This is a genomic window from Pseudomonas sp. YNh, from assembly GCF_037993085.1.
In the GTDB taxonomy this organism is placed as follows: domain Bacteria; phylum Pseudomonadota; class Gammaproteobacteria; order Pseudomonadales; family Pseudomonadaceae; genus Aquipseudomonas; species Aquipseudomonas putida.
In genome coordinates this window covers 57,672-170,741 of sequence record NZ_JBBMRJ010000001.1, presented here as the reverse complement: position 1 = coordinate 170,741, position 113,070 = coordinate 57,672, and the positions used below count along the sequence as shown (strand labels likewise).

The following is a 113,070-nucleotide window of genomic DNA, read 5'->3' as shown; positions in this document are numbered from 1 at the left end:
CAGGCCCGGGCCTGCCTGCAGGCCTATGCCTGGCCGGGCAACGTGCGTGAACTGGACAACGCGCTTCAGCGGGCGCTGATCCTGCAGCAGGGTGGGGTGATCGAGGCGGCGGATTTTTGTCTGGCAGGCGCCATTCCCTTGTCGGCTGGCACGGGGCCATCAGTCGAAGCCACTGCCGAGGCCAGCGGGCTGGGCGATGACATGCGCCGCCATGAGTACCAGATGATCATCGATACCCTGCGCGCCGAGCGCGGTCGGCGCAAAGAGGCGGCCGAGCGCCTGGGCATCAGCCCGCGGACCCTGCGCTATAAGCTGGCGCAGATGCGCGATGCCGGGTTCGACGTCGAGGCCAGCCTGTTCGGCTGACACTCCGCCCGCAGAGGGCGCGATACCTGTGGGAGCGGGTTCACCCGCGAACACCGGCGAAGCCGGTGCCATATACCGAGTCGGATTCTTCGCGGGTGAACCCGCTCCCACAGGGGTTGTGTTGCCTGAACTATATAGGCTGGCACCTTTGTTGCTTTACGTAGGCTATTCGCCGCATGAGTGTCAAAAAAATGCGGCCGCAGGAGAGAGAAGGGTCATGAGCCAAGGTGTTGAATTCAATCGTCTGATGCTGGACATGCGGGCCATGCAGGCCGATGCAATGTCGCTGCCCAAGGTCACCGCCGCCCCCGAGCTGGCGCCGGGGCAGAGTACCTTTGCCGACATGCTTGGCCAGGCAATCGGCAAGGTGCATGAGACCCAGCAGGCCTCGACCCAGCTGGCCAATGCCTTCGAGATCGGCAAGAGCGGCGTCGACCTGACCGACGTGATGATCGCTTCGCAAAAGGCCAGTGTGTCGATGCAGGCCATGACCCAGGTACGCAACAAGCTGGTCCAGGCGTACCAGGACATCATGCAGATGCCGGTTTGAGGACGGACGTAGACCATGGCTGAAGCAGTCGTCGACAACCCCCCCGCCAAGACGGGCCCGGCAGCGGCCAAGCGCCCGCTGCCAGGTATGTCGTTCCTGGAAAACATCGCGCAGATGCCCATGCTGCGCCAAGTCGGCCTCATGGTCGGCCTGGCGGCCAGCGTGGCAATCGGCTTTGCCGTGGTGCTGTGGTCGCAACAACCCGATTACCGTCCGCTGTACGGCAGCCTGTCGGGCATGGACACCAAGCAGGTCATGGACACCCTGGGTGCTGCTGACATCCCCTATAACGTCGAGCCCAACTCCGGTGCTCTGCTGGTCAAGGCCGACGACCTCTCCCGTGCGCGCCTGAAACTGGCGGCCGCCGGCGTGGCGCCCAGCGATGGCAATGTCGGTTTCGAACTGCTCGACAAGGAGCAGGGGCTGGGCACCAGCCAGTTCATGGAAGCCACTCGCTACCGCCGCAGCCTGGAAGGCGAGCTGGCGCGTACCGTTTCCAGCCTGAACAACGTCAAGGCCGCACGCGTGCACCTGGCCATCCCGAAAAGCTCGGTGTTCGTGCGCGACGACCGCAAGCCTAGCGCCTCGGTACTGGTCGAGCTGTACCCGGGCCGTGCCCTGGAAGCCGGTCAGGTGTCGGCCATCGTCAACCTGGTGGCGACCAGTGTGCCGGAGCTGGACAAATCCCAGGTCACCGTGGTCGACCAGAAAGGTAACTTGCTGTCCGAGCAGCTGCAGGACTCCGCCCTGACCGAGGCCGGCAAGCAGTACGACTACAGCCGCCGTATGGAAAGCATGCTTACCCAGCGCGTGCGCAACATCTTGCAGCCTGTGCTGGGCAATGACCGATACAAGGCCGAAGTGTCTGCCGACCTGGACTTCAGTGCCGTCGAGTCGACTGCCGAGCAATTCAACCCCGACCAGCCGGCGTTGCGCAGCGAACAGTCGGTTGACGAGCAACGCGCCAGCAGCCAGGGCCCGCAAGGTGTGCCTGGTGCGCTGAGCAACCAGCCGCCAGGCGCCGCTTCGGCGCCGCAAACCACCGGTGGCGCCGCTACCCCGGCCGCAGCCATTCAGCCTGGCCAGCCGCTGGTGGATGCCAACGGCCAGCAGATCATGGACCCGGCCACCGGCCAGCCGATGCTCGCACCGTACCCGTCGGACAAACGCCAGCAAAGCACCAAGAACTTCGAGCTGGACCGCTCCATCAGCCACACCCGCCAGCAGCAGGGGCGCATGACCCGCCTGTCGGTGGCAGTGGTGGTAGACGACCAGGTCAAGATCGACCCGGCCACCGGCAACACCAGCCGTGCACCGTGGGCCGCCGAAGACCTGGCGCGCTTCACCCGCCTGGTGCAAGACGCGGTCGGCTTCGACGCCAGCCGTGGTGACAGCGTGACGGTGATCAACGTGCCATTTGCCGCCGACCGTAACGAAGAAATTGCCGATATCGCCTTCTACCAGCAGCCGTGGTTCTGGGACATCGTCAAGCAAGTGCTGGGCGTGGTGTTCATTCTGGTGCTGGTGTTCGGCGTGCTGCGGCCGGTGCTCAACAACATCACAGGGGGCGGCAAGCAGGCCGCTTCGGATAGCGACATGGAGCTGGGCGGCATGGTGGGGTTGGATGGCGAACTGGCCAACGACCGCGTCAGTCTGGGTGGCCCGACAAGCATTCTGCTGCCTAGCCCGAGCGAGGGTTACGAGGCACAGCTCAACGCAATCAAAGGCCTGGTGGCCGAAGACCCGGGCCGTGTAGCCCAGGTCGTCAAAGACTGGATCAACGCCGATGAGTGATAACCGAGCCGTTACCGCCAAGCTGAGCCGTGTCGACAAGGCGGCAATCCTGCTGCTTTCGTTGGGCGAGACCGATGCGGCCCAGGTGCTGCGCCACATGGGCCCCAAGGAAGTGCAGCGGGTGGGTGTGGCCATGGCGCAGATGGGTAATGTGCACCGTGACCAGGTCGAGCAGGTAATGAGCGAGTTCGTCGACATTGTCGGCGACCAGACCAGCCTGGGCGTGGGGTCCGATGCCTACATCCGCAAGATGCTCAACCAGGCCTTGGGCGAGGACAAGGCCAATGGCCTGGTCGACCGCATCCTGCTGGGTGGCAACACCAGTGGCCTGGACAGCCTGAAATGGATGGAACCGCGCGCGGTAGCCGACGTGATCCGCTACGAGCACCCGCAGATCCAGGCAATCGTGGTCGCTTACCTCGACCCTGACCAGGCCGGCGAAGTGCTGAGCAACTTCGACCACAAGGTGCGCCTGGACATCGTCTTGCGCGTGTCGTCGCTGAACACCGTGCAGCCGGCGGCGCTGAAAGAGTTGAACCAGATCCTCGAGAAGCAGTTCTCGGGCAACTCCAACGCCGCGCGCACCACCTTGGGCGGCATCAAGCGCGCTGCCGACATCATGAACTTCCTCGACAGCTCCGTGGAAGGTGCACTGATGGATGCGATCCGCGAAGTCGACAGCGACCTGTCGGAGCAGATCGAAGACCTGATGTTCGTCTTCAACAACCTGGCCGACGTCGACGACCGGGGTATTCAGGCGCTGCTGCGCGAAGTGTCGTCCGATGTGCTGGTGGTGTCGCTCAAGGGCGCCGACGAGCGGGTCAAGGACAAGATTTTCAAGAACATGTCCAAGCGTGCCTCCGAACTGCTGCGCGACGACCTGGAGGCCAAGGGGCCGGTCCGGGTCAGCGACGTGGAAACGGCGCAGAAGGAAATCCTCACCATCGCCCGCCGCATGGCCGAGGCCGGCGAGATCGTGCTCGGCGGCAAGGGTGCCGAGGAAATGATCTGATCCATCAGGCCAGGAAAAACTGGTGGGGCTGGTGCGGTAATTGTGGGAGCTGGCTTGCCGGCGATGAGGCCAGCCCAGGCAGAGTCGTTGCATGGCAAGGGCTGCGCCCTTGATCGCCGGCAAGCCAGCTCCCACAAGGCCCTTATGGGTCGAACATGCTTGTTGAGTACTTTAAAACATGTCCAGCAAAGAACATCACCCCAGCGACCTGATCCGCGCCCGCGACCTTGAGGGCGTGGACGTGTGGACGCTGCCCAGCTTCGACCCGGAGCCAGAGCCCGTACCCGAGCCTGAGCCGGAACCCGAGCCGGTCGAGGAAGAAATCGAGGAAGTGCCGCTGGAAGAAGTCCAGCCGCTCACCCTGGAAGAGCTCGAGGCCATCCGCCAGGAAGCCTACAACGAAGGTTTCGCCACCGGCGAGCGAGAGGGCTTTCACAGCACCCAGCTCAAGGTGCGCCAAGAGGCCGAAGCGGCCCTGAAGGCCAAGCTCGACAGCCTTGAGCAACTGATGGCCAACCTGATGGAGCCGATCGCCGAGCAAGACACGCAGATCGAGAAAACCCTTGTGCACCTGGTGGCGCACATGACTCGCCAGGTGATCGGCCGCGAATTGCACAACGACTCCAGCCAGATCACCCAGGTGCTGCGCGAAGCATTGAAGCTGCTGCCCATGGGCGCGGACAATATCCGCATCCACCTCAACCCGCAGGACTTCGAGCTGGCCAAGGCCCTGCGCGAACGCCATGAGGAAAACTGGCGGTTGCTGGAAGACAGCGCACTTCTGCCGGGGGGCTGCCGTATTGAAACTGCCCATAGCCGCATCGATGCGACCATGGAAACGCGCATCGAGAAAGCCGTGGCGCAGCTGTTCGACCAGTTGCATGACCATTCCCTGCACCCGGCGGCGCCAGACATGTCGGTAGACCTGGACGCCCCGGTCGAGCGTTCGGTGGAAAGCCCTGATGCGCCTTGACCGCACCAGCTTCGGCAAACGCCTGGGCAGTTATGCCGAGGCCATCGAGCTGCCGGCCCAGCCCATCGTCGAAGGCCGCCTGCTGCGCATGGTCGGGCTCACCCTGGAGGCCGAAGGCCTGCGTGCCGCGGTGGGAAGCCGCTGCCTGGTGATCAACGACGACAGCTACCACCCGGTCCAGGTAGAAGCCGAAGTCATGGGTTTTGCCGGGCCCAAGGTGTTCCTCATGCCCGTCGGCAGCATTGTCGGTATCGCCCCCGGCGCCCGGGTGGTGCCGCTGGATGACGGCGGCCGGCTGCCCATGGGCATGAGCATGCTCGGCCGTGTGCTGGACGGCGCGGGGCGTGCGCTGGATGGCAAGGGCGGGATGAAGGCCGAGGACTGGGTGCCGATGGACGGCCCGGTGATCAACCCGCTCAACCGTGATCCCATCAGCAAGCCGCTGGACGTGGGCATCCGCAGTATCAATGGCCTGCTGACCGTCGGTCGCGGCCAGCGCCTTGGCCTGTTTGCCGGTACTGGCGTAGGTAAGTCGGTGTTGCTGGGCATGATGACCCGCTTCACCGAAGCCGAAATCATCGTGGTTGGCCTGATCGGTGAGCGGGGCCGTGAGGTGAAGGAGTTCATCGAGCACATCCTGGGTGAAGAGGGCCTCAAGCGTTCGGTAGTGGTGGCTTCGCCTGCCGACGATGCGCCGCTGATGCGCCTGCGCGCTGCCATGTATTGCACGCGCATCGCCGAGTACTTCCGCGACAAGGGCAAGAACGTGCTGTTGCTGATGGACTCGCTCACCCGTTTCGCCCAGGCCCAGCGTGAAATTGCCCTGGCCATCGGCGAGCCGCCGGCCACCCGGGGTTACCCGCCGTCTGTATTCGCCAAGCTTCCCAAGCTGGTGGAGCGAGCGGGCAATGGCGAGGCGGGTGGTGGTTCGATTACCGCGTTCTACACCGTGTTGTCCGAAGGTGATGACCAGCAGGACCCGATCGCCGACTCGGCGCGCGGTGTGCTCGACGGCCACTTCGTGCTGTCGCGCCGGCTGGCCGAAGAGGGGCATTATCCGGCCATCGACATCGAAGCCTCGATCAGCCGGGTGATGCCCCAGGTGGTCGATGCCGACCACTTGCGCCAGGCGCAGAAGTTCAAGCAATTGTGGTCGCGCCTGTCGCAAAGCCGCGACCTGATCAGCGTGGGCGCCTATGTGGCCGGCGGCGACCCGGAAACCGACCTGGCCATTGCCTTGCAATCGAAGCTGGTGGAGTTTCTGCGCCAAGGCCTGCAGGAGAATGTGGGCATGGCGCAGAGCCGCGAACAGCTGGGGGCGATCTTCACGCCCCCGGCGGGCTGATAGGCCATGGCGCTGCCCGGACGCGCTGCGCGCCTGGCGCCGGTGGTGGACATGGCCGAGGAAGCCGAGCGCAAGGCAGCCCAGCGCCTGGGGCATTTCCAGCAGCAGGTGGCCACCTCCCAGGCCAAGCTGGCCGAACTCGAACGGTTTCGTGAGGATTACCAGCTGCAGTGGATCAACCGCGGCGGGCAGGGGGTCAATGGCAGCTGGCTGGTCAACTACCAGCGTTTTCTGGGGCAGCTGGAAACGGCCATGACCCAGCAGCGCCAGAGCCTGGTGTGGCACCAGAACAACCTCAACAACGCCCGTGGCACCTGGCAGCAGGCCTATGCCCGGGTAGAGGGTTTGCGCAAGCTGGTGCAGCGCTACATGGACGAAGCCCGGCGCGCCGAGGACAAGCGTGAGCAGCGGTTGCTGGACGAGCTGTCGCAGCGCTTGCCCCGGCAAAACCATTTCTGATCCTGTCTTGCACCATCAATCAGGGGGCCGCATCGCCTGCTGGAACCATGTGCTTGCCACCCATGCCATCGCCTGCTAAACCTTAATGGAGTTGCATCCGCCATCATCGAAGGAATCGCTAGCATGGCAGTCGAGACTGATTTTTCGCGGGAAGGGAATAAGCTGACGATCAAGATCAAGGGGCGCTTCGATTTCGGCAAACATCAGGAGTTTCGTGACGCCTACGAACGCCAGCCCTATCGGCCCGATTCGGTAATCGTCGACCTGAAGGACACCACCTACCTCGACAGTTCTGCGCTCGGCATGTTGCTGTTGCTGAGGGACCATGCGGGCGGCGATGAGTCGGATGTGCGCGTGGTGCACGCCAGCTCCGATGTACGCAAGATCCTCGCCATCTCCAATTTCGAAAAACTGTTCGACATCAGTTGAGCGCCGACATGCCGCCCCAACAGGCGTTGACCGTGCTGGTCGCCGAAGACGGGGCCGCCGACAGAATGCTGCTGGCGCAGATCGTGCGCCGCCAGGGCCATCAGGTATTCACCGCAGAAAACGGCGAGCAGGCGGTGGCGCTGTTCGTCGAGCGGCGCCCGCAGCTGGTGCTGCTGGATGCACTGATGCCGGTGATGGATGGCTTCGAGGCGGCGCGGCAGATCAAGGCCCTGGCCGGCGAGGCGCTGGTGCCGATCATTTTCCTGACGTCGCTGAATGAGGAGGAGGGCCTGGTGCGCTGCCTGGAGGCCGGGGGCGATGACTTCATGGCCAAGCCCTACAGTGCGGTGATCCTCGGCGCCAAGATCCGCGCCATGGACCGCCTGCGCCGGTTGCAGGCTACCGTGCTGGAGCAGCGTGACCAGATTACCCGGCACCACCACCACCTGCTCAACGAGCAGCGGGTTGCCAAGGCGGTGTTCGACAAGGTGGCCCACTCCGGCTGCCTTTCTGCCCCCAACATCCGCTACCTGCAATCGCCCTATGCGCTGTTCAACGGCGACCTGATGCTGGCCGCGTTCACCCCGGCCGGTGACATGCGTGTGCTGCTTGGCGATTTCACCGGCCATGGTCTGCCAGCGGCGGTAGGGGCGATGCCGCTGGCTGAAGTGTTCTACGGCATGACCGCCAAGGGCTACGGCATGGCGCAGATCCTGCGCGAGATGAACGCCAAGCTCAAACGTATCCTGCCGGTGGACATGTTCTGCTGTGCACTGCTGCTCGACCTCAGCTTGCAGCGCGGTTCGGTCGAGGTGTGGAACGGGGGCATGCCCGATGGCTATCGCCTGTCGGTAAGTGGCCATGTGCTATCATCACTGAGCTCTCGGCACCTGCCGCTGGGTATCCTGGCTGCAGAGCGTTTCGATGACAGCACTGAAGTGCTGCCGTTGGCACCGGGCGAGCGCTTGTTGCTGTTGTCGGACGGCGTGCTGGACACCGCCGATGACCAGGAACGGTTATTCGGCGTGGAGCGTTTGCGTGCGGTGCTGGCCGCCAATCGCGACCCTGCGCAGCTGTTCGATGAAGTCATGCAGGCGCTGGAGCAATTTGGCGGGCACCCGCGTGATGACATCAGCCTGTGCGACATCCGCATGTTCAGCGCGGAGGAGCGGGTGCCGGCGCCGATGATCTACTCTGATAGCGGCCGTTCCAGCCCGCTGGACTGGTCGCTGGGGTTCGAGGTGCGTGGCGAGAGCCTCAAACGCTTCAACCCGGTGCCGTATCTGGTGCAGTTGTTGCAAGAAATCCACGGCCTGCGGGCGCGGACCGGTAGCCTGCACGCGGTGCTCAGCGAGCTGTATTCCAATGCGCTGGAGCATGGGGTGCTGGGCCTGGACTCGCAGCTCAAGCGCGATGTGCAGGGGTTCGCCGACTATTATCAGGAGCGCGCCCGGCGGCTGGGTGCGTTGAGCGACGGTTCCGTGCGCATCGACTTGAGGGTTGAACCGCACGCCGAGGGTGGGCGTCTGATGATCGAGGTGCTCGACAGTGGCGCCGGGTTCGATGTGCAGCGTGTGCTGTCGCGGCCGTCGCTGGCGCAGGGCCTGAGCGGGCGTGGCCTGAACCTGATTCAGCGGCTGGCCAGCAATGCCCGCTGGAGCGAAGGCGGGCGTTGCGCACATGTGGAGTTCGTATGGTGAGCCACAGGTTGGCTCGGGCATAATCTGGCTTGATCAAGGAGTGAACAAGTGACTGACATGCATATTGACCACAAGGTCCTCAGTGACCTGCGTGAAGTCATGGAGGATGGCTACCTGCAGTTGGTGCAAACCTTTCTCGACGACTCTGAACGGCGCCTGAGCCAGCTGCACGCGGCCAAAAGCGCCGAAGAGCTTGGTGCGGCCGCCCACAGCTTCAAGGGCAGCAGCAGCAACATGGGCGCCGTGGCCTTGGCTTGCCTGTGCCAGCAACTGGAAGACCGCGCGCGGCAGCGCCCGCTCTATGGGATCGAAGACTTGATCAACCGCATCGATCTGGAATACGTCGAGGTGCAGCACTTCTACCGCGATGAGCAGCAGCGTATTTCTGCAGGCTGATGTGTGAGTTGGCGCGAGTCTTGCTTTTCTCCGGCTGGATGATCTTTCTGTTCCTGGCGCGGAGACCGCTCGATGCCTGTCGCACCCAACCCTTTGTTGCAAGCCAACGCCATTAAAAGCACCTCGCGTTCGGCCAGCGCGCAGGCGGATAAACCGCTGCAGGCGCTGGGTGACAAGGGCGACGGCTTTGGCCAGGTGATGGCCAGGCAGGGGCGTGATAAGGCCGTCGGGCAGGATGACAAGGCTGCCCCGGCCAAGCTCAAGGACAAACCTGAGGCGGCAGCGGGTGGCAAGAAAGACCCCGCCGACAGAACTGCGGTTGCCGATGACGGCAACAAATTGCCAGCTGACGACGCGGCCCAGGCCGATACCGGGCTGCGTGATGCCAGCCTGGTGGCCGGCCAGGTCACCGACGCCCAGCCTGGTGCGCAACTGATCCAGGCCCAGGCCGAGGCCGTTGCGCCGGTACTGCAGGCCGCCACGGCGCAGGTTGCTGCGCTGCCCGAAGAACCCGCTGCCGAAGAAGCCTTCGACCCCGATGCCGACCCGTTGGCTAACCTGCCAACCCTGCGGCTGGCCTTGGAGCACAGCGCCCAGGCCAAGGGTGGCACCTCGGCACATGCGCTGGATCCGTCCCAGGCCGAGGGTGAAGATGGGCAGGCAGCCGTCAATACCTTGGCGAATCTGGTGGAAAATGCCGAGGGTGAAGCAGGTGAGCCGGGCGACAAAGCCTTTGGTGCCTTGCTTGAAGATGGCCTGAAAGACAGCAAGAGTGCCAGCAGCGACACCCGTATCGATGATTTCGCCAATCGCCTCGCCAGCCTGACCCAGGCTGCCACGGCCAAGACCGCCAACGCCGTGCCGGCCAATGCCAGCCCGTTGCACCAGCCATTGCCGATGAACCAGGGTGCCTGGGCCGAGGGCCTGGTCAACCGGGTCATGTACCTGTCCAGCCAGAACCTCAAGTCGGCGGATATCCAGTTGGAGCCGGCGGAGCTGGGCCGCCTGGACATTCGCGTCAATGTTGCGACGGACCAGTCGACCCAGGTCACCTTCATCAGCGGTCACGCCGGTGTGCGTGATGCCCTCGACAGCCAGGTGCACCGCCTGCGCGAACTGTTCGCCCAGCAGGGGTTGGCCCAGCCGGATGTCAACGTGGCCGACCAGTCGCGCGGGCAGCAACAGCAGCAGGGGCAGGCGCAGGGCAGCAACCTGTCGGGGGTGGCGGCGCGCCAGGCGGAGCAGGGCGGGGGCGAGCCCGTCGAAGGCACCCGGCCTGTGGAGCAGCAGGTGGTTGTTGGCGACAGTGCGGTTGATTACTACGCCTGACCTTCATTTGCAGTGTCGGCCTCTTCGCGGGCGTGCCCGCGAAGAAGGCAGCACCGCAAAACCTGCTGGAACCCATCGTCTGCAAAATCTGGCATAACACTTGCTCAAGCCAAGCCATCCACCTTTGAACCCCCGATGGACGACGGATTATTGGCATGGCGAAGAGCGAAGCAGTCAAAGACCCCGCCACTAAAGGCAAACTCAAACTGATCCTGCTGGCCGTCGTAGGCCTGTTGCTGGCGATCGGCCTTTCGGTGGGCGCTACCTGGTTCATCATGCACAAGAGCGATTCGGCCCCGGCCGCCGAGCCTGTGGCCGGCAACGTCAAGCCAGCAGCGATCTACGAGGCGCTGACCCCGGCATTTGTGGTGAATTTCAACCAGAACGGCCGCCAGCGCTACATGCAGCTGAGCATCACCATGCAGGCGCGCAACCAGGCCGACCTGGATGCCCTGAAGGTGCACATGCCGGTGATCCGCAACAACCTGGTGATGATGTTCTCCGGGCAGGGTTTCGACACCCTGGCCAGCAGTCCGGTCGGGCAGGAGATGTTGCGCCAGAAGGCGACCGCAGTGGTTCAGGAAGTGGCGCAGAAGGAAGTCGGCAAGCCGGTCATCGACCAGTTGCTGTTCACCAATTTCGTATTGCAGTAGGAGTCCGCAATGGCCGTACAGGACCTGCTGTCCCAGGATGAAATCGATGCCCTGTTGCACGGCGTCGACGACGGGCTGGTGCAGACCGAAAGTGCATCCGAGCCTGGCAGTATCAAAAGCTACGACCTGACCAGTCAGGACCGTATCGTACGGGGTCGCATGCCGACCCTGGAAATGATCAACGAGCGCTTCGCCCGTTACACCCGCATCAGCATGTTCAACCTGCTGCGCCGTTCCGCCGACGTGGCCGTGGGTGGCGTACAGGTGATGAAGTTCGGCGAATACGTGCACTCGCTGTACGTGCCGACCAGCCTCAACCTGGTCAAGATCAAGCCGCTGCGCGGCACCTCGCTGTTCATCCTCGATGCCAAGCTGGTGTTCAAGCTGGTGGACAACTTCTTCGGTGGCGATGGCCGCCACGCCAAGATCGAAGGCCGCGAGTTCACCCCTACCGAGCTGCGCGTGGTGCGCATGGTGCTGGACCAGTGTTTCGTCGACCTCAAGGAAGCCTGGCAGGCAATCATGCCGGTCACCTTCGAGTACATGAACTCCGAGGTCAACCCGGCCATGGCCAACATCGTCGGCCCCAGCGAAGCAGTGGTGGTGTCCACCTTCCACATCGAACTGGACGGTGGCGGCGGCGACCTGCACGTGACCATGCCGTACTCGATGATCGAGCCGGTGCGGGAAATGCTCGATGCCGGGTTCCAGTCCGACCTGGACGACCAGGATGAGCGCTGGGTCAAGGCCCTGCGCGAGGACGTGCTGGATGTGGCCGTGCCGCTGACCGCCACGGTCGCCCGCCGCCAGCTGAAGCTGCGCGACATCCTGCACATGCAGCCCGGTGACGTGATCCCGGTGGAGCTGCCCGAGCACCTGGTGCTGCGCGCCAACGGTGTGCCGTCGTTCAAGGCGCGGCTGGGTTCGCACAAGGGCAACCTGGCCCTGCAGATCATCGACCCGATCGAACGCCGCTGACGGCGTGCCGGTCGCTCATAACGAATTGAATGCCTGTCGAGGAAACCATGGCTAACGAAAACGAGATCACCTCCGCAGAGGACCAGGCGCTGGCCGATGAGTGGGCTGCAGCCCTTGAGGAAACCGGCTCGGCCGGGCAGGCCGACATCGATGCGCTGCTGGGCGGTGACACCGGCAACGGCGGCGCTGGCCGCATGCCGATGGAAGAATTCGCCAGCTCGCCGAAGCCGAACGAAAACGTCAGCCTCGAAGGCCCGAACCTGGACGTGATCCTGGACATCCCGGTGAACATCTCCATGGAAGTGGGCAGCACCGAGATCAACATTCGCAACCTGCTGCAACTCAACCAGGGCTCGGTGATCGAGCTGGACCGCCTGGCTGGCGAGCCGCTCGATGTGCTGGTCAATGGCACGCTGATCGCCCATGGCGAAGTGGTAGTGGTCAACGAGAAGTTCGGCATTCGCCTGACCGACGTGATCAGCCCCAGCGAACGTATCAAGAAGCTGCGCTGAGTGAAGGGCCCGATGCGCGCCATTGCGGCGTTCGCTGCACTGCTGGCCAGCCAGGTGTGCCTGGCCGCGGCCACGCCAACGGCGACCCCGGCGACGGCGCCTGGCAGCCTTGGCGGCCAGTTGGCGCAGATGGTCTTCGGCCTGCTGCTGGTGGTGGGCCTGATTTTCTTCCTGGCGTGGGTGCTGCGGCGTATGCAAAGCACGGCGGTGAAGGGCGGGCAGGTGATCGAGATCGTCGGCAGCCGGGCCATCGGCCCGCGTGACCGCCTGCTGCTGGTGCAGGTGGGCAAGGAGCAGATCCTGATTGGCCACACTCCCGGTAGCATCGAGGCCTTGCATGTGCTGGCCGAACCTGTGGAAGTGCCGGCTGGCGCACGTCAGGCAACGCCGGAATTTGCCCAGCGGCTGATGGAGCTGATGGGCAAGGACCCTAAGGACAAGTTGTGATGAGCGGCCCGCTGCGTACGTTGTTGAACTCTTTATTGGGTGTGGCGCTGCTGCTGGCTGCGCCGCTCGCCCTGGCCGCCGACCCGTTGTCGATCCCGGCCATTACCCTGTCCAACGGGGCGGACGGGCAGCAGGAGTATTCGGTCAGCCTGCAGATTCTGCTGATCATGACGGCGCTCAGCTTCATCCCGGCGTTCGTCATCCTGATGACCAGCTTTACCCGCATCATCATCGTGTTCTCGATCCTGCGCCAGGCCCTGGGCCTGCAGCAGACGCCGTCGAACCAGATTCTGACCGGCATGGCGCTGTTCCTGACCATGTTCATCATGGCACCGGTGTTCGACCGGGTGAACTCGGACGCCCTGCAGCCGTACCTCAAGGAGCAGATGACCGCCCAGCAGGCCATCGACAAGGCCCAGGTGCCGCTAAAGGACTTCATGCTGGCGCAAACCCGGCAAAGCGACCTCGACCTGTTCATGCGCCTGTCCAAGCGCACCGACATTGCCGGCCCCGACCAGGTGCCGCTGACGATCCTGGTGCCGGCATTCGTCACCTCCGAGCTGAAAACCGCGTTCCAGATCGGTTTCATGATCTTCATCCCGTTCCTGATCATCGACATGGTGGTGGCGAGTGTGCTGATGGCCATGGGTATGATGATGCTGTCGCCGCTGATCATCTCACTGCCTTTCAAGATCATGCTGTTCGTGCTGGTGGATGGCTGGGCGCTGATCATGGGTACCTTGGCCAGCAGTTTCGGCGGCGTCTGACGCCGTCAAGGAGAGCCGCCGATGACACCTGAAGTAGCTGTCGACCTGTTCCGTGATGCCCTGTGGCTGACCACTCTGATGGTCGCTGTGCTGGTGGTGCCGAGCCTGTTGGTGGGGCTGGTGGTTGCGATGTTCCAGGCTGCCACCCAGATCAACGAACAGACCCTGAGCTTTCTGCCGCGTCTGCTGGTGATGCTGATCACGCTGATCGTCGCCGGGCCATGGCTGGTGCAGAAGTTCATGGAGTACATCACCACCCTCTACACCAACATCCCGCAGCTGATCGGTTGACGCGGATATGCTGGAGCTGACCGACGCGCAGATCGGCACTTGGGTTGCCACCTTCATCCTGCCGTTGTTCAGGGTGACTGCGGTGCTGATGACCATGCCGATCCTTGGCACACGCATGCTGCCGGCGCGGGTGCGCCTGTACGTGGCGGTGGCCATTACCGTGGTGATCGTGCCGGCGCTGCCGCCGTTGCCTGAATTCGACCCGTTGAGCCTGCGCGGCCTGCTGCTGTGCGCCGAACAGATCATCGTTGGTGCGCTGTTCGGCCTGGCCTTGCAGTTGTTGTTCCAGGCTTTCGTGATCGCCGGGCAGGTCGTCGCGGTGCAGATGGGCATGGCCTTCGCCTCGATGGTCGATCCCGCCAACGGCGTTAACGTCACGGTCATCAGCCAGTTCATGACCATGCTGGTGAGCGTGCTGTTCCTGTTGATGAACGGCCACCTGGTGGTGTTCGAGGTGCTGACCGAAAGTTTTACCACCTTGCCGGTGGGCAATGCGCTGGTGGTCAACCAGTTCTGGGAGCTGGCCGGGCGGCTGGGTTGGGTATTTTCTGCCGGCCTGTTGCTGATCCTGCCGGTGATCGCTGCGTTGCTGGTGGTGAACATTGCCTTCGGCGTGATGACCCGCGCCGCGCCGCAGTTGAACATCTTCTCCATTGGCTTTCCGCTGACCCTGGTCATGGGCATGTTCATTTTCTGGGTCGGCCTGGCCGATGTGCTGTCCCACTACCAGGCATTGGCCAGCGAAGCGCTGCAATGGCTGCGTGAACTGGCGAGGGCGCGCTGAGCATGGCAGAAAGCGAGAGCGGTCAGGACAAGACAGAAGACCCCACCGACAAGCGCAAGCGCGATGCCCGCGAGAAAGGCGAGATCGCCCGCTCCAAGGAGCTGAACACGGTGGCGGTGACCCTGGCTGGCGCGGGTGGCCTGCTGGCATTCGGCGGTCATATGGCTGAGACGTTGCTGAGCATCATGCGCATCAACTTCAGCCTGACCCGCGACATCATTGTCGACGAGCGAGCCATGGGCGCCTTCCTGCTGGCCTCGGGCAAGATGGCAATATGGGCGGTGCAGCCGGTGCTGATCCTGCTGTTCGTGATTTCCTTCGTGGCACCAATTGCCCTCAGTGGTTTCCTGTTCTCTGGCAGCCTGCTGCAGCCAAAATTCAGCCGCATGAACCCACTGGCAGGGCTCAAGCGCATGTTCTCCATGCATGGCCTGACCGAGCTGCTCAAGGCGCTGGCCAAGTTTTTCGTGATCCTGGCGGTGGCGGTGGTGGTGCTGATCAACGACCGCCAGGCATTGCTGTCGATTGCCAACGAACCGCTGGAGCAGGCGATCATTCACAGCCTGCAGGTGGTGGGCTGGAGTGCGCTGTGGATGTCGGCCGGGTTGCTGCTGATCGCGGCGGCGGATGTGCCCATCCAGCTGTACCAGACGCACAAGAAAATGAAGATGACCAAGCAGGAAGTGCGCGACGAGTACAAGGACAGCGAGGGCAAGCCCGAGGTCAAACAGCGCATTCGCCAGCTGCAGCGCGAGATGTCGCAGCGGCGCATGATGGCAGCGGTGCCGCAGGCCGATGTGATCATCACCAACCCGACGCACTATGCGGTGGCCCTGCAGTACGACCCGGAGAAGGGCGGGGCGGCGCCGTTGCTGCTGGCCAAGGGTACCGACTTCATGGCCTTGAAGATTCGGGAGATTGGCGTTGAGCACAAGATCCAGATCCTCGAATCGCCGGCGCTGGCGCGGGCGATCTACTACTCCACCGAGCCAGAGCAGGAGATCCCCGCCGGCTTGTACCTGGCCGTGGCGCAGGTGCTGGCCTATGTGTTCCAGATCCGTCAGTACCGCGCTGGCAGGGGCAAGCGGCCAGAGCCGTTGAAAGAAGACCTGCCGATCCCACCGGACCTGCGTCGCGACAGTTGACCTCTTGTTATCCTTAAAGGCGGCGCGGTGCCTGTAGGAGCAGCCTTGCGCTGCGAAGAGGCCGGTAAGGCTGAAGTTGATCTTCGCTTGCAATGGCCTCTTCGCAGCACAAGGCTGCTCCTGCAAAAACAGCATCCTCTCCCGAGCAAAGTTGGAAGGCTTCTTGCAAAGCCACGCCCAGGCGCCCCCTGGGCGTCAAAGTTTTGCATCAAGAGGACTCGCGGTGGATCGCACTCAGTTAATCAGCAACGCCCGCAACAACCTGGCCGGTCTCGGCCGGGGCAACCTGGGCGTGCCGCTGCTGCTGCTGGTGATGTTGGCAATGATGATGTTGCCGATACCACCGTTCCTGCTCGACGTGTTCTTCACCTTCAACATCGCCCTGTCGATCGTGGTGCTGCTGGTGTGCGTGTACGCCTTGCGCCCGCTGGACTTCGCCGCATTTCCCACCATCCTGCTGGTGGCCACGCTGCTGCGCCTGGCCCTGAACGTGGCGTCCACCCGCGTGGTCATGCTGCATGGCCAGGAGGGCCACGGCGCTGCCGGTAAGGTGATCCAGGCCTTCGGCGAGGTGGTGATCGGCGGCAACTACGTGGTCGGTGCGGTGGTGTTCGCCATCCTCATGATCATCAACTTCGTGGTAGTGACCAAGGGCGCCGGGCGTATCTCCGAAGTGAGCGCGCGCTTCACCCTCGATGCCATGCCCGGCAAGCAGATGGCCATCGATGCCGACCTCAACGCCGGCTTGATCGACCAGGCCCAGGCCAAGCACCGCCGTACCGAAGTGGCGCAAGAGGCGGAGTTCTACGGCTCGATGGACGGTGCCAGCAAGTTTGTCCGCGGTGATGCCATCGCCGGCCTGCTGATCCTGTTCATCAACCTGATCGGCGGCATGCTGATCGGCATGTTGCAGCACGGCATGAGCTTTGGCGATGCCGGCAAGGTATACGCCCTGCTGACCATCGGTGACGGTTTGGTGGCGCAATTGCCATCACTGCTGCTGTCCACCGCCGCCGCGATCATGGTCACCCGCGCCTCGGGCTCCGAGGACATGGGCAAGCTGATCAACCGGCAGATGTTCGATTCGCCCAAGGCCCTGGCGGTGTCCGGCGGGCTGATGATCGTCATGGGGCTGGTGCCGGGCATGCCGCATGTGGCCTTCCTCAGCCTTGGCCTGCTGGCCTGCGGCGGCGCCTACCTGGTGTGGAAGAAGCAGAACAAGGTGAAGCTGGAGGCGCTACAAGAGGCGCAGCGCCAGCAAGACCTGTTGCCCTCGCCGCAGCGCGCGCTTGATACCAAGGAGCTGGGCTGGGACGACGTGACGCCCATCGACATGATCGGCCTGGAAGTCGGTTACCGGCTGATCCCGCTGGTCGACCGCAACCAGGGCGGCCAGTTGCTGGCGCGGATCAAGGGTGTGCGCAAGAAGCTGTCCCAGGACCTGGGTTTCCTCATGCCCACCGTGCACATTCGTGACAACCTCGACCTGCAGCCCAGCGCCTATCGCCTGACACTGATGGGGGTGATCCTGGCCGAAGCGGAGATTTACCCGGACCGGGAGCTGGCGATCAACCCCGGGCAAGTGTTCGGCACCCTGAACGGCATTGCCGCGCGTGACCCGGCGTTTGGCCTGGAGGCGGTGTGGATCGACGTCGGCCAGCGTTCCCAGGCGCAGTCGCTGGGCTACACCGTGGTCGACGCAAGCACCGTGGTGGCCACCCACCTCAACCAGATCCTGCAGAAGCACTGCCATGAGCTGATTGGCCACGAAGAGGTTCAGCAACTGCTGCAGGTGCTGTCCAAGGCATCGCCTAAACTTGCAGAAGAGCTGGTGCCGGGTGTCATTTCCTTGTCGGGCCTGCTCAAGGTGCTGCAAGCGCTGTTGTCGGAACAGGTGCCGGTGCGCGATATTCGCAGTATTGCCGAAGCCATCGCCAACAACGCTGGCAAGAGTCAAGATACCGCCGCGCTGGTGGCGGTAGTACGCGTCGGATTGTGTCGCGCCATCGTGCAAAGCATTGTCGGCGTTGAGTCGGAGCTGCCAGTGATTACCCTGGAGCCAAGGTTGGAACAGATTTTGCTCAATAGTCTGCAAAGGGCCGGGCAGGGTCAGGAAGATGGTGTTCTTCTGGAGCCGAGCATGGCCGAGAAGCTGCAACGTTCGCTGATCGAAGCGGCCCAGCGCCAGGAAATGCAGGGCCAGCCGGCCATCCTGCTGGTCGCCGGCCCGATCCGCGCCATGCTGTCGCGTTTCGGTCGCCTGGCTGTACCGAATTTGCATGTTCTGGCGTATCAGGAAATACCGGACAACAAGCAAGTCACCATCGTTGCCACCGTGGGCCCTAACGGCTGAGGTAGTGGATAATGCAAGTTAAGCGATTTTTCGCCGCCGATATGCGTCAGGCCATGAAACTGGTCCGTGACGAGCTGGGCGCCGATGCCGCGATCATTGGCAACCGCCGCATTGCCGGTGGTGTCGAACTGACGGCCGCGCTGGACTACAAGCTGTCCGCCCTGGCTCCGCGCGTGCCCAACGCCGAGCTGGAAGAAGAGCTGCGCAAGACCCATACGCGCATCGCCACTGCCCAGGCCGAGCTGGACCACCGCCAGGACAGCAGCGACAACAACCGCCAATTGTTTGCCGGGCAGTCGCTGACGGCCGCCGAGCCGTTGATCGAGCCGCATGTCGATGCCCCTGAGGCTGCCGCTGCCCCTGCTGCGGCGCCGGTCGACCCGCGCCTGTTCGATGCCATGCGCTCCGAGCTGTCGGGCCTGCGCGAGCTGCTGGAAGTGCAACTCGGTTCGCTGGCCTGGAGCCAGCTGCAGGGCAGCAAGCCACAGCAGGCCAACCTCTGGCGCCGGCTGCAGCGCATCGGGCTGTCCGGGCCTATCGCCCGTGAGTTGCTCGACCTTACCGCCGAGATCGAAGAGCCACGCCAGGCCTGGCGCATGCTGTTGGCGCACCTGGCGCGGATGATCGACATTCCTGAAATCGAACCGATCGAAGAGGGTGGGGTGATTGCCATGGTCGGCCCGGCCGGCATGGGCAAGACCACCACCCTGGCCAAGCTGGCTGCCCGCTACGTGCTCAAGTACGGCGCGCAGAACCTGGCGCTGGTGAGCATGGACAGTTTTCGTATCGGCGCCCAGGAGCAGCTCAAGACCCTGGGCCGCATCCTCAACGTGCCAGTGACCTACGTCGACCCGGGCCAGTCGCTGGCTGCGGCACTGGAGCCACTGCTGCGCAAACGCGTCGTTCTGATCGATACCGCCGGCCTGCAGGCCAGCGACCCGGCACTGCGCATGCAGCTGGAAACCCTGGCCGGGCGTGGCATTGCCGCGAAGAATTACCTGGTGCTGGCTACCACCAGCCAGAAGCAAGTGCTGACCGCCGCCTACCACAGCTACAAGCGCTGTGGCCTGGCCGGTTGCATCCTGACCAAACTGGATGAAACGGCAAGCCTTGGCGATGTGCTGAGCCTTGCCATCAGTCATGAACTGCCCGTGGCCTACCTCACCGATGGCCCCCGCATTCCTGACGACCTGCATCTGCCGCGTGGCCACCAATTGGTGTCCCGTGCGGTCAATGTGCAGCAGCAGGACGAGCCCAGCGAGGAGGCCATGGCCGACATGTTCGCTGATCTCTATCACAACCCCCGGCGAGCGGGTTGACCATGAAGCGTGTGCAAAGTAGCTATGCCAAGGGGTACGCAGAATTGCCCCACGTGTGGCCTGAGTCCCAGCGAGACAAGGTAAAGAACAGACATGGGTAGCATGCATCCCGTACAGGTGATCGCCGTGACCGGTGGCAAAGGTGGCGTCGGCAAGACTAACGTTTCAGTGAACTTGTCCCTGGCGCTGGCCGAGCTTGGCCGCAGGGTCATGCTGCTGGACGCCGACCTGGGCCTGGCCAACGTCGACGTGTTGCTGGGCCTTACCCCCAAACGTACCCTGGCCGATGTCATCGAGGGGCGCTGCGAGCTGCGTGACGTGATGCTGCAGGGCCCTGGCGGTGTGCGCATCGTACCGGCGGCCTCGGGCACCCAGAGCATGGTGCACCTGGCCCCGGCCCAGCATGCCGGGCTGATCCAGGCGTTCAGCGAAATCGGCGACAACCTCGACGTGCTGGTGATCGACACTGCGGCGGGGATTGGCGAGTCGGTGGTCAGCTTCGTTCGCGCCGCCCAGGAAGTGCTGCTGGTGGTCTGTGACGAGCCCACCTCGATCACCGATGCCTACGCCCTGATCAAACTGCTCAACCGCGACTACGGGATGAATCGTTTCCGTGTGCTGGCCAACATGGCGCAGAGCCCGCAGGAAGGGCGCAACCTGTTCGCCAAGCTGACCAAGGTCACCGACCGCTTCCTCGACGTTGCCCTGCAGTACGTGGGCGCCGTGCCGTACGACGAGTGTGTGCGCAAGGCAGTGCAGAAGCAGCGCGCCGTCTACGAAGCCTTCCCACGCTCCAAGTGCGCGCTGGCTTTCAAGGCGATCGCCCAGAAGGTCGACAGCTGGCCGCTGCCGGCCAATCCGCGCGGTCACCTGGAGTTCTTTGTCGAGCGTCTGGTGCAACCCACCAGCGCGGGACCCGTGCTATGAACGCCAGCGGCTTCAAGATGTACAGCCGGGCGGCGAAAGACGCCCAGTACGAGCTGATCGAACGCTACGCCCCGCTGGTGAAGCGCATTGCCTACCACCTGTTGGCGCGGTTACCGGCCAACGTGCAGGTCGAGGACCTGATCCAGGCCGGCATGATCGGCCTGCTTGAAGTGTCCAACAAATATGACGCCAGCAAAGGCGCCAGCTTTGAAACCTATGCCGGCATCCGCATCCGCGGGGCCATGCTGGACGAGGTGCGCAAGGGCGACTGGGCACCGCGTTCGGTGCACCGCAACACCCGCATGGTCAGTGACGCGATGCGTGCCGTTGAAGCCAGAACAGGCCGGGACGCTAAAGATCATGAAGTTGCTGCCGAACTCCAATTGAGTCTCGATGATTACTACGGGATCTTGAACGATACCTTGGGCAGCCGCCTGTTCAGCTTTGACGACCTGTTGCAGGACGGCGAGCACGAAGGGCTGCATGAGGATGGCGCCAGTGGCCATGTCGAACCTGCGCGTGGCCTGGAGGACGAACGCTTCCAGGCTGCCCTGACCGAGGCCATTGCCAACCTGCCGGAGCGTGAGCGCCTGGTGCTGGCGCTGTACTACGACGAAGAGCTGAACCTCAAGGAAATCGGCGAGGTGCTTGGGGTCAGCGAGTCGCGGGTCAGCCAGTTGCACAGCCAGTGCGCCGCGCGCCTGCGTAGCCGCCTGGGGGAATGGCGGGCACGTTGAGCCCGGTGTCGTTGCAGTCGTTTTCCACGTGCGTTATCCACGTTGTACCGAATTGAATGAGTGCGTGCCCGGTAGACCGGGCGCGTTTGAGACTGCTTGGAGGTCTAATTGGACAAGAACATGAAAATCCTCATCGTTGACGACTTTTCGACGATGCGGCGGATCATCAAGAACCTGTTGCGTGACCTGGGCTTCACCAACACCGAAGAAGCCGACGATGGCACCACGGCGCTGCCGATGCTGGAAAACGGCCACTACGACTTCCTGGTGACCGACTGGAACATGCCCGGCATGTCCGGCATCGACCTGCTGCGTAAAGTGCGTGCCAGTGAAAAGCTGAAAACCATGCCGGTACTGATGGTGACTGCCGAGGCCAAGCGCGACCAGATCATCGAAGCGGCCCAGGCCGGCGTCAATGGCTATGTGGTCAAGCCGTTCACCGCTCAGGTGCTCAAAGAAAAGATCGAGAAGATCTTCGAACGCGTCAACGGCTGAGTCACGTCAGGGGGCGCGCCATGGATTCATCACAAACGTCTTTGGGGGAGTTCGAATCGACCCTGAAGAAACATGCCCAAGAGTTGGTCGAAAGCCTGGAACGGGGCCGTTTTGGCGAGGCGGTACAGCTGATTCACGAGCTGAACCAGACCCGCGATCGCGGCCTGTACCAGGAAGTCGGCAAGCTGACCCGCGAGTTGCACAGCGCTATCGTCAGCTTCCAGATCGACCCGACCATCCCGCAGGCCGAGGAGGTGTCGCAGATTACCGACGCTACCGAGCGCCTGTCGTACGTGGTCAAGCTGACCGAGGGCGCGGCCAACCGCACCATGGACCTGGTCGAGGCAAGCACCCCGGTGCTCAACGACCTGGCCAGCGAAGCCAAGGCGCTGAGCACCGACTGGCAGCGCTTCATGCGCCGCGAAGTGGCTGCGCCGGAGTTCCGTGACCTGGTCAAGCGCGTCGACAGTTTCCTGACGCACAGCGCTGAAGGTAACCGCAAGGTTGCCGGGCATCTCAATGACATTCTGCTGGCTCAGGACTATCAGGACCTGACCGGCCAGGTGATCAAGCGCGTCACCAGCCTGGTGACCGAGGTGGAAAGCAACCTGCTCAAACTGGTGCTGATGGCCAGCCAGGTCGACCGTTTTGCCGGTATCCAGCATGACCACGATCAACTGCGCGCAGAAAAAGATGCAGAAAAACATCCGACTCGGGGTGAAGGTCCGCAGATTCATGCCGATAAGCGTGAAGACGTTGTGTCCGGTCAGGACGATGTCGACGATTTGCTGTCCAGCCTGGGTTTTTAAGGAGCACGTTTGATGAGCTTCGGCGCCGATGAAGAAATCCTCCAGGATTTCCTGGTAGAAGCCGGCGAAATTCTTGAGCAACTGTCCGAGCAACTGGTCGAGCTGGAAAGCCGACCTGACGATGCCGACCTGCTCAATGCGATCTTTCGCGGTTTCCACACTGTAAAAGGGGGCGCCGGCTTCCTCCAGCTGAACGAGCTGGTGGAGTGCTGCCATATCGCCGAGAACGTGTTCGACATCCTGCGCAAAGGTGAGCGCCGGGTCGATGCGGAACTGATGGACGTGGTGCTTGAAGCACTGGATACGGTCAACAGCATGTTTGGCCAGGTGCGCGAGCGCGCCGACGTAACCCCGGCCACCCCCGAGTTGCTGGCGGCCTTGTCGCGCCTGGCCGAACCCGGTGGTGCCGAGGCCGCTGAAGTGCCTGCGCCAGCGGCACCGGTAGCCGAGGCACCGGTTGCGGCCATGGGCCCTGCCGATGACCAGGACATCACCGACAGCGAGTTTGAACAGCTGCTCGATTCGCTCGATGCGGTCAAGGCGCAAGCCGCGGTCGATGAGCAGATGCAGGGCGAGGCTGTCAGTGGTTCAGGTGACGAAATCACCGACGCCGAGTTCGAGTCGCTGCTCGACCAGTTGCACGGCAAAGGCCAGTTCAGTGTCGAAGCTGCGGTACAGCCGGTTGCCGCGCCCGCAGAAGCGGTAAGCGACGAAATTACCGACGAAGAATTCGAATCGCTGCTCGACCAGTTGCATGGCAAGGGCACGTTCCAGGCTGATGCGTTGCCTGCCGTCAAAGCACCGGCGCCGGTCGCGGTCGACAACAGCGCCGCTGGCGATGAAATCAGCGAGCACGAGTTCGAGGCCCTGCTGGACCAGTTGCACGGCAAGGGCAAGTTTGGTGGTGACGTTGCTGCGGTCGAGGCCCCGGTTGTGGCCAAGGCGCAAGCGCCTGCCCAGGCCTTGGCCGACAGCCAGCCGGCGGCCAAGCCAGCCGCTGCTGCGCCGGCGCCTGCGGCCGCCAGCAAGCCTGCGCCGGCCCCCCGTGCGCCGGCGCCGGCTGCCGAGAAGCATGCCGTTAGCGAAGCGGAAACCACTGTTCGCGTCGACACCGCGCGCCTGGACGAGATCATGAACATGGTCGGCGAACTGGTGCTGGTGCGTAACCGCCTGGTGCGCCTGGGCCTGAACAGCGGCGACGAGGCCATGTCCAAGGCCGTGTCCAACCTCGACGTGGTCACTGCCGACCTGCAGACGGCGGTGATGAAAACCCGCATGCAGCCGATCAAGAAAGTGTTCGGCCGCTTCCCGCGGCTGGTACGCGACCTTGCCCGTCAGCTGAAAAAAGAGATCAACCTGGAGCTGGTCGGCGAAGAAACCGACCTGGACAAGAACCTGGTCGAGGCCCTGGCCGACCCGTTGGTGCACCTGGTGCGCAACGCCGTCGACCATGGTGTCGAGATGCCCGACGAGCGTGAAGCTTCGGGCAAGGCCCGCACCGGACGCGTGGTGCTGTCGGCCGAACAGGAAGGTGACCACATCCTGTTGTCGATCTCTGACGACGGCAAGGGCATGGACCCGAACATCCTGCGCGCCAAGGCCGTGGAAAAAGGCCTGATGGACAAGGATGCCGCTGATCGCCTGAGCGAATCTGACTGCTACAACCTGATCTTCGCCCCGGGCTTCTCGACCAAGACCGAAATTTCCGATGTGTCTGGCCGTGGCGTGGGCATGGACGTGGTGAAAACCAAGATTTCCCAGCTCAACGGCTCGATCAACATCTACTCGGCCAAAGGCCAGGGCTCGAAGATCGTCATCAAGGTGCCGCTGACCCTGGCGATCATGCCCACCCTGATGGTGATGCTGGGCAACCAGGCATTCGCCTTCCCGCTGGTCAACGTCAACGAGATCTTCCACCTCGACCTGTCGCGCACGAACGTGGTCGACGGCCAGGAAGTGGTGATCGTGCGCGACAAGGCGCTGCCGCTGTTCTACCTCAAGCGCTGGCTGGTACAGGGCCAGGTGCACGAAGAGCAGCACGAGGGTCATGTAGTGATCCTGTCGGTCGGCACGCAACGCATCGGCTTTGTCGTCGATCAACTGGTTGGCCAGGAAGAAGTGGTAATCAAGCCGCTGGGCAAGATGCTGCAGGGCACCCCGGGCATGTCCGGGGCCACCATCACCGGTGACGGTCGCATTGCGTTGATTCTCGACGTCCCGAGCATGCTCAAGCGTTACGCCGCGCGGCGTATTTGATTTCGGTGGCGCACCCTGGCGGGTTGCGCCGCCTAATGGAGTGTTTATGGCAGTCAAGGTCCTGGTGGTGGATGATTCCGGTTTCTTCCGCCGCCGTGTCTCGGAAATCCTCTCCGCGGATCCGACGATCCAGGTAGTAGGTACCGCGACCAATGGCAAGGAAGCAATCGACCAGGCGCTGGCGCTCAAGCCCGATGTCATCACCATGGACTACGAAATGCCCATGATGGACGGCATCACCGCTGTGCGGCACATCATGCAGCGCTGCCCGACGCCGGTTTTGATGTTCTCCTCACTGACCCACGAAGGCGCTCGCGTCACCCTCGACGCGCTGGATGCTGGCGCGGTGGATTACCTGCCGAAAAACTTTGAGGACATTTCGCGCAACCCCGACAAGGTCAAGCAGATGCTGTGCGAGAAGGTGCATACCATTTCGCGCAGCAACCGCCGCCTCGGCAGCTATGCCAGGCCGGCGCCGGTCGCCGCCCCTGTGCCCGCCAGCAGCCCTGCGCCGGCCAGCAGCTTCGCCAGCCCGGCGCCGGCCCGCCCTGCGGCGACTGCCCGTGCAGCGGCCCCGGCGGCGTCGCACTCGCCAGCCCCCAAGCGCAAGCCTTACAAGCTGGTGGCCATCGGCACCTCCACGGGCGGCCCGGTGGCCCTGCAGCGGGTATTGACCCAGCTGCCGGCCAACTTCCCGGCGCCGATCGTGCTGATCCAGCACATGCCGGCAGCGTTCACCAAGGCCTTTGCCGAACGCCTGGACAAGCTGTGCCGCATCAACGTGAAGGAAGCCGAGGACGGTGACATTCTGCGCCCAGGCCTGGCACTGTTGGCCCCCGGCGGCAAGCAGATGATGATCGACGGCCGTGGCACGGTGAAGATCCTGCCCGGTGACGAGCGCCTGAACTACAAGCCGTGCGTGGACATCACCTTCGGCTCGGCAGCCAAGTCGTACGGTGACAAGGTGCTGTCGGTGGTGCTCACCGGCATGGGCGCCGATGGCCGCGAAGGTGCGCGCCTGCTCAAGCAGGGCGGCAGCACCGTGTGGGCCCAGGATGAAGCCAGCTGCGTGATCTATGGCATGCCCATGGCCATCGTCAAAGCCAACCTGGCGGACGCGGTGTACAGCCTGGACGACATCGGCAAGCACCTGGTGGAGGCCTGCGTCTGATGGACGTCCTCAGCCTGATCGGCCTGATTCTCGCATTTGTCGCCATCGTCGGTGGCAACTTCCTTGAAGGCGGCCATGCCGGCGCTCTGGTCAACGGCCCGGCGGCGCTGATCGTGCTGGGTGGCACCCTGGCGGCTGCCTTGTTGCAGTCGCCGCTGTCCTCCTTCAAGCGCGCCTTGCAGATTCTGCGCTGGATCCTGTTCCCGCCGCGGGTCGACCTGGCGGGTGGCATCGACCGCGTGGTGAACTGGAGCCTGACCGCGCGCAAGGAGGGCCTGCTGGGCCTGGAAGGGGTGGCCGACGCCGAGCCCGACCCGTATGCGCGCAAGGGCCTGCAGTTGCTGGTGGACGGTGCCGAACCAGAAGCCATCCGCAGCATCCTTGAAGTCGACTTCCTGACCCAGGAAAGCCGTGACATCCAGGCGGCCAAGGTGTTCGAGAGCATGGGCGGCTATGCGCCGACCATCGGCATCATTGGTGCGGTGATGGGCCTGATCCACGTGATGGGCAACCTGGCCGACCCCTCGCAGCTGGGCAACGGCATTGCCGTGGCCTTCGTCGCCACCATCTACGGCGTGGCCAGCGCCAACCTGATCCTGCTGCCGGTCGCCAACAAGCTCAAGGCCAATGTCATGCGCCAGTCGCGCTACCGCGAGATGCTGCTTGAAGGCTTGTTGTCGATTGCCGAGGGTGAAAACCCGCGCTCGATCGAGTTGAAGCTGCAAGGCTTCATGGAGTAACCCATGCGTCGCCGTCGTCATACCGAGGAACACGAAAACCACGAACGCTGGCTGGTGTCGTACGCCGACTTCATCACCTTGCTGTTCGCCTTTTTCGTGGTGATGTACTCGATTTCCTCGATCAACGAGGGCAAGTACAAGGTTATTTCCCAGGCGTTGCTCGGGGTGTTCAACGACCCTGAGCGCAGCATGAAACCGATCCCCATCGGCGATGAGCAGCCGTTGAGCGTGCGTCCGGCAGAGCCGCTGGTCAAAGACAGCGAGCAGACCGAAGCGGGCTTGGCAGCGACCAATGTCGACCCGCTGAAAACCATCAGCGATGACGTGCGTGATGCCTTTGGCGACCTGATCAACAGCAACCAGATGACCGTGCGCGGCAACGAGTTGTGGATCGAGATCGAGCTGAGTTCGTCGTTGCTGTTCGGTAGTGGCGATGCCATGCCCAGCGACAAGGCATTTGCCATCATCGACAAGGTGGCCAGCATCCTCAAACCGTTCGCCAACCCGGTGCATGTCGAAGGCTTTACCGACAACCTGCCGATCCGCACGGCGCAGTACCCGACCAACTGGGAGCTGTCTTCGGCGCGGGCGGCGAGTATCGTACGCCTGCTGGCCATGGAAGGGGTCAACCCGGCGCGCATGGCCTCGGTGGGTTATGGCGAGTACCAGCCGGTGGCCGGCAATGACACCGCCGAAGGCCGCGCGCGTAACCGCCGGGTGGTGTTGGTGATTTCGCGCAACCTCGAAGTGCGCCGCAGCCTGACCGGCTCGGGCAGTGCTCATGCCACGCCGGATGCCGCGTTGCGCCGGGCTGGCACACAAAGTGCACCTGCAACGCCAGCAACGGTGGCGGGGCAGTAACTCGTCAATTCTCTGTCACCGTTACCCAGTTGATGAGATTGCCAAATCCCTGTGGGAGCGGGTTCACCCGCGAAGAAGGCGACACGGTGTATGGCACCGGCTACGCCGGTGTTCGCGGGTAAACCCGCTCCCACACTGATTGCACACGCTTCCAAGTGTTGAGCAAGGCAGTAGTTTCTACAGTGTCCCTGCCAAATCAATAGATAGAGTTTGCTTGATGAGAGTCTGGGCAGTAGCTAATCAAAAAGGTGGCGTCGGCAAGACCACCACAACCATCGCCCTGGCTGGCCTGCTGGCTGAGGCAGGCAAGCGCGTGGTCGTTGTCGACCTCGATCCGCACGGTTCGATGACCAGCTATTTCGGGCACAACCCCGATGCGCTGGAGCACAGCTGCTACGACCTGTTCCTGCACAAGGGCGCAGTGCCAGACGGCCTGCCCGGGCAGTTGCTGCTGCCCACCAGCGATGAGCGCATTTCGCTGTTGCCGTCGAGCACCGCACTGGCCGTGCTGGAGCGTCAGTCGCCGGGGCAGAATGGCCTGGGCCTGGTGATCGCCAAGAGTCTGGCGCAGTTGTGGCAGGATTTCGACTATGCCGTGATTGACAGCCCACCCTTGCTGGGCGTGCTGATGGTCAATGCCTTGGCCGCCAGCCAGCAATTGGTGATTCCGGTGCAGACCGAGTTTTTGGCGGTGAAGGGCCTGGAACGCATGGTCGGCACCCTGGCCATGATCAACCGCTCGCGCAAGCAGGCGCTGCCGTACCAGATCGTGCCAACACTGTTCGACCGCCGCACCCAGGCCTCCCTGGGCACACTCAAACTACTGCGTGACACCTACGGCCAACAGGTGTGGCAGGGCTATATTCCGGTGGATACGCGCCTGCGCGATGCCAGCCGCAAGGGCGTCACGCCCTCCCAGTTCGACAGCAAGAGCCGCGGGTTGATTGCTTACCGGGCGCTGCTGAAGCACCTGCTGACCTACAAGACTGCAGTGCAGGTGGCCTGATGACCCAGACCCGACACACCAGCACCCGGCCGCAGATGGCCTTGCAGTCGTACCTCGATGGCCTGCTGCAGGAAGCCACCGAGGCCGAAGACCTGTTTGAGCCGCCAGCCTCGGCGGACGCGTTCGCCGAGGCGGTGCGTGAGGAGCAGGCACGTGATGCCCGTCAGCTGGCGCGACCGGTACCCGCCGAAGCCCCTGCCAGCCTTGCCCCACGGCCGTTTGCCGAACCCAGGCTGGCGGTGCTGCCCAGCGTCGTGCCAGTAGAGGCGCCGGTGGTGACGGTGGTCGAGCAGGAGGTGCTTGCCGAGGCCGCCATTCCGGTGCTGGTCGAAGAACAAACCGTGGAACCCGCAGTGCCTCTGGTCGATGTGCACCTGCCAGCGCCCAATCTACCGGTGCCCCCGGCGACCGTCGACGGCCGCCCGGTTTGGGCGGCGGAGCCGTTCGAGTGCCTGCTGTTCGACGTCGCCGGCCTGACCCTGGCGGTGCCGTTGGTGTGCCTGGGCTCGATCTACAACCTGGCCGGCCAGGAGCTGACGCCGCTGTTCGGCCAGCCTGACTGGTTCCTGGGTATTTTGACCTGCCAGGCCGGCAACCTGAAGGTGCTGGACACTGCGCGTTGGGTAATGCCCGACCGCTACCGCGACGATTTCCGTCAAGGCCTGAATTACGTGATTTCGGTGCAAGGCTACGAATGGGGACTGGCCGTGCATCAGGTCAGCCGCTCGTTGCGCCTGGACCCGTCCGAGATCAAGTGGCGTAGCCAGCGCGGCCAGCGGCCGTGGCTTGCCGGCACGGTGATTGAACACATGTGTGCACTGCTCGACGTCGCCGCACTGGCCGAGCTGATCGCCAGCGGCGCGGTCAAGCAGATGCACGCCAAACAGAAATGACACAGAACACAACCGCCAAACAGCGGATTTTGAGGGTAGGGGAATGAAAAAGTCGTCTGCACAAGGTTCCGAAGATCCGATCCTGCAGTGGGTTACCTTCCGTCTGGACAACGAGTCCTACGGCATCAACGTGATGCAGGTACAGGAAGTGCTGCGCTACACCGAGATCGCCCCGGTACCGGGCGCTCCAAGCTACGTGCTGGGCATCATCAACCTGCGCGGCAATGTGGTGACCGTGATCGACACCCGTCAGCGTTTTGGCCTGATGCCGACCGAAGTTACCGACAACACCCGTATCGTCATCATCGAAGCCGACAAGCAAGTGGTCGGTATTCTGGTCGACAGCGTGGCCGAAGTGGTTTACCTGCGCCAGTCCGAAATCGAAACCGCACCGAACGTGGGTAACGAAGAGTCGGCCAAGTTCATCCAGGGCGTGTGCAACAAGAATGGTGAACTGCTGATCCTGGTCGAGCTGGACAAGATGATGACCGAGGAAGAGTGGTCCGAGCTGGAGAATATCTGAGTTGATCCTACAGGTTGCTGTCATCTTCCTGGCGCTGGTCTGGGCGCTGAGCTTGTGGTTCTTCCTCAACTACAGCAAGCGCCAGCGCGAGCTGGCTGCGCAGCAAGCCGAGGGTGATGCGCTGCGTGACCAGCGCATCAAGGACCTGGCCAAGCGCCTGGACGACTACCAGAACGGTACCGTGCGCATGGGAGAGGCGCTGCACGAACTGAGCGTGACGATGGCCCCGCTGCCTGACAGGCTCCAGCAGTTGGAGCAGCGCGACCCCAACAACGTCACCTTCTCCCAGGCGGCCAAGCTGGTCGGCATGGGCGCCAGCGTGGCCGAGCTGACCGAAAGCTGTGGCCTGACCCAAGCCGAGGCGGAGCTGATGAGCAAGCTGCACCGCAGCGGCTGACCTGGGTTACAGGCCTGCCTGGGCCCACCGGAGCAGGGGCTGATCCTGTATCGCGCTGCGGGTCAGGTAACTCAGGACGCCGACCTCAGGGTTTGCCCCAGGAATGGTAGTTGCCGATGGTTGCCACACTACCCAGTGCCTGGTCGTTGTTGCGCGCCTGGGCAATGGGGATGGCCAGGTTTTCCGTGAGGGCGCGATAAGTGGTCTGCGGAATCGACTCCAGCTTGCTTAGTTGCCGCAGGAACTGCAGCCTGGGTAGATGCCGAGCAACTACATCGTTGAGCAAGCCAGGCCCGGTCATCCTGCTCAATTCCCTGGCGTAGGCTGCGTAACCGTGGGTGCCTGCCAGCGGCCTGATGTCGTAGAACGATAGATTGCTGCGGTAGCGTGCGTCCATCTCTGCAGAAATTGCGCGCAGGGTCGGGTTGTTGGCATGGCTGCCGATCATGTTGCTGTTGTAGTCACAATGCATGCCCAGCAGCTCGTTGTTCACCGGGCTGCCGAGGACCAGGCCATCAGGCGTGGTTTTCAAGGCTACCGAGCTGATCATGGCGAAGCTGTCGGGATTGTCTTCGAAGCTGCGCAGCGTGTCGTCGACGTCCATGTAGATTCCGCCCTCCGAATGGAGTAACGGGTAGCGCAGTACGTCGGAGGCAGACGAGAAGTTTGCCCCGTTACTGTCCAGTGCCTGGCGGTACTGATGGTAGAAGTCGGTTTGCTCGAAGGCCGTGTAGAAGGGCTGCTCTTCCAGGGTTTTGATCTGAACGTTCGAAGCAGCGGTCAGCTTGGCGCGGTTTTTCATGAAAGCTTTAGGGTTGGACTTCGACAGGTAGAACTCATAGGTAAAGCCCGTACCCTCAAGGCGTTTTGCATTGCTCGTGATGTTCTCCACCAGCTCATCCGGGATGCTCTTGCCGCCGACCCAGATGCTGAGGATTTTCTTGGGCAGTGGGGTTACTTCCGAGCTGTTGACCACAGGCACGCTGAGCGGCAGTTGCAGGTCGACGTCCAGGTTACGTAGCGTGTACATGCGCATTGCATCGCTGGCGCCACGCGTGGCCGGGTTGACCTGGTACAGGTCGCGCGTGCCCGCGTTTACCTGGTAGTAATTCGGCAGGACTTCGTTGGCATCCTCCTGGAGGATGAAGGCATCGTTTTCAGTGTCATACAGTACCTGGACTTCGTTGCCGTCCTTGAGCGCCAGCAGCGGGTTGGTACCCGTTGCCTGATTCAAGGGTCCCCTGGCAATCCGCGTGGTTTCCACAGGTGGCTCGGCTGGCACGAAAAAGTCTGCCAGTATTTCTTCAGGTAGCCGGGGAGGGCTGTCGGGCCCCAGCGGGTAGCCCCATTGATCGTTAAGACGCGTGGGCAGGACGAAGCGCGAGCTTTTGCCTGGGAACAGCATTCGCAGGCCGTCTGCAGGGAGCAAGGCCAGTGGGGCAGCATTAAGCAGGCCGAAGGCGATGTTGCTCACACCAGCGTCCTTGTCTGCAAGGGTCTTGCCGTTGATCGCCTGATCGAGCCCCAGGCCAAATTGCGCGACACCGCCGGCTGCCAGCAGCGGGATCAGCTCGGGAACCACCAGCGCCAGTGGTGCCAGCAGGTTGATCGACGCCACCAGGTAGCCGCGCCAGCGAGCCTTGGTCACCTGCGCATCGCTGGTGATGATGAAATCGGCATCGGCATAGCTGCGCTCGCGCTGGCGTTGGGTGAGGGCTGTGAACAGATCACCTGCGAGCAACGGGCTGTAGTGGCCGGCCTTGTAGTTGATGTACTCGCGGGGGGGCCAGGGGCCGTCGACGGTGAAGCCTGCGCGGTTGGGCGATCGGTGGTGAAAACCGGGGTAGGCGCCAAGGCCGGCCAGCGCGGTATCCAGCCCACTGAAGTCCAGGCCATCGGGGGTGTCGGCCAGTTTGAAGTACTGGCGCAGGCGCAGGCGTTTTTCGTCGTCGCGGCACTGTTCGGCGAACCAGTCTTGCATGGCAGCCATACCGTCGAACTCATGCAAGGGCGATGCATTGCCTGGCAGGTACAGCAGTACTTTTGGCTGTGCCTCGTCTGTGATGCAGATCAGGTCGGTGGCTGCGTAGCCGTATACGTTCAAAGGCCTTGCCTGCAAACCGGGTGCTTTTGCCATCAGCCCCGCCACTTGCCACGCCATCTGGCGACCTGCATCGCTCAACGAGCCTTCCTGGACCTGCTTGTTGCAGGCGGCCATGAAGCTGATCTGCATTGACTGCCGGTGGGTTTGTTCAGCCTGTTGCCAGTAATTGTCGAGCATGCCCACGAAGCGGGTGTGAAAGTCCAGGTCCCAGATGAACTGCTGCATGGCCTCGACGTCGACCGGCAGGTGTGTGCTGCTGTCGTAGCGGGCCGGGGTCGTGCGCCGGAACAGGCCGTTGAACACCGAGAAGCGGGCGCTGTTGTCAAACACCCCAGGTTCGGGCAGGCGCTCGACGATGGTCAGCGGGCCATCTGGCAACGTGCCTGCCCAGTGGCCAGGGAGCAACTGGCCGATCAGGTTCTTGGCTGTTTCACCCTGCCAGTCTGAAAGCGTCGCTTGGGTAAGTGAAAGGCGTTGGACGATGACTGTCTGATTGCCACGGTAGTGCAGGGTGACTACGTCGGTCTGGTCGGGGTCAAGGTCATGGCCCTGCTGCGTCAGCCATTGATGGATCGCACGGCTGGCTTCGCGGTCAGGGCGGGGGATATGGCTCAGGTGGTCGCGAACGTACTGCACGGCGGCGGTGTTGATGCGGCTTGTGGACATGGTGTTCACCTTGCTCATTGACAGGAATGGCAAGGCTGAACGGCTGACGCCGACGGCGGTGGTAGATAACTACCGGTGGTTTGCCGGCGGCAGCAGTGCGGTGACCGGAGTGATGTCGCGCGGCGCCTCGGCGTCGTCGCTGAAACCGGTGGGCACCTTGCCCCGCAGTTGCCAGGCGAAGGCAATGATCTCGGCAATGGTCAGGTACAGTGCCTCCGGGATCTGCTCGCCCAGTTCAAGGCGTGCCAGCAGGCGCACCAGTTCGGCGTTTTCGTAGATCGGCACCTCATGCTCGCGGGCCAGGGCCAGGATGGCCTCGGCCAGCGCATCGTCACCTTTGGCGCTGAGGGTTGGGGCCTGCTGGCCGTCGTAGGTCAGGGCAATGGCCTGGCGGGGTGGTTTCTGTGTCATGCGTTTTCGTCTACCCAGCGTTGCTCAACCCGTGTGCGCGGGCCTTGAGGGGGGATGCCCGGGTGGCATTCCAGGTCGCCAACCTCCAGGCCGCGCTCCAGCAGGCGCTGGCGCAAGGCACCGAGCTGGCTGTCGATCAGCTTTGCGGTTTGTTCGCGCTCTGCCCACAGGTGCCCGCTCAGGCGGCCTTGGCTGAACTGCGCCTGTACTTGCAGTGGGCCGAGAGGTGAAAGGTCGAAGGCCAGTTCGATGCGCCACAGGGCTTGCAGAGGGTCCTGTGCTTCGTGTTGGCGGTCTGCCTGCTGTTGCGGGGTTTCTTCACGCTGCAGTTTGACCTGCAATGGGATGAACTCCTGGCCGTGGCGGATCGGCACTTCGGTTTGCCAGGTGGTCTGCAGATTGCCGTTTTCCAGGGTGCCGGTTTGTTGCAGGCTGCTCATGGCATGGCTTTGCAGGCGCGAGATGGCCGCAGCGGCCAGGCGCAGCAGTTGTTGCAGGTCGCCTTCGTCTTCCATGGCCTTGAGCAGGCGCGAGGGCAGGGGGAATGCCCCTGGCTGCGGCTTGGGGCTGACCCGTTCGAGCATGCCCAGCGCGCTGCGGGCGAGCGCCGGCATGGTCACGGCCAGGCTGGCGGGCGCGAGGTCGGGCGTGCCGGGTGTGCTGGCCGGGGCCTGAGTGATCAGGCGCAGCAGGTGGGCCTTCAGGTCTGTGGCCACGCTGGCAGGAAAGCCGCCCAGCAGTTTCGCTTCAAGGAAAGTGCCACTGTTGTTCAGAGCCTGGGCCACGGCCTTGGCGTCGCCCAGCTGGCGGGCGTCTGGCAGGCCGGCCAGCAGGCGCTCGGCGCTGGCACGCAGGTCGCCATCGACGCCCGGGTCGCGGGTGAGCTGTTGCAGGGCGTTGAGCAGGCCGGGCAGCGAGGCCTGGCGGTTTTGCTGGGTCAGCAGTTGCTGGGCAATGCTGAGCTGGTCCTGCCTGCCGCTAAGCGGGACAAAGCGCAGCGACTGGTCGCCCTGCACCAGTGCGCTGAGCAGGCTGCCAATGGCCAGCGGGCGCGGGCTGTCGATGCTGAGCGTGGAGCCGGCCTGGGCAGTGTTGAGCAGGCTGACCAGCGCCCGGTAGCTCGCCGGTTGCCCAGGCGCCTGGGCCAATGCCTGGTTGGTCAGGACCTTGCCTTGCAGCAGCGTGCCGACGGGCACTTTGCTGGCATCCAGGCGAGTGAGAGTGGTGATCTGGCTGGCGTTGGCCTGCTGCAGCATGATTGCCAGGCGGTTGCTTTCGGTCTGGCTGACTGTGACCTGGCTGCCTTGGGGCAAGGGCTGGCTGGCGCTGGCTTGCAGTTGGGTCTGTACGCCGTTGGCCTGTATCAACCGCAGCACCAGCTGGAAGTCCTGGCCCGTCTGGCGCAACGACACGACCTCGGCCTGCGCGGTCTCGCCGGGTGCCAGCAGGCCGGGCTGCGCCTGGATCAGGCGCAGCAGTTCGCCGGTCATGCCCGCCTTCATGGCTTGGCTGTTGATCGCGGTTTGTGCGCCGAGACTATTGATTTCAGTCATGATTGTATACAACCTGTGGGACCCGGCCTCTTGGCAGCGCGGTGGCGCGTGTAATAATGCCGACCGCCCGTGGTTGCCAGTATAACGGCAGCGCGCGGGGCGACTTGAGACACAAGGGTTCTGGAGCGGCGTCGCCTGCTTCGCGGGCTTGCCCGCTCCCACAGGTTCAGCGCAGCTTTCAAACTGCACGAGACCTTGTGGGCGCGGGCAAGCCCGCGAAACAGGCGACGCCGGCCCGAAGCCCTACAAAGATAAGGCGAAACCGTGACCCTTCACCTCCAAGCTGCGGGCCTGGCCTGCGAGCGCGACTGGCGCCTGCTGTTCGAGCAGCTCGATTTCGAGCTGGGCGCCGGCGACATGCTGCAGATCAGCGGCCCCAACGGCAGCGGCAAGACCAGCTTGCTGCGGCTGTTGGCCGGGTTGATGCAACCCACCGCCGGGCAGATATTGCTGGGCGGCAAGCCCCTGGCCGAGCAGCGCCATGCCCTGGCCAGCATTCTGCTGTGGATCGGTCACGCCGCGGGCATCAAGGACCTGCTCACCGCCGAGGAAAACCTCACCTGGCTGTGCGCCCTGCACCAGCCGGCCAGCCGCGAGGCGATCTGGGCGGCACTGGCGGCGGTCGGTTTGCGCGGTTTCGAAGACGTACCCTGCCATACCCTGTCGGCCGGCCAGCAGCGCCGCGTGGCCCTGGCCCGGCTGCACCTGGCCAGCCCGCCGCTGTGGATTCTCGACGAGCCGTTCACTGCCCTGGACAAGCAAGGCGTAGCGCAGCTCGAAGCGCACCTGGCGGCCCACTGCGAGCAGGGCGGCACGGTGGTGCTGACCACCCACCATACGCTGGAACGCAAGCCCTCCGGTTACCGTGAACTGAACCTGGGGCAATGGGCGGCATGAGCGTATTCATCCTGTTGTTGCGTCGCGAAGCGCGCCTGCTGTTCCGTCGCCCTGCCGAGCTGGCCAACCCGCTGGTGTTCTTCGCCATCGTCGTGGCCATGTTCCCGCTGGCAGTCGGCCCGGAAAGCCAATTGTTGCAAACCTTGTCGCCAGGCCTGGTCTGGGTAGCGGCGCTGCTGGCAGTGCTGCTGTCGCTGGACGGCTTGTTCCGCAGCGATTTCGAGGATGGCTCGCTGGAACAGTGGGTCCTGTCGCCGCACCCGCTGGCGCTGCTGGTGCTGGCCAAGGTGCTGGCGCACTGGATCTTTTCCGGGCTGGCGCTGGTATTGTTGGCGCCGCTACTGGCGCTGATGCTGGGGCTGCCGAGCCATTGCCTGCCGGTGCTGCTCGGCTCCCTGCTGCTGGGCACACCGGTCCTGAGCCTGCTGGGTGCGGTAGGTGCGGCGCTGACAGTCGGTCTGAAGCGCGGTGGTTTGTTACTGGCGTTGCTGATTCTGCCGTTGTATATCCCTGTATTGATCCTGGGCAGTGGTGCGTTGCAAGCGGCGTTGCAAAATATGCCCGCAACCGGCCACCTGCTCTGGCTCGCCAGCCTGACGGCCCTGGCCGTTACCCTGGCACCCTTTGCGATAGCGGCCGGCCTGAAGATCAGCGTCGGCGAATAACGAGTCCCGGGCTTTCAAGCCCGGCAAATACCCTGGATGTACCCTGATGAAAATAAGCTGGACGTGGTTCCACAAGCTGGGCTCCCCGAAATGGTTCTATGCCATCAGCGGCCGTATGCTGCCATGGCTGGCCGGCGCTGCCGTGCTCCTGTTGCTGGTCGGTATCACCTGGGGCCTGGCGTTCGCCCCCCAGGACTACCAGCAAGGCAACAGCTTCCGCATCATCTACATTCATGTGCCGGCGGCGATGCTGGCGCAGTCCTGCTACGTGCTGCTGGCGGTCGCCGGGGTGGTGGGGCTGGTGTGGAAGATGAAACTGGCCGACGTCGCCCTGCAATGTGCTGCGCCCATCGGTGCCTGGATGACCGCCGTGGCGCTGGTTACCGGCGCCATCTGGGGCAAGCCGACCTGGGGCAGTTGGTGGGTGTGGGACGCCCGCCTTACGTCCATGCTCATCCTGCTGTTCCTGTACTTCGGCATTATTGCGCTGGGCCAGGCAATCAGTAATCGTGACAGTGCGTCCAAGGCCTGTGCGGTGCTGGCGATTGTCGGCGTGGTCAACATCCCGATCATCAAGTACTCGGTGGAGTGGTGGAACACCCTGCATCAGGGCGCGACCTTCACCCTGACCGAAAAACCGGCGATGCCCGCAGAAATGTGGTTGCCGCTGCTGTGCACGGCGTTGGGTTTCTACTGTTTCTTCGGCGCTGTGCTGTTGCTTCGCATGCGGCTTGAAGTGCTCAAGCGCGAGGCGCGCGCCAGTTGGGTCAGGGACGAAGTGTTGAACAGCCTGGGGCGGAGGAGCGCACAATGAGCTTTGCCACCTTCGGTGATTTTCTCGCCATGGGCCACCATGGCCTGTACGTGTGGTCGGCCTATGGCATCTGCCTGGCGGTGCTGGCGCTCAATGTCGCTGCGCCGCTGTTGGCCCGCCGTCGCTACCTGCAAGAAGAGGCGCGCCGTTTGCGCCGGGAGAACAACCAGTGAATCCGCAGCGCAAGAAACGCCTGTTGCTCATCGTCGGCCTGCTGGCCGGCGTCGGGGTTGCCGTCGGCTTTGCCTTGAGCGCATTGCAGCAGAACATCAACCTGTTTTACACACCGACCCAGATCGCCAACGGCGAAGCGCCGCTGGACACCCGCATCCGTGCTGGCGGCATGGTCGAGAAGGGCTCGGTGCAGCGCTCGTCCGACTCGCTGGACGTGCGCTTTGTGGTCACCGACTTCAACAAGTCGGTGCCAATCAGCTACCGCGGCATCCTGCCCGACCTGTTCCGCGAAGGGCAGGGCATCGTCGCCTTGGGCAAGGTCAACGCCGACGGCGTAGTCGTGGCCGATGAAGTACTGGCCAAGCACGATGAGAAGTACATGCCGCCCGAGGTCACCAAGGCCCTGAAGGAAAGCGGCCAGGCTGCCACCGGTACGGAGGCCAAGCCATGAATGCGGCACTGGTAATCCCTGAGCTCGGCCAGTTGGCGATGATTCTGGCCATCTGCTTTGCCGCCGTGCAGGCCAGTGTGCCGCTGCTCGGCGCCTGGCGTGGCGACAGCCTGTGGATGAGCCTGGCGCGCCCGGCGGCGTGGGGGCAATTCGCCTTCCTGGCTTTTGCCTTCGCCTGTTTGACCCATGCCTTCATGACCGACAACTTCTCCGTCGCCTATGTGGCCAGCAACTCCAACAGCGCCTTGCCGTGGTACTACAAGTTCAGCGCCGTATGGGGCGCCCACGAAGGTTCGTTGCTGCTGTGGGCGTTTATCCTGGGCGGCTGGACCTTTGCCGTGTCGGTGTTCTCGCGTCAGTTGCCGCAGGTGATGCTGGCCCGCGTGCTGGCGGTGATGGGCATGATCAGCGTCGGCTTCCTGAGCTTCCTGATCATCACCTCCAACCCGTTCCAGCGCCTGCTGCCGCAAGTGCCCACCGACGGCCGCGACCTCAACCCGCTGCTGCAGGACTTCGGCCTGATCGTTCACCCGCCGATGCTGTACATGGGCTACGTGGGCTTTTCGGTGGCCTTTGCCTTCGCCATTGCCGCCTTGCTCGGCGGCCGCCTGGACGCTGCCTGGGCGCGCTGGTCGCGGCCGTGGACCATCGTCGCCTGGGCCTTCCTGGGGGTTGGCATCACCCTGGGCTCGTGGTGGGCCTATTATGAGCTGGGCTGGGGTGGCTGGTGGTTCTGGGACCCGGTGGAAAACGCCTCGTTCATGCCCTGGCTGGTGGGCACGGCGCTGATCCACTCGCTGGCGGTGACCGAAAAGCGTGGGGTGTTCAAGAGCTGGACCGTGTTGTTGGCAATTGCCGCATTCTCGCTGAGCCTGCTGGGTACCTTCCTGGTGCGTTCCGGCGTGCTGACCTCGGTGCACGCGTTTGCCGCAGACCCGTCGCGGGGCATTTTCATCCTGTTCTTCCTGTTGTTCGTGGTCGGTGGTTCGCTCACCCTGTTCGCCCTGCGCGCACCGGTGGTCAAGAGCCAGGTCGGCTTCGCCCTGTGGTCCCGCGAGACGCTGCTGCTGGCCAACAACCTGGTGCTGGTGGTGGCCGCGTCGATGATTCTGCTCGGCACGCTGTACCCGCTGGTGCTTGATGCCCTGACCGGGGCCAAGCTGTCGGTGGGACCGCCGTATTTCGATGCCTTGTTCCTGCCGCTGATGGCACTGCTGATGGTGGTAATGAGCGTGGGCGTGCTGGTGCGCTGGAAGGACACCCCGGGCAAATGGCTGGTCAGCATGATCACCCCGGTGCTGATCGGCAGTGCCATCCTTGCCCCGGTTGCCGGTTTTATCGTTGACGACTTCGACTGGCCGACGCTGACCGCCTTCGCCCTGGCGGCCTGGGTGGTACTCGGCGGGCTGCGCGACATCCTCGACAAGACCCGTCACAAAGGCCTGCTCAAGGGCCTGCCTGGCTTGGGGCGCAGCTACTGGGGCATGCAGCTGGCACACCTTGGCCTGGCGGTGTGTGCGTTGGGCGTGGTGCTGTCGAGCAACAACAGCGCCGAACGCGACCTGCGCATGGCCCCGGGCGAAAGCGTGGAGCTGGGTGGGTATCACTTCCTGTTCCAGGGCGCCAAGCACTTCGAGGGGCCGAACTTCATTTCCGACAAAGGTACCGTCGTGGTCAGCCGTGATGGCCGTGAAGTGACTACCCTGCACCCGGAAAAGCGCCTGTACACCGTGCAGCAGTCGATGATGACCGAAGCTGGCATCGATGCCGGCTTTACCCGCGACCTGTACGTTGCCCTGGGCGAGCCGCTGGAAAACGGCGCCTGGGCGGTGCGTGTGCACATCAAGCCTTATGTCCGCTGGATCTGGCTGGGCGGTCTGCTGACCGGCCTGGGCGGGTTGCTGGCGGCACTCGACCGGCGCTACCGCGTCAAGGTCAAGACCCGGGTGCGTGATGCCCTGGGCGTGTCTGGAGCAGCTGCATGAAGCGTTGGATCATGGTAGTCCCCCTGGCAGTGTTCCTGCTGGTGGCGGTGTTCCTCTACAAGGGGCTGTTTCTCAAGCCCGACGAGCTGCCGTCGGCAATGATCGGCAAACCGTTCCCGGTGTTTTCCCTGGCTTCGACCCAGGGCGACCGCACCCTGACCCAGGCCGACTTGCAGGGCCGCCCGGCACTGGTCAATGTGTGGGCCACCTGGTGCCCGTCGTGCAAGGTCGAGCACCCGTACCTGAACCAGCTGGCGCAGCAGGGCGTGGTGATCCACGGGGTCAACTACAAGGACGACAACGCCGCCGCGCAGAAATGGCTGGCCGAGTTCCACAACCCCTACCAGCTGGACATCCGTGACGAGCAGGGCAGCCTGGGCCTGGACCTTGGGGTGTACGGCGCGCCGGAAACCTTCCTGATCGACGCCAAGGGCATCATCCGCTACAAGCACGTGGGCATTGTCGATGCAACTGTCTGGCGTGAGCAGCTGGCGCCGCTGTACCAGGGCCTGGTCGACGAGGCCAGGCCATGAGGCGCTGGCTGGCAGCTGCCGTGCTGGGCATGAGCCTGGCCGGTGTGGCCAAGGCGGCCATCGACACGTACCAGTTCCGCGACGACGCCGAGCGCGAACGCTACCAGCAGTTGACCAAGGAACTGCGTTGCCCCAAGTGCCAGAACCAGGACATTGCCGACTCCAACGCGCCGATCGCTGCCGACCTGCGCCGCGAGATCTTCCGCATGCTTGGCGAAGGCAAGAGCAACCAGCAGATCGTCGACTTCATGGTCGACCGCTATGGTGACTTTGTGCGCTACAAACCGGCACTCAGCGGGCGTACCTGGCTGTTGTGGTTCGGGCCCGGCATCCTGTTGGTCGGTGGTTTTGCGGTGCTGGCGGTGATCGTGCGCCGACGCCGTGGTACGGCTTTGCCGGGCAATAATGAGCTTTCCGTCGAAGAACGGGAGCGACTCGCCAAACTGCTGGAAAAAGAACAGACCCATGACTGAATTCTGGCTTAGCGCGGGCCTGCTGCTGCTCGCCGCCCTCAGCTTTTTGCTGATCCCGATCCTGCGTGGCCGTGGCCGCCAGCAGGAAGAAGACCGTACCGCCCTGAACGTGGCCCTGTACCAGGAACGCGTTGCCGAACTGGCTGCCCAGCAGGCTGCCGGTGTGCTCGATGCGGCGCAGTTGACCAAGGGCCGTGACGAGGCTGCCCGTGAGCTGCTGGCCGATACCGAAGGCGCCGAAGCCCCGCGCCAGGGCCATCTGGGCAAAGCCCTGCCGCTGCTGGCTGCAGTGCTGGTACCGCTGATGGCGTTGGGGCTTTACCTGCATTTTGGTGCTGCCGACAAGGTGGCGCTGACCCAGGAATTCGCCGAGGCGCCCAAGTCGATGGAAGAAATGACCACGCGCCTGGAGCGTGTGGTCCAGGCCCAGCCGGAGTCGGCAGAGGCTCTGTACTTCCTGGGCCGTGCCTACATGGCCGAGCAGCGCCCGGCCGATGCTGCGCGTACCTTCGAGCGCTCGGTCGCTTTGGCTGGCCGCCAGCCCGAGCTGCTGGGCCAGTGGGCCCAGGCCCTGTACTTTGCCGCCGACAAGCAGTGGAACCCGCAGTTGCAGGCACTGACGGATGAAGCGCTGAAGGCCGACCCCAACGAAGTGACCAGCCTGGGCCTGCGCGGTATTGCCGCCTTTGAAGGTGAGCGTTACCAGGAAGCCATCGACTACTGGAAGCGCCTGTTGGCGCAGCTGCCGGAAGGCGATGCCTCGCGTGCGGCCCTGCAAGGTGGCATCGACCGCGCTGCCGAACGCCTGGGTGACCCGGCAGTGCAGGGTGCAGCGCCCGCACCAGTGGCTGCGCGGCTGAAAGTACGGGTGGAACTGGCGGCGGCACTGAAGGACAAGGTAAAACCGGACGATACGGTGTTCATCTTCGCTCGCGCCAGCAATGGCCCGCCGATGCCCCTGGCAGCCAAGCGGGTGACGGTGGCGCAGTTGCCGATCGAAGTGGAGTTGTCCGATGCTGACGCGATGATGCCGCAGATGAAACTGTCGCAATTTGCCGAAGTCCAACTGGTTGCACGTGTTTCCCGCGCTGGCCAGCCTACCCGCGGCGAGTGGATTGGCCAGGGCACGCCGTTGCCCAGTGCCACCCAGGCTACCCAGCACCTGACCATCGACAGCCCAGACCCGTAAGAGAGCAAAGCCATGCACAGCACCGTCCGCCTGACCCTGATTACCCTGGCCCTGGGTTTGTCTGCGTGTACGGTGCACCAGCCGTATGAACAGCCGGCACCCCCGATCGAGCGCGTGCCGCCGCAAGGACCGGTGGTCAAGCCGTTGCCGGGTGGGCAGCCGTCCACCCAGCCGAGCAAACCGGCGGCGATACCCAAGCCGATGCCGCGCACCTCGGCCAGCTTTGCGCCACCACCTGGCGGGGCGAGCCACTGGGACCCCAAGCTGGGTGTGTATGTATTGGAGAAACAGCCCAATACCTTCTACCGGCAGCGTACCTATTATCGGTTTGATAATGGCTGGAGCTGGTCGCTGAGCCCGAATGGGCCTTGGCAGGATACTGACAGCAGTGGTGTGCCGGGTGGGTTAGGGCGAGCGTTCGCCCAGTAGGGGGCTTTCGGGTCCGCCTTGAGTTATCTGGGTGTTCGAGATCGAGCGCCGCGCGGGCGGTGCTCGATCTCCCATGCGCCGCATCCCTGACGCCGGACTTCCCGGCAGTTATGCAATCTCGTTTCCCACTCCACCTATACAGTACAATTTTCCGCGCAATTACCGATTGACTGTACTGCACGGTAATTCCGCATAATGCCCCTTCAACATTGGGAGGTGGCATGCGCAAGACAGTCCTGGTACTGGTAGAAACCGTCGACGATTACCTGCCCATGCTGGAGCAGGCCGGTTACCGCCTGATCCGCGCCCCCTCGCCGCAACTGCGCGCCGACGCCATCCAGCGCCACGCCAGTGAAATCGATGCCGTGCTCACTCGCGGCCCGCTGGGGCTGACTGCCGCAGAAATCGACGCATTGCCCAAGTTGCAGATCATCTGCGTGATCGGTGCCGGTTACGAGCAAGTCGACCTGGCTGCCGCCGCCGCCCGCGGCATCACCGTTACCAACGGCGCGGGTGCCAATGCCAGTGCAGTCGCCGACCACACCCTGGCGCTGTTACTGGCGCTGCTGCGCGACATTCCCCGTGCTGATGCCAGCACCCGGCGCGGTGAATGGAACCGGGTGATCAGCCCCTCGGTGAGCGGCAAGCGCCTGGGCATTCTTGGCCTGGGGGCGATGGGGCAAGCCATTGCCAAGCGCGCCAGCCTGGGCTTCGACATGCCCGTCAGCTATCACAGCCGCACGCCACGCGAAGATGTGCCTTACACCTGGTACGACAGCCCGCTTCACCTGGCCGAAGCTGTCGAGATCATGGTCGTGGCCACTCCCGGTGGCGCCAGTACGCAGCATCTGGTCGATGCCCAGGTACTAGAGGCGCTGGGCGGCAAGGGCTATCTGGTGAATATCGCCCGGGCCAGCGTGGTCGACACCGACGCCCTGATGGCCGCCCTGGAGCAAGGCAAGCTGGCCGGCGCCGCCCTGGACGTATTCGATGACGAACCGGCGGTGCCGGATGCTCTCAAGGCTATGGCCAACACGGTGCTCACACCCCACGTGGCCGGCCAGTCGCCTGAGGCCGCGCGCGATACCGTGACCCTGGTGCTGCACAACCTGCAGGCATTCTTTGCCGGTGAACCAGTACTGACCCCGGTGAGCCAGTAACCCTTTCAGACATCTGCCTGGCAAATCCCGGGCAACAAGGAGTGTGTGCATGCAACTCGAAATCTTCCAGGTCGATGCCTTTTCCGCTGAACCGTTCGGTGGCAACCCGGCGGCGGTGATCCCGCTACAAGCCTGGCTGCCGGACGATGTGCTGCAGCGCATTGCCGAAGAAAACAACCTGTCGGAAACCGCCTATTTCGTGCGCAACGGCGAAACCTTTGACCTGCGCTGGTTCACCCCGACCGTAGAAGTCGACCTGTGCGGCCACGCCACCCTGGCCTCGGCTTATGTGCTGTTCGAGCAGCTGGGTGAGCAGGCGCAGGTACTGCGCTTCAACACCCGCAGTGGCGAGTTGCGTGTCAGCCGTGGCACTGACGGGCTGCTGGCCATGGATTTCCCGGCCAGGCAACCGGCCGTCGTGGAAACCCCGGTGGGCCTGCTGCAAGCGCTGGGCCTGACCCAGGCACAGGCGGTGTACCGCAGCGATGACTATGTAGTAGTAATTGATGACGCCCTGTTGCTCGACACGCTGAAGCCGGACTTTGCGGCGCTGTCGGCCTTCGACGTGCGTGGTATTGCCGTGACGGCGGCAGGGCGTGGCTTTGATTTCGTCACCCGCTGGTTCGGCCCACGGGTTGGCGTGAATGAAGACCCGGTCACCGGCTCGGCACACACCTCGCTGGCGCCAGTGTGGGCTGACCGCCTGGGCAAGCAGTTGCTGAGCTGCGAGCAGGGCGGGGCGCGCAAAGGCCAGCTGCTGTGTGAAGTACCGGGCAATGGCCGGGTGATCATCAGCGGGCGAGCGGCGTTGTACCTGCGCGGCACTGTGTACATCTGAAGCTTCACGCGATCCTTTGTAGGCGCGTTGCAGCTGGCATCTATAATTGCTGGCCCAACCCTCGCTAAAGGAACCAGCCATGGCCATGGAAAAACAAGGTACCTGCCTGTGCGGCGCCACCACGCTCAAGGTCATCGTCGACAACACTCATATCAGCGCATGCCATTGCAGCATGTGCCGCAAGTGGACCGGCGGGCCGTTGCTGGTGGTGCATTGCAGCCAGCCACCGGTGATCGAAGGGCGTGCCCCCAGTGTCTATGACTCGTCCGACTGGGCCCAGCGAGGGTTTTGCGGCCAATGCGGCACGCACCTGTATTACCGGCTGAAGGCCAACGACTTCCATGCAGTGCCGGTCGGCCTGCTGGATGGGGATCAGGAATGGGATTTCGATCTGCAGATTTTTGTCGAGCAGAAGCCCGCCTGGTACTGTTTTGCCAACCACACCAAAGAGCTGACCGGCCAAGAGGTGTTTGAGCAGAACAGCTAATCGTGTGCCGTCGATCCTGCTTGCCAAACCGGTGCATTCCTGAGAAAAGGGCGGCTTTGTTTTCCAGCGTTGGAGTGTGCCCGTGAGCCAAGAACTGCAGATCATCGACCTGGCCGAGGGTGAAGGCAAAGCCGCCGTCAAAGGCGCCCTGATCACCACCCAGTACACCGGCTGGCTGGCTGACGGCAGCGAGTTCGATTCATCCTGGTCACGCGGCAAGCCGTTCCAGTGCGTGATTGGTACCGGTCGAGTGATCAAGGGGTGGGACCAGGGCCTGATGGGCATGCGCGTTGGCGGCAAGCGCAAACTGCTGGTTCCAGCGCATCTGGGCTATGGCGAGCGCAGTGTGGGGGCCATACCGCCGGGCTCGGACCTGACCTTTGAGATCGAATTGCTGGAAGTGCTGACGCGGGATGATTGAGGAAAAGGACTACACGCGCTGTCGGCGCGTGTCTGATTGAGGGGCGATTCACAGCCAGTTAAGCTCGCCGACTCAACAAGCGAGAGGGGAGCAATTCCATGAAGTCGCATTTTTCCTCGAGGGTGGTACGCGAAGCTAACGCTTTGCTAGTTGCATCAGGTGCACGTATGGAAATTTCGCTACCGCGTGAACTGGCCAGCGTGATCACTAACCCGCGAAAGACCCGTTCGGAACTGAAGGCAGCCTTTACAGCCGCTTACTTCCGCCTGCGCAAGGGGTGAAAGCCTTACGGCGGACTGCTGTTACAACCACATCTACTCTGCGCTTGTAGAAAATGAGCAAGATACGCTCGGTATCATTGCCTATTCGTTATACAAGCGGCAGAAAATCGAATTCATCCAGGCTTTCAAAACAAAGCATGATCGGGAGCCCAAAGATGAAGACTTGGCTCCTTTCCACGACGTCAGCAACAGCGCCACGCAGATCGAGAGTTATCGAAACCAGGCCAGCCAGCTTGCTCAGGGCTTTCTTGACGCCTCGATCGCAGCGCAGGCTGTGGAGCTTGAACAGTACTACTCAGATAAGGCGAGCAGTGAAATCAGGCAAACCAAACCTGGGTTCTGGTTGGGCGTGGCACAAAGTCTTGTAGGTTCAGTTCTATTTGTATTCTTGCTAGGTTTTCTGGTGTTTTTCGCCTGGAGTTTGAATCAAGGTCCGAAACAGGTCATCGAACAGGTGTTTGATGTCACCATCATCAACTCTGTCCCTGCGAGCGAAGCTGCAGGAGCACTGTGACGGCTACTCCCCAGAGTGATTAGTTGAGACTGGACATAATTCAGCAACACCCATCCTCTAATCTAGGCCTTGCCTAGGGAACGGCATTCACCTCCAGGGAGGAACCAAACGGGTTCAGGGCACTCTGACCCTCACTCGTTGCCAAGGATGGCATTCACTACAAGGCCGCCCTGCAGCTGACAGGGCGATGTGGCGGGTCAACCCGATTTTCTCTGCCACACGAGCCTGCCTTGATGAAGTTGCCAACATTCTTCCGCCGTCGTCGCCATTTGCTGCTGAGCCTGGTACTCACGGCCGTCGCCGTGCCGCTGGCGCTGGAGGCTGTCGAAAGCCGGGCTGAACCGGTGGATGGCACCCAGACCCTGGTGTTCTTGCGCCATGCCGAGAAACCGGGTGAGGGGCTTGGGCAATTGAACTGCCAGGGCCTCAACCGCGCACTGGACCTGGCAACCTTGCTGCCGGAGCGCTTCGGCAATGCCGACTACGTGTTTGCCGCCAACCCTTCGCGGCAAGTCGAAGAAGGCAGCAAGGACGAAAGCTACAGCTACATCCGCCCGCTGATGACCATCACCCCCAGCGCCATCCGCCTCGGCTTGCCGGTGAATATCGACTACGGCGTCAACGACACCGACGAACTGGCCGATGAGTTGCTGAGCGACAAATACCGCAATGCGACCGTCTATACTGCCTGGTCCCACGGCTACCTGCCTGAACTGATCAACACGGTGGCCGGCAAGGCCTTGGGTGAAGAGCGGGTAATCACCCAGGACTGGAGCGGCGATGACTTTGACACCCTCTATGTACTGACCCTGACCTGGCACGACGGCAAGGCCAGCCTGCTCAGCCGCAACGTGCGCCAGGGCCTGAATGACGGTGCGCATAGCTGCCCGACCTGATCCGCTGGTACTGTTTGGCCAGGAAGCCGGAACAGGGAAGGGTGATGAAGCAGCGGGTAACGGTAATCGGTGGCGGGGTGGTTGGCCTGGCAACGGCCTACGCGCTTGTTCGTGAGGGGTGGTCGGTTGATTTGATCGAGGCCCGTGACAGCCTGGCGTCGGCCACCAGCTTCGCCAATGGCGGGCAATTGTCCTATCGCTATGTGGCACCGCTGGCTGATGCCGGGGTGCCCTGGCAGGCACTGGGTTGGCTATTGCAGGGCGAGTCGCCGCTGCGCCTGCGCTTGCGTCTGGACCCGGCGCAGTGGCGCTGGCTGCTGGCATTCACCTTGGCATGCCGGCGCAGCGTCAATCGCCGAAATGCCGGGCAACTGCTGGAGCTGGCGCTGCGCAGCCAAGCCGTTCTGGCGCAGTGGCGCGACAGCCAGGACTTTGGTGATTTTGCCTGGCGGCGCAATGGCAAGCTGGTGGCCTTTCGCAGCGAACGGGCCTTTGCCCATGGCCGGGCGCAATTGACCGACCCGGCCAGCCAGCGGGTGCTGGCGGCCGCCGAGTTGCGCGCGCTGGACCCTGCCCTGGAGGGCGCACCGTTTGTGGGTGGCGTGTTCACAGCGGATGAAGAGGTTGGCGATTGTCACTTGTTCTGCCAGCGCCTGGAGGCCTTGTTGCGCGCTTCGGGGCAATGCCGTTTCCTGCTTGGCCGGCCAGTGACGCAGCTGGTACGGCGCCAGGACCAGGTCGTAGCGCTGCAACTGGGCAACGAACAACTGGAGGTGGAACAGTTGGTGCTGTGTGCCGGGCATCGTGGCCCAGGCTTGGCATTGCCGGGGGTGCAGATACCGGTGTATCCGCTTAAGGGCTACAGCCTGACGGCACCCATCAGCGCCGGGCATCGGCCTCCGGAGGTGAGTCTTACCGACTATGAACGCAAGATCGTCTATGCCCGCCTGGGGCAGCAGCTGCGGGTAGCGGCGATGGTGGACATTGTCGGCTTCGACGAGTCGGTGGAAAAACGCAGGTTGCAGAGCATGAGGCGGCTGGCGCTGGAGACGTTACCGATGGCAGCGGATTATGCCCAGGCGGTGGAGTGGGCGGGGATGCGACCGGCGACACCGACCGGGGTGCCGATCATTGGCGGGACGGTGTATCGCAACCTGTGGCTGAACCTGGGACATGGGGCGTTGGGGTTTACCCTGGCCTGTGGCAGTGCGCAGCGCCTGGTCGAGATGATGGGTTGAAAGCACTGGCCTCTTCGCGGGCTTGCCCGCGAAGAGGCCAGTACAGGCAAATGAAGGCTCAGCGGCCCAAGCGCATCGGCCAACCCACCACTTTCTTCACCCGCGGCGTGGCATAGGTGCGCACTTTGGAGGTGCTCAAGCCCATGCGCACCAGCGATTCGGCGATGGTCACCGCCGCGCTCACGCCATCCACCACCGGCACGCCGGTGCGCTGGCGGATCTGCTCGTCCAGCCCGACCATCCCACCGCAACCCAGGCAGATCACCTCTGCCTTGTCGTCACGCACGGCGCGTTCGGCCTGCTCGACAATCGCCTCCACAGCCCGTTGTGGGTCAGCTTCCAGCTCCAGCACCGCCAGCTCGCTGGCCCGCACCGACGCACAGCGGTCATAAAGGCCAGACAGCTTCAGACGGTCTTCGATCAGTGGCACGGTGCGGTCCAGCGTGGTCACCACGGAATAGGCATGGCCCAGGTACATCGCGGTGCTGGCGGCTGCATCGGTAATGTCCACCACTGGCACGTTCAGCAATTCCTGCAGGCCCTCGCGGCCGTGTTCGCCATAACCGGCCTGGATCACGGCGTCGTAGGGGCCCTCGTAGGCCAGCACCCGGTCCATCACGGCGATGGCGGCCAGGTAGCTTTCGAAGTTGCCTTCCACCGACTCGGCACCGAACCAAGGGGTAAGTCCGACAATTTCGGTACCGGGCGCTGCTACCGCTCGGGCTTGCTGGGCAATGGCTTCGGTGATGGCTTCGGTGGTGTTGACGTTGGCGATCAGAATACGCATGGGCAGTCCTCCCTGATTAATGGCTGCTGTGGTCGACGGCGATGCATTCGCCGCTGACGTCGTGGTAGTGGCGGTTGCGTGGTGCGATCAGCAGGTACAGGACGGCGGCGATGCCGGCACCGATCAGCCAGCAGAACGGGGCCACACTGTGGAAATTGGGTACCAGGGCCAGCACGATGGCCAGCAACGCAGCAGGCACGAAGGCGGCCACGGCGCGCAGGTTGATACCCTTGCTGTAGTGGTAGGCGCCTGTCGGGTGCTCGGTGTACAGCTCTGGCACGTTGATGCAGCCTTTGCGCAGCAACCAGTAGTCGGACATGATCACCCCGTACAGCGGGCCGAGGAGGGCGCCCAGGCCGGACAGGAAGTACACGATCACCAGCGGACTGTTGTACAGGTTCCACGGCAGGATCAGCACCGCCAGGGTGGCGCTGATCAGCCCCGCGCGGCGGAAGTTCAGGTGGCGTGGCGCCAGGTTGCTGAGCACGAAGGCCGGGGCGACGAAGTTGGCCATGATGTTCACCGCCACGGTGACAATCAGGAAGGCTACGCAGCCCAGTACCAGGAACAACGTGCTGGGGATGGCGGCGACGATCTGGGTCGGGCTGTCGATGATCTGGCCGTTGATCTGGAACTGCGCGCCGCACAGCACCACGGTGATCACGGCAAACACCAGGATGTTCACCGGCAGGCCCCAGAAGTTGCCGACGCGGATGGTCTTGCGGCACGGCGAGGAGCGGGCGAAGTCACAGAAGTTCAGCACCAGGGTGCCGTAGATGGCCAGCCACAGTGCGCCGCCGGCGAAGATGTTGCGCCACATCTCGTAGCCGGTCAGCGGGGTAGCCACCGACCAGGCAATGCGCGCGTCGGCCTTGAAGTACATGAACACCGCCAGGGCGGCCACGGTCAGCAGGATTACCGGGCCGGCAAAGGCCTCGTAGCGGCGCACCATCTCCATGCCGTAGGCCAGGATCACCAGCTGTACCAGCCAGATCGACACGAAGCACACCCAGCCCAGGCTCGACAGGCCGAGGATGCTGTCGTGGTCGTAGGCCGCCATTTGCGGCCACACGGCGGTAAGCAGCACGCGCAGCACCACTGAGGCCAGGTAGGTCTGGATGCCGAACCAGGCAATGGCAATGACTGCGCGGATCAGCGCCGGTATCTGTGCGCCATGGATGCCGAAGGCAATGCGGCTGATGACCGGGAACGGTACCCCGGTTTTCTGCCCCATGTAGCCGGACAGGTTCATGAAGAAGTACACCAGCGCCGCGCCAATTGCCAGCGACAGCAAAATCTGCCAGCCACCCAGGCCAAGGGCGAACAAGCCCATGGCGAACGAGTAGTTGGCAATATTGTGCACATCGTTTGTCCACAACGCGAAGATACTATAGCCACCCCAGCGCCGCCCTTCGGTGCGTGTCGGGGCAAGGTCGCGGTTGTGCAGGCGCGGGCTCAGGGCCAGTTCCGGCGCATTGCCGACCAGGCTGGAAGCGGGGTGGGTGCTGGCGACGGATAGTTCAGGGGCAAGGTCGAGGCTGCTACTCATTCCGGCGGGCTCCTGATGCACTTTGACTGCGATGAGCGGGCATGCGCACGGGCTCGCCATCTCGTCGGTGCAGCTTGGCATCACAGGGTTCTGGGCGCGGCGGCCGGCTTTGGACCGGCGTGGCGGGTTCTTGTGTATTTATGTTTTGTTCAAGTTGTATACAAAACACGAACACACCAAAGCGAGTTCCATGCCAAGGGAATGCAAGTTTCAACAGATGGAGATTTCGAACTTATCTTGTTGAAAGATAAGTTAATGAAATAAAGAAAGTATAAGTTGACCAATTGAGCAGGTTTAATTTTTTATAAAGTGCAATAGTTGATCAATTGGTCAAAATAAGTGGCGATGAGTGTGTAACGGATTGGGGCGCTATTGGAGAAAGTGCACACAAAAATGGCACTTATGGTGACATTCTTGTGTACAAAAAATAGTCAGCTTTTCTTGCTCGGTCCTCTTCGCGGGCGCGCCCGCGAAGAGGCCGGAACAGGCGAATTCATTCCATCGGCGGCAATCGCCGCTTCACCGGGCTTTTCTTGATGATGGCGGTGTTGGTCTCGGCCAGCACATTGATGCGGTCGAGCAGGGTGTCCAGTTGCTCCATCGAGCGCACATGCAACCGGGCAATGAAACAGTCCTCCCCGGTGACCTTGTCGCACTCGGTGAACTCGGGGATGGCAATGATCTGCCGTTCTACCTCCTGCAGCTGGCCCGGCAGTGGGCGGATGCGCACGATGGCCTGTAACTGGTAACCAAAGGCGCGCGGGTCGACCTCCACGGTGTAACCGCGCAGCACCCCACGCTCTTCCAGCCGGCGCAGGCGCTCGCTGACGCTGGGCGCGGACAGCCCGCTGACTTGCGCCAAGGCTTTGAGCGAGCGGCGCGAGTCTTCCATCAGTGCGTTGATCAGCAGTTGGTCGATGGCATCGGTCATGGTCACCTCGTCAGGTAATTCGCGTTATTTGCCTTGATAGTAAAGGCAAGGCTGCAAATTTGCCTTGGTAAACCGCTGGAAGGCAAAGCTGCAGCCTTTGCATACTGTTGTCATCGTTAATGGGAGGTGTGAGATGGACAGTTCATTGCGCCGTGGCTCGCTGGAAATGGTCGCCGCCATGCTGATTTCCGGGACCATCGGCTGGTTTGTGCTGGTGTCGGGGCAGCCGGTGCTCGAGGTGGTGTTCTGGCGCTGCGTTTTCGGCGCCGTGACCCTGCTGGTGATTTGCGCCGCTTTCGGCTTTTTGCGGGCCGGAGTCATCAGCCGTACGGCGTTCCTGTTGGCGATCGCCAGCGGCGTGGCCATTGTCGGCAACTGGCTGCTGCTGTTTGCCTCGTATTCCCGTGCGTCGATCGCCATCGGGACAGCGGTGTACAACGTGCAGCCGTTCATGCTGGTGGGGCTGGCAGCGCTGTTTCTGGGCGAAAAGATCACACTGGCCAAGCTTACATGGCTTAGCGTGGCGTTCCTTGGCATGTTGGCCATCGTCAGCGCCCATGGTGCGGGGCAGGGCGGTGGTGAGGAATACTTGCTGGGCATTGGCCTGGCACTAGGTGCGGCGTTTTTGTATGCCATTGCGGCGTTGATCATCAAGCGGCTGAAAGGCACCCCGCCTCACCTGATCGCGTTGATCCAGGTAACGACGGGTGTGCTGTTGCTGGCGCCGTGGGTCAAGCTCGGCGGATTGCCGGGTGAAGTGTCAGCGCTGGCCAGCCTGTTGACGCTAGGCATGGTCCACACCGGCCTCATGTATGTGCTGCTGTACAGTGCCATCCAGCGTTTGCCCACGGCGTTGACTGGGGCGCTGTCGTTCATTTACCCGATTGCGGCGATTCTGGTGGACTGGGTGGCGTTCGGGCACCGCTTGGCGCCGCTGCAATGGCTGGGGGTAGGGCTGATTCTGCTGGCAGCGGCGGGGATGCAGCAGGGATGGTGGTTCCGGCCGGCGCGGCTTGCAGTCAAGAACTGAAGTGACCTTGCGGGCCTCTTCGCGGGTAAACCCGCTGCCACAGGATCACCGTGGCTCTGAATACTGTGGGGTCCCTGTGGGAGCGGGTTTACCCGCGAAGAGGCCGGCAAGGTAGAATGCCGCTTTTGCCAGCCTGCGACCCACCATGACTTCCCCGATTCACACCTTGGAGCAGCACCTGCTCGCCGCCCTCGACCCTGCCCCGCAGGAAACCCGCCGCCTGTTCCATGGCCGTGGCCGCTGCTGGGCAGGCCTGGAGCAGGTCACTGTCGACTGGTTGCAAGGCGTGCTCTCGGTAGCCCTGTTCCGTGAGCTGCCCGAGGGCCAACTGGCCGAACTGGAAGCCATGCTGCGCACTGTGGCCCAGTCCCCGCAATGGGCCGGCCAGGCCATTCTCATCCAGCACCGCTACTTGCCCGACAGCCCGGGCCAGTGGTTGCTGGGCGAGCCGTGCCACCAACGTGAGGTGGTCGAAGACGGCCTGACCTACCTGCTGGACCTGGGCGTGCGGCAGAACAACGGCCTGTTCCTCGACATGCGCTACGGCCGGCGCTGGGTGCGCGAGCAGGCGGCGGGCAAGCGCGTGCTGAACCTGTTCGCCTACACCTGCGGCTTCTCGGTGGCAGCGATTGCCGGGGGCGCTGAGCAGGTGGTGAACCTGGACATGGCCAAGTCGGCGCTGTCCCGCGGGCGCGATAACCATCGCCTGAATGGCCACGATGCATCGCGTGTGGCCTACCTGGGGCATGAGCTGTTCAAGTCGTGGGGCAAGGTGCGCAAGTATGGGCCCTACGACCTGATCATCATCGACCCGCCGACCTTCCAGCGTGGCAGCTTCGTGCTGACCCAGGATTACGCGAAGATCCTGCGGCGTTTGCCGGAGTTGCTGAGCGCGGGTGGGACGGTGCTGGCCTGTGTCAACGACCCTGGTGTCGGGCCGGAGTTTCTGATCGAGGGGATGGCTGAGCAGGCGCCATCGCTGGTGTTTGTAGAGCGGCTGGAGAACCCGCCGGAGTTTCCGGATGTGGACCCGGCCGGGGGGCTCAAGGCCTTGGTATTCCGTCAGGTTTGATGTTGCTCTTACTGGCCTCTTCGCGGGCATGCCCGCTCCCACAGGGACCGCACAGCACGAAGGCCTGTGATGATCCTTGTGGGAGCGGGCGAGCCCGCGAAAGGGCCGGTGCAGGCGAATTCATGCCCCCAGGGCCTGCAGTGGCAGCGGGTACACCTGGGCAAAACTCACGTTGTCGGTCTGGTCCACCCGCTTCTTCAGCCGCTCGTTGAACGCCCGGCTCACCGCATACTGCCCGCCGGAGATGGTGCGGAACTGCGCCGTCAGCACAAACCCGTTCAAGTCCATGCGGTCCACCCCGAACACTTGCAGCGGCCCTTGCAGGTTGATGCGCAGCAGCGGGTCTTCGCTGATCGACTTGCCCACCTCATGGATCAGCGCCAGTGACGCATCCACATCACTGTCGTAGGTGAACTGCACCGAGAAGAACGCATAGGCGAACTGCCGCGACTGGTTGGTAACCGCCTTGATCTGGCCGAACGGCACCGAGTGCACGAAGCCTTTGCCATCGCGCAGGCGCAAGGTACGGATAGTCAGGCTTTCGACGGTACCGGCATGGCCGGAATCAAGCACCACCCAGTCGCCGATGGAAATGGTGTCCTCGATCAGGATGAACAGCCCGGTAATCACATCCTGCACCAGTTGCTGCGAGCCAAAGCCGATGGCCAGGCCGATCACCCCGGCACCGGCCAGCAGTGGCGCGACGTTGATGCCCAGGTTGGCCATGGTGGTGATGGTGCAGATGACGATCAGGATCACTTTGATCGCATTGCGCAGCATCGGCAGGATGGTCCGTACCCGGGTGCTCGGCTGGCGTGCGCTGCGGCGGCCCACGGGTGGCTTGAGTGCTTCCTGGATGGCCGTGTCGAGTACCACCCACAGCAGCCAGGTGACCAGCAGGATCAGGCCAATGCTCGACAGCGAATTGCTGATCGCCTGGCCCAGGCTGTTGCTCAGGGCGAAATCCACCACTGAGAAGCCCCAGATGCGCCCCAGCAGTTCGATGAAGGTCACCGCCATGGCGATGCGCAGTAGCGCATGGGCGAGGCTGCGCAGCAGCTCCTTGTAAGGGCGTACCCGCTGCGCCGGGTCGGTTTCGCGCTGGGCTAGCAAGTGTTGCAGCAAGGTGCTGAGGAACACGGTACAGACCAGCAGTACAGTGGTCAGCAAGGCTTTCTGCAGGGCCTTCTGGCTTTCTTCGCCGGCGCCGATCAGGTGAATGGCCGACACCAGGATCATCAGCAGGATCGGCAGATACCACAGCACCGAAAAGATCCGCAGGGTCTCCTGCACGGCGCGATGCTGCACGCGGTCCTTGAAGGCGCGGTTGCGGATCAGGTGCGCCACCGGGCGCCGCAGGCGGATTACCAGGCTGGCGAAGATGAAGGTGGCAATCAGGCCGGTGGCCACCGCGATGCTGGCGGTGAGGTTGCCGCCCAGCTGGCGGGCGATCTGTGGGCTGGTCAGGGCGTCGCTCCAGGCCGCGAGGAAGCCGATCATGAACAGCGGGCGGGGGGCCAGGCGTTTGATGACCGCCACGGCGTCGCGTTTGTGCCCGGCATCGAACAGGGTCACCAGGCACAGGATGATCGAAGTCGAGAACAGGCCGCTGCTGGTGGCGTAAGCCAGGCTCAGGCCCAGGGCGCGGGCCACTGACGGGTCGAGAAAGCGGCTGGCGTACAGCGTCAGCGGCAGGCTGGCCAGCGCCGGCAGGGTGTAGGGCAGCAGGTAGCCGAGCAGGCTGCTGGCGCGTTTGCGTTCGCGTAGCCAGGGCGTACCGGAAGTGCGTTTGGCGACCCAGCGGCCGAGGCTGGTGAATGCGGCGAAGCTGGCGGCCCAGGTCAGGGTGAGCAGAATGAAGTTGCCGACCAGTTGCAGCGTATCGGTGGCCGAATGGCGGTCAACCAGGCGCTCGACTTCCTTGGCGGCGCGGTCGGTTCGCAGGCGCCAGGCATCCACCAGATGGGCGTCCAGGTCCAGCTCCTGAGCGGCGCTGTCCAGGCCGTCGGCCAGGGCGCCAAGCAGTCCGCCTTGCAGTACCGGTTCGGGTTCGGCGGGTTGTTCTTCAGTGGGGGTGGGGTCAGCGGCCAACAGGTGGGTGCTCAGCAGGCAGCCGAGCAGCAGGGTAGAGAGAAAATGCAGCACTGGAGTACTCCTTGGGCCGGGGTGAGCGGGGCAGGGTTACTCAAGGAACTGATTGCAGGTTGGTGGAGAAAGTTCGAAGAGGTGTGTCAAAACGACTGGCGCTATCGCCGGCAAGCCAGCTCCCACAGATACTGCACACGCCTCGGGCATTGTGCAGTACCTGCCTGCATCAGTTATTGACCGGTATAGATCTGGTCAAACACCCCACCATCGTTGAAGTGGGTCTTCTGCACGGTGCGCCAGTCACCAAAGGTCTTCTCTACCGACAGGAAGTCCACTTTAGGGAAACGGTCGGTGTATTTGGCCAGTACTGCTGCATCACGCGGGCGCAGGTAGTTGTTGGCGGCGATCTCCTGGGCTTCTGGGGACCACAGGTACTTCAGGTATTCCTCGGCCACGGCCTTGGTACCTTTCTTCAGCACGACCTTGTCGACCACGCTGACAGGTGGCTCGGCTTCGGCAGACACGCTTGGGTAAACCACTTCGAACTGGTCGCGGCCGAACTCGCGGGCGATCATCTCGGCTTCGTTCTCGAAGGTGACCAGCACATCACCAATCTGGTTGGTCATGAAGGTGGTGGTGGCGGCACGGCCACCGGTGTCCAGCACCGGGGCCTGCTTGAACAGCTTGCCGACAAAATCGCGGGCCTTGCTCTCGTCACCGCCTTGCTTGAGCACATAGCCCCAGGCCGACAGGTACGTGTAGCGCCCGTTACCCGAGGTTTTCGGGTTGGGCACGATCACTTGCACTCCGTCCTTGAGCAGGTCGGGCCAGTCTTTCAGGGCTTTCGGGTTGCCCTTGCGCACGATGAACACAGTGGCCGAGGTGAACGGCGCGCTGTTGTTCGGTAGGCGGGTTACCCAGTTGTCCGGCACCAGCTTGCCATTGTCGACCAGTGCGTTGATGTCGGTGGCCATGTTCATGGTGATGACATCGGCCGGCAGGCCATCGATCACTGCACGCGCCTGTTTGCTCGAACCGCCGAAGGACATCTGCACGTTGACCTTCTCTTTGTGCTCGGCTTCCCAGTGCTTCTGGAAGGCCGGGTTGTAGTCCTTGTAGAAGTCGCGCATCACGTCGTAGGAAACGTTCAGCAGGGTGGGGGCGGCCTGGGCGAGGTTGCCCAGGGCCAGGCCTGCGGCGAGCAGCGAGGCGGTGAAGAGTTTTTTCACGTTGCTTCCTTGTTATCGAGGTGTTGGCAATTTGCCTGCGACTATAGCGGGTGGGTTTGTGGCGGTTAAAGAACAAAAATGACTTTGGTTATGCCGTTGCCTGTACTGGCCTCTTCGCGGGTAAACCCGCTCCCACAGGGGCCGCGCACCGCTAAGGCCTGTGGTGATCCTGTGGGAGCGGGTTTACCCGCGAAAGGGCCAGTACACGCAGCATCATTGTTTGGGAAACAGCCCATTTCCACACCGGGAACAGAACGCCGCCCCATGCTCATGCGTCTTTTTGTGACACGTCGGGCAATCATGCTGCAGCTGCTCCCCGCGCATGGCATTGGCCAGTTCGGCGGTAAAGATGCCGGTCGGCACGGCAATGATCGAATAACCGGTAATCATCACCAGCGACGACAGCACCTGCCCCAGCGGCGTCTTTGGCACGATGTCGCCAAAGCCTACGGTGGTGAGGGTGACGATGGCCCAGTAGATGCCTTTGGGGATGCTGGTAAAGCCGTGCTCCGGCCCTTCGATCACGTACATCAGCGTGCCGAACACCGTCACCAGGGTCGATACCGTCACCAGGAACACGATGATCTTCTGCTTGCTACCGCGCAGCGCCTCCATCAGGTAGTGAGCCTGCTTGAGATAGGGGCTGAGCTTGAGCACGCGGAAGATCCGCAGCATCCGTATCACCCGGATGATCAGCAGGTACTGGGCGTCGCTGTAATAGAGGGCGATGATCCCCGGCACGATCGCCAGCAAGTCGACCAGCCCATAAAAACTGAAGGCATAGCGCAAGGGCTTGGGCGAGCAGTACAGGCGAGTGATGTATTCGGCCAGGAATATCGCCGTAAAGCCCCACTCGATGCCGGCCAGCAGGCCGGCGTAGCCTTGGTGCACTTCGTCGATGCTGTCGAGGATGACGGTGACCAGGCTGGCCAGGATGATCAGCAGGAGGATTTTGTCGAAGCGTCTTCCTGCCACGGTATCGGACTGGAAGACGATGACGAAGAGCCGCTCGCGCAGGCTCGCAGGGTTATTCATTGGCTCATTCCAAAAAAGCGATGGGCTGAGCCTAGGGGTTGCATTTCAGCTGTGCAAGCGGCTGGCGTTGCGCTGCCTGGGCTGAGCCAGGTGGCTGCCCAGGTGCATCAGCCAGCAGGCGGCGACGAAGGGCGCGGTCAGGCCCGGCACGGGCAGCAGCTTGAACAGCGGTTGCAGCAACAGGGCCAAGGCGATGGCCAGCAGCGTCACCCAGGGTTTTTCACCTTGCCTGCTGAAGGCCAGTGCCGCCAGCGCGGCGTTGAAGCCATACAGGCCGAGCCATGCTGCCTGCGCCTGGTCGGCAATCAACGCCACGCCCCCACCGATGGCTGAGCCGATCACCGCCCACATTGCCGCGTAGGGGTTGGCGATGAACATGCCGACGATGATCAGCAACCCGGCCAAGGGCTGGTCAAGCAGGAAGATCTGACCTACACCACGCGCCAGGGCGTCCAGCGGGTCGGCCTCGACGAAGCTGTTGGGCGATGGGCTGGTGAGCATCAGCGTGCCCCAGCCCAGCAGGACGAACGGCGCGGTATAGGCAATCAGCAGCTTACCGCCGCGCTTGCGCCACTGGTGGGTGATGATGCTGGACAGGCCGCCGGCGGCGATGATCAGGGGGGGCAATATGACCGACCAGGGCAGTACGGCGCTGATCAGGATGCCGATCAGCACGCCGTTGTAGCAGTACAGCCCGGCCTGGCGGTCGGCGCGGTCGTAGCCGCGGGCCTGGGCGGTGAGCAAGCCGGCCAGGGCGCCGAGCAGGGCGCCGCCGACCAGGTTGGGCGCGGTCAGCAGAATGGCCAGCAGGCAGCACAGGCCGCACAGAGGGTTGCGCAGCAGCAGCACCTGGCTGAAACCGTTGAGTAACGCCGTGGCCCAGTCAGGGCACGGGTTGACGAAATTTTTGGTGTACATGGGGCAGTCAGTGAGGTTGATGGGGGAGCGGTGGGCCTCTTTGGGCCTCGGTTTTCCGCAGTTCAGGTAGATCGGTGTACGGGGAGGGCTGCGCCCTCCGATCGCGACGCAAGGCCGCTCCCACAGGGATCGCATTTCCTTGTGCCAGCGCGGGCCCTGTGGGAGCGGCCTTGTGTTGCGATAGGGGCGCAGAGCGCCCCCGGCAATCTCAGATCAAAGTCTCGATCCGCAGCGTGTTAGTCGACCCTGGCTTGCCGAAAGGCACACCGGCAGTGATCAGCAGTGTGTCGCCACGGCTGGCCATGCCTTGCGCCTGGGCAATTTCCAGGGCGGTGGAAACCACCTCGTCCACCTGGCGCAGGCGGTCGTTGACCACCGAATGCACGCCCCAGGCCACGCTCAGGCGGCGCGCGGTGTTCAGGTTCGGCGTCAGGTTGAGGATCGGTGCCCGTGGCCGCTCGCGTGCAGCGCGCAGGGTCGAGGCGCCCGACTCGCTGTAGTTGACCAGCACCGCCACCGGCAGGATGCCGCTGATGCGGCGGATGGCGCAGCTGATGGCGTCCGACACGGTGGCCTCGGCCTTCGGCCGGCCAACGTCGAGCTGGGCCTGGTAGTCAGGGCCGTTTTCCACCTGGCGGATGATCTTGCTCATCATCTGCACGGCTTCCAGCGGGTAGTCACCCGAGGCAGTCTCGGCCGACAACATGACCGCATCGGCACCTTCGGCCACGGCATTGGCCACGTCAGTGACTTCGGCACGGGTCGGCGCCGGCGAGAAGCGCATGGACTCGAGCATCTGCGTGGCTACCACCACCGGCTTGCCCAACTGGCGGCAGGTGTTGATGATGCGCTTCTGGATTTGCGGCACGCTTTCGGCCGGCACTTCCACGCCCAGGTCACCACGCGCCACCATGATCGCGTCTGCCAGTTCGGCAATGGCTTGCAGTTGTTCGACCGCCGAGGGTTTCTCGATCTTGGCCATCAGGTAGGCGCGATCGCCAATCAGCTGGCGCGCTTCGACGATGTCCTCAGGGCGCTGCACAAACGACAGGGCCACCCAGTCCACGCCCAGTTCCAGGCCAAAGGCCAGGTCGCGGCGGTCCTTTTCGGTGAGCGGGGAGAGGTCGAGTACTGCTTGCGGTACGTTGACACCCTTGCGGTCGGACAGCTCGCCACCGTTCAGCACTTCAGGGTCGATAGCATCGTTGTGCTTGGCGGTGACGCGCAGGCGCAGCTTGCCATCGTCCAGCAGCAGGTCCATGCCGGGCTCGAGGGCTGCGATGATTTCAGGGTGTGGCAGGTTGACCCGGCGGCTGTCGCCCGGGGTCTTGTCCAGGTCCAGGCGCAGCGCCTGGCCGCGTTGCAGCTGCACCTTGCCTTCGGCAAAGCGGCCCACGCGCAGCTTTGGCCCTTGCAGGTCCATGAGGATGCCCAGCGGGTAGTTCAGTTGCTGCTCCACTTCGCGGATCCACTGGTAACGCAAGGCGTGGTCAGCGTGTTCGCCGTGGCTGAAGTTGAGGCGGAAGATGTTCACGCCGGCTTCGACCAGTTGGCGGATGTCGTCGATGCCGTTGATCGCAGGGCCGAGGGTGGCGAGGATCTTTACTTTTTTATCAGGCGTCATGGTTGGGCAGTCTCGAGGATCAGGATGGCGCGGAAGTCGTTGACGTTGGTGCGGGTCGGCTCGGTGACGATCAGCGCATCCAGCGCAGCGAAATAGCCATAGCCGTTGTTGTTGTCCAGCTCGTCGCTGGCCGACAGGCCCAGGGCCTCGGCGCGGGCGTAACTGCCCGGGGTCATGAAGGCACCGGCGTTTTCTTCCGAGCCGTCGATGCCGTCGGTGTCGCCGGCCAGCGCGTATACCCCCGGCAGGCCTTTCAGGCTTTCAGTGAGGCTGAGCAGGAACTCGGCGTTGCGCCCGCCACGGCCATTGCCGCGTACGGTCACGGTGGTTTCGCCGCCGGACAGGATCACGCAAGGTGCCTTCAATGGCTGGCCGTGCTGAACGATCTGCCGGGCAATACCGGCGTGAACCTTGGCCACTTCGCGCGACTCGCCTTCCAGGTCGCCGAGAATCAGCGGGCTGAAACCAGCCTGTCGGGCTTTGACTGCGGCGGCCTCGAGCGACTGCTGGGGTTTGGCGATCAGCTGGAAGTGGCTGCGGGCCAGGGCCGGGTCATCGGCCTTGACGGTTTCCGAGGCAGGGTTGTTCAGCCAGTCGATGACCGCTTTCGGCGCTTCGATGTTGTAGCGTTTCAGAATGGCCAGGGCATCAGCCGACGTGCTCGGGTCGGCCACGGTGGGGCCGGAGGCGATCACGGTGGCGAGGTCGCCCGGTACATCGGAAATGGCATAGGTGTAGACCGTGGCCGGCCAGCAGGCCTTGGCCAGGCGGCCGCCCTTGATCGCCGAGAGGTGCTTGCGCACGCAGTTCATCTCGCCGATGGTGGCGCCGGACTTGAGCAGTGCCTTGTTGATATGTTGCTTGTCGGCCAGGGTCAGGCCTTCGGCCGGCAGCGCCAGCAGGGCGGAACCACCGCCAGACAGCAGGAAGATGACGCGGTCGTCTTCATTGAGGTTGCTGACCAGTTCCAGAACGCGCTTGGCCACGGCTAGGCCGGCGGCATCCGGTACCGGGTGGGCGGCTTCGACCACTTCGATTTTCTGGCAGTTGGCGCCGTGGCCGTAACGGGTCACGACCAGGCCGGAGACTTCGCCCTGCCAGCTTTTTTCGACCACTTCGGCCATGGCGGCTGCGGCCTTGCCGGCGCCGATGACGATGACCCGGCCGCTACGGTCGGCGGGCAGGTAGGGTTCGAGGACTTGGCGGGGGTGGGCGGCAGCGATGGCTGTGTCGAACAGCTCGCGGAGAATTTTTTGCGGATCGACCGACATGGCAGGCTCCCAATTATTGTTGTTCTGCAGAATCAAAAACGCCCCTGGAACTGCCTCCGTGCAGGCCGAACCAGGGGCGGGTGTTGCTCGGTGCTACCGCTGAACCTGTGGTCGCAGGTTCAGCGGTGTTGGCTTCTTCGCGCTGAACCGCCGCGAAGAAGCCGGTAAGGTCTACTACTTACTTGTCGCCGCGGATCGAGAAGTTGGCCATGTGTTCCAGGCCTTTGATCAGCGCCGAGTGGTCCCAGTTGCCGCCACCCAGGGCCTGGCAGGTGTTGAACACTTGCTGGGCATTGGAGGTGTTGGGCAGGTTGATGCCCAGTTCCTTGGCGCCTTGCAGGGCCAGGTTCAGGTCTTTCTGGTGCAGGTTGATGCGGAAGCCTGGGTCGAAGGTGCCCTTGATCATGCGCTCGGCGTGCACTTCGAGGATTTTCGACGAAGCAAAGCCGCCCATCAGTGCTTCACGCACCTTGGCCGGGTCGGCGCCGTTCTTGGCGGCGAACAGCAGTGCTTCGCTGACGGCCTGGATGTTCAGGGCGACGATGATCTGGTTGGCGACCTTGGCGGTCTGGCCGTCACCGTTGCCACCCACGCGGGTGATGTTCTTGCCCATGGCTTCGAACAGCGGCAGGGTGCGCTCGAAGGCTTTCGGGCAGCCACCAACCATGATGCTCAGGGTAGCGGCCTTGGCGCCGACTTCACCACCGGACACCGGGGCGTCCAGGTAGGCTGCGCCGGTTGCCTTGATTTTTTCGGCGAACGCTTTGGTGGCGGTAGGCGAGATCGAACTCATGTCGATCACGATCTTGTTCGGACCTACGCCCTCAGCCACGCCGTTTTCACCGAACAGTACGGCTTCCACCTGCGGAGTGTCCGGCACCATGACGATGATGAATTCGGCTTCCTGGGCAACTTCTTTCGGGTTGGCCAGGGCCACTGCACCGGCGGCGATCAGGTCGGCTGGCGCGGCGTCGTGGTGGGTGGAAACGAACAGGCTGTGACCTGCTTTTTGCAGGTTTTGGGCCATGGGCTTGCCCATGATGCCGGTGCCGATGAAACCGATTTTAGCCATGAGAAATTACCTCTTTGTAATTGTGATATCTCAAGCAAGCTTTGGCCCCCTGTGGGAGCGGGCTCGCCCGCGAAGCAGACAACTCGGTGGATGGCACCGGCTTTGCCGGTGTTCGCGGGCGAGCCCGCTCCCACAGGGTCCCGAGTTGTTCCTCAGATTGCGTTGTGGGTTTTCAGCCAGCCCAGGCCCGCTTCGGTGGTGGTCTTGGGCTTGTACTCCGCGCCCACCCAGCCTTGGTAGCCAATGCGGTCCAGGTGTTCGAACAGGAAGCGGTAGTTGATCTCGCCGGTGCCTGGTTCATTGCGGCCCGGGTTGTCGGCCAGCTGGATGTGGTTGATCAGTTGCAGGTTGGTTTCCATGGTGCGAGCCAGGTCACCTTCCATGATCTGCATGTGGTAGATGTCGTACTGCAGGAACAGGTTGTCACTGCCCACTTCGGCCTGGATTTCCAGGGCCTGCTGGGTGGTGTTCAGGTAAAAGCCCGGGATGTCGCGGGTGTTGATCATTTCCATGACCAGGCGGATACCGGCGGCCTTGAGCTTGTCGGCTGCGTAGCGCAGGTTTTCGACGAAGGTCTTGCGCACGGTGGCGCAGTCCGGGCCTTGTGGGCGAATGCCGGCCAGGGCGTTGACCTGGGTGTTGCCCAGCACCTTGGCGTATTCGATGGCCTTGTCGACACCGGCGCGGAATTCTTCGATGCGGTCGGGGTGGCAGGTGATACCGCGCTCACCTTTGGCCCAGTCGCCGGCAGGCAGGTTGAACAGCACCTGGGTCAGGCCATTGGCTTCCAGCTGCTGCTTGATTTCTGCAGCGCTGAAGTCGTAGGGGAACAGGTATTCGACGCCACTGAAACCGGCGTCGGCGGCAGCCTTGAAGCGGGCCAGGAAGTCCTGTTCGGTGAACAGCATGGACAGGTTGGCAGCGAAGCGAGGCATGAGTTGTCTCCTTGCGATGAAGGCCCCCAGGGCGTGCCTGGGGGCGTCAGGCGATCAGTCCAGCATCGAGATGGCGGTTGGCGCGTCGTTGCCGACCAGCGCCAGGTCTTCGAACTCGTTGACCGCGTTGATCTCGGTGCCCATGGAAATGTTGGTCACACGCTCGAGAATCACTTCGACCACAACCGGCACGCGGAACTCTTCGGCCATCTTCTGCGCCTTGAGCAGGGCAGGGGCGATCTCGGCCGGTTCGAACACGCGAATGGCTTTGCAGCCCAGGCCTTCGACCACTGCAACGTGGTCGACACCGTAGGTGGCGGCGTCGGTCGAGTTGATGTTCTCGAACGCCAGTTGTACACAGTAATCCATGTCGAAGCCACGCTGCGCCTGACGGATCAGGCCCAGGTAGGCGTTGTTCACCAGCACGTGGACGTACGGCAGGTTGAACTGCGCACCCACTGCCAGTTCCTCGATCATGAACTGGAAGTCGTAGTCACCCGACAGCGCGACAACCTTGCGTTTCGGGTCTGCCTTCACAACACCCAGTGCGGCAGGGATGGTCCAGCCCAGCGGGCCGGCCTGGCCGCAGTTGATCCAGTGGCGTGGCTTGTACACGTGCAGGAACTGCGCGCCGGCAATCTGCGACAGGCCGATGGTGCTGACGTAGGTGGTGTCCTTGCCGAATACCTGGTTCATCTCTTCATACACGCGCTGCGGCTTGACCGGCACGTTGTCGAAGTGGGTCTTGCGCTGCAGGGTGGCTTTGCGCTGTTGGCAATCTTCCAGCCAGGCAGCACGGTCCTTCAGCTTGCCAGCGGCTTTCCACTCGCGGGCCACTTCCAGGAACACGTCCAGTGCCTTGCCAGCGTCGGAAACGATACCCAGGTCCGGGGTGAATACGCGGCCGATCTGGGTCGGTTCGATGTCGACGTGCACGAACTTGCGGCCTTCGGTGTAGACATCGACGGAGCCGGTGTGGCGGTTGGCCCAGCGGTTACCGATACCGAACACCAGGTCGGATTTCAGCAGGGTGGCGTTGCCGTAGCGGTGCGAAGTCTGCAGGCCGACCATGCCGACCATTTGGGCGTGGTCGTCCGGGATGGTGCCCCAGCCCATCAGGGTCGGGATTACCGGTACGCCGGTCAGTTCGGCGAACTCGACCAGCTTGTCGCTGGCATCGGCGTTGATGATGCCGCCACCGGCGACCAGCAGCGGGCGCTCGGCGTCGTTGAGCAGGGCCAGGGCTTTTTCAGCCTGTACGCGAGTGGCGGACGGCTTGTTGACGGCCAGCGGCTCGTAGGCGTCGATGTCGAATTCGATTTCGGCCATCTGCACGTCGAACGGCAGGTCGATCAGTACCGGGCCTGGGCGGCCGGTGCGCATTTCATAGAAGGCCTTCTGGAAGGCGTAAGGCACCTGGCCTGGCTCCAGAACGGTGGTCGCCCACTTGGTCACCGGCTTGACGATGCTGGTGATGTCGACGGCCTGGAAGTCTTCTTTGTGCAGGCGTGCACGCGGGGCCTGGCCGGTGATGCAGAGGATCGGGATGGAGTCGGCCGAGGCGCTGTACAGGCCGGTGACCATGTCGGTGCCGGCTGGGCCGGAAGTGCCGATGCACACGCCGATGTTGCCCGGGTTGGCACGGGTGTAGCCCTCGGCCATGTGCGAGGCACCTTCGACGTGGCGAGCGAGGACGTGATCGATGCCACCGACTTTCTTCAGGGCCGAGTACAACGGGTTGATGGCAGCCCCTGGGATGCCGAACGCGGTATCTACACCTTCACGGCGCATGACCAGAACGGCTGCATCGATTGCTCTCATTTTGCTCATGGGTTGTGCCTCATCGATTTTGTAATTGTATACAACTTGCTTTGCGACAGAGTGTATTCACGGCTGGCGGCTCAGGTCAATGGGTTTTCATCGGGTAGGCCGGGTTTCGTCAAAGCGGCCGTGAAAACGGCTATTTGCGCCATCGCATACGATCTTTTCAAAATATTGTATACAAAATATCCTTTCGTTGTGTTCTATTTGCCCTATCGGTTTTCAACTGCCCTCAGGGCTTCTCACAACAAGAAGAGGACCTTTCCATGAACGTCTTGAACCTGAAAGTCGCTGTCAGCCTGGTAAATGCCGCACTGGCAGCAGGCCGCAAGATCAATGCCGCGCCACTGACCGTGGCGGTGCTGGATGCCGGCGGGCACCTGCTGGCGCTACAGCGTGAGGATGGCGCAAGCCTTATCCGCCCTGAAGTTGCCACTGGCAAAGCCTGGGGCGCGATTGCCCTGGGCAAGGGGTCGCGCCTGCTGGCGCTGGACGCGCAGCAGCGTCCGGCGTTTTTTGCCGCGTTGAACGGGATGGGTGAACGGCCGGTGGTGCCGGCACCGGGTGGTGTGCTGATTCGTGATCAGGACGGTAAGGTGCTGGGTGCGGTGGGGATCAGCGGCGATACGTCGGATATCGACGAGCAGTGTGCGATCAGTGCGATCGAGGAGGTGGGGTTGAAGGCGGATGCCGGGGTAGTGGCGTAACGCTCAAGATAACCGGGGCCGCTTTGCGGCCCATTCGCGGCACAAGGCCGCTCCTACAGGGGATCGCGTTTGACCTGCGATCGCGATGTCCTGTAAGAGCGGCCTTATGCCGCGAATGGGCTGCGAAGCAGCCCCACTGGCCCTGTCACGCTGCTTCAGGCTCACAGCCTTTCAAGACCATGCGAATGATGGTCTCGGCCGCCGCGTCATAATCGCTGTCGGCCAGCTTGGCCTTGCCAGTCACCGCAGAAATCTGCCAGTCGAAGTCGGCATAGGTCTGGGTCGCCGCCCAGATGCTGAACATCAGGTGATGCGCGTCCACATGGGCAATCTGCCCGCGGTCGATCCAGCGCTGGATGCACTCGATGTTGTGCCGGGCCTGCTCGTTCAGCTGCTCCACCTGGTTGGGCGACAGGTGCGGGGCGCCGTGCATGATCTCGCTGGCAAACACCTTGGAGGCGTGCGGCAGGTCGCGCGAAATGCGGATCTTCGAACGAATGTACGCACTCAGCACTTCCTTGGGGTCGCCCTCGGCATTGAACGGCGTCGAGGCCTGCATGATTGGCGCGATGATGCTTTCCAGGACTTCGCGGTAGAGGTTGTCCTTGGATTTGAAGTAGTAATACACGTTCGGCTTGGGCAGGCCGGCCTTGGCCGCGATATCGCTGGTCTTGGTGGCGGCGAAGCCCTTGTCGGCGAATTCCTCGCTGGCCGCGCGCAGGATCAATTCCTTGTTGCGCTCGCGAATGGTGCTCATGGTCAGGGATCTTCCTCGTGTCTGGCCACCTCTAAGAGGGATCGGGCATGGTAGCACCGCGCTCGACGGGCGCTCAAGGCAGCGGCTTTGGGCTAGAATCCGTGGCACACACCTATCTGGATACAGGCAAACATGGCAGGAAGCAGTCTACTGGTACTGATCGACGACATCGCCACGGTGCTTGATGACGTCTCGCTAATGACCAAGGTGGCGGCAAAAAAAACAGCAGGTGTGCTGGGCGATGACCTGGCGCTGAACGCCCAGCAGGTTACCGGTGTGCGTGCCGAGCGCGAAATACCGGTGGTGTGGGCGGTGGCCAAGGGGTCGTTCGTCAACAAGGCAATCCTGGTGCCGGCAGCGCTGCTGATCAGTGCGTTCATTCCGTGGGCGGTTACGCCATTGTTGATGATCGGTGGCGCCTACCTGTGTTTCGAAGGCTTCGAGAAGCTGGCGCACAAGTTCCTGCACAGCAAGGAAGAGGACGACGCGCAGCACAATGCCCGGAAGGAAGCCGTGGCTGACGCCACTGTCGACCTGGTGGCGTTCGAGAAAACCAAGATCAAGGGCGCGGTGCGCACCGACTTCATCCTGTCAGCGGAAATCATCGCCATCACCTTGGGTACCGTGGCCGATGCGCCGCTGAGCCAGCAGATCATCGTGCTGTCGGGCATCGCCATCGTCATGACCATCGGCGTTTACGGGCTGGTGGCCGGCATCGTCAAGCTCGATGACCTGGGGTTGTGGATGACCCAAAAGGCATCGAGCCTGACCCAGGCCGTTGGTAACGGCATCCTGCGGGCCGCACCGTACATGATGAAAAGCCTGTCGGTGATCGGCACGGCGGCGATGTTTCTGGTCGGTGGCGGCATTCTGGTGCATGGCATCGAGCCGCTGCATCATGCCATCGAGGCGTTCAGCGAGGGGCGTGGCGGGGCGTTGACCGGGGCACTGCTCAATGGCGTAGCCGGTGTGCTGGCCGGTGGCGTGGTGCTGGCGGTGGTGGCGGTTGCCGGCAAATTGTGGCAGGCAATACGGCCTGCCACATAAGGTGCATGGCCGGGGCTTGCCCGCTCCCACAAGTACAGCAAACCTTAGAAATAACACTGGCCCTGTGGGAGCGGGCAAGCCCGCGAACACCGGCAAAGCCGGTGCCATATAACGCGTTATCGGCTCACTGGTTTACTGTTCGGTCAGCGCACCTTGATCCTGTGGTTTCCAGGCCAGCAGCCCTTTGCTGAAGTCGTTGGCCGCACTCTGGTAGTAGGCGATAGCCCGGCGAACCAGATGGGTGTCGGTGCCAGCAGCCATTTCCCGACTGTTGCCCAGTGCATCCTGATGCACCCGCATGCCGCCGCGTGGGCTGAGGATCGCCAGGTCCTTGCCGTCGAACAGCCCCAGGTGCTGGTAGTTGCCGATCAGTACCCGTGGCGGCAAGCTACCTTCGCGCAGCAGGTCACGGCCGAAGAAGGTCGAGGTGTAGCTCAGGTTGAGCAGGCCGAGCAGGGTTGGCGCAAGGTCGATCTGGCTGGCCAGTTGTGCGTCTTCGCGGGGGGCGATCAGCTTGGGCGCGTAGATCCACAGCGGAATCTGGTAGTTGCTCACCGGCAAGTCTTCCATCCCTGCGCTCCCGGCGGTATGGTCGGCGACGAAGACGAACAGGGTATTGTCGAACCATGGCTTGCCCTTGGCGTCGCGCAGGAACTGGGCGATGGCATGGTCGGTGTACTTCACTGCGCCTTCGCGGCCGTCGCCCGAGGGGATGTCGATTCGGCCGTCCGGGTAGGTATAAGGGCGGTGATTGGACGTGGTCATCAACTGCAGCAAGAATGGCTGCTGCTTGGCATGGTCGGCATCGGCCAGTTTCAGGGCCTGCCGATACAGGTCCTCATCGGCCATGCCCCAGGCGTTCTTGAAGCTGATTTCGCTTTCAGCCACGCTGCTCTGGTCGACGATGCGATAGCCGTTGCCGCTGAAGAAGGCGTTCATGTTGTCGAAGTAGCCGCGCCCGCCATAGACGAACACGGGGTCGTAGCCCACTGCAGCCAGTTGCTGTCCCAGGCTGCCGTAGCCGCTTTCACGGCCAATGCGTTTGACAATGGAGCGCCCCGGCGTGGGCGGGATCGATAGGGTGATCGCTTCCAGGCCGCGATCAGTACGGGTGCCGGTGGCGTAGAAGTTGTTGAAGTACAGGCTCTCGCGGCGCAGGGCATCCAGGTTGGGTGTGAGGTTACGCGGGTCGCCGTTGCTGCCCATGTACTTGGCACTGAAACTTTCGATGGTGACCAGGATGATGTTCGGTTTGCGTGGCGTGCCGTCGGCACTGATGTGGCGGCGAATATCTTCGGGCTCGCTGGCCTGGAAGCGGGCGTTGGGCTCGGCCAGTTCCTGATGCATCTGCGCACCGGCTTCTGCCGCGTCAAGGCTGGCATAGAACTGGGTGTAATCGAGTTCGTTGTTACGGAACGCGGCAAAGAACTGGTATGGGCCGTTGCTGGCCAGTTCGCGCTGGTAAGCGTTACCGCCCTGGCCTCGGGGGAACTGCTGGTCGACCAATAGCACACTCAGGCCACCCAGAACCGCCAGCACGGCAATGCCGCCAAGGCGCTGGCGTAGGGTGGGGCCCGGTGCTGCCAGCGCTTGTGCCAGGGGCTTGCGCAAGACCAGGGCAAGCAGCACGGCGACGACAGCGATGCTGCCCAGCAGGGTTGGCAGGGGGTAGGACTCGCGGATGTTGTCCAGCACTTCCTTGGAGTACACCAGGTAGTCGACCGCGATGAAGTTGAAGCGCACGCCGAATTCGTCCCAGAACAGCCACTCGGCCACCGCGACAAACAGCATCACGAAGAGGCTGACGACCAGTACCCCGTTCATCAGCCGGCGATGCCAGCGCGTGCGCCACAAAGCTGCCGGGCACACGGCCAGGTACAGCCCTAGCGGCAGGGCGGCGTAGGTGAGGAAGCTCAGGTCGTACAGGGCACCACTGAAGAATAACGAGATGTAGTCGCCATGAACTTCATCGAGATGGGTGGCCAGCAATATCAGGCGGGTCAGCAGGAAAATGCCAAACCACAGTGAGCAAACTAACAGAAGATACCGCCAAGGGGCGGCGAGGGGCGTGCGCATTAAGTGGGCCTGTTTTCTTTTTTTGAGTGCAAGAAGAAAAGCATGCTATAGGGTGTAGTGCAAAAATTTTGTCAAAATTTCGCAGTGTTCGGGTGGGGTGACAGCGCTTATAGTCAACATTTTACTATTCCCACATGTCAGGAGGAGTAATCCATGTTTGGAAATGTGTTGACTTACGATGTTTACCACTTGGCGCTTTACCTGGCTACGGCCATGGCGTGGGGGGCGCTGGGCCTGTGGCTGCTGCTTCAAGGGGCGGGGGTCGAGGCGTTGTATAAGTGCTGTGCAGTGTTCGGCCTGGCGTTGACAATCAGTAGCGTGATGTTGGTGCTGGACATCTTGCGAGTGCTTGAGCACTGGCAGGTAGAGGCGGGTCTTTTGCTGTTTGGCGTGTTGTTACCCTGTGTACTCGCTCTGACTTTCAAGGCAGGTTTTAATGTAAGTAAGATCTATCTGAGTAAGTTGTAGGAAATCACTTACGTTGTGTGCATTGAACTACACGTAACGGCGCGTTGAAAAGTCAACGCGCTGTCACGTTTCAGCGCATCAGAAGTGCACTTTTACCAGGAAGCTCATGGTGTTCTGGTCAGTCGTAAAGGCATCGCTGTCCTTGATGCCGTACTTGTTCTTCCAGTAGTCGTACTCCACACCCACATACAGCTGCTTCTCGCCCAGGTGCAATGCCTTGCCCAGGTCGTACTTGATCTGCGGGTTGAAGTGCAGGTTCGCGTGGTAGGTGCCGCGGCGGTTCTCGTCGTTGTCCACCACCCAGTCCATGAAGCCGTCGATCAGCACGTCGGAATCGCCCACCGGAATGGTGTACGACCATACCGGCGTGATCTGCCATACGTTGTCGCCAGCGCGGCTGCCGTCGGTGGTGCGGTTGTAGAAGTTCAGCTGGAAGTAGTCAAAGCCGGGAATGGCCAGGTCAAAGCCTGGGCCGATGAGGTACGACTCGGTGTCACCCTCGCCAAACTCGTAGGTCATCGCCAGCAGCACGTCCTTGACCGGGCCGAACTCGACCTTCTGGTCGAAGATCTTGTTGAACGACAGGCGTGGGCTGATCTCACCGTAATAGGTATTCGGGCCATTGCCGGCGTCTTTCTGGCCTTGGTAGAAGATCTTGTCGACGAAGATGAAGTTGTCGCCGTACTTCCAGCCATCCGCGTGCTCGAACGTGACGGTTTGCTGGATCGCCGGGTTGACCTTGAAGTTCTTGCCCCACAGGTAGGTCAGGCTGTTGTTCTGCCATTGCAGCAGGTCGTCGGCGTAGGTGGTGCCACAGGCCAGCAGGCCGCCGGCGAGGATCAGGCTGTTGATGGTACGCATTGCGAGTGTCGCTCCCTTGATTGATCTGTTGTCAGCGCTCGGTATTGGCGCTTTTTTGTTGTCTTGCGAGTCAGCTTTTTTCGATAGGCCACAGCTGTTTGGCAAGGGTTGAGCCAACTTTTCCGGGTTGGCAAAACCTTCCTGCTCGACTTCGTTCTGAACGGATGAAAAGGGTCTTTCAGGCTGGCAACACGTTGGCCAACCGCCCGTATTCATTGACTGAGCGGTCAGTAAACGCAGGCAGAATCCGTTCTGCCCTGATCGAGGGGGCGCGCAGATTACTGGCTTGCGCGCCGCGCCTCAAGTGCTCCGTCCTGGAGCGGGGTGGTTCAAACTTGTGCGTTTGGTCAGTTTATTAGAAATGCACTTTGATCAGGGCACTGGCGACGCTCTGGTTGCTTTCCAGGTTGCCGCGGCTGTCGATGCCGTATTTGTCCTTCCAGTAGCTGTACTCAAAGCCCACGTAGAGCTGCTTGGCGCCCAGGTTCAGCGCCTTGCCCAAGTCGTATTTGACCTGCGGGTTGAAGTGCAGGTTGGCGTGATAGGTGCCACGGCGGGTCTGGTCGTTGTCGGGGACCCAGTCCATGTAACCGTCGATCAGAATGTCAGACCTGCCCACGGGGATGGTGTACGACCAGCCAGGGGTGATCTGCCAGACGTTGTCGCCGGGGCGGCTGCCCTCGGTGTTGCGCACGTAGAAGTTGAGGGTGAAATAGTTGAAGCCGGGGATGTTCAGGTCAAAGCCGGGGCCGATCAGGTAGGCTTCGTTGTCGCCTTCGCCACGCTCGTAGGTCATGGCCAACAGCACGTCCTTGATAGGGCCGAAGGCAAGTTTCTGGTCGAAGATCTTGCCGAACGACAGGCGCGGGCTGAACTCGCCGTAGTAGGTGGTCACGCCTTTGCTGGCGTCGGCCTTGCCGTTGTAGAAGATCTTGTCGACGAACATGAAGGTGTCGCCGTACTTCCATTTGTTGGCGTGCTCGAACGTGATGGTCTGCTGGATATCAGGGTTGACCTTGAAGTCCTTGCCATACAGGTAGGTCAGGCTCTCGCCATGCCATTGCAGCCATTCGCCTGCATGCGAGGGTAGGGTGGCCAGCAGGCTGCTGCCCAACAACAGGGACGTGGTGATGCGCTTCATGTTGTGATTCCCGGACTTATTGTTTTTGTTGGCGGTTTTTTTGGCGCGCAGGCGCCCCGGGCGACCCATTCCGGCGGGTCGACGGCGTAGCGGTTACTGCAGATGTGGGTGAGGGGCGGCAAAGCGCCGCCCCTTATGGCTCAATGCTGGTGACAGGCGTCGTTGTGCACCGCGCGGTCGGCGCCACCGAGGATGTTGAACAGCACGTTCAACACCAGGGCACTGACCGTGGCCATGGCGATACCACTGTGGGTGATGGGTTCCATCCACTGCGGCATCTGGGCAAAGAACTCCGGACGCACTACGGGGATCAACCCGAAGCCGACGCTCACCGCCACCAGCAGCTGGTTGCGGCGGTCGCCGATGTCCGCCTCCTGAAGAATCTTGATCCCGGTGGCAGTGACCATGCCGAACATGGCAATGGACGCGCCGCCCAGTACCGCAGGCGGGATCGAGGCAATCAGGAAGGCCGCTTTTGGCAGCAGGCTGAGCAGGATCAGCAGTGCACCGGCCACGATGGTGACAAAGCGGCAGCGCACCCCGGTCATCTGCACCAGGCCGATGTTCTGGGCGAACGAGGAGTGGGTAAAGGTGTTGAAGAAGCCGGCAATGAACGATGCACCGGCATCGCACAGCAGGCCGCGACGCAGCATCCCTGGCGTAACTTCGCGATCAGTCACCTTGCCCAGGGCCAGGAACATGCCGGTGGACTCGACGAAGATGATCACCACCACCAGGCACATGGACAGGATCGGCGCCAGGCTGAAGGTCGGCATGCCGAAGTGCAGTGGGGTTACCACCTGCAACCACGGCGCGTCTTTCAGGCCAGACAGGTCGACCATGCCGATGGAGCCGGCCAGGATGTAGCCAAGGCCCATGCCCACCAGCACCGATACGTTGACCCAGAAGCCACGCATGAAGCGGTTGATCAGCAGGATGACCGCCAGCACCAGGCCGGCCACCAGTAGGTAGATCGGCGAGCCGAAGGTTTCAGCTTCATGGCCGCCACCAGCCCAGTTGACTGCCACCGGGAACAGCGACAGGCCAATCGAGGTGATCACCGTACCGGTGACCAGCGGCGGGAAGAAACGTACGACCTTGGACATGAACGGCGCGATCAGCATGCCGAAGAACCCGGCGGCGATGGTCGCCCCGAAGATCCCCTGCAGGCCTACGCCGGGCATGCCGGCCATGGCCACCATGCTGCCGACAGCAGCGAAACTGGCACCCATCATCACCGGCATGCGGATGCCCACCGGGCCGATACCGAACGACTGGATGATGGTGGCGACGCCAGCGACCAGCAGGTCGGCGTTGATCAGGAAAGCGACTTCTTCACGGGACAACCCAGCGGCCTGGCCGATGATCAACGGCACGGCAATCGCGCCACCGTACATCAGCAGAACGTGTTGCAGGCCAACCAGGATCAGTTGGAACAAGGGCAAGGGTTCGCGCGGCGGCGCAATGGGGATATACGCCTTGCGTGACTCGGACATGCAGCACCTCGAGTTTTGTTTTTATTCTCGGATCCAAGCGGCAAGCTCCAAGCGGCAGTTTCTCGGTGAAGAGAGACCGGGGTTCCCGCTTGCAGTTGAACGCTCGATGCTTGCTTGTTGCGTGAATCTTCAAGTTTGAGGCCGGGTTAACCGGCCTCTTCGCGGCGCAAGGCCGCTCCTACAGGGGACTCAGTCGCCTGGTAGGAGGGTGTTTCAATTGACCTGGGCACCTTTGGCGATCCAGTCGCCGACGAGCTTGCGCTCTTCGGTGGTCATCTGGGTGATGTTGCCCAGCGGCATGATCTGGCTGGCGACCGCTTGCGCCTGGATGCGCGCGGCCTGGGCCTGGATCTGCTGCGGGGTGTCGAACATCACGCCGGCAGGGGCGGCGCTGAACAGTGGGCTGGTCGGCTTGGACGAGTGGCACACGGTGCAGCGTTCCTGGATGACATTGTGGATCTTGTCGAAGTCGCCACCGCCGGCCTGGGCAGCGGCCTGGGCCGGTGCTTGCGCTGGTGCAGCCGGCGCTTCGGCAGCCTTGGCTGCGTCCTCGGCGCGCTGCTCGGCAGCGGTCTTGCCACCGACGGCAGTCGCAGGCAGCGGCTGGTACTCGACCTTCGCTGCCGCTTGCTCAGGGCTTACGGCCATCGGTTTCGGACCGGTGACGTAGGCCAGGCAGATCATCGCCAGGGCGCCGACCGGCAGGGTCCAGGCGTACTTGTTGCTGTCGTGGCGGGTGTTGAAGTAGTGGCGGATCAGAACCGCGGCTACTGCGATACCGGCCAGGATCAGCCAGTTGTACTGGCTACCGTAGGTGCTCGGGAAATGGTTGCTGATCATGATGAACAGCACCGGCAGGGTGAAGTAGTTGTTGTGGCGCGAGCGCAGCAGGCCCTTGGCCGGCAGCACCGGGTCGGGCGTCTGGTTGTTCTCGATCGCCGCCACCAGCTGGCGCTGGGCCGGCATGATGATGCGGAACACGTTACCGACCATGATGGTGCCGATGATCGCGCCGGTGTGCAGGTATGCACCACGGCCGCTGAACACCAGGCTGAAGCCCCAGCAGGCGGCGATGATCAGCACGAACAGCACACCGCCGAGCAGCGCTGGCTTCTTGCCCAGGGGCGAGTCGCACAGGAAGTCGTAGATGAACCAGCCAGCGATCAGCGAGCCGATACCGATGGCCACGCCTTCGGCACCGCTCAGGGTGCTGCCAGGGGCCAGCAGGTACAGCGCCGGGTTCCAGTAGAACACCACGCACAGCAGGGCGATACCGGACATCCAGGTGAAGTAGGCTTCCCATTTGAACCAGTGCAGGTTCTCGGGCATTTTCGGGGGTGCGAGCTTGTATTTCTCCAGGTGGTAGATACCACCGCCGTGAATTGCCCAGAGATCACCCGACAACCCATCGCGCGGGTTGCTTCGGTTCAGGTGGTTCTCCAGCCAGACGAAGTAGAACGATGCACCGATCCAGGCGACACCGGTGATCATGTGAACCCAGCGAATGCTCAGGTTCAGCCATTCGTGAAGGTGTGCTTCCACAGTATGTACCTCTGCCGATCACCTGACGATGATCGACCTTTTCTTATTGGTGGGGATTGAGGATCAGCATCTGTTCCTCGGTGAAGTAATGCTCATCGCAGTTGTTGCCAGAACCACTGCGATCAACCACCAGGAAATCATCCCGCTTTTCGATCGTGAGCACCGGGTGGTGCCAAACGCCGCGATGGTAATTGATGCCCTGCCTGCCATTACTGCGGAAGGCGCGGACCAAGCCTGATACAGGTGCATCGCCAACGGGCGCGACCACGATCAGAAAGGGGTTGCCGAGCAGCGGGATGAAAGCCTGGCTGCCCAGCGGATGGCGTTCCAGCATGCGTACGGTCAGCGGCATGTCCAGCGCGTCGGCGCGGAAGATGCTGATGATCGCCTTGTCTTCGGGCTCGGCGGTCTCGACCGTGGCGAGCTTGTGAAAGCGCATGGTCGAGCCGTTGTTGATCATGAAGTGGTCGCTGCCGTCGGTTTCGATCACATCTCCGAACTGGGCGAAGGCTTCTTTGGTCAGGGGCTCGATCATCAGGGTGCGCATGCGGGTCTCTCTTATATGTTCGTTGTACTGAAAAAGGTTCGGCTGTCGCTTACAACTGCAGCAGGCGGAACAGGGCGATCAGGTTGATCTGCGCCAGGGCTTCTTTGAATTCGGCATCTGCATCGTTGTGGATGCGTTTTTCAAAGGCGGCGAGGATCTGGTGCCGGTTGCTGCCCTTCACCGCCATGATGAACGGGAACTGGAACTTGGCTTTGTAGGCATCGTTCAGTTCGGTGAAGCGGGCGAACTCTTCGGCGGTGCACTGGTGGATACCGGCGCCGGCCTGTTCGTTGGTGCTCGATTCGGTCAGCTCGCCCTGGATGGCGGCCTTGCCGGCCAGGTCCGGGTGAGCGTTGATCAGCGCCAGCTGGTCGGCGTGGTTGGCGCTGAGCAGGATGTCGCTCATACGCTGGTGCAGCGCTTCGATCTCGTCCAGCTCGCCCAACTGGCCCAGGTCGTAGGCTTTTTCGGCAACCCACGGCGAGTGCTCGTATATGTCGGCGAAGGCCTCGACGAAGGCGTCACGGCTCAGGGCGGAGGGCTTGAGGGTGTTGAAGGCGGTCATCAGGCGTTCTCTTTCTTGTACGGGTGGGTGGCGTGCCAGTGGCGGGCGATATCCACGCGACGGGCGAACCAGACCTGGTCATGGCTTTTTGCGTAATCGACGAAGCGCTTGAGTGCAGCCAGGCGTGCCGGGCGGCCGACCAGGCGGCAGTGCAGGCCGATGGAGAGCATTTTCGGCGCTTCGGCGCCTTCGGCGTACAGCACATCAAAGGCGTCTTTCAGGTACTGGAAGAACTGCTCGCCGCAGTTGAAACCCTGTACCTGGGTGAAACGCATGTCGTTGGTGTCCAGGGTGTAGGGGATCACCAGGTGCGGCTTGTCGGTGGGGTTGTTCGGCTCCCAGTAGGGCAGGTCGTCGTCGTAGGTGTCGCTGTCGTACAGGAACCCGCCTTCTTCCATCACCAGGCGGCGGGTGTTCGGGCCGGTGCGGCCGGTGTACCAGCCCACCGGGCGCTCGCCGGTGAGTTCGGTGAGGATGCGGATGGCTTCGAGCATGTGCTCGCGCTCCTGGGCCTCGTCCATGTTCTGGTAGTCGATCCAGCGGTAGCCGTGGCTGCAGATCTCGTGGCCGGCTTCGGCCATGGCGCGGATCACGTCGGGGTGGCGCTGGGCGGCCATGGCCACGGCGAAGACGGTCAATGGCACGCCGCTGTCCTTGAACAGCTTCAGCAGGCGCCACACGCCAGCACGGCTGCCGTATTCGTACAGCGACTCCATGCTCATGTTGCGCTGGCCCTGCAGCGGCTGGGCAGCGACCATCTCGGACAGGAAGGCTTCGGACTCTTTGTCACCGTGCAGGATGTTGCGTTCGCCGCCTTCCTCGTAATTGAGGACGAAAGACAGCGCGATGCGAGCGTTGCCCGGCCATTGCGGGTGAGGAGGGTTGTTGCCGTAACCGATCAGGTCGCGAGGGTAGTCAGCGCTCACTGCAGTCTTCCTTCTTGTGCGTTAGTGCGGGTGGTGGGCGGGCCGCGTCGGTATGTCGCACCACCGGATGGGCTGATTGTATACAACTTCTGAAATCTTTTGTAAGCCTGTTTTTCCGCATTTCTTCCCTTTTGTCGCCGCGCAGCGACCTGGAAATACAGTGCAAGAAACCTGCCTGATTGGTCAGCTAATGACGTTTGCCTCGTTACGCGGCCTGTATTTGCGACCGATGGGTCGTTTATGGGCAGGAAATGCCGGGTGCGACAGATGGGTTTAAAAAATTGTGTACAATCTGGCGATGGAATGTCTTAATGGCGTCATTCCCGCCTACCGCAGGCGCTATGCTGGTGCGATGGCTGAGTATTTTTTGCCCACAGATTGAACAAGAGGCGACACGCAATGGGACGTTTGACCACACACGTACTGGATGCCGCGCATGGCTGCCCGGGCAGCTCGATCAAGGTCGAGCTGTACCGCGTCGAAGGCCAGCAACTGGAGCTGGTGAACACCGCCCTGACCAACAGCGATGGCCGCGTCGACGCGCCGCTGCTGCAGGGTGACGACTACCGCACCGGTGTTTACCAGTTGCAGTTCAGCGCTGGCGATTACTACCGCGCCCGTGGCGTGCAGTTGCCGGCCCAGGCGTTTCTGGATGTTGTTGTGCTGCGCTTTGGCATCGATGAGTCGCAGGAGCACTACCACGTGCCGCTGCTGATCTCGCCGTACAGCTATTCGACCTATCGTGGAAGCTAGTTGGTCGCTAGAAGAATCTTCGTAGGTCCTTTGGCCCGCTCTCACACTGGCGGGCTTTTTTTCGTCTGCAGGAAAGTGGTGGGTGATGCGGGGTGTTCGGCGTGGGTTTTATAGCCGGAATGAAATCGAGCGCCGCTCGCGCGGCGCTCGATTTCGAAGACACCAAAACTCTATAGCCAGGCTACCGGTGCTTAGAGGAACACGAACTTGGCAATGAAGATGGCGCACAGCACCCACAGGCTGGCCGAGATTTGCTTGTACTTGCCGGTGCCTGCCTTCAACGCGACGTAGGTGATGAAACCCAGCGCGATACCATCGGCAACGGAGAAGGTCAGCGGCATCAGGATGACCGTGACGATCGCCGGAATGCTGTCGGTGGCTTCGTCCCAATGGATGTGCGCCATGCTGCCCATCATCAGCATTGCCACGTAGATCAACGCACCCGCCGTTGCGTAGGCGGGAATCATCCCGGCCAGTGGGGCGAAGAACATCGCGGCGATGAACAGCAGGCCAACCACCACCGCAGTCAGGCCGGTACGACCACCTGCGGCTACACCGGCGGCACTCTCCACATAACTGGTCACTGGAGGCACGCCGACCACAGCACCGAACACGCTGGAAACACTGTCGGCCTTCAAGGCGCGTGAAAGGCCTTCGATACGCCCGTCCGGCGCTACCAGGTTCGCTCGCTGGGCAACCCCCATCAGCGTGCCGGCGGTGTCGAACATGTGTACGAACAGGAACGCCAGCACCACGCTGATCATGCTGACGTTGAACACGCCGGCCACGTCCATGGCCATCCAGGTCGGTGCCAGGCTTGGCGGCATCGACATCACCCCGCCAAACTTGACCAGGCCCAGGCCCCAGCCTGCCAGGGTGACGCCAATGATGCTGATGAGGATCGCGCCGAACACCCGCTTGTAGCTGAGGATGGCGATCAGCAGGAAGCAGATTGCCGCCAGCAGCGGCCCCGGCTCATGCAGCGAGCCCAGCTTGATCAGGGTGGCGGGGCTGTCGACGATGATGCCTGCCGTTTTCAGGCCGATCAGCCCGAGAAACAATCCGACGCCGGCCCCCATGGCATGGCGCAGGCTGACCGGGATGCTGTTGAGCAACCATTCGCGCACTTTCGACAAGGTCAGGAACATGAACAGCACGCCCGAGACGAACACCGCCCCCAGTGCCGTTTCCCAGTTGTAGCCCATGGTGCCGACCACGGTGTAGGTGAAGAAGGCGTTAAGCCCCATGCCCGGCGCCAGGCCCACTGGCCAGTTGGCGTACAGGCCCATCAGCAGGCAGCCCAGCGCGGCGGCGATGCAGGTGGCGACGAAAGCGGCACCATGGTCGATGCCGGCGTCGGCCATGATGTTGGGGTTGACGAAGATGATGTAGGCCATGGTGATGAAGGTGGTCACCCCGGCGATCATTTCGGTTTTGACGGTGCTGCCATGTTGCTTGAGTTTGAAAATCCGCTCCAGCCAGCTTGTTTCGAGCGGTGGGGCGAGATCCAGCGTAGGGGCTTCGGATTTGCGGCTTTCCACAGCGAGTACTCCTCAAGTCTTTCTTGTTGTTATGGAGCCAGTTTCCTGCGCAATGCACTTGGCGGCTCCGCGAGGGAAGGCAGACGTCTGACCGTTTTGTTGACTCATGGGTCAAGAAGTTGCTCGGTGGATTATGCTTTTGTGTACAAAGAATGCAAATAATGTTTTATGTTTTGTGTGCGCAATGCGTCGTACAACGGCTATATAGGTAAAACGCCCCCTGCGGAATCGCCTCAGCCTGTGTACAATGGCGCCATACTTTCTCTTCGTGCCTCGAGAGCCCATGAACGAACAGCTGCAACCTCTGAAGAAACCTGCACGTGTCGGCAAGGCCGGCCGCAGTGGTACCCAGGACGACATCGTCTACGCGCACATTTTCGAGGCGATCCTCGAGCAGCGCCTGGCGCCGGGCACCAAGTTGAGCGAGGAAGCGCTGGGCGAAATCTTCGGCGTCAGCCGCACCATCATCCGCCGCGCCCTGTCGCGCCTGGCCCACGAAAGCGTGGTGCTGCTGCGGCCGAACCGCGGTGCAGTGGTGGCCAGCCCCACGGTAGAAGAGGCGCGCCAGGTGTTTTTCTCGCGGCGTATGGTGGAGCGGGCCATTACCGAACTGGCCGTGCAGCACGCCACCCTGGATCAGCTCAACGAACTGCGGCAGATGGTGCGCGAAGAGCGCGACAGCTTCTCTCGCGGTGATCGCGGTGCCGGCATCCGTCTTTCCGGCGAGTTCCACCTCAAGCTGGCGGAAGCTGCGGGCAATGCGCCGCTGGTGAGCTTCCAGCGCAGCCTGGTGTCGCAGACTTCGCTGATCATTGCCCAGTACGAAAGCGGCAACCGCTCGCATTGCTCGTATGACGAGCACATGCAGCTGATCGATGCCATCGAGGCGCGTGATGCCGAGCAGGCCGTGAGCCTGATGATGCACCACATGGACCACATCGACAGCAAGCTGAACCTGGACGAGGAGAGCGCCTCGGACGATCTGCATGCGGTGTTCTCGCATTTGCTGAAAAAGCCCAAGGTTTCTGCCAAGGGTTGATCGTTTGCCAAGGTGAGTGAAGGGGGCTGCTTTGCAGCCCATTCGCAGCACGAGGCTGCTCCTACAGGCGTTACGCGATCCCTGTAGGAGCAGCCTTGTGCTGCGAATGGGCGCGAAGCGGCCCCCAGTCATTTCTGGCCATAAGCCAAACGTCTGCTAAATTCTTGTGAGCAAACCTTCATCAAGCAGTTGGGCTTGCGCATTCGTTGCGTTCAACTTCTTGAGGAATGGATTCATGAGCATGTCCCTCGGTAAACGCATGGGCGCCGAACTTATCGGCACCTTCTGGCTGGTCCTTGGTGGCTGTGGCAGTGCGGTCCTCGCTGCCAGTTCGCCTCTCGGTATCGGCGTTCTCGGTGTTGCCTTCGCCTTCGGCCTCACAGTGCTGACCATGGCCTTCGCCATCGGCCATATCTCTGGCTGCCACCTCAACCCTGCCGTGTCGCTGGGGCTGGTGGTGGGGGGGCGCTTTCCTGCCAAAGAGCTGCTGCCCTACGTGATCGCGCAAGTGATTGGCGCCATCCTGGCGGCCGGGGTGATCTACCTCATCGCCAGCGGCAAGGCCGGTTTCGAGTTGTCGTCGGGATTGGCTTCAAACGGCTATGCCGACCACTCGCCCGGTGGTTATACGCTGGGTGCGGGTTTCATCAGTGAAGTGGTGATGACGGCGATGTTCCTGGTGGTGATCATGGGTGCGACCGACTCCCGGGCGCCGGCAGGTTTTGCGCCCATAGCCATCGGCCTGGCCCTGACGCTGATCCACCTGATATCGATCCCGATCACCAACACCTCGGTCAACCCCGCGCGTAGCACGGGGCCGGCCTTGTTCGTGGGTGGCTGGGCCCTGCAACAGTTGTGGCTGTTCTGGGTGGCGCCGCTGATCGGTGCTGCAATCGGCGGCGCGCTTTACCGGGGCCTGGCAAAAGAGCCTTAGCGCTGGTGCACGCAACGCCCTGCAGCGTAGGTTTCACGCACAGTGCGGTCGTCGCCCAGGGTGGTGAGCACAAACAGGGTCTCTTCGATGCTGTTGGACTGCTGAATGCGGTAGTCCAGCAGCGGCGTGGCCTTGTAGTCCAGCACCACGAAGTCGGCATCGTTGCCCGGGCGCAGGCTGCCGATGCGGTCGTCCAGGTGCAGGGCGCGGGCGCCGCCGAGGGTGGCCAGGTACAGCGACTTGTACGGGTGCAGGCGCGCGCCTTGCAGCTGCATCACCTTGTACGCTTCGTTCAGGGTGTTGAGCAGCGAGAAGCTGGTGCCGGCGCCGACGTCGGTACCCAGGCCCACGTTGACCTTGAAGCGCTCAGCCTGGGGCAGGTTGAACAGGCCGCTGCCGAGGAACAGGTTGGAGGTGGGGCAGAAGGCCACGGCCGAGCCGGTTTCGGCCAGGCGCTGGCATTCGTCGTCGCACAGGTGCACGCCGTGCGCAAACACCGAGCGCTCGCCCAACAGCTCGAAGTGGTCGTACACGTCCAGGTAACCCTTCTGCTCAGGGAACAGCGACTTGACCCAGTCGATTTCCTTGAGGTTTTCCGACAGGTGCGTGTGCATGTACACGCCCGGGTGTTCCTTGAGCAACTGGCCGGCCAGGGTCAGCTGTTCGGGTGTGCTGGTCGGGGCGAAGCGCGGGGTAACTGCGTAATGCAGGCGGCCCTTGCCGTGCCAGCGCTCGATCAGCGCCTTGCTCTCGGCATAGCCGGATTCGGCGGTGTCGGTCAGGTAGTCCGGGGCGTTGCGGTCCATCATCACCTTGCCGGCGATCAGACGCAGGTCCAGGCGCTCGGCCTCTTCGAACAGGGCGTTGACCGATTCCGGGTGCACGCTACCGAATACCAGCGCGGTGGTGGTGCCGTTGCGCAGCAGTTCCTTGAGGAAGATTTTCGCCACCTGGTCGGCGTGCGCTTTGTCGGCGAACTGCTTTTCGCAGGGGAAGGTGTAAGTGTTCAGCCAGTCCAGCAGTTGCTCGCCGTAAGAGCCGATCATGCCGGTTTGCGGGAAATGGATGTGGGTGTCGATAAAACCCGGGGTGATCAGCGCGTCCTGGTAGTGCTCCACCGGGATGCCTGCGTCCAGGGTCGGCAGCAGTTCGCTGGCGTGGCCAATGGCGCTGATGCGGCCATCGTCGACCACCAGCAGGCCGTCTTCGAAATACTCATGGGAAGCCTCCAGGCCCACCTCGGCCGGGTCGGCGATGCTGTGCAGGATGGCGGCACGGTAGGCTTTACGGGTAACGGTCATAACACACTCGTCAAATAGCTTGGCTGCGCCGGGAGGGCGGCAGCAACTGGGCAATGGGGCCGGCATTGGCAGCAGCGTCGTGCTGGCCGAAGCAGGCGTTGTAGGTGGCGATGATTTCGCCGGCGATGGACACGGCGATTTCGATGGGCAGCTTGCCCTTTACCTCGGGCAGGCCCATCGGACAGCGCATGCGCGCCAGCACGGCCTCGTCGTAGCCGCGCTCGCGCAGGCGGTGCTCGAACTTGACCCGTTTGGTCTTCGAGCCGATCAGGCCGAACCAGGTGAAGTCGTTGCGCTTGAGAATGGCGGCGGTCAGCTCCAGGTCGAGCTGGTGGTTGTGGGTCATGACGATGCAGTAGCAGCCTGGTGGCAGGTCTGCGACTTCGTCGACCGGTTCCTCACTGACGACCTTGGTCACCCCGTTGGGGATGAGCTCGGGAAATTCCTGTTCGCGCGAATCGATCCAGCGCACCCGGCAGGGCAGCGCGGCGAGCAAGGGTACCAGAGCCCGGCCGACATGGCCCGCGCCGAACACGGCGATCTGCGCCTGCACGGCGGCCATGGGCTCGAACAGCAGCACGGTGACGCCGCCGCAGCACTGGCCCAGGCTGGCGCCAAGGCTGAAGCGCTCCAGGTGTGGGGTGGTGCGCTGCTCTTCGAGCATTTGCCGGGCGATGTGCAGGGCCTTGTATTCCAGGTGGCCGCCGCCGATGGTGTCGAACAGGCCACTGGCGCTGACCACCATCTTCGAGCCTGCGTTGCGCGGGGTCGAGCCGCGCTCCTCGATGATGGTCACCAGCACGCAGGCTTCGCCACGGGACTGGTGGTCGGCGAGGGCGTTGATCCATTGGTGCATGATGCAGTTCCTCTTCAGTGCAACGCGGTCGGCTTTGTGTAGGAGCGGCCTTGTGCCGCGAAAGGGCTGCATGGCAGCCCCAAAAATCTTCATTCCTGTGCAGATCCTGGGGCCGCTGCGCGCCCCTTTCGCGGCACAAGGCCGCTCCTACATGGACCGCGGCGTTACTGAGTCACAGTTTCCAACTCTGGGGCTTCAAGTTGCGCTGCAGCCACCGCCTTGCGCATCTGCTCACAACCCCACAGCACCCGCTCCGGTGTCGCCGGCGCGTCAATGTTCGGCTGCACGCGGTAGTCGGCCAGGCTTGCCACGGCATCCTTGATCGCACACCAGGCCGCAATGCCGAGCATGAACGGTGGCTCGCCCACGGCCTTGGAATGGAACACGGTGTCTTCCGGGTTCTTGCGGTTTTCCACCAGCTTCACCCGCAGGTCCAGCGGCATGTCGGCGACGGCCGGGATCTTGTAGCTGGCCGGGCCGTTGGTCATCAGTTTGCCCTTGGCGTTCCATACCAGTTCTTCGGTGGTCAGCCAGCCCATGCCCTGGATGAAGCCGCCTTCCACCTGGCCAATGTCGATGGCCGGGTTAAGCGAGTCACCCACGTCGTGCAGGATGTCGGCACGCAGCATCTTGTATTCGCCGGTCAGGGTATCCACGATCACTTCCACGCAGGCAGCGCCGAAGGCGTAGTAGTAGAATGGCCGGCCGCGTGCCTGGCTGCGGTCGTAGAAGATTTTCGGCGTGCGATAGAACCCGGTGCTGGACAGCGACACCTGCGCGAAGTAAGCCTGCTGCACCAGTTGCTCGAAGCTGACGATCTGGTCGCGCATGCGCACATGGCCGTTGCGGAACTCGACGTCTTCCTCGGTCACCTGATAGTGCCGTGCGGCAAACTCGGTCAGGCGCCGCTTGAGGATTTCGGCAGCGTTCTGCGCTGCCTTGCCATTCAGGTCGGCGCCACTGGAGGCTGCGGTCGGCGAGGTGTTGGGCACCTTGTCGGTGTTGGTGGCGGTGATCTGTATGCGGCTGAAGTCCACCTGGAAGATCTGCGCCACTACCTGGGCCACCTTGGTGTTCAGGCCCTGGCCCATCTCGGTGCCGCCGTGGTTCAGGTGAATGCTGCCATCGGTGTAGATGTGGATCAGCGCACCGGCCTGGTTGAGGAAGGTGGCGGTGAACGAAATGCCGAACTTGACCGGCGTCAGCGCCAGGCCCTTCTTCAGCACCGGGCTGTTGGCGTTGAAGCGGCGGATCGACTCGCGGCGCTCGGCGTAGTCGCTGCTGGCTTCCAGGTCGGCGGTCATCTCTTCGAGCATGTTGTGCTCGACGGTCTGGTAGTAGTGGGTGACGTTACGCTCGGTCTTGCCGTAGTAGTTGGCCTTGCGCACCGCCAGCGGGTCACGGCCCAGGTGGCGGGCGATATGGTCCATGACCTGCTCGATGGCGACCATGCCCTGCGGGCCGCCAAAGCCGCGGTAGGCGGTGTTGGAGGCGGTGTTGGTCTTGCAGCGGTGGCCATGCACGGTGGCATCGCCCAGGTAGTAGGCGTTGTCGGAGTGGAACATGGCGCGGTCGACGATCGAGCCCGACAGGTCGGGCGAGTACCCGCAGTTGCCGGCCAGGTCGAAGTTGATACCGTGCAGCCGGCCGGTGTCGTCAAAGCCCACGTCGTACTCGACGTAGAACGGGTGGCGCTTGCCGGTCATGGTCATGTCTTCGACCCGCGGCAGGCGCATCTTGGTGGGCTGGCCGGTCAGGCGCGCAATTACCGCGCACAGGCACGCCGGGCTGGCGGCCTGGGTTTCCTTGCCGCCAAAACCGCCACCCATGCGGCGCATGTCCAGCACCACCTTGTTCATCGGCACGTCGAGCACTTCGGCGACCAGTTTCTGCACCTCGGTGGGGTTCTGCGTGGAGCAGTAGACGATCATGCCGCCGTCTTCGGTAGGCATCACCGAGGAAATCTGCGTTTCCAGGTAGAAGTGTTCCTGGCCGCCGATGTGCAGGGTGCCCTGAATGCGGTGCGGGGCTGTGGCCAGGGCGGCAGCGGAGTCGCCGCGCTGGTGGGTGTGGCTGTCGAGTACGAAGTGCTTTTTGCGCAGCGCATCGACCACATCCAGCACCGGTTCAAGGTCTTCGTATTCGACGATGGCGGCCATGGCCGCACGGCGTGCGGTTTCAAGGTCACGGGCGGCCACGGCAAGCACCGGCTGGCCGAAGAACTCGACCTTGTCGATGGCCAGCAGCGGGTCGCCGGCCACCACCGGGCCGATGTCTTTCAGGCCGGGAATGTCTTCGTGGGTGATGGCAATACGCACACCCTCGAAGGCATAGCACGGCGTGGTGTCGATGCGCAGGATGCGCGCATGGGCGCGGTCGGCGGTGCGCGCATAGACGTGCAGCTGGTTGGGGAATTCCAGGCGGTCGTCGATGTACAGCGCCTCGCCGGATACATGCTTGTCGGCGCTGTCGTGCTTGACGCTGCGGCCCACCCCGGTGGTCAGGTCCTGGCTGAACAGCTCGGCCATCTCGGCCTGGCTCTTGGCTACGTGATGGTTAGACATATGCGGTCACCCGGGTTTCGATGTGCGGCGTTTGCTGTTCGATGAAGTACTTGCGCAGCAGGTTCTGCGCGGTGAGCAGGCGGTATTCCTTGCTGGCGCGGAAGTCGCTGAGCGGGGTGAAGTCATCGGCCAGGGCCTGGCAGGCACGTTCGATGGCGGCCTGGTTCCATGGCTTGCCGCGCAATGCGGCTTCGCATGCACGGGCCCTTTTAGGGATGGCCGCCATGCCGCCGAAGGCGATGCGCACACCACTGACCACGCCGTTTTCGATGCTCAGGTTGAAGGCCGCGCACACGGCAGAAATGTCGTCGTCCAGGCGCTTGGACACTTTGTAGGCGCGGAACGCCCAGTCGCTGGTGGCGCGAGGCACGATGATCTTCTCGATGAACTCGCTGTCCTGGCGGGCAGTGATGCGGTAGTCGATGAAGTAGTCTTCCAGTGCCATGGTGCGCTGGCGCTCGCCTTGGCGCAGGACGATCTGCGCGTCCAGGGCAATCAGCAGGGGAGGCGAGTCGCCGATGGGCGAGGCGTTGCCGATATTGCCGCCCAGGGTGCCCTGGTTGCGAATCTGCAGCGAGGCGAAGCGGTGCAGCAGGTCGCCGAAGTCCGGGTACTCCTCGTGGAGTGCGCCGTAGCAGTCGGTAAGCGGGGTGGCCGCGCCGATTTCCAGGTGGCTGGCGGTTTTTTCGATGCGCTTGAGCTCGGCCACGTGGCCGACATAAATCATCACCGGCAAGGTCTTGTGGAACTGGGTCACTTCCAGGGCCAGGTCGGTACCGCCGGCCAGCAGGCGGGCTTCGGGGTGTGAGCTGTACAGGTCGGCCAGGTCGGCCACGGTCAGCGGCACCAGGCACCGCTTGTCGCCGCTGTTCAGCTCTCCCGTCTGGGTCGGCGTAATGGCCTTGAGGCGGCTGATGGTGTGCGCCTGCTGGGCATCGAACTGGTCGCGGCAGGGCTGGCGGCAGCTCTGCTCGGCGGCGTCGAGGATCGGGCGGTAGCCGGTGCAGCGGCACAGGTTGCCGGCCAGGGCTTCCTGGGCCTGGTGCAGGTCGGGGCCGCTGCTGTTCTTTTGCAGGGCGAACAGCGACATGACAAAGCCTGGGGTGCAGAAGCCGCATTGCGAGCCATGGCAATCGGCCATGGCCTGTTGCACGCTGTGCAATTGGCCCTGATGCTTGAGACCTTCGACGCTGATCAGTTGCTTGCCGTGCAGCGACGAGACAAAGGTGAGGCACGAGTTGAGGCTGCGGTAGCGCAGGCTGTCGTTGCCTTGTTCGTCCTGGGTCAATTCGCCGACGACCACGGTGCAGGCGCCGCAGTCACCACTGGCGCAGCCCTCCTTGGTGCCGGGTTTGCCCAAGTGCTCGCGCAGGTACTGCAGCACCGTCATGTTCGGGTCCAGGGCGTGCTCACTACGCAGCTCCTGGTTGACGAGAAACTGGATCACGGGGATGGCCTCGCAATGGTTTTATTGTTGTTGGGCGGACTCTAAGCAACACCTGTCTATCAGGTCAATATTTTTCTGACTCGAAGGTCAGGAAATTGCTCGGATCAACGCCCGGCCGAACACATTGCCTCTATAGCAAGCATAGATCGCGCCGGGCGCGCGGCTGTCTGGCAGGTCAAATAAACCGCTTGGCCCCTCTGCGCGATTACCGCCCAAGTACGCTACAATCCGCCCCTTGTGCCCAGTTCAATGATTTTGAAGGAAAACCATGACGTTCAAGGCCCCGGACAGCCTCTCCGAGCAGATTGCCGATTACCTGGCCGAACGCATCATCCGCGGCGAGCTGGCGCCAGGCGAGCGTATCCAGGAGCAGAAGGTGACCCTGGCCCTCAACGTCAGCCGTGGCTCGGTGCGCGAAGCGTTGTTGATCCTCGAGCGCCGGCACCTGGTGGCGATCTTGCCGCGTCGGGGTGCCCACGTGACCGTGCTGGACGAGCGCAGCGTGCGCAGCCTGTGTTCCTTGATGGGCGAGTTCTACATCCTGCTGGGCAATGCGGTTGCGCAAAAATGGCGCACTGATGCCGACCTGCGCCCGTTTCTGGATATTCAGCAGCGCCTGCAGCGTGCCCATGACCAGCTCGACATCAAGACGTTTGTCGCCGATAGCTTCGCGGTGATGCGCGCAGCCTATCCGTTCGCCGACAACCCGTTCCTGCAGGAAACCGTGGAAAACCTGCAGCCGGCCATGAGCCGTGCCTACTACCTGTCGCTGGATCAGCGCCAGGCCAACATGATCGACTACCTCGACCTGTTCGCCCGCCTGCTCGACGCCGTTGTCGCACGCGACCTGCCGCGCATTCGCGAGGTGCTTACCGCCTATGGCCAGCGCAGCTGCGAACTGGTGCTGGCGGCGCTGGCCCGAGGCTGACCGATGCGCCTGAAGTGCATTCGCCTGGCCGGCTTCAAGTCGTTCGTCGACCCGACCACGGTCAATTTCCCCAGCAACATGGCGGCCGTGGTCGGCCCCAATGGCTGCGGCAAGTCCAACATCATCGACGCGGTGCGCTGGGTGATGGGCGAGAGCTCGGCAAAAAACCTGCGCGGCGAGTCGATGACCGACGTCATCTTCAACGGCTCCAGCGGCCGCAAGCCGGTCAGCCAGGCCAGCATCGAGCTGGTGTTCGACAACAGCGAAACCACCCTGGTAGGCGAGTACGCCGCTTACGCCGAAATTTCGATCCGCCGCAAGGTCACCCGCGACGGGCAGAACAGCTATTACCTCAACGGCACCAAATGCCGTCGACGCGACATCACCGATATTTTCCTCGGTACCGGCCTGGGGCCGCGCAGCTATTCGATCATCGAGCAGGGGATGATCTCCAAGCTGATCGAGGCCAAGCCCGAGGAGCTGCGCAACTTTATCGAGGAAGCCGCCGGCATCTCCAAGTACAAGGAGCGCCGCCGTGAAACCGAGAACCGCATCCGCCGCACCCAGGAAAACCTGGCACGCCTGACCGACCTGCGCGAAGAGCTTGAGCGCCAGCTGGAGCGCCTGCACCGCCAGGCCCAGGCGGCGGAGAAGTACCGCGAGTACAAGGCCCAGGAGCGCCAGTCGAAGGCACGCCTGTCGGCCTTGCGCTGGCGCGGCCTGGACGAGCAGGTTCGCCAGCGCGAGTCGGTGATTGGCGACCAGGATGTCTCTCATGAGGCGTTGGTGGCCGAGCAGCGCAACGCCGATGCCAGCATCGAGCGCCTGCGCGATGGCCACCATGAATTGTCCGAACGCTTCAACCAGGTGCAGGGCCGCTTCTACTCGGTAGCCGGTGACATTGCCCGGGTCGAACAGAGTATCCAGCACGGCCAGCAGCGCCTGCGCCAGTTGCAGGACGACTTCAAGGAAGCCGAGCGCACGCGCCTGGAGACCGAATCGCACCTGGGCCACGACCGCACCTTGCTGGCCACCCTGGGCGAAGAGCTGGCCATGCTCGAACCTGAGCAGGAAATGACCCTGGCTGCCGCTGAAGAGGCCGCTGCGGCCCTTGAAGAAGCCGAGTCGGGCATGCACGGCTGGCAGGAGCAGTGGGACAGCTTCAACAGCCGCTCCGCCGAGCCACGCCGCCAGGCCGAAGTACAGCAGGCGCGCCTGCAACAGCTGGAAGCCAGCCTGGAGCGTTTGGCCGAGCGCCAGCGCAAGCTGGGGGAGGAGCGCGAGCAGCTGGGTAGCGACCCGCAGGACGCGGCCATGCTCGAATTGGCCGAGCAACTGGCCAGCAGTGAAATGCTGCTGGAAGAACTGCAGCTGTCCGAAGAGCAGGTAGTGGAGCGCCTGGAAGGCGCGCGCGAGCAACTGCAACAGGCCACCCAGGCCCAGCAGCAGGCGCAGGGCGACCTGCAGCGCCTGGGTGGTCGACTGGCCTCGCTCGAAGCCTTGCAGCAGGCCGCCCTGGAACCGGGCGCAGGTGCTGCAGACTGGCTGCAAGGCCAAGGCCTGGAACAACAGCCACGTCTGGCTGAAGGCTTGCGGGTAGAGCCGGGTTGGGAGTTGGCAGTAGAAACGGTGCTTGGCGCCGATCTGCAGGCCGTGCTGGTGGATGATTTCGCTACGCTCGATTTCACAGGCCTTGAGCAAGGCGAACTGCGCTTGCTGCAGGCCAGCGGCAAGTGTGCGTCGTTGCCCGGCAGCCTGCTGGAAAAGGTCGAGGGCCGTATCGACCTGGCGCCCTGGCTGGGCCAGGTCAAACTTGTGGAAGACCTGGCCCAGGCACTGGAGCAGCGCGCGTCGCTTGGCGAAGGGCAGAGCCTGGTCAGCCGCGATGGCTACTGGGTTGGCCGGCATTTCCTGCGGGTGCGCCGTGGGGGTGAAGCTGAAGGCGGCGTGCTGGCGCGCGGCCAGGAGATCGAGCGCCTGGGCCTGGAGCAACATGAGCAGGAAGCGGCACTGGAGCGGTTGGAGCAACAGCTGCAGGCCCTGCGCGAGCAGCAGCTGGACCAGGAAGAGCAGCGCGAACAGCTGCGCCGCCGCACCCAGGAAGAAAACCGTCTGCATGGCGAGCTGAACGCCAGCCTGTCAGCCAGCCGTGCCCGAGCCGAGCAGGTCGAATTGCGCCGTCGGCGCCTGCTTGAAGAACTGGCCGAGCTGGAAGAGCAGCGCGCCCTCGAGCACGAGCAGCTGGGCGAAGCCCGCTTGCTGCTGCAGGAGGCCCTGGAACTGATGGCCCAGGACACCGAGCAGCGTGAGCAGTTGATGGCCCGCCGCGACACCCTGCGCGAAGGCCTCGACCGGGTGCGCCAGGAGGCTCGCCAGCACAAGGACCACGCCCACCAGTTGGCCGTGCGCCTAGGCTCGTTGCGTGCCCAGCACGACTCCACCCGTCAGGCTCTGGAGCGCCTGGAGCAGCAGGCTGCGCGCCTTACCGAGCGCCAGGAGCAACTGAGCCTGAACCTGGAAGAGGGCGAGGCACCCCAGGAAGAACTGCGCCTGAAGCTCGAAGAGCTGCTGGAGCGGCGCATGAGCGTTGACGAGGAAATGCGCAAGGCCCGGCTGCACATGGACGAAGCCGACCGCGAACTGCGTGATGCCGAAAAACGCCGCACCCAGGCCGAGCAGCAAGCCCAACTGCTGCGCGGCCAGCTGGAAACACTGCGCCTGGAGTGCCAGGGCCTGGATGTACGACGCAAGACCCTGCAGGAGCAGTTGCTGGCCGATGGCTACGACCTGCAAGGCGTGCTCGCCACCCTGGAGGCCGAGGCCAGCGAGCAGGGCACCGAACAGGAACTGGAGCAGCTCGAAGCACGCATCCAGCGCCTGGGCGCGATCAACCTGGCCGCCATCGAGGAATATGAACAGCAGTCCGAGCGCAAGCGCTACCTGGACGCGCAGGACGCCGACCTGGTCGAAGCCCTGGAGACCCTGGAAAACGTCATCCGCAAGATCGACAAGGAAACGCGCAACCGCTTCAAGGATACCTTTGATCAGATAAATGCCGGATTACAGGCACTTTTCCCAAAAGTTTTCGGTGGTGGCAGCGCTTATCTGGAACTGACGGGCGAAGATCTACTCGATACAGGGGTGACGATCATGGCGCGACCACCGGGCAAGAAGAACAGCACCATCCATCTGCTGTCCGGTGGCGAGAAGGCACTGACCGCTTTGGCGCTGGTGTTTGCCATCTTCAAGTTGAACCCCGCACCGTTCTGCATGCTCGACGAGGTCGATGCACCGCTGGACGATGCCAACGTCGGGCGTTACGCGCGCCTGGTCAAGGAAATGAGTGAAAGCGTGCAGTTCATCTACATCACGCATAACAAGATTGCCATGGAGATGGCGGACCAATTGATGGGGGTGACCATGCATGAACCAGGTTGTTCACGTCTTGTTGCAGTTGATGTGGAGGCGGCCATGGCCATGGTCGACGCTTGATGTGCGACGATGGGGGCACATTCTGGAGCGAAATGCCCCCGTCATGTGCGACAGACGGTGTAAAGTTGTCTTTGGTCGTGCTAGCTTAATGTCACTCGTTTTTTGCGTGGGTAAAACGCCTGTCAGAACATAGAGTTGGCGCCACGTGTTAAAGGGCTTTGAACCCTTTGTTTTCAAGCATATTTTTATAGAGGCACGGGATTACATGGAAATCGGTCTGCGCGAGTGGCTGATCGTCATCGGCATCATTGTCATTGCCGGGATTCTTTTCGACGGCTGGCGCCGCATGCGCGGCGGGAAAGGCAAGTTGAAATTCCGTCTGGATCGCAGTTATTCCAACCAGCCGGACGAAGAGGGTGGCAGCGCCGAAGTGCTCGGCCCGTCGCGTGTGCTGGACACCCACAAGGAGCCTGAGCTGGACGAAAGCGATCTGCCGTCGCTCAGCGCTTCTTCGCGTGATCGCGAACGTGAGCCCAAGCCGGCCAAGGCCAGCAAGCGCAACAAGCGCGCCACCGCAGCGGCGGATGTGCAGCAGGGTGACCTGAACCTGAGTGCCGACACGCGCGAGCCGGACCTGTTTGCCGACAGCGATGACGACTTTGCCGCCGACAACACCCGCAGCAGCAGCCCGGCGCCTGCCACCAGCCTCAAGGAGCTGCCACCGGCCGAGGAAGTGCTGGTGATCAGCGTGATCTCCCGTGACGAAGGCGGCTTCAAAGGCCCGGCACTGCTGCAGAACATTCTGGAAAGCGGCCTGCGCTTCGGCGAAATGGACATCTTCCACCGCCACGAAAGCATGGCCGGGCACGGCGAAGTGCTGTTCTCCATGGCCAACGCGGTAAAACCTGGCGTGTTCGACCTGGACGACATCGACCATTTCAGCACCCGTGCGGTGAGCTTCTTCCTTGGCCTGCCGGGCCCGCGTCATCCGAAGCAGGCCTTCGACGTGATGGTCGCCGCGGCGCGCAAACTGGCCCACGAACTCAACGGCGAGCTCAAGGACGACCAGCGCAGCGTGCTGACGGCCCAGACCATCGAGCACTACCGCCAACGCATCGTCGAGTTCGAGCGCCGCGCGCTGACCCAGAAGCGCTGACAGATCCAGACGAAAGAGCAGCCTGAGGGCGTGCTGGTCGGTTCGGGAGTTACTGCCTGACCCGGCCCTGTCGCCGGCAAGCCAGCTCCCACAGGAGTACCACCGCCTTCCAGGCTCGTGGTGTAGCTGTGGGAGCTGGCTTGCCGGCGAAAGGGCCGGGTCAGGCAATTACCAATCCAGGCCCCAGACACCACCCCAGGCTGCTCTTTTTGCTTTGCAAGAGACCCTGAAAATGACCGCCGAATCCCGTATCCACGAACTGCGTGCCGAACTCGACCAGCACAACTACCGCTACTACGTGCTCGACGAACCTAGCGTGCCCGATGCCGAATACGACCGCCTGTTCAACGAACTGAAGGCGCTTGAGGCTGAAAACCCCCACTTGGTAACCCCCGATTCGCCAACCCAGCGCGTCGGCGGCCAAGCCTTGTCCGCCTTCAGCCAGGTGCGCCACGAAGTGCCCATGCTCAGCCTGGGCAACGCCTTCGAAGAAACCGACCTGCGTGAGTTCGGCCGCCGCGTGGTAGAAGGCCTCGACCAGCCCGGGGCGGTTGACTACAGCTGCGAGCCCAAGCTCGACGGCCTGGCGGTGAGCTTGCTGTACCGCGACGGCCAGCTGGTGCAGGGCGCCACCCGTGGTGACGGCACCACCGGTGAGGATATCAGCGCCAACGTGCGCACCGTGCGCAACATCCCGCTCAAGTTGCAGGGTAAGGGCTGGCCGGCAGTGCTGGAGGTGCGCGGTGAGGTGTACATGAGCAAGGCCGGTTTCGACCGGCTCAATGCGGCCCAGGCCGAAGCCGGCGGCAAGACCTTCGCCAACCCGCGCAACGCCGCCGCCGGCAGCCTGCGTCAGCTGGACTCGAAGATTACCGCCAGCCGCCCCCTGGAGTTCTGCTGCTATGGCGTTGGCCAGGTGTCCGAGAGCATCGGCGACAGCCACATCGGCACCCTCGAGCAGCTCAAGGCCTGGGGCCTGCCGATCAGTCGCGAGCTCAGGCACGCTGCCGGCATTGATGAATGCCTGGCCTACTACCGCGACATTGGCGAGCGGCGCAACAGCCTGCCTTACGAAATCGACGGCGTGGTGTTCAAGGTCAACAGCCTGGCGGCCCAACGCGAGCTGGGTTTCCGTGCCCGCGAGCCACGCTGGGCGATTGCCCACAAGTTCCCTGCCATGGAAGAGCTGACCGAGGTGCTGGACGTCGAGTTCCAGGTTGGCCGCACAGGTGCCGTAACGCCTGTGGCGCGCCTGAAGCCGGTCAAGGTTGCCGGTGTGACCGTGTCCAACGCCACGTTGCACAACATGGACGAAATCGCCCGCCTGGGCCTGCGCATTGGTGACACGGTGATCATCCGCCGTGCCGGTGACGTGATCCCCCAGGTGATGCAGGTGGTGCTGGAGCGCCGCCCGGATGATGCCCGCCCGGTAGCAGTGCCCAGCGAGTGCCCGGTGTGTGGCTCGCAGGTCGAGCGTACCCAGCTGGTCAAGCGCAGCAAAGGCAAGGAAACCACCAGCGAAGGTGCGGTGTACCGCTGTGTCGGTCGCCTGGCCTGTGGCGCCCAGCTCAAGCAGGCGATCATTCACTACGTGTCGCGCCGTGCCATGGACATCGACGGCCTGGGCGAGAAGAGCGTCGAGCAGCTGGTGGACGAAGGCCTGATCCGCTCGCCGGCGGATCTGTACAAGCTGGAGTTCGAGCAGATTGTCGGCCTTGAAGGCTTTGCCGAGGTGTCCAGCAAGAAGCTGCTGGACGCCATCGAAGCCAGCAAGCGCCCGAGCCTGGCGCGCTTCATCTACGCCCTGGGCATTCCGGACGTAGGCGAAGAGACCGCCAAGGTACTGGCCCGCTCGCTGGGTAGCCTTGCGCGCGTGCAGCAGGCGCTGCCGCAGGTGCTTACCTACCTGCCGGACATCGGCCTGGAAGTGGCCTACGAGATTCACAACTTCTTCGAAGACGAGCATAACCAGAAGGTCATTGAACAGCTTCTGGCCAGCGGCATGCAATTACAGGACGAAGGCGAACTGGCTGCCGAATTTGCTGCCAGCACCACCTTGGCCGGGATGATCGCCAAGCTCGACATCGCCTCGGTCGGCCCGACCGGTGCCGAGAAGCTGGTGGCCAAGCTGGACAGCCTGGACAAGATCATCGCCGCCGACGGCATCGACCTGCGCCAAGCCCTGGCGGCCAAGCAGGCTGACGCCGTGCGTGAGTTCTTCAAGGATGAAGCGAATCAGAAGCTGGCGCGGGATATCGAAGCCCAGTTGCTGGCGTTCGGCATGCATTGGAGCAGCGAGAAGAAGGTAGCCGAGGGCTTGCCGCTGGCCGGCCAGACTTGGGTGCTGACCGGTACGCTGGAGCGCATGAGCCGCGACATCGCCAAGGACAAGCTGGAAAACCTGGGCGCCAAGGTGGCCGGTTCGGTGTCTGGCAAGACCCACTGCGTGGTGGCAGGGCCAGGGGCAGGCTCCAAGCTTGCCAAGGCCGCTGAGCTGGGCGTGAAGGTGCTGGACGAAGATGCCTTTGTCACATTCCTGGCCAAACAGGGCATTGCTATCTGAAGCCCTGCGCTATCCCCGGCCCCAACATTCTGGCCCGATACCAAGAACCAGAAGCTTGTACGGTCCCTGTAGGAGCTGGCTTGCCGGCGATCACCGGCAAAGCCGGTGCCATCCACGGCGCTGCCTTCTTCGCGGGCGCGCCCGCTCCCACAGGTTTGCGCGCCGGCTCAGCGCCCATGCGCCTGACAAGTCATTGAGAAATGATGACTTTTTCTACCTCAGAGGTTGTATCTGCCCTCAAGACCGGTACAATGGCGCCACTCGCTGCTCAGCGAGGCATGTAGTGGTGGCCCCATCGGTCCCCCCGCATTGATTACCCGTTAACCTGGTCAGGCCCGGAAGGGAGCAGCCATAGCGGGAACATCGAGTGCCGGGGTGTGGCTGGTGGGGCCGCCTCCATTTCTGGGGTCGGAAAACCTCAATCTGCAACGAACGCCATCGTTCTTGCCTGCTTTTCGCCCAATGCTCCGGCCGCCGACAGCTTCATCAGCCGCTGGAATTTCGGGCATGCCAGATGATCTTGTTCAGGACACTGCGCCGCATGCCGCAATCCCTTGCTCATCGCTTGCAACCGCCTGATTCGCGCATCCAGTTCGTCCGCCTTGGCGATCAGCATCTGCCGGTCGACCTGCAGGTCCACCAGCATCGCCCCCACTTCATCCAGCGAAAACCCCGCAGCCTGCCCCAAGGCGATCAGTGCCAGCCGGTCTGCCACATCAGCCGCAAACTGCCGCCGCTGGCCGCGCCCGGCCAGCGACTTGAGCAAGCCTTTCTTCTCGTAGTAACGCAGTGTCGATGCGGGTACGCCTGTGCGTTTGGCGACGTCGGCAATGTCCATTTCCGGCCCTTGACTTGAAGTTGACTTCAACTTCTATGCTGCGCGGCATGGGTATTGACCGTCAACCTTCGAGGGCTTGTTCAATGACGTTTACTGCGATGTTTCTAGCTGCATTGCCAATTGGCATCGGTGCCACTGTGGTGATGGACCTGTGGGGGTTGCTGCTGAGGCGGTTGGGTGTGGCAACGCTGAACTTTGCCATGGTCGGGCGTTGGGCAGGACATTTGCTAGGCGGGCGTGTGCCGCACCAAGCGATTGCCAAAGCGGAACCGGTGCGAAATGAGTTGGCGTGGGGATGGGTGATTCATTACGCCACTGGCGTGCTTTTCGCGTTGCTGCTGGTTGTGATCGCAGGGGAGAGCTGGTTGCGGTCACCTACTCTTTTGCCTGCAGTAGCTGTGGGTGTGGGTACAGTCGTGGCACCGCTGTGCTTCATGCAGCCGGCGATGGGGGCGGGGTTCTTTGCGTCCAGAACGCCGACACCTGCGCGTAACTGCCTGAAGAGCCTGGCCACGCATTTTGTGTTTGGTGTGGGGTTGTTCTTGAGTGCGGGTTTACTTGCTTTAGTGTGACGGCAGGGAGTTGGGTCAGAGCGAGCGCATAATCAGCATGCCTGCTAACAGCAGTAGCCCTGTAGAGATTGCGCCGATGTAAAAAAGGAGCACGCCCGTCCATGGCGAAGACGCTCGAAGGTTGCGCATTTCTTCGGCGAACGCTTCTGCTTCATTCAGTGCTGTTCTGGTGTGATCCTGGGCGGCGCGGTGCATTTGTTACTCCTTGTGGCTGGATTAATCGAAGCTCAGAGCTTGCTGGCCACTGCCATTACGCCAACTATGGTTGTAACAACTGCTGAACCCGTTGCGATTGGGTACCAGAACGCCTCCTGCCGGAGCTTACGCGCTTCTGCTACAAATTTCTGTGCCTCGGCCCTTAACTTGCGGCCTTCATTTTGTAACTTCTCAAGTTCGAGATGTTCACGATCATCCTGATGCATCGGGCTGTCTATTCTGTTGCGGCGAAGGTGCCAGGGGCGGGCTTGATTGTGTGTGGTTTGGTTCGGCCGCGAAACCGCCGTCTTCCAGTGAGTGTTGTAGGCCAATTGCGATCAAGTTCGTCAGGCACGTCACGTCGGAGTAATTTTAGACGGATCTGATATCAATCGAAGAAAGCTCCTACACGTCAGGTAGGTATAGCGAATTATCCTACGATCTCCGTCGACTCCCGTCTGATTGTCCCGGTCAACCTCGCCCACCAGGCATTCGCGGTCGCTGTCAGTTCAGCGATCGGGTGTGGAAGCCTGGGTGGTTTGGTGGCTGTCGATATGACGGTTGTGCGTGGGAGGCCTTCTAACCTGCCGGGTTTGCCATACCCCTGGTCTTCCACCCCGCGGATGGCACCGGCTTTGCCGGTGTTCGCGGGTGAACCCGCTCCCACAGGAGGGCGCGCAAGCTTCGCGAGGGTTTGCCTTCCATCAGATGGGCCGGATCAGGGCCGGGCCACAGACATGTTGTCCGGGTCGCCCGCTCCCCCATACCGCTGCACAATCCGCTCGATCTCCCCCGACTGCTTCATTCGTACCAGCGCCCGCAACAGCGCTTGTGTCGGTATCGCCGGGTCGTTGCGCACCATGCACCCCAAATCCTGTTCTTCCAGCACCGCCAGCGCCTGCAATTGCTGCTCGGCTGGCAAGCCTTGGTTGAACCACTGCAAAGACAGCTGGTTGCTCACCGCATGCCGATACCGCCCGGCCTGCAGCTTTTGCAGCACCAGCAACTGGCTGCGGCTGTCCTCACGGTGCAGCTGGCCCTTGTCCAGCAGCGGTTGCAGGGTTGAATAGGTGTAGCCCAGCACTGTGCCGATAGCCTGGGGTGACAGCTGCTCTGGCGGCATCGGGGTGCTGTCGCTGACGCGGCCAACCAGCACGTCGCGCTGGTGAATCAGCGGGATACTCCATACAAAATCCCCCGGGCGGTCATTGAGCCATCGGGTGCTGACGTAGCAACGCACATCGATGTCGCCACTGCTCATGGCCTCCTCCAGGCGCAGGCGGGCCATGACGTGATACTTGGGACGAGCGCCCACCTCCTTGGCAACGGCCTGTGTCAGGTCGTAAAGCAATCCCTCCACTGGCTGGTCGCCTTCGAGGCGCACCAGTGGCATGCTCCAGCTCTCTGCCACCGAGAAACGCAGCACCGGCTGTTCCGCCAGGCTGTAAGCGGACCAGAGCATCAGAAGCGCCAGCAGAATTGGCAAAGGCGTATCCTCCCTGAACAACGCGCCTGTCTCAAAGCGTAGACGACGCGCGCAGGGTGCAATTTTGCCCCCGCTCCGCTAGCATTAGCGATCTTCCGCTCTATCAGGCTACGATGGTTTTTCGATGAGTTATCAGGTTCTTGCACGTAAATGGCGTCCGCGCTCGTTCCGCGAAATGGTCGGCCAGGCCCATGTGCTGAAGGCCTTGATCAATGCCTTGGACAATCAGCGCCTGCACCATGCTTACCTGTTCACCGGTACCCGGGGCGTGGGCAAGACGACCATCGCCCGTATTATCGCCAAGTGCCTGAACTGTGAGACCGGCATCACCTCCACGCCGTGCGGCACCTGTTCGGTGTGCCGTGAAATCGACGAAGGCCGCTTCGTCGACCTGATCGAGATCGACGCCGCCAGCCGCACCAAGGTCGAGGACACCCGCGAACTGCTGGACAACGTGCAGTACGCCCCGAGCCGTGGGCGCTTCAAGGTCTACCTGATCGACGAAGTGCACATGCTCTCGACCCACTCGTTCAACGCCTTGCTCAAGACGCTGGAAGAGCCGCCGCCCTACGTCAAGTTCATCCTCGCCACCACCGACCCGCAGAAGCTGCCGGCCACCATCCTGTCGCGCTGTCTGCAGTTCTCGCTGAAGAACATGAGCCCGGAGCGGGTGGTTGAACACCTCAGCCACGTACTGGCTGCCGAAAACGTGCCGTTCGAGCCGGATGCCCTGTGGCTGCTGGGCCGTGCGGCCGATGGCTCGATGCGTGACGCCATGAGCCTTACCGACCAGGCCATCGCCTTTGGCGAAGGCAAGGTGCTGTCCGCGGATGTGCGGGCCATGCTTGGTAGCCTTGATCATGGCCAGGTCTATGGCGTGTTGCAGGCGTTGCTCGAAGGCGATGCCCGGGCTTTGCTGGAGGCCGTGCGCAACCTGGCCGAACAGGGCCCGGACTGGGCTGGGGTGCTGGCCGAAATGCTTAACGTGCTGCACCGTGTGGCCATTGCCCAGGCGCTGCCTGAAGCGGTGGACAACGGCCAGGGCGACCGTGAGCGGGTGCTGGCGCTGGCTTCGGCCTTGCCGGCCGAAGACGTGCAGTTCTATTACCAGATGGGCCTGATCGGTCGCCGAGACCTGCCGTTGGCGCCAGACCCGCGTGGTGGCTTCGAGATGGTCCTGCTGCGCATGCTGGCGTTCCGCCCGGCCGATACCGACGATGCGCCGAAACCGGTGCTAAAGCCAGTGGGGATCAGCCTAGCCACAGCTGATCCTGCAGCGCCGGTGGCAGCCTCGGCGTCGGCCGAGCCCTCATCGTCTGTCGCGGCCGTACCGGCAGAGCTTGTAGCGGCCGCCCCACAGCTGGAAGTGCCTGCACCTGCGACAGCCGACCATGAGCCGGAGGCCGAGCCAGACGTTGAGCTGCAGGCCGAGATCGAGGCCATTTCCGTACCCGAGCCAGTTGCGGAGGTCGTCGACCTGCCGTGGGAAGAGCCGGCAGCTGCACCATCGCCGGTAGCCGCTGAACCTGTGCCTACACCCGCACCTGCGCCCGAGCCTGTAGCCCCTGCGCCGGCACCACAGGCCACCGCGACCCACGACGAGCCGCCTTTCGACCCCTCCGCCTACGCAGCCGTAGGCATGGATCGCGACGATGAGCCGCCGCTGGACGAAGACTATTACGGTGGTGAAAGCGACCCGGTCGGTTTCAGCTACCTGGACGAGTTGGCCGAACATGTTCAGGAGGACGTGTCCAAGCCTGCGGCCGAACCGCTGCCGGCAGCCAAGCCGGCCACCGGGCTGGCCCTGCAATGGCTGGAATTATTCCCACAGTTGCCTGTGTCCGGGATGACAGGCAACATCGCGGCAAACTGTACGCTGATTGCCGCCGATGGCGACGATTGGCTGCTGCACCTGGACCCTGGCCAGGGCGCGCTGTTCAACACGACCCAACAGCGGCGCCTGAACGAAGCGCTCAACCAGCACCTGGGGCGCACGCTGAACCTGCGGATCGAGCTGATCCTGCCCGAACAGGAAACCCCGGCCCAGGCGGCGTCGCGCAAGCGCGCAGAGCGCCAGCAGGACGCCGTAACCTCGATCGAGCAGGATCCGTTGATCCAGCAGATGATCAAGTTGTTCGGTGCCAAGGTGCGGCAGGATACTATTGAGCCTGTAGAGGCCCTGGCCAAACAGGGCCAGTAACGGATAACCATGCGGCTGGCCCTGCGCCAGGCCGCATCACATGACCCAATCGAGGTATACCCCATGATGAAAGGTGGCATGGCCGGCCTGATGAAGCAGGCCCAGCAGATGCAGGAAAAAATGCAGAAAATGCAGGAAGAGCTGGCCAACGCCGAAGTCACCGGCCAGTCTGGTGGCGGCCTGGTGAGCGTGGTGATGACCGGTCGTCACGACGTCAAGCGCGTCAGCATCGACCAAAGCCTGATGTCGACCGACGAGGACGACAAGGAAGTGCTTGAAGACCTGATTGCCGCCGCGCTGAACGATGCCGTGCGCAAGATCGAGCAGAGCAGCCAGGACAAGATGGGCGGCATGACCGCCGGCATGCAACTGCCACCGGGCTTCAAGATGCCGTTCTAAGGGCATTGCGATACCGGAAACCGCCGCTGATATCAGCGGCGGTTTTTTTTGCCCAGATTTCAACCCAGGCGCGGTCTGCTTTCATGTGGGAGCAACGGTTTTGCTCAAACTTTGAAAGTTTGCACGATAACTGTGGGAGCTTTCCAGTTTTGCGCAAGGCAGTTGCTCTCACATAACTGCAGGCCGCGTAGACTTGGCATGACGTGATTTGACGTCACTGCCCACGCTGGGTATAAACCGCCTCTTATTGATTTGTCAGGCCATCCCCATGAGCTTCAGCCCCCTCATCCGCCAACTGATCGACGGCCTGCGCATCCTGCCAGGTGTCGGCCAGAAAACCGCCCAGCGCATGGCCTTGCAACTGCTCGAGCGTGACCGCAGCGGCGGCCTGCGCCTGGCCCAGGCCCTAACCCAGGCCATGGAAGGGGTGGGTCATTGCCGGCAGTGCCGCACCCTGACCGAGCAAGAGCTGTGCCCGCAATGCGCCGACACGCGCCGTGACGATACCCAGCTGTGCGTGGTCGAGGGGCCGACCGATGTGTATGCGGTGGAGCAGACGGGCTACCGTGGCCGCTACTTTGTGCTCAAGGGGCACCTGTCGCCGCTGGACGGCCTGGGGCCGGAGGCCATTGGCATTCCACAGCTGATGGCGCGCATCGAGGAGCAGGGCACCTTTACCGAAGTGATCCTGGCGACCAACCCGACGGTGGAAGGGGAGGCGACGGCGCATTACATCGCGCAGTTGCTCAGCGAGAAGGGGTTGATGGCGTCGCGGATTGCCCATGGCGTGCCGCTGGGCGGCGAGCTGGAGATGGTGGATGGCGGGACCTTGGCCCATGCCTTTGCAGGGCGCCGGCCAATTTCGCTCTGACTTGGTATTGAGGGGGCTGCTGCGCAGCCCTTTCGCGACACAAGGCCGCTCCCACAAGTGCGCGCAGGCCTGAAGGAAACGCGGTCCCTGTAGGAGCGGCCTTGTGCCGCGATGGGCTGCAAAGCAGCCCCAAAAGCCAACTCAGTATTCGCTGAGGGTAAACTCGGTCAGGCAGAAGGTTGGCACGCCCGCGGCCTGTAGCCGGCGCGACCCGTCCAGCTCCGGCAGATCAATGATCGCTGCCGCTTCGAACACCTGCGCCCCGGTGCGGCGCACCAGGTTGGCCGCCGCCAGCAGCGTACCGCCCGTAGCAATCAGGTCATCGAAGATCAGCACCGAATCGCCTTCGCACAGGCTGTCGGCATGCACTTCCAGGAAGGCTTCGCCGTATTCGGTCTGGTAACCCTCGCTCAGCACGTCAGCCGGCAGCTTGCCCTGCTTGCGGAACAGGATCAGCGGCTTGTTCAGCTGGTGGGCGATGATCGAGCCAATCAAAAAGCCCCGCGCGTCCATGGCACCAATGTGGCTGAACTCAGCTTCGACGTAGCGCTCGATGAACTGGTCGGCCACATAGCGCAGCCCGCGCGGCGATTGGAACAGCGGGGTGATGTCGCGGAAGATCACGCCCGGTTTGGGGAAGTCCACTACCGGGCGGATCAGGGCTTTGAGGTCGAAGGCGTCGCTGTGCATTGGTGCGGGTATCCTGGGAAAACGAATGCCCAAGTATACCCGCTAAACGCAGGCCTCAGGCTTCGATTGCGCCACCGGCCAGCGCGCACAGCTGGATCGGGTCAAGGATGTGCACTTCCTTGCCTTCGGCGCGCAGCAGGCCGTTCTGCTGGAAGCGGGTGAACACCCGCGACACGGTTTCCACTGCCAGGCCCAGGTAGTTGCCGATTTCGTTGCGCGACATGCTCAGGCGGAACTGGTTGGCCGAATAGCCGCGGGCGCGGAAGCGCGCCGACAGGTTGACCAGGAAGGTGGCAATGCGCTCGTCGGCAGTCTTCTTCGACAGCAGCAGCATCATTTGCTGGTCGTCGCGGATTTCCCGGCTCATCACCCGCATCAGCTGGCGACGTAGCTGCGGCAGTTGTACCGACAGCTCGTCAAGCCGCTCGAAGGGGATTTCGCACACCGACGTGGTTTCCTGGGCCTGGGCCGACACCGGGTAAGCTTCAGTGTCCATGCCCGACAGGCCGACCAGCTCGCTGGGCAGGTGGAAGCCGGTGATCTGCTCTTCGCCGCTGTCGCTGAGGCTGAAGGTTTTCAGGGCACCGGAACGTACGGCGTAGACCGAGCCGAAATTGTCACCTTGGCGGAACAGGAACTCGCCTTTCTTCAGCGGCCGGCCACGCTTGACGATTTCATCCAGTGCATCCATGTCTTCCAGGTTCAGCGAAAGAGGCAGGCACAGGGGGGCCAGGCTGCAATCCTTGCAATGGGCCTGGTTGTGTGGGCGCAGTTTGACTGGCTCGGACATTTGAATCGATCCTTGTGGGAAAGCACACATAAGTCGTAAGGGTAACCCACGACACAGGGTGTAGGCCAGCATGCGCGTTGATGGTGCGCCCTGGCGAAACCCCGGCAGACGTCCTGCCGGGAGTCCTTGTGTGCCCATATTGTGCCTGGCAAGGAAGCTTGTCCATGCGGTTGAACGACTCGGTTTTCAGATAACCCGCGAGAAGCGCTGGCGGTTGTGCATCGCCAGGTAGGCGTCGAACACCATGCATACCGAGCGCGCCAGCAGGCGGCCGGCCGGCAGGATGCGGATGCCCTTGGCATCCAGGCTGATCAGGCCGTCGCGCTGCAAGGTCAGCAGCTCTGGCCAGAGGTCGTTGAAGTAACCGCGAAAATCGATGGTGAAGGCCTGCTCGATCGGTTCGAAGTCCAGCTCGAAGTGGCAGATCAGCTGCTGGATCACCGCCCGCCGTAGGCGGTCGTCGTGGTTGCACAGCAGGCCGCGTTGGGTGGCCAGCTGGGCGTTGGACAGGCTTTCCTGGTAGGTATTGAGGTCGCTGCTGTTCTGGCAGTACAGGTCACCGATCTGGCTGATGGCCGACACCCCAAGGCCAATCAGGTCGCAGTGCCCGTGCGTGGTGTAGCCCTGGAAGTTACGCTGCAGGGTGCCTTCTTCCTGGGCGACGGCCAGTTCGTCGTCGGGCAGGGCGAAGTGGTCCATGCCGATGTAGCGGTAGCCGGCGGCGGTCAACTGGTCGATGGTAGCGTGCAGCATCTCCAGCTTGGCGGCCGGGCTGGGCAGGTCGTTGTTGTCGATGCGCCGCTGGGGCATGAAGCGCTCGGGCAGGTGGGCGTAGTTGAACACCGACAGGCGGTCGGGCTGCAGGCGGATCACTTCTTCGACGGTGCGCGCAAAGCCTTCCGGGGTTTGCTTGGGCAGGCCGTAGATCAGGTCCAGGTTGACCGAGCGGAACTGCAGGGTGCGCGCAGCTTCGATCAGTGTGCGGGTCTGTTCCAGGCTCTGCAGGCGGTTGACCGCACGCTGCACGGCCGGGTCGAGGTCCTGCACGCCCAGGCTGACGCGGTTGAAACCCAGCTCACGGAGCAGGCCCATGGTGGACCAGTCAGCCTCGCGGGGGTCGATCTCGATGCCGTAGTCGCCGGAGTCATCGTCCAGCAGGTGGAAATGCTGGCGCAGGGTGGCCATCAGCTGGCGCAGTTCCACATGGCTGAGGAAGGTCGGCGTGCCGCCGCCGAAATGCAGTTGTTCAACCCGTTGCTTGGGCCCCAGGTGGCAGGCGATCAGCTGGATTTCCTGCTCCAGGCGCTGCAGGTACGGCGCGGCGCGGGCACGGTCCTTGGTGATGACCTTGTTGCAGGCGCAGTAGTAGCAGATGTTGGCGCAAAACGGCACGTGCACGTACAACGACAGCGGGCGCACGGCACGACGGCTCTCGCGCAGGGCGTGGAGCAGGTCGAACGAGCCCACCTCGCTGTGCAGTTGCACGGCGGTCGGGTAGGAGGTGTAGCGTGGCCCGGCCAGATCGTAGCGGCGGATCAGGTCGGTATCCCAACGAAGGTCGTCGAGCATGAGGGCGGTCCCCGGAAAGAGCAGCAGTGTTCCGGAGTCTATGGCTGTCTGTAGGGATGGGTGTTGATTTGCATCAAGGGCATTGGGGCCGCAGAACGGCCCCCGTCAATGCCCCATCAACCAGTGCTGGTGTGGGCCCGGCATGGTCCAGATACCGAATAGCATCACCAGCACACCGCCCGCCACCCGCACACTCCGTCGCCGCAACAGGGTGTTTACCCGTTCGGCCGCCAGCCCGGTGGCCAGCAATACCGGCCAGGTTCCAAGCCCGAACGCGAGCATCAACGCCGCGCTGTACCCGGCGTTGCCTTGGCTGGCTGCCCAAAGCAGGGTGCTGTACACCAACCCGCAGGGCAGCCAGCCCCACAGGGCGCCCAGCAGCAATGCCCGGGGCAGGCTGGACACCGGCAGCAAGCGCGACGCCAGCGGCTGAATATGCCGCCACAGCCCGCGCCCCAAGGCTTCGATACGGGTCAGGCCGCTCCACCAGCCGGCCAGGTACAGCCCCATGGCGATCAACAGCAGTGCAGCCACCACCCGCAGCGCCAATGCTGCCGGGCTGCTGGCCACGGCCCAGCCGGCCAGGCCCAGCAACAGGCCGGCGCTGGCATAACTGAGAATGCGCCCAAGGTTGTACGCCAGCAGCAGGCGCAAGCGCCGGCCGCGCTGCTCTGGCGGGATGGCCAGGGTCAGCGCGCCCATCAGGCCCCCGCACATGCCCAGGCAGTGGCCGCCGCCAAGCAGGCCAAGGACCAGTGCCGAGCCAAGCAGGGGAAGCAGGTCAGGCACGGGGTGGTGGTTCCTTGTCGGCGTCGGCCGGGGTGTCGTCAGGCTTCACCGCAGCCTGGTGGCGCGGGTCCTGGTCGTCGAACAGAATGCTGTGGGCCGGGCCTTCGAGGTCGTCGTACTGGCCGCTGTCCACCGCCCAGAAGAAGATGTACACGGCCACGCCGACCAGCAGCAGGGCTGCGGGGATCATGACATAGAGGGCGGGCATGGCGACTTCCTCCCGGGCAAGGGTGCTTCGGTTTTCGGCAAGCCCGATACCAGCGGCATGCGGGTCAGGCGCAGGGCATTGAGCACCACGATCAGCGAGCTGACCGACATGCCGATGGCGGCCCACACCGGGGTGATCCAGCCGAGCGCGGCAAACGGCAACATCAGGCCATTATACAGGGTGGCCCACAGCAGGTTCTCGAGGATGTTGCGGCGGGTGCGGCGGGCCAGGTCGAAGGCCTGCACCAGGGCTTGCAAGCGGTTGGACAGCAGCACGGCGTCGGCGCTGGTCTTGGCAAGGTCGGTGGCGCTGCCCATGGCGATGCTGATGTCGGCGGCGGCCAGCACTGGCACGTCGTTGACCCCGTCGCCGAGCATCAGCACCTTGCGCCCGGCCGCCTGCAGCGCCTTCAGCCGGTCCAGCTTGTCGTCCGGGCGCAGGCCACCAATGGCCTGGTCGATGCCCAGTTGCGCGGCCACTTCGGCGACCATCGGCGAACTGTCGCCCGACAGCAGCAGCGTGCGCCAGCCTCGCGCCTTGCAGGCGGCGAGCAGGGCCGGGGCGTCCTCGCGCAGGCTGTCGTCCAGGCCAAACCAGCCCAGCGGCCCCTGGCGGTCACCCAGTAGCAGCCACTGGCCGCGGGGCTCCGGCACGCCGGGGATTTCCGCACCGCTCAGGGCGCAGACGAAGGTGGCCTGGCCGATACGCAGGCGTTGGCCGTCGACCAGTCCTTCCAGGCCCAGGCCTGGCACGGTCTGTACATCGTCGGCGGGTATCGCGTTACGGCCGAATGCGCGGGCGATGGGGTGTTCGGAGCGGTTTTCCAGGGCGGCGGCCAGAGCCAGGCAGCGGTCAGCGGGTACGCTGCCGAGCGGGCGGATGCTGCGCAAAGTCAGGCGGCCTTCGGTCAGTGTGCCGGTTTTGTCGAAGATTACCGTGTCGATCTGGTTAAGGCCTTCGAGGACATGGCCACGGGTTATCAGCAGGCCCAGCTTGTGCAGGGTGCCGGTGGCGGCAGTGAGTGCCGTAGGCGTGGCCAGGGACAGCGCGCAGGGGCAGGTGGCTACCAGCATGGCCAGCACGATCCAGAACGCCCGTGCAGGGTCCAGGTACCACCACCACAGGCCGATGGCCACGGCAGCCACCAGCGAGAACAGCAGAAACCACTGCGAGGCCCGGTCGGCGATTTCGGCCAGGCGCGGTTTTTCGGTTTGGGCGCGTTCCAGCAGGCGGACGATGGCCGAGAGCCGCGAATCGTGGCCGAGGGCTTCGACTTCCACGTTCAGGGTGCTTTCGACATTCAGCGTACCGCCGGTGACGCGCTCGCCCACGCGGCGCGGTTGCGGCAGGTATTCGCCGGTCAGCAGCGACTCGTCGATGCTGGAGCGGCCTTCGACGATGCGCCCGTCGGCGGGGATAACCGCGCCGGGCAGCACCTGCACCGTGTCACCGCAGTGCAGCTCGCTGAGCAGAATGCGCTCGCTGCGGCCGAGGGCGTCCAGGCGCAGGCACGAGGCCGGCAGCAGGTTGACCAGCTGCGCGGTGGCCGCAGCCGTGCGTTCGCGGGCACGGCGCTCCAGGTAGCGGCCGGTGAGCAGGAACAGGGCGAACATGCCCACGGTGTCGAAATACAGCTCACCGCTGCCGGTGATCGCGGTCCAGATGCCGGCGCCGAAAGCCAGGGCGATGGCCAGCGACACCGAAACGTCCATGGTCAGGTGGCGTGTGCGCAGGTCGCGTGCTGCGCCTTTGAAGAACGGCGCGCAGCTGTAGAAGACGATGGGGATGGTCAGGAACAGGGCCACCCAGCGCAGGATGGTGTGCAGTTCGGGTGACAGGTCGATGTTGAATTCCGGCCAGGTGGCCATGGTCGCCATCATCGCCTGGAACCACAGCAGCCCGGCCACGCCCAGGCGGCGCAAAGCGCTACGGTTCTCTTGGGCCAGTTGCTCGGCGGCCTTGTCGGGCTGGTAGGGGTGGGCGGCGTAACCGATCTGGCGCAACTCGGCGAGCAGGTGTGACAGCGGCAGTTGCTTGTCGTCCCAGCTCAGCAGCAGGCGGTGGTTGGACAGGTTAAGGCGCGCCTCGGCGACGCCGGGCAGGTTGCGCAGGTGCTTCTCGATCAGCCAGCCGCAGGCGGCGCAGCTGATGCCTTCGACCAGCAGGGTAGTTTCGGCCAGCTCGCCCTGGTGGCGGACGAAGGTTTGCTGCACGTCGCTGCGGTCGTACAGGGCCAGTTCGTCTTGCAACTGCCTGGGCAGGGCCTCGGGGTTGGCGCTGTTGTCACTGCGGTGCTGGTAGTAGTGCTCCAGGCCACCGGCGACGATCGACTCGGCCACCGCCTGGCAGCCGGGGCAGCAGAACTGCCGGGGCTCGCCGAGGACCACGGCGGTAAAGCGGCTGCCGGCGGGGACGGGCAGGGCGCAGTGGTAGCAGGGGGTGGGCTGGGTCATAAGGTAAGCACGACTGCTCAGGCAGATATGAAACCCTGTGGGAGCGGGCGTGCCCGCGAAAGCGTCAGGCCTGAAACACCTTTGGCTGAGCTACCGCATTCGCGGGCATGCCCGCTCCCACAGGGATTTGCGATGTTGCTACTGCTGGTGCTCGGCACCTTGCAGGGCTTCGTCACCCAGCTGCAAGGTCACACCATGCTCCACTTTTTCCTCTTCGAACAAGCGCCACACCTGGCCACCTTCACTGCCCAGCAGCTCGACAAAGCGGCGCCCGTCGACCTTGTCCTCCAGCTGCCCCACATAGCGCCCCGCGTCGACCCTGGTGAGCAGTACCTTGCGGTCCTTCTCCGGCTGGGTGGGCGAAATCAGGTTCAGCTCCAGGTTTTGCGGGCCACTGTTGCCGGTCAGGCGCAGGTCCACTTCGCCGGTCAACTCGTCCAGGTGCACGGTGGCCTTCAGGCTCAGTTGCTGCGCCAGCAGTTCGCGGTCCAGCGAACGGTTGATGCCTTTGCCGGCCTCGTAGTAGTTGTCGTTCACCAGGTTGTCCGGGTTGCGCACGGCAATGCTGACCATGGTCAGGCTCAGGCACACCGAGGTGGTGAGGATGCCGATGATGATCCAGGGCCAGAGGTGCTTGTACCAAGGGCTGGCGGCGGTAGCGGCAGGCATTGTGCGTTATCTCTCTCAGCGGATCTGTGGGCCGATGAAGCGGCTCTTGGCTTCAACCTGGGCGTCGCTGTCGTCGGCGCTCTTGAGGGTGAAGGTGATTTCGTTGGTGGTAGATGGCAGTTTCTCGGGCGCGACCGACAGCTGCACCGGCAGGCTGACGATATCACCGGCAGCCACGCGGATCTCGCGCTGGCCTTCAAGCTTGAGGTCCGGCAGGCCGGCAGCGTCCAGTACGTAGACGTGGTCGCGCTGGTCCTTGTTCATCACTTTCAGGCTGTACACGTTTTCGATCCGGCCCTGGGCGTTCTCGCGGTACAGCACGCGGTCCTTGCTGACGTCGAAGCCAACCAGCGAGCGGGTGGCGAAGGCAGTCGCAAGGCCAATGATCATCACCAGCAGCACTGCGGCATAGCCGATCAGGCGTGGGCGCAGCATGTGGGTTTTTTGCCCGGACAGGTTGTGTTCGGTGGTGTAGCTGATCAGCCCCTTGGGGTAGTTCATCTTGTCCATGATGCTGTCGCAGGCATCGATGCAAGCGGCGCAACCGATGCACTCGATCTGCAGGCCGTCACGGATGTCGATGCCGGTGGGGCAGACTTGAACGCACATTGTGCAGTCGATGCAGTCGCCCAGGCCTTGGGCCTTGTAGTCGGTGTCTTTTTTACGTGGCCCGCGGGTTTCGCCACGACGCGGGTCGTAGGACACGATCAGCGTGTCCTTGTCGAACATCACGCTCTGGAAGCGTGCATAGGGGCACATGTACACGCACACCTGCTCGCGCAGCCAGCCGGCGTTGCCGTAGGTGGCGAGGGTGAAGAAGCCGACCCAGAAGTACGCCCAGCCATCGGCCTGACCGGTGAAGAATTCGATGACCAGCTCGCGGATGGGCGAGAAATAGCCGACAAAGGTCATGCCGGTGACAAAGCCGATCAGCAGCCACAGGCTGTGCTTGGCAAACTTGCGCAGGAACTTGTTGCTGCTCATGGGGGCTTTGTCGAGCTTCATGCGCTGGTTGCGGTCGCCTTCCGTGACCTTTTCGCACCACATGAAAATCCACGTCCACACGCTTTGCGGGCAGGTGTAGCCGCACCATACGCGGCCTGCGTACACGGTGACGAAGAACAGGCCGAAGGCGGCAACGATCAGGATGCCCGACAGCAGGATGAAGTCCTGCGGCCAGATGGTGGCGCCGAAGATGTAGAACTTGCGCTCGGGCAGGTTCCACCATACGGCCTGGTGGCCGCCCCAGTTCAGCCACACGGTGCCGAAGTACAGCAAAAACAGCACCGCACCGCCGACCATGCGCAGGCGACGGAACAGGCCGGTGAAGGCGCGGGTGTAGATTTTTTCCCGGGAGGCGTAGAGGTCGACGGAATCCTTCCCTTTGCTGGCAGGCGGGGTCACATCATGTACCGGAATTTGCTTGCTCATCATCAAGTCCCACGGCAGTGGAGAAACGCCGCGGCCAGTGCGTGCCGGCCGCAGTCTCGCGCAATCTGCTAGCGCTCTGCGGTCCATGATACGCCGCTGATGGCAGTATGGGGCCGCACTGCGACCTTTAGTCGCGTTGGGTTCGTGGTATGAATCGTGTTATGGCGGGTGTCAATTGATCCAGGTCATCAGCCTGCCAGAAATGCACTGACTGTAGCGGCCTCTCGCGGGCTTGCCCGCTCCCACATGAGCTGCACCGACCTCAAGATGGTGAGCAACTGGGGGAGCGGGCAAGCCCGCGAAGAGGCCAGGCCTGCTTACTCGGCCTTGGCCTGCGCCTGGTCCCGTTGCGACAGGCTGTAAACATAAGCCGCCAGCAGGTGCACTTTGTCATTACCCTGCAACTGTTCCTGGGCGGGCATCTGGCCTTGGCGACCATAGCGAATGGTCTGCTGCAGCTGGGCAAAGCTCGAACCGTAGATGAACGCCTGTGGGTGGGTCAGGTTCGGTGCACCCATGGCTGGGGTACCTTTGCCTTCTGGCCCGTGGCAGGCCACGCAGTTGGCGGCGAAGATCTTCTGGCCGTTCTCGGCGTCGGCCTTCGCGCCCTCAGGCAGGGTGCGGCCATCGAGCTTGCTGACCACGAATGCAGCTACGTCGGCCACGCCCTGATCACCGATCACTTCGGCCCAGGCCGGCATTACGCCGTGGCGGCCGCCCATGATGGTGGTCTTGATGGTTTCCGGCTCGCCGCCCCAGCGCCAGTCGTTGTCGGTCAGGTTGGGGAAGCCGAAGGCGCCCTTGGCGTCGGAACCGTGGCATACCGAGCAGTTGGAAGCGAACAGCCGCGCGCCCATTTTCAGTGCCTGCGGGTCCTTGGCCACCTCTTCGATGGGCATGGCGGCGAACTTGGCGAAGATCGGCCCGAAGCGGGCGTCGGCCTTGGCCATTTCCTTTTCCCACTCGTGCACGCCGGTCCAGCCTGGCTGGCCGTTGGAAAACTCGGTCTGCTTGTCGTTATCCAGGTACGAGTAGCCCGGCAGGATGCCTTTCCAGTTGCCTAGGCCCGGGTACAGCACCAGGTAGCCGAGGGCGAAGATGATGGTGCCGACGAACAGCCAGAACCACCATTTTGGCAGCGGGTTGTCGTATTCCTCGATGCCATCGAAGGCATGCCCGACGGTTTCGTCGGTGACCTCTTCACGCTGGCCCTTGCGGGTCGACAGCAGCAGCCAGGTCAACGAGAAGATGGTGCCCAGGGTCAGGACGGTAACGTACAGACTCCAGAAGGTTGTCATTGTTTTT

At 62.9% G+C, this 113,070-nt stretch carries 109 protein-coding genes and 1 other RNA gene (2 of these 110 running past the window's edge); 67 read left to right on the top strand and 43 right to left on the bottom strand.

The window, feature by feature from the left end; genetic code table 11:
• The 33 genes from WF331_RS00755 to WF331_RS00595 form a co-directional block, all read left to right on the top strand.
• Positions 1-366, top strand: partial view of a sigma-54-dependent transcriptional regulator gene (locus WF331_RS00755; RefSeq protein WP_241799795.1) — the 3' end only. 990 nt of this gene lie to the left of the window's left edge; the window shows 366 of its 1,356 coding nt (coding positions 991-1,356); the start codon falls outside the window, past its left edge; its stop codon occupies positions 364-366.
• Between the two features lie 217 nt (positions 367-583).
• Positions 584-916, top strand: a complete 333-nt coding sequence (fliE, locus tag WF331_RS00750; RefSeq protein ID WP_003254438.1) for a flagellar hook-basal body complex protein FliE — start codon at positions 584-586, stop codon at positions 914-916.
• A gap of 15 nt (positions 917-931) precedes the next feature.
• Positions 932-2,710, top strand: coding sequence for a flagellar basal-body MS-ring/collar protein FliF (gene fliF / locus WF331_RS00745; protein ID WP_016498549.1), 1,779 nt, complete (start codon positions 932-934; stop codon positions 2,708-2,710).
• Complete coding sequence (gene fliG, locus WF331_RS00740) at positions 2,703-3,722, top strand: flagellar motor switch protein FliG (RefSeq protein WP_016488432.1); 1,020 nt, start codon at positions 2,703-2,705, stop codon at positions 3,720-3,722. The genes fliF and fliG overlap by 8 nt, the downstream gene beginning before the upstream one ends.
• 178 nt (positions 3,723-3,900) lie before the next feature.
• Positions 3,901-4,695: a flagellar assembly protein FliH gene (gene fliH / locus WF331_RS00735; protein WP_274138443.1), complete on the top strand. Its 795-nt coding sequence runs from the start codon at positions 3,901-3,903 to the stop codon at positions 4,693-4,695.
• A complete protein-coding gene (fliI, locus tag WF331_RS00730; RefSeq protein WP_016498551.1) occupies positions 4,685-6,040 on the top strand; it encodes a flagellar protein export ATPase FliI in 1,356 nt (451 codons plus the stop codon). Before fliH ends, fliI begins: the two co-directional genes overlap by 11 nt.
• A gap of 6 nt (positions 6,041-6,046) precedes the next feature.
• Positions 6,047-6,499, top strand: a complete 453-nt coding sequence (gene fliJ, locus WF331_RS00725; RefSeq protein WP_016498552.1) for a flagellar export protein FliJ — start codon at positions 6,047-6,049, stop codon at positions 6,497-6,499.
• A 123-nt stretch (positions 6,500-6,622) separates the two neighbouring features.
• Entirely contained in the window at positions 6,623-6,928 is a 306-nt protein-coding gene (locus WF331_RS00720) for an STAS domain-containing protein (protein ID WP_016498553.1), read from the top strand.
• Positions 6,929-6,936: 8 nt separating this feature from the next.
• On the top strand, positions 6,937-8,628 hold the full coding sequence (locus WF331_RS00715; RefSeq protein WP_340622572.1) for a fused response regulator/phosphatase: 1,692 nt from the start codon (positions 6,937-6,939) through the stop codon (positions 8,626-8,628).
• Positions 8,629-8,676: 48 nt separating this feature from the next.
• Positions 8,677-9,024: an Hpt domain-containing protein gene (locus tag WF331_RS00710; protein ID WP_016498555.1), complete on the top strand. Its 348-nt coding sequence runs from the start codon at positions 8,677-8,679 to the stop codon at positions 9,022-9,024.
• Positions 9,025-9,096: 72 nt separating this feature from the next.
• Positions 9,097-10,353, top strand: coding sequence for a flagellar hook-length control protein FliK (locus WF331_RS00705; protein WP_340622571.1), 1,257 nt, complete (start codon positions 9,097-9,099; stop codon positions 10,351-10,353).
• A 155-nt stretch (positions 10,354-10,508) separates the two neighbouring features.
• Positions 10,509-11,006 (top strand): flagellar basal body-associated protein FliL, encoded by a 498-nt coding sequence (gene fliL / locus WF331_RS00700; RefSeq protein WP_016498557.1) that lies wholly within the window; start codon positions 10,509-10,511, stop codon positions 11,004-11,006.
• Positions 11,007-11,015: 9 nt separating this feature from the next.
• On the top strand, positions 11,016-11,984 hold the full coding sequence (fliM, locus tag WF331_RS00695) for a flagellar motor switch protein FliM (RefSeq protein WP_013973595.1): 969 nt from the start codon (positions 11,016-11,018) through the stop codon (positions 11,982-11,984).
• Positions 11,985-12,031: 47 nt separating this feature from the next.
• On the top strand, positions 12,032-12,496 hold the full coding sequence (fliN, locus tag WF331_RS00690; protein WP_041167975.1) for a flagellar motor switch protein FliN: 465 nt from the start codon (positions 12,032-12,034) through the stop codon (positions 12,494-12,496).
• Between the two features lie 12 nt (positions 12,497-12,508).
• A complete protein-coding gene (gene fliO, locus WF331_RS00685; protein WP_016498559.1) occupies positions 12,509-12,943 on the top strand; it encodes a flagellar biosynthetic protein FliO in 435 nt (144 codons plus the stop codon).
• Complete coding sequence (gene fliP / locus WF331_RS00680) at positions 12,943-13,710, top strand: flagellar type III secretion system pore protein FliP (RefSeq protein WP_016498560.1); 768 nt, start codon at positions 12,943-12,945, stop codon at positions 13,708-13,710. The genes fliO and fliP overlap by 1 nt, the downstream gene beginning before the upstream one ends.
• Before the next feature lie 21 nt (positions 13,711-13,731).
• Positions 13,732-14,001: a flagellar biosynthesis protein FliQ gene (fliQ, locus tag WF331_RS00675; protein ID WP_012273497.1), complete on the top strand. Its 270-nt coding sequence runs from the start codon at positions 13,732-13,734 to the stop codon at positions 13,999-14,001.
• A gap of 7 nt (positions 14,002-14,008) precedes the next feature.
• Positions 14,009-14,785, top strand: a complete 777-nt coding sequence (gene fliR, locus WF331_RS00670) for a flagellar biosynthetic protein FliR (protein WP_016498561.1) — start codon at positions 14,009-14,011, stop codon at positions 14,783-14,785.
• A gap of 2 nt (positions 14,786-14,787) precedes the next feature.
• The gene (gene flhB, locus WF331_RS00665; RefSeq protein WP_016498562.1) at positions 14,788-15,930 is read left to right on the top strand and encodes a flagellar biosynthesis protein FlhB; all 1,143 of its coding nucleotides are present in this window, start codon (positions 14,788-14,790) and stop codon (positions 15,928-15,930) included.
• A 223-nt stretch (positions 15,931-16,153) separates the two neighbouring features.
• Entirely contained in the window at positions 16,154-18,283 is a 2,130-nt protein-coding gene (gene flhA, locus WF331_RS00660) for a flagellar biosynthesis protein FlhA (RefSeq protein WP_059394799.1), read from the top strand.
• An 11-nt stretch (positions 18,284-18,294) separates the two neighbouring features.
• On the top strand, positions 18,295-19,602 hold the full coding sequence (flhF, locus tag WF331_RS00655) for a flagellar biosynthesis protein FlhF (RefSeq protein WP_174370777.1): 1,308 nt from the start codon (positions 18,295-18,297) through the stop codon (positions 19,600-19,602).
• A gap of 93 nt (positions 19,603-19,695) precedes the next feature.
• The gene (gene fleN, locus WF331_RS00650; protein WP_012273492.1) at positions 19,696-20,529 is read left to right on the top strand and encodes a flagellar synthesis regulator FleN; all 834 of its coding nucleotides are present in this window, start codon (positions 19,696-19,698) and stop codon (positions 20,527-20,529) included.
• The gene (gene fliA, locus WF331_RS00645; protein ID WP_229609963.1) at positions 20,526-21,266 is read left to right on the top strand and encodes an RNA polymerase sigma factor FliA; all 741 of its coding nucleotides are present in this window, start codon (positions 20,526-20,528) and stop codon (positions 21,264-21,266) included. Before fleN ends, fliA begins: the two co-directional genes overlap by 4 nt.
• A 120-nt stretch (positions 21,267-21,386) precedes the next feature.
• Positions 21,387-21,761: a chemotaxis response regulator CheY gene (locus WF331_RS00640; RefSeq protein WP_161775562.1), complete on the top strand. Its 375-nt coding sequence runs from the start codon at positions 21,387-21,389 to the stop codon at positions 21,759-21,761.
• A 20-nt stretch (positions 21,762-21,781) separates the two neighbouring features.
• Positions 21,782-22,570 (top strand): protein phosphatase CheZ, encoded by a 789-nt coding sequence (locus WF331_RS00635; RefSeq protein ID WP_016498567.1) that lies wholly within the window; start codon positions 21,782-21,784, stop codon positions 22,568-22,570.
• Positions 22,571-22,582: 12 nt separating this feature from the next.
• The gene (locus WF331_RS00630; protein ID WP_284396864.1) at positions 22,583-24,826 is read left to right on the top strand and encodes a chemotaxis protein CheA; all 2,244 of its coding nucleotides are present in this window, start codon (positions 22,583-22,585) and stop codon (positions 24,824-24,826) included.
• Positions 24,827-24,872: 46 nt separating this feature from the next.
• The gene (locus WF331_RS00625; protein WP_284359644.1) at positions 24,873-25,997 is read left to right on the top strand and encodes a protein-glutamate methylesterase/protein-glutamine glutaminase; all 1,125 of its coding nucleotides are present in this window, start codon (positions 24,873-24,875) and stop codon (positions 25,995-25,997) included.
• The gene (locus WF331_RS00620; protein WP_016498570.1) at positions 25,997-26,737 is read left to right on the top strand and encodes a flagellar motor protein; all 741 of its coding nucleotides are present in this window, start codon (positions 25,997-25,999) and stop codon (positions 26,735-26,737) included. Before WF331_RS00625 ends, WF331_RS00620 begins: the two co-directional genes overlap by 1 nt.
• A 3-nt stretch (positions 26,738-26,740) precedes the next feature.
• Positions 26,741-27,598, top strand: a complete 858-nt coding sequence (gene motD, locus WF331_RS00615) for a flagellar motor protein MotD (RefSeq protein ID WP_016498571.1) — start codon at positions 26,741-26,743, stop codon at positions 27,596-27,598.
• A gap of 217 nt (positions 27,599-27,815) precedes the next feature.
• Complete coding sequence (locus WF331_RS00610; RefSeq protein ID WP_016488407.1) at positions 27,816-28,604, top strand: ParA family protein; 789 nt, start codon at positions 27,816-27,818, stop codon at positions 28,602-28,604.
• Positions 28,604-29,497 (top strand): CheW domain-containing protein, encoded by an 894-nt coding sequence (locus WF331_RS00605; RefSeq protein ID WP_063423085.1) that lies wholly within the window; start codon positions 28,604-28,606, stop codon positions 29,495-29,497. The genes WF331_RS00610 and WF331_RS00605 overlap by 1 nt, the downstream gene beginning before the upstream one ends.
• Positions 29,498-29,540: 43 nt before the next feature.
• Entirely contained in the window at positions 29,541-30,020 is a 480-nt protein-coding gene (locus WF331_RS00600; RefSeq protein ID WP_003254393.1) for a chemotaxis protein CheW, read from the top strand.
• 1 nt (position 30,021) lies between these two features.
• Positions 30,022-30,417: a DUF2802 domain-containing protein gene (locus WF331_RS00595; RefSeq protein ID WP_016498573.1), complete on the top strand. Its 396-nt coding sequence runs from the start codon at positions 30,022-30,024 to the stop codon at positions 30,415-30,417.
• Between the two features lie 85 nt (positions 30,418-30,502).
• Here WF331_RS00595 and WF331_RS00590 read toward each other — a convergent pair whose 3' ends face one another.
• The 3 genes from WF331_RS00590 to WF331_RS00580 form a co-directional block, all read right to left on the bottom strand.
• Entirely contained in the window at positions 30,503-33,187 is a 2,685-nt protein-coding gene (locus tag WF331_RS00590; RefSeq protein ID WP_340622569.1) for a dermonecrotic toxin domain-containing protein, read from the bottom strand.
• A 69-nt stretch (positions 33,188-33,256) separates the two neighbouring features.
• The gene (locus WF331_RS00585) at positions 33,257-33,598 is read right to left on the bottom strand and encodes an EscU/YscU/HrcU family type III secretion system export apparatus switch protein (protein WP_284396875.1); all 342 of its coding nucleotides are present in this window, start codon (positions 33,596-33,598) and stop codon (positions 33,257-33,259) included.
• Positions 33,595-35,151 carry a flagellar hook-length control protein FliK gene (locus tag WF331_RS00580; protein WP_229609967.1) on the bottom strand — a complete coding sequence of 519 codons (1,557 nt, stop codon included), beginning with the start codon at positions 35,149-35,151 and terminating at the stop codon, positions 33,595-33,597. Before WF331_RS00580 ends, WF331_RS00585 begins: the two co-directional genes overlap by 4 nt.
• A gap of 264 nt (positions 35,152-35,415) precedes the next feature.
• Here WF331_RS00580 and ccmA point away from each other — a divergent pair, with 264 nt between their 5' ends.
• From ccmA to WF331_RS00495, 17 genes are all read left to right on the top strand, one after another.
• Complete coding sequence (gene ccmA, locus WF331_RS00575) at positions 35,416-36,048, top strand: cytochrome c biogenesis heme-transporting ATPase CcmA (protein ID WP_016498577.1); 633 nt, start codon at positions 35,416-35,418, stop codon at positions 36,046-36,048.
• Positions 36,045-36,713 carry a heme exporter protein CcmB gene (ccmB, locus tag WF331_RS00570; protein ID WP_012051653.1) on the top strand — a complete coding sequence of 223 codons (669 nt, stop codon included), beginning with the start codon at positions 36,045-36,047 and terminating at the stop codon, positions 36,711-36,713. The genes ccmA and ccmB overlap by 4 nt, the downstream gene beginning before the upstream one ends.
• A 46-nt stretch (positions 36,714-36,759) precedes the next feature.
• Entirely contained in the window at positions 36,760-37,527 is a 768-nt protein-coding gene (locus WF331_RS00565; protein ID WP_016498579.1) for a heme ABC transporter permease, read from the top strand.
• Entirely contained in the window at positions 37,524-37,700 is a 177-nt protein-coding gene (ccmD, locus tag WF331_RS00560) for a heme exporter protein CcmD (RefSeq protein ID WP_012273475.1), read from the top strand. The genes WF331_RS00565 and ccmD overlap by 4 nt, the downstream gene beginning before the upstream one ends.
• Complete coding sequence (gene ccmE / locus WF331_RS00555) at positions 37,697-38,152, top strand: cytochrome c maturation protein CcmE (protein WP_016498580.1); 456 nt, start codon at positions 37,697-37,699, stop codon at positions 38,150-38,152. Before ccmD ends, ccmE begins: the two co-directional genes overlap by 4 nt.
• The gene (locus WF331_RS00550; RefSeq protein ID WP_016498581.1) at positions 38,149-40,137 is read left to right on the top strand and encodes a heme lyase CcmF/NrfE family subunit; all 1,989 of its coding nucleotides are present in this window, start codon (positions 38,149-38,151) and stop codon (positions 40,135-40,137) included. The genes ccmE and WF331_RS00550 overlap by 4 nt, the downstream gene beginning before the upstream one ends.
• Complete coding sequence (locus tag WF331_RS00545) at positions 40,134-40,670, top strand: DsbE family thiol:disulfide interchange protein (protein ID WP_016498582.1); 537 nt, start codon at positions 40,134-40,136, stop codon at positions 40,668-40,670. Before WF331_RS00550 ends, WF331_RS00545 begins: the two co-directional genes overlap by 4 nt.
• Positions 40,667-41,143, top strand: coding sequence for a cytochrome c-type biogenesis protein (locus WF331_RS00540; protein WP_016498583.1), 477 nt, complete (start codon positions 40,667-40,669; stop codon positions 41,141-41,143). Before WF331_RS00545 ends, WF331_RS00540 begins: the two co-directional genes overlap by 4 nt.
• The gene (gene ccmI / locus WF331_RS00535; protein ID WP_340622568.1) at positions 41,136-42,332 is read left to right on the top strand and encodes a c-type cytochrome biogenesis protein CcmI; all 1,197 of its coding nucleotides are present in this window, start codon (positions 41,136-41,138) and stop codon (positions 42,330-42,332) included. The genes WF331_RS00540 and ccmI overlap by 8 nt, the downstream gene beginning before the upstream one ends.
• 12 nt (positions 42,333-42,344) lie before the next feature.
• The gene (locus WF331_RS00530; RefSeq protein ID WP_016488394.1) at positions 42,345-42,761 is read left to right on the top strand and encodes a hypothetical protein; all 417 of its coding nucleotides are present in this window, start codon (positions 42,345-42,347) and stop codon (positions 42,759-42,761) included.
• 221 nt (positions 42,762-42,982) lie between these two features.
• Positions 42,983-43,921, top strand: a complete 939-nt coding sequence (locus WF331_RS00525; protein WP_340622567.1) for a 2-hydroxyacid dehydrogenase — start codon at positions 42,983-42,985, stop codon at positions 43,919-43,921.
• A 49-nt stretch (positions 43,922-43,970) separates the two neighbouring features.
• The gene (locus WF331_RS00520; protein ID WP_340622566.1) at positions 43,971-44,759 is read left to right on the top strand and encodes a PhzF family phenazine biosynthesis protein; all 789 of its coding nucleotides are present in this window, start codon (positions 43,971-43,973) and stop codon (positions 44,757-44,759) included.
• A gap of 79 nt (positions 44,760-44,838) precedes the next feature.
• Entirely contained in the window at positions 44,839-45,246 is a 408-nt protein-coding gene (locus WF331_RS00515) for a GFA family protein (protein WP_061203375.1), read from the top strand.
• A gap of 82 nt (positions 45,247-45,328) precedes the next feature.
• Positions 45,329-45,667, top strand: a complete 339-nt coding sequence (locus WF331_RS00510; RefSeq protein WP_340622565.1) for an FKBP-type peptidyl-prolyl cis-trans isomerase — start codon at positions 45,329-45,331, stop codon at positions 45,665-45,667.
• Positions 45,668-46,111: 444 nt separating this feature from the next.
• A complete protein-coding gene (locus tag WF331_RS00505; RefSeq protein WP_340622564.1) occupies positions 46,112-46,462 on the top strand; it encodes a hypothetical protein in 351 nt (116 codons plus the stop codon).
• 233 nt (positions 46,463-46,695) lie between these two features.
• The gene (locus WF331_RS00500) at positions 46,696-47,358 is read left to right on the top strand and encodes a hypothetical protein (protein ID WP_049277342.1); all 663 of its coding nucleotides are present in this window, start codon (positions 46,696-46,698) and stop codon (positions 47,356-47,358) included.
• Positions 47,359-47,402: 44 nt separating this feature from the next.
• On the top strand, positions 47,403-48,596 hold the full coding sequence (locus tag WF331_RS00495) for a D-amino acid dehydrogenase (RefSeq protein WP_340622563.1): 1,194 nt from the start codon (positions 47,403-47,405) through the stop codon (positions 48,594-48,596).
• 58 nt (positions 48,597-48,654) lie between these two features.
• Here the strand turns inward: WF331_RS00495 and WF331_RS00490 are convergent, their stop codons facing one another.
• The 3 genes from WF331_RS00490 to WF331_RS00480 all read right to left on the bottom strand — a co-directional run bounded on the left by WF331_RS00490 (position 48,655) and on the right by WF331_RS00480 (position 51,863).
• Positions 48,655-49,383, bottom strand: a complete 729-nt coding sequence (locus WF331_RS00490; RefSeq protein ID WP_340622562.1) for an aspartate/glutamate racemase family protein — start codon at positions 49,381-49,383, stop codon at positions 48,655-48,657.
• Positions 49,384-49,399: 16 nt separating this feature from the next.
• A complete protein-coding gene (locus WF331_RS00485) occupies positions 49,400-50,932 on the bottom strand; it encodes an NCS1 family nucleobase:cation symporter-1 (protein ID WP_340622561.1) in 1,533 nt (510 codons plus the stop codon).
• 493 nt (positions 50,933-51,425) lie between these two features.
• Entirely contained in the window at positions 51,426-51,863 is a 438-nt protein-coding gene (locus WF331_RS00480) for an Lrp/AsnC family transcriptional regulator (protein WP_019473363.1), read from the bottom strand.
• Between the two features lie 133 nt (positions 51,864-51,996).
• Between WF331_RS00480 and WF331_RS00475 the strand changes: the two genes are divergently transcribed.
• Positions 51,997-52,893 carry a DMT family transporter gene (locus WF331_RS00475; RefSeq protein ID WP_016498595.1) on the top strand — a complete coding sequence of 299 codons (897 nt, stop codon included), beginning with the start codon at positions 51,997-51,999 and terminating at the stop codon, positions 52,891-52,893.
• Positions 52,894-53,038: 145 nt separating this feature from the next.
• Positions 53,039-53,965, top strand: a complete 927-nt coding sequence (locus tag WF331_RS00470; protein ID WP_016498596.1) for a class I SAM-dependent methyltransferase — start codon at positions 53,039-53,041, stop codon at positions 53,963-53,965.
• A gap of 120 nt (positions 53,966-54,085) precedes the next feature.
• Here WF331_RS00470 and WF331_RS00465 read toward each other — a convergent pair whose 3' ends face one another.
• The 9 genes from WF331_RS00465 to gcl form a co-directional block, all read right to left on the bottom strand.
• Positions 54,086-56,110 (bottom strand): mechanosensitive ion channel family protein, encoded by a 2,025-nt coding sequence (locus tag WF331_RS00465; protein ID WP_340622560.1) that lies wholly within the window; start codon positions 56,108-56,110, stop codon positions 54,086-54,088.
• 173 nt (positions 56,111-56,283) lie between these two features.
• Positions 56,284-57,282, bottom strand: a complete 999-nt coding sequence (locus tag WF331_RS00460; RefSeq protein WP_016498598.1) for a sulfate ABC transporter substrate-binding protein — start codon at positions 57,280-57,282, stop codon at positions 56,284-56,286.
• A gap of 213 nt (positions 57,283-57,495) precedes the next feature.
• Positions 57,496-58,317 (bottom strand): ion transporter, encoded by an 822-nt coding sequence (locus WF331_RS00455; protein WP_016498599.1) that lies wholly within the window; start codon positions 58,315-58,317, stop codon positions 57,496-57,498.
• Between the two features lie 45 nt (positions 58,318-58,362).
• Positions 58,363-59,235, bottom strand: a complete 873-nt coding sequence (locus WF331_RS00450; RefSeq protein ID WP_041167648.1) for an urea transporter — start codon at positions 59,233-59,235, stop codon at positions 58,363-58,365.
• Between the two features lie 208 nt (positions 59,236-59,443).
• Positions 59,444-60,859, bottom strand: a complete 1,416-nt coding sequence (pyk, locus tag WF331_RS00445; RefSeq protein ID WP_340622559.1) for a pyruvate kinase — start codon at positions 60,857-60,859, stop codon at positions 59,444-59,446.
• Positions 60,856-62,130 (bottom strand): glycerate kinase type-2 family protein, encoded by a 1,275-nt coding sequence (locus tag WF331_RS00440; protein ID WP_016498602.1) that lies wholly within the window; start codon positions 62,128-62,130, stop codon positions 60,856-60,858. Before WF331_RS00440 ends, pyk begins: the two co-directional genes overlap by 4 nt.
• A 178-nt stretch (positions 62,131-62,308) precedes the next feature.
• Positions 62,309-63,202: a 2-hydroxy-3-oxopropionate reductase gene (locus tag WF331_RS00435; protein ID WP_016498603.1), complete on the bottom strand. Its 894-nt coding sequence runs from the start codon at positions 63,200-63,202 to the stop codon at positions 62,309-62,311.
• Positions 63,203-63,354: 152 nt separating this feature from the next.
• Positions 63,355-64,137: a hydroxypyruvate isomerase gene (gene hyi, locus WF331_RS00430; RefSeq protein ID WP_049273327.1), complete on the bottom strand. Its 783-nt coding sequence runs from the start codon at positions 64,135-64,137 to the stop codon at positions 63,355-63,357.
• 54 nt (positions 64,138-64,191) lie between these two features.
• A complete protein-coding gene (gene gcl, locus WF331_RS00425; RefSeq protein ID WP_016498605.1) occupies positions 64,192-65,967 on the bottom strand; it encodes a glyoxylate carboligase in 1,776 nt (591 codons plus the stop codon).
• A 257-nt stretch (positions 65,968-66,224) separates the two neighbouring features.
• Here gcl and WF331_RS00420 point away from each other — a divergent pair, with 257 nt between their 5' ends.
• Positions 66,225-66,665, top strand: a complete 441-nt coding sequence (locus WF331_RS00420) for a GlcG/HbpS family heme-binding protein (protein ID WP_174370608.1) — start codon at positions 66,225-66,227, stop codon at positions 66,663-66,665.
• Positions 66,666-66,810: 145 nt separating this feature from the next.
• On the opposite strand, the gene WF331_RS00415 is transcribed toward WF331_RS00420, so the two are convergent.
• A complete protein-coding gene (locus tag WF331_RS00415) occupies positions 66,811-67,422 on the bottom strand; it encodes a TetR/AcrR family transcriptional regulator (protein ID WP_016498607.1) in 612 nt (203 codons plus the stop codon).
• 132 nt (positions 67,423-67,554) lie between these two features.
• Between WF331_RS00415 and WF331_RS00410 the strand changes: the two genes are divergently transcribed.
• Positions 67,555-68,469, top strand: coding sequence for a DUF808 domain-containing protein (locus WF331_RS00410; protein ID WP_016498608.1), 915 nt, complete (start codon positions 67,555-67,557; stop codon positions 68,467-68,469).
• Positions 68,470-68,601: 132 nt separating this feature from the next.
• Here the strand turns inward: WF331_RS00410 and WF331_RS00405 are convergent, their stop codons facing one another.
• Positions 68,602-70,545 (bottom strand): LTA synthase family protein, encoded by a 1,944-nt coding sequence (locus WF331_RS00405; protein WP_340622558.1) that lies wholly within the window; start codon positions 70,543-70,545, stop codon positions 68,602-68,604.
• Positions 70,546-70,698: 153 nt separating this feature from the next.
• Here WF331_RS00405 and WF331_RS00400 point away from each other — a divergent pair, with 153 nt between their 5' ends.
• The gene (locus WF331_RS00400; protein ID WP_340622557.1) at positions 70,699-71,013 is read left to right on the top strand and encodes a hypothetical protein; all 315 of its coding nucleotides are present in this window, start codon (positions 70,699-70,701) and stop codon (positions 71,011-71,013) included.
• A 78-nt stretch (positions 71,014-71,091) separates the two neighbouring features.
• On the opposite strand, the gene WF331_RS00395 is transcribed toward WF331_RS00400, so the two are convergent.
• From WF331_RS00395 to puuE, 7 genes are all read right to left on the bottom strand, one after another.
• Positions 71,092-71,874, bottom strand: coding sequence for an outer membrane protein OmpK (locus WF331_RS00395; protein ID WP_016498611.1), 783 nt, complete (start codon positions 71,872-71,874; stop codon positions 71,092-71,094).
• A 355-nt stretch (positions 71,875-72,229) separates the two neighbouring features.
• The gene (locus WF331_RS00390; RefSeq protein WP_023047851.1) at positions 72,230-73,015 is read right to left on the bottom strand and encodes an outer membrane protein OmpK; all 786 of its coding nucleotides are present in this window, start codon (positions 73,013-73,015) and stop codon (positions 72,230-72,232) included.
• A 140-nt stretch (positions 73,016-73,155) separates the two neighbouring features.
• Complete coding sequence (locus WF331_RS00385) at positions 73,156-74,511, bottom strand: nucleobase:cation symporter-2 family protein (protein WP_012273436.1); 1,356 nt, start codon at positions 74,509-74,511, stop codon at positions 73,156-73,158.
• A 213-nt stretch (positions 74,512-74,724) separates the two neighbouring features.
• A complete protein-coding gene (locus tag WF331_RS00380; RefSeq protein WP_016488366.1) occupies positions 74,725-76,053 on the bottom strand; it encodes a urate hydroxylase PuuD in 1,329 nt (442 codons plus the stop codon).
• A gap of 43 nt (positions 76,054-76,096) precedes the next feature.
• Entirely contained in the window at positions 76,097-76,600 is a 504-nt protein-coding gene (locus tag WF331_RS00375; protein ID WP_016488365.1) for an ureidoglycolate lyase, read from the bottom strand.
• 49 nt (positions 76,601-76,649) lie between these two features.
• On the bottom strand, positions 76,650-77,165 hold the full coding sequence (uraD, locus tag WF331_RS00370; protein WP_016498613.1) for a 2-oxo-4-hydroxy-4-carboxy-5-ureidoimidazoline decarboxylase: 516 nt from the start codon (positions 77,163-77,165) through the stop codon (positions 76,650-76,652).
• Positions 77,165-78,091: an allantoinase PuuE gene (gene puuE, locus WF331_RS00365; RefSeq protein ID WP_016498614.1), complete on the bottom strand. Its 927-nt coding sequence runs from the start codon at positions 78,089-78,091 to the stop codon at positions 77,165-77,167. The genes uraD and puuE overlap by 1 nt, the downstream gene beginning before the upstream one ends.
• 399 nt (positions 78,092-78,490) lie before the next feature.
• On the opposite strand from puuE, the gene uraH reads away from it, so the two are divergent.
• Positions 78,491-78,844: a hydroxyisourate hydrolase gene (gene uraH, locus WF331_RS00360; protein WP_003254328.1), complete on the top strand. Its 354-nt coding sequence runs from the start codon at positions 78,491-78,493 to the stop codon at positions 78,842-78,844.
• A gap of 191 nt (positions 78,845-79,035) precedes the next feature.
• Here uraH and WF331_RS00355 read toward each other — a convergent pair whose 3' ends face one another.
• Positions 79,036-80,385: an NCS2 family permease gene (locus WF331_RS00355; protein WP_445324367.1), complete on the bottom strand. Its 1,350-nt coding sequence runs from the start codon at positions 80,383-80,385 to the stop codon at positions 79,036-79,038.
• A 283-nt stretch (positions 80,386-80,668) separates the two neighbouring features.
• Here WF331_RS00355 and WF331_RS00350 point away from each other — a divergent pair, with 283 nt between their 5' ends.
• Positions 80,669-81,424 carry a GntR family transcriptional regulator gene (locus WF331_RS00350; protein ID WP_012273431.1) on the top strand — a complete coding sequence of 252 codons (756 nt, stop codon included), beginning with the start codon at positions 80,669-80,671 and terminating at the stop codon, positions 81,422-81,424.
• Between the two features lie 235 nt (positions 81,425-81,659).
• Complete coding sequence (gene aqpZ, locus WF331_RS00345; protein WP_016498616.1) at positions 81,660-82,358, top strand: aquaporin Z; 699 nt, start codon at positions 81,660-81,662, stop codon at positions 82,356-82,358.
• Here the strand turns inward: aqpZ and guaD are convergent.
• The 4 genes from guaD to xdhA form a co-directional block, all read right to left on the bottom strand.
• Positions 82,355-83,659, bottom strand: a complete 1,305-nt coding sequence (gene guaD, locus WF331_RS00340) for a guanine deaminase (RefSeq protein WP_284359573.1) — start codon at positions 83,657-83,659, stop codon at positions 82,355-82,357. The genes aqpZ and guaD overlap by 4 nt on opposite strands.
• Positions 83,660-83,669: 10 nt before the next feature.
• Positions 83,670-84,515, bottom strand: a complete 846-nt coding sequence (gene xdhC, locus WF331_RS00335) for a xanthine dehydrogenase accessory protein XdhC (RefSeq protein WP_016498618.1) — start codon at positions 84,513-84,515, stop codon at positions 83,670-83,672.
• 164 nt (positions 84,516-84,679) lie between these two features.
• Positions 84,680-87,079, bottom strand: coding sequence for a xanthine dehydrogenase molybdopterin binding subunit (gene xdhB, locus WF331_RS00330; RefSeq protein WP_284359570.1), 2,400 nt, complete (start codon positions 87,077-87,079; stop codon positions 84,680-84,682).
• Positions 87,072-88,526: a xanthine dehydrogenase small subunit gene (gene xdhA / locus WF331_RS00325; protein WP_340622556.1), complete on the bottom strand. Its 1,455-nt coding sequence runs from the start codon at positions 88,524-88,526 to the stop codon at positions 87,072-87,074. The genes xdhB and xdhA overlap by 8 nt, the downstream gene beginning before the upstream one ends.
• A 268-nt stretch (positions 88,527-88,794) precedes the next feature.
• Here xdhA and WF331_RS00320 point away from each other — a divergent pair, with 268 nt between their 5' ends.
• The 5 genes from WF331_RS00320 to ffs all read left to right on the top strand — a co-directional run bounded on the left by WF331_RS00320 (position 88,795) and on the right by ffs (position 96,995).
• On the top strand, positions 88,795-89,454 hold the full coding sequence (locus tag WF331_RS00320; protein WP_016498621.1) for a GntR family transcriptional regulator: 660 nt from the start codon (positions 88,795-88,797) through the stop codon (positions 89,452-89,454).
• A 3-nt stretch (positions 89,455-89,457) separates the two neighbouring features.
• On the top strand, positions 89,458-92,946 hold the full coding sequence (gene smc, locus WF331_RS00315; RefSeq protein ID WP_284359567.1) for a chromosome segregation protein SMC: 3,489 nt from the start codon (positions 89,458-89,460) through the stop codon (positions 92,944-92,946).
• A 205-nt stretch (positions 92,947-93,151) separates the two neighbouring features.
• Positions 93,152-94,042, top strand: a complete 891-nt coding sequence (zipA, locus tag WF331_RS00310) for a cell division protein ZipA (RefSeq protein ID WP_049272885.1) — start codon at positions 93,152-93,154, stop codon at positions 94,040-94,042.
• 232 nt (positions 94,043-94,274) lie between these two features.
• Positions 94,275-96,605, top strand: a complete 2,331-nt coding sequence (gene ligA / locus WF331_RS00305; protein ID WP_340622555.1) for an NAD-dependent DNA ligase LigA — start codon at positions 94,275-94,277, stop codon at positions 96,603-96,605.
• Positions 96,606-96,898: 293 nt separating this feature from the next.
• Positions 96,899-96,995: signal recognition particle sRNA small type (ffs, locus tag WF331_RS00300), an RNA gene on the top strand.
• A 28-nt stretch (positions 96,996-97,023) separates the two neighbouring features.
• Here ffs and WF331_RS00295 read toward each other — a convergent pair.
• Complete coding sequence (locus tag WF331_RS00295; protein ID WP_340622554.1) at positions 97,024-97,443, bottom strand: helix-turn-helix domain-containing protein; 420 nt, start codon at positions 97,441-97,443, stop codon at positions 97,024-97,026.
• Positions 97,444-97,526: 83 nt separating this feature from the next.
• Between WF331_RS00295 and WF331_RS00290 the strand changes: the two genes are divergently transcribed.
• On the top strand, positions 97,527-98,015 hold the full coding sequence (locus WF331_RS00290) for a DUF2938 domain-containing protein (protein ID WP_340622607.1): 489 nt from the start codon (positions 97,527-97,529) through the stop codon (positions 98,013-98,015).
• Between the two features lie 15 nt (positions 98,016-98,030).
• Here WF331_RS00290 and WF331_RS00285 read toward each other — a convergent pair whose 3' ends face one another.
• From WF331_RS00285 to WF331_RS00275, 3 genes are all read right to left on the bottom strand, one after another.
• Positions 98,031-98,210, bottom strand: a complete 180-nt coding sequence (locus WF331_RS00285; RefSeq protein ID WP_059395742.1) for a hypothetical protein — start codon at positions 98,208-98,210, stop codon at positions 98,031-98,033.
• A gap of 32 nt (positions 98,211-98,242) precedes the next feature.
• The gene (locus WF331_RS00280; protein ID WP_041167652.1) at positions 98,243-98,437 is read right to left on the bottom strand and encodes a hypothetical protein; all 195 of its coding nucleotides are present in this window, start codon (positions 98,435-98,437) and stop codon (positions 98,243-98,245) included.
• A gap of 491 nt (positions 98,438-98,928) precedes the next feature.
• Positions 98,929-99,672, bottom strand: a complete 744-nt coding sequence (locus WF331_RS00275) for a substrate-binding periplasmic protein (RefSeq protein WP_049274429.1) — start codon at positions 99,670-99,672, stop codon at positions 98,929-98,931.
• A 148-nt stretch (positions 99,673-99,820) separates the two neighbouring features.
• Here WF331_RS00275 and dnaX point away from each other — a divergent pair, with 148 nt between their 5' ends.
• The 3 genes from dnaX to recR all read left to right on the top strand — a co-directional run bounded on the left by dnaX (position 99,821) and on the right by recR (position 103,166).
• A complete protein-coding gene (gene dnaX / locus WF331_RS00270; RefSeq protein ID WP_340622553.1) occupies positions 99,821-101,896 on the top strand; it encodes a DNA polymerase III subunit gamma/tau in 2,076 nt (691 codons plus the stop codon).
• A 63-nt stretch (positions 101,897-101,959) separates the two neighbouring features.
• Positions 101,960-102,295 (top strand): YbaB/EbfC family nucleoid-associated protein, encoded by a 336-nt coding sequence (locus WF331_RS00265; RefSeq protein ID WP_041167979.1) that lies wholly within the window; start codon positions 101,960-101,962, stop codon positions 102,293-102,295.
• Positions 102,296-102,563: 268 nt separating this feature from the next.
• On the top strand, positions 102,564-103,166 hold the full coding sequence (gene recR, locus WF331_RS00260; RefSeq protein WP_016498636.1) for a recombination mediator RecR: 603 nt from the start codon (positions 102,564-102,566) through the stop codon (positions 103,164-103,166).
• 141 nt (positions 103,167-103,307) lie between these two features.
• Here recR and WF331_RS00255 read toward each other — a convergent pair whose 3' ends face one another.
• The 10 genes from WF331_RS00255 to WF331_RS00210 all read right to left on the bottom strand — a co-directional run.
• Positions 103,308-103,856, bottom strand: a complete 549-nt coding sequence (locus WF331_RS00255) for an adenine phosphoribosyltransferase (protein WP_016498637.1) — start codon at positions 103,854-103,856, stop codon at positions 103,308-103,310.
• Between the two features lie 55 nt (positions 103,857-103,911).
• The gene (gene fnrA / locus WF331_RS00250) at positions 103,912-104,646 is read right to left on the bottom strand and encodes a Crp/Fnr family transcriptional regulator FnrA (RefSeq protein WP_012273416.1); all 735 of its coding nucleotides are present in this window, start codon (positions 104,644-104,646) and stop codon (positions 103,912-103,914) included.
• A gap of 186 nt (positions 104,647-104,832) precedes the next feature.
• The gene (gene hemN / locus WF331_RS00245) at positions 104,833-106,215 is read right to left on the bottom strand and encodes an oxygen-independent coproporphyrinogen III oxidase (RefSeq protein WP_016498638.1); all 1,383 of its coding nucleotides are present in this window, start codon (positions 106,213-106,215) and stop codon (positions 104,833-104,835) included.
• Positions 106,216-106,320: 105 nt separating this feature from the next.
• Entirely contained in the window at positions 106,321-107,004 is a 684-nt protein-coding gene (locus WF331_RS00240) for a sulfite exporter TauE/SafE family protein (RefSeq protein ID WP_284359553.1), read from the bottom strand.
• Positions 106,997-107,212: a cbb3-type cytochrome oxidase assembly protein CcoS gene (gene ccoS, locus WF331_RS00235; protein ID WP_016498640.1), complete on the bottom strand. Its 216-nt coding sequence runs from the start codon at positions 107,210-107,212 to the stop codon at positions 106,997-106,999. Before ccoS ends, WF331_RS00240 begins: the two co-directional genes overlap by 8 nt.
• Entirely contained in the window at positions 107,191-109,665 is a 2,475-nt protein-coding gene (locus WF331_RS00230) for a heavy metal translocating P-type ATPase (RefSeq protein ID WP_340622552.1), read from the bottom strand. The genes ccoS and WF331_RS00230 overlap by 22 nt, the downstream gene beginning before the upstream one ends.
• Positions 109,666-109,803: 138 nt before the next feature.
• Entirely contained in the window at positions 109,804-110,334 is a 531-nt protein-coding gene (locus WF331_RS00225) for a FixH family protein (RefSeq protein ID WP_340622551.1), read from the bottom strand.
• Between the two features lie 15 nt (positions 110,335-110,349).
• Entirely contained in the window at positions 110,350-111,765 is a 1,416-nt protein-coding gene (gene ccoG, locus WF331_RS00220; RefSeq protein WP_016498643.1) for a cytochrome c oxidase accessory protein CcoG, read from the bottom strand.
• Positions 111,766-112,082: 317 nt separating this feature from the next.
• The gene (gene ccoP, locus WF331_RS00215) at positions 112,083-113,063 is read right to left on the bottom strand and encodes a cytochrome-c oxidase, cbb3-type subunit III (RefSeq protein WP_016498644.1); all 981 of its coding nucleotides are present in this window, start codon (positions 113,061-113,063) and stop codon (positions 112,083-112,085) included.
• On the bottom strand, positions 113,060-113,070 hold the final stretch of the coding sequence (locus tag WF331_RS00210; RefSeq protein WP_024718181.1) for a CcoQ/FixQ family Cbb3-type cytochrome c oxidase assembly chaperone. 181 nt of this gene lie beyond the right edge of the window; only the last 11 of its 192 coding nucleotides appear in the window; its start codon lies beyond the right edge, outside the window; its stop codon occupies positions 113,060-113,062. Before WF331_RS00210 ends, ccoP begins: the two co-directional genes overlap by 4 nt.

What these genes read in the sequence shown, in the direction of transcription:
- fliE (WP_003254438.1), top strand. Translation starts at nt 584, where the DNA reads ATGAGCCAAGGTGTTGAATTCAATCGTCTGATGCTGGACATGCGGGCC.
- fliF (WP_016498549.1), top strand. Translation starts at nt 932, where the DNA reads ATGGCTGAAGCAGTCGTCGACAACCCCCCCGCCAAGACGGGCCCGGCA.
- fliG (WP_016488432.1), top strand. Translation starts at nt 2,703, where the DNA reads ATGAGTGATAACCGAGCCGTTACCGCCAAGCTGAGCCGTGTCGACAAG.
- fliH (WP_274138443.1), top strand. Translation starts at nt 3,901, where the DNA reads ATGTCCAGCAAAGAACATCACCCCAGCGACCTGATCCGCGCCCGCGAC.
- fliI (WP_016498551.1), top strand. Translation starts at nt 4,685, where the DNA reads ATGCGCCTTGACCGCACCAGCTTCGGCAAACGCCTGGGCAGTTATGCC.
- fliJ (WP_016498552.1), top strand. Translation starts at nt 6,047, where the DNA reads ATGGCGCTGCCCGGACGCGCTGCGCGCCTGGCGCCGGTGGTGGACATG.
- WF331_RS00720 (WP_016498553.1), top strand. Translation starts at nt 6,623, where the DNA reads ATGGCAGTCGAGACTGATTTTTCGCGGGAAGGGAATAAGCTGACGATC.
- WF331_RS00715 (WP_340622572.1), top strand. Translation starts at nt 6,937, where the DNA reads ATGCCGCCCCAACAGGCGTTGACCGTGCTGGTCGCCGAAGACGGGGCC.
- WF331_RS00705 (WP_340622571.1), top strand. Translation starts at nt 9,097, where the DNA reads ATGCCTGTCGCACCCAACCCTTTGTTGCAAGCCAACGCCATTAAAAGC.
- fliL (WP_016498557.1), top strand. Translation starts at nt 10,509, where the DNA reads ATGGCGAAGAGCGAAGCAGTCAAAGACCCCGCCACTAAAGGCAAACTC.
- fliM (WP_013973595.1), top strand. Translation starts at nt 11,016, where the DNA reads ATGGCCGTACAGGACCTGCTGTCCCAGGATGAAATCGATGCCCTGTTG.
- fliN (WP_041167975.1), top strand. Translation starts at nt 12,032, where the DNA reads ATGGCTAACGAAAACGAGATCACCTCCGCAGAGGACCAGGCGCTGGCC.
- fliO (WP_016498559.1), top strand. Translation starts at nt 12,509, where the DNA reads ATGCGCGCCATTGCGGCGTTCGCTGCACTGCTGGCCAGCCAGGTGTGC.
- fliP (WP_016498560.1), top strand. Translation starts at nt 12,943, where the DNA reads ATGAGCGGCCCGCTGCGTACGTTGTTGAACTCTTTATTGGGTGTGGCG.
- fliQ (WP_012273497.1), top strand. Translation starts at nt 13,732, where the DNA reads ATGACACCTGAAGTAGCTGTCGACCTGTTCCGTGATGCCCTGTGGCTG.
- fliR (WP_016498561.1), top strand. Translation starts at nt 14,009, where the DNA reads ATGCTGGAGCTGACCGACGCGCAGATCGGCACTTGGGTTGCCACCTTC.
- flhB (WP_016498562.1), top strand. Translation starts at nt 14,788, where the DNA reads ATGGCAGAAAGCGAGAGCGGTCAGGACAAGACAGAAGACCCCACCGAC.
- flhF (WP_174370777.1), top strand. Translation starts at nt 18,295, where the DNA reads ATGCAAGTTAAGCGATTTTTCGCCGCCGATATGCGTCAGGCCATGAAA.
- fleN (WP_012273492.1), top strand. Translation starts at nt 19,696, where the DNA reads ATGGGTAGCATGCATCCCGTACAGGTGATCGCCGTGACCGGTGGCAAA.
- fliA (WP_229609963.1), top strand. Translation starts at nt 20,526, where the DNA reads ATGAACGCCAGCGGCTTCAAGATGTACAGCCGGGCGGCGAAAGACGCC.
- WF331_RS00640 (WP_161775562.1), top strand. Translation starts at nt 21,387, where the DNA reads ATGAAAATCCTCATCGTTGACGACTTTTCGACGATGCGGCGGATCATC.
- WF331_RS00635 (WP_016498567.1), top strand. Translation starts at nt 21,782, where the DNA reads ATGGATTCATCACAAACGTCTTTGGGGGAGTTCGAATCGACCCTGAAG.
- WF331_RS00630 (WP_284396864.1), top strand. Translation starts at nt 22,583, where the DNA reads ATGAGCTTCGGCGCCGATGAAGAAATCCTCCAGGATTTCCTGGTAGAA.
- WF331_RS00625 (WP_284359644.1), top strand. Translation starts at nt 24,873, where the DNA reads ATGGCAGTCAAGGTCCTGGTGGTGGATGATTCCGGTTTCTTCCGCCGC.
- WF331_RS00620 (WP_016498570.1), top strand. Translation starts at nt 25,997, where the DNA reads ATGGACGTCCTCAGCCTGATCGGCCTGATTCTCGCATTTGTCGCCATC.
- motD (WP_016498571.1), top strand. Translation starts at nt 26,741, where the DNA reads ATGCGTCGCCGTCGTCATACCGAGGAACACGAAAACCACGAACGCTGG.
- WF331_RS00610 (WP_016488407.1), top strand. Translation starts at nt 27,816, where the DNA reads ATGAGAGTCTGGGCAGTAGCTAATCAAAAAGGTGGCGTCGGCAAGACC.
- WF331_RS00605 (WP_063423085.1), top strand. Translation starts at nt 28,604, where the DNA reads ATGACCCAGACCCGACACACCAGCACCCGGCCGCAGATGGCCTTGCAG.
- WF331_RS00600 (WP_003254393.1), top strand. Translation starts at nt 29,541, where the DNA reads ATGAAAAAGTCGTCTGCACAAGGTTCCGAAGATCCGATCCTGCAGTGG.
- WF331_RS00590 (WP_340622569.1), bottom strand. Translation starts at nt 33,187, where the DNA reads ATGTCCACAAGCCGCATCAACACCGCCGCCGTGCAGTACGTTCGCGAC.
- WF331_RS00585 (WP_284396875.1), bottom strand. Translation starts at nt 33,598, where the DNA reads ATGACACAGAAACCACCCCGCCAGGCCATTGCCCTGACCTACGACGGC.
- WF331_RS00580 (WP_229609967.1), bottom strand. Translation starts at nt 35,151, where the DNA reads ATGACTGAAATCAATAGTCTCGGCGCACAAACCGCGATCAACAGCCAA.
- ccmB (WP_012051653.1), top strand. Translation starts at nt 36,045, where the DNA reads ATGAGCGTATTCATCCTGTTGTTGCGTCGCGAAGCGCGCCTGCTGTTC.
- WF331_RS00565 (WP_016498579.1), top strand. Translation starts at nt 36,760, where the DNA reads ATGAAAATAAGCTGGACGTGGTTCCACAAGCTGGGCTCCCCGAAATGG.
- ccmD (WP_012273475.1), top strand. Translation starts at nt 37,524, where the DNA reads ATGAGCTTTGCCACCTTCGGTGATTTTCTCGCCATGGGCCACCATGGC.
- WF331_RS00550 (WP_016498581.1), top strand. Translation starts at nt 38,149, where the DNA reads ATGAATGCGGCACTGGTAATCCCTGAGCTCGGCCAGTTGGCGATGATT.
- WF331_RS00545 (WP_016498582.1), top strand. Translation starts at nt 40,134, where the DNA reads ATGAAGCGTTGGATCATGGTAGTCCCCCTGGCAGTGTTCCTGCTGGTG.
- WF331_RS00540 (WP_016498583.1), top strand. Translation starts at nt 40,667, where the DNA reads ATGAGGCGCTGGCTGGCAGCTGCCGTGCTGGGCATGAGCCTGGCCGGT.
- ccmI (WP_340622568.1), top strand. Translation starts at nt 41,136, where the DNA reads ATGACTGAATTCTGGCTTAGCGCGGGCCTGCTGCTGCTCGCCGCCCTC.
- WF331_RS00530 (WP_016488394.1), top strand. Translation starts at nt 42,345, where the DNA reads ATGCACAGCACCGTCCGCCTGACCCTGATTACCCTGGCCCTGGGTTTG.
- WF331_RS00525 (WP_340622567.1), top strand. Translation starts at nt 42,983, where the DNA reads ATGCGCAAGACAGTCCTGGTACTGGTAGAAACCGTCGACGATTACCTG.
- WF331_RS00520 (WP_340622566.1), top strand. Translation starts at nt 43,971, where the DNA reads ATGCAACTCGAAATCTTCCAGGTCGATGCCTTTTCCGCTGAACCGTTC.
- WF331_RS00515 (WP_061203375.1), top strand. Translation starts at nt 44,839, where the DNA reads ATGGCCATGGAAAAACAAGGTACCTGCCTGTGCGGCGCCACCACGCTC.
- WF331_RS00500 (WP_049277342.1), top strand. Translation starts at nt 46,696, where the DNA reads ATGAAGTTGCCAACATTCTTCCGCCGTCGTCGCCATTTGCTGCTGAGC.
- WF331_RS00495 (WP_340622563.1), top strand. Translation starts at nt 47,403, where the DNA reads ATGAAGCAGCGGGTAACGGTAATCGGTGGCGGGGTGGTTGGCCTGGCA.
- WF331_RS00490 (WP_340622562.1), bottom strand. Translation starts at nt 49,383, where the DNA reads ATGCGTATTCTGATCGCCAACGTCAACACCACCGAAGCCATCACCGAA.
- WF331_RS00485 (WP_340622561.1), bottom strand. Translation starts at nt 50,932, where the DNA reads ATGAGTAGCAGCCTCGACCTTGCCCCTGAACTATCCGTCGCCAGCACC.
- WF331_RS00480 (WP_019473363.1), bottom strand. Translation starts at nt 51,863, where the DNA reads ATGACCGATGCCATCGACCAACTGCTGATCAACGCACTGATGGAAGAC.
- WF331_RS00475 (WP_016498595.1), top strand. Translation starts at nt 51,997, where the DNA reads ATGGACAGTTCATTGCGCCGTGGCTCGCTGGAAATGGTCGCCGCCATG.
- WF331_RS00470 (WP_016498596.1), top strand. Translation starts at nt 53,039, where the DNA reads ATGACTTCCCCGATTCACACCTTGGAGCAGCACCTGCTCGCCGCCCTC.
- WF331_RS00455 (WP_016498599.1), bottom strand. Translation starts at nt 58,317, where the DNA reads ATGAATAACCCTGCGAGCCTGCGCGAGCGGCTCTTCGTCATCGTCTTC.
- WF331_RS00450 (WP_041167648.1), bottom strand. Translation starts at nt 59,235, where the DNA reads ATGTACACCAAAAATTTCGTCAACCCGTGCCCTGACTGGGCCACGGCG.
- pyk (WP_340622559.1), bottom strand. Translation starts at nt 60,859, where the DNA reads ATGACGCCTGATAAAAAAGTAAAGATCCTCGCCACCCTCGGCCCTGCG.
- WF331_RS00440 (WP_016498602.1), bottom strand. Translation starts at nt 62,130, where the DNA reads ATGTCGGTCGATCCGCAAAAAATTCTCCGCGAGCTGTTCGACACAGCC.
- WF331_RS00435 (WP_016498603.1), bottom strand. Translation starts at nt 63,202, where the DNA reads ATGGCTAAAATCGGTTTCATCGGCACCGGCATCATGGGCAAGCCCATG.
- hyi (WP_049273327.1), bottom strand. Translation starts at nt 64,137, where the DNA reads ATGCCTCGCTTCGCTGCCAACCTGTCCATGCTGTTCACCGAACAGGAC.
- gcl (WP_016498605.1), bottom strand. Translation starts at nt 65,967, where the DNA reads ATGAGCAAAATGAGAGCAATCGATGCAGCCGTTCTGGTCATGCGCCGT.
- WF331_RS00420 (WP_174370608.1), top strand. Translation starts at nt 66,225, where the DNA reads ATGAACGTCTTGAACCTGAAAGTCGCTGTCAGCCTGGTAAATGCCGCA.
- WF331_RS00415 (WP_016498607.1), bottom strand. Translation starts at nt 67,422, where the DNA reads ATGAGCACCATTCGCGAGCGCAACAAGGAATTGATCCTGCGCGCGGCC.
- WF331_RS00410 (WP_016498608.1), top strand. Translation starts at nt 67,555, where the DNA reads ATGGCAGGAAGCAGTCTACTGGTACTGATCGACGACATCGCCACGGTG.
- WF331_RS00405 (WP_340622558.1), bottom strand. Translation starts at nt 70,545, where the DNA reads ATGCGCACGCCCCTCGCCGCCCCTTGGCGGTATCTTCTGTTAGTTTGC.
- WF331_RS00400 (WP_340622557.1), top strand. Translation starts at nt 70,699, where the DNA reads ATGTTTGGAAATGTGTTGACTTACGATGTTTACCACTTGGCGCTTTAC.
- WF331_RS00395 (WP_016498611.1), bottom strand. Translation starts at nt 71,874, where the DNA reads ATGCGTACCATCAACAGCCTGATCCTCGCCGGCGGCCTGCTGGCCTGT.
- WF331_RS00390 (WP_023047851.1), bottom strand. Translation starts at nt 73,015, where the DNA reads ATGAAGCGCATCACCACGTCCCTGTTGTTGGGCAGCAGCCTGCTGGCC.
- WF331_RS00385 (WP_012273436.1), bottom strand. Translation starts at nt 74,511, where the DNA reads ATGTCCGAGTCACGCAAGGCGTATATCCCCATTGCGCCGCCGCGCGAA.
- WF331_RS00375 (WP_016488365.1), bottom strand. Translation starts at nt 76,600, where the DNA reads ATGCGCACCCTGATGATCGAGCCCCTGACCAAAGAAGCCTTCGCCCAG.
- uraD (WP_016498613.1), bottom strand. Translation starts at nt 77,165, where the DNA reads ATGACCGCCTTCAACACCCTCAAGCCCTCCGCCCTGAGCCGTGACGCC.
- uraH (WP_003254328.1), top strand. Translation starts at nt 78,491, where the DNA reads ATGGGACGTTTGACCACACACGTACTGGATGCCGCGCATGGCTGCCCG.
- WF331_RS00350 (WP_012273431.1), top strand. Translation starts at nt 80,669, where the DNA reads ATGAACGAACAGCTGCAACCTCTGAAGAAACCTGCACGTGTCGGCAAG.
- aqpZ (WP_016498616.1), top strand. Translation starts at nt 81,660, where the DNA reads ATGAGCATGTCCCTCGGTAAACGCATGGGCGCCGAACTTATCGGCACC.
- guaD (WP_284359573.1), bottom strand. Translation starts at nt 83,659, where the DNA reads ATGACCGTTACCCGTAAAGCCTACCGTGCCGCCATCCTGCACAGCATC.
- xdhC (WP_016498618.1), bottom strand. Translation starts at nt 84,515, where the DNA reads ATGCACCAATGGATCAACGCCCTCGCCGACCACCAGTCCCGTGGCGAA.
- xdhB (WP_284359570.1), bottom strand. Translation starts at nt 87,079, where the DNA reads ATGTCTAACCATCACGTAGCCAAGAGCCAGGCCGAGATGGCCGAGCTG.
- WF331_RS00320 (WP_016498621.1), top strand. Translation starts at nt 88,795, where the DNA reads ATGACGTTCAAGGCCCCGGACAGCCTCTCCGAGCAGATTGCCGATTAC.
- smc (WP_284359567.1), top strand. Translation starts at nt 89,458, where the DNA reads ATGCGCCTGAAGTGCATTCGCCTGGCCGGCTTCAAGTCGTTCGTCGAC.
- zipA (WP_049272885.1), top strand. Translation starts at nt 93,152, where the DNA reads ATGGAAATCGGTCTGCGCGAGTGGCTGATCGTCATCGGCATCATTGTC.
- ligA (WP_340622555.1), top strand. Translation starts at nt 94,275, where the DNA reads ATGACCGCCGAATCCCGTATCCACGAACTGCGTGCCGAACTCGACCAG.
- WF331_RS00295 (WP_340622554.1), bottom strand. Translation starts at nt 97,443, where the DNA reads ATGGACATTGCCGACGTCGCCAAACGCACAGGCGTACCCGCATCGACA.
- WF331_RS00290 (WP_340622607.1), top strand. Translation starts at nt 97,527, where the DNA reads ATGACGTTTACTGCGATGTTTCTAGCTGCATTGCCAATTGGCATCGGT.
- WF331_RS00285 (WP_059395742.1), bottom strand. Translation starts at nt 98,210, where the DNA reads ATGCACCGCGCCGCCCAGGATCACACCAGAACAGCACTGAATGAAGCA.
- WF331_RS00280 (WP_041167652.1), bottom strand. Translation starts at nt 98,437, where the DNA reads ATGCATCAGGATGATCGTGAACATCTCGAACTTGAGAAGTTACAAAAT.
- WF331_RS00275 (WP_049274429.1), bottom strand. Translation starts at nt 99,672, where the DNA reads ATGCTCTGGTCCGCTTACAGCCTGGCGGAACAGCCGGTGCTGCGTTTC.
- dnaX (WP_340622553.1), top strand. Translation starts at nt 99,821, where the DNA reads ATGAGTTATCAGGTTCTTGCACGTAAATGGCGTCCGCGCTCGTTCCGC.
- WF331_RS00265 (WP_041167979.1), top strand. Translation starts at nt 101,960, where the DNA reads ATGATGAAAGGTGGCATGGCCGGCCTGATGAAGCAGGCCCAGCAGATG.
- recR (WP_016498636.1), top strand. Translation starts at nt 102,564, where the DNA reads ATGAGCTTCAGCCCCCTCATCCGCCAACTGATCGACGGCCTGCGCATC.
- WF331_RS00255 (WP_016498637.1), bottom strand. Translation starts at nt 103,856, where the DNA reads ATGCACAGCGACGCCTTCGACCTCAAAGCCCTGATCCGCCCGGTAGTG.
- fnrA (WP_012273416.1), bottom strand. Translation starts at nt 104,646, where the DNA reads ATGTCCGAGCCAGTCAAACTGCGCCCACACAACCAGGCCCATTGCAAG.
- hemN (WP_016498638.1), bottom strand. Translation starts at nt 106,215, where the DNA reads ATGCTCGACGACCTTCGTTGGGATACCGACCTGATCCGCCGCTACGAT.
- ccoS (WP_016498640.1), bottom strand. Translation starts at nt 107,212, where the DNA reads ATGCCCGCCCTCTATGTCATGATCCCCGCAGCCCTGCTGCTGGTCGGC.
- WF331_RS00230 (WP_340622552.1), bottom strand. Translation starts at nt 109,665, where the DNA reads ATGACCCAGCCCACCCCCTGCTACCACTGCGCCCTGCCCGTCCCCGCC.
- WF331_RS00225 (WP_340622551.1), bottom strand. Translation starts at nt 110,334, where the DNA reads ATGCCTGCCGCTACCGCCGCCAGCCCTTGGTACAAGCACCTCTGGCCC.
- ccoG (WP_016498643.1), bottom strand. Translation starts at nt 111,765, where the DNA reads ATGAGCAAGCAAATTCCGGTACATGATGTGACCCCGCCTGCCAGCAAA.
- ccoP (WP_016498644.1), bottom strand. Translation starts at nt 113,063, where the DNA reads ATGACAACCTTCTGGAGTCTGTACGTTACCGTCCTGACCCTGGGCACC.